This is a genomic window from Paenibacillus sp. FSL H7-0690 (assembly GCF_037980415.1).
Lineage (GTDB): Bacteria > Bacillota > Bacilli > Paenibacillales > Paenibacillaceae > Paenibacillus_AQ > Paenibacillus_AQ odorifer.
Window position 1 is genome coordinate 6,113,173 of record NZ_CP150281.1, and the last position, 115,343, is coordinate 6,228,515.

The 115,343-nt window shown below is 43.0% G+C and carries 100 protein-coding genes, 1 pseudogene, 1 riboswitch and 1 other annotated feature (2 of these 103 only partly in view); of the genes and pseudogenes, 15 read left to right on the plus strand and 86 right to left on the minus strand.

The annotated features are described in order from the left end of the window. From MHI32_RS26840 to deoC, 3 genes are all read right to left on the minus strand, one after another. Nucleotides 1-210 carry the start of a hypothetical protein gene (locus MHI32_RS26840; protein WP_076128725.1) on the minus strand. It extends 861 nt beyond the left edge of the window, so only the first 210 of its 1,071 coding nucleotides appear in the window; it begins with the start codon at nt 208-210; its stop codon lies off the left edge, out of view. A gap of 211 nt (nt 211-421) precedes the next feature. Beyond that, a complete protein-coding gene (locus tag MHI32_RS26845; protein WP_036680260.1) occupies nt 422-1,714 on the minus strand; it encodes a homocysteine synthase in 1,293 nt (430 codons plus the stop codon). Nucleotides 1,715-2,025: 311 nt separating this feature from the next. Continuing rightward, nucleotides 2,026-2,703, minus strand: coding sequence for a deoxyribose-phosphate aldolase (gene deoC, locus MHI32_RS26850; protein ID WP_036680262.1), 678 nt, complete (start codon nt 2,701-2,703; stop codon nt 2,026-2,028). Nucleotides 2,704-3,000: 297 nt separating this feature from the next. On the opposite strand from deoC, the gene MHI32_RS26855 reads away from it, so the two are divergent. After that, on the plus strand, nt 3,001-3,342 hold the full coding sequence (locus MHI32_RS26855; RefSeq protein ID WP_076099934.1) for a hypothetical protein: 342 nt from the start codon (nt 3,001-3,003) through the stop codon (nt 3,340-3,342). Nucleotides 3,343-3,352: 10 nt separating this feature from the next. Beyond that, entirely contained in the window at nt 3,353-4,345 is a 993-nt protein-coding gene (locus MHI32_RS26860; RefSeq protein ID WP_076219606.1) for a 3-oxoacyl-ACP synthase III family protein, read from the plus strand. 73 nt (nt 4,346-4,418) lie between these two features. Here MHI32_RS26860 and MHI32_RS26865 read toward each other — a convergent pair whose 3' ends face one another. The 6 genes from MHI32_RS26865 to MHI32_RS26890 all read right to left on the minus strand — a co-directional run bounded on the left by MHI32_RS26865 (nt 4,419) and on the right by MHI32_RS26890 (nt 10,729). Next, nucleotides 4,419-5,252 (minus strand): prohibitin family protein, encoded by an 834-nt coding sequence (locus MHI32_RS26865; protein ID WP_076128733.1) that lies wholly within the window; start codon nt 5,250-5,252, stop codon nt 4,419-4,421. Nucleotides 5,253-5,357: 105 nt separating this feature from the next. Further along, nucleotides 5,358-6,131 carry a hypothetical protein gene (locus tag MHI32_RS26870; protein ID WP_076219605.1) on the minus strand — a complete coding sequence of 258 codons (774 nt, stop codon included), beginning with the start codon at nt 6,129-6,131 and terminating at the stop codon, nt 5,358-5,360. A gap of 192 nt (nt 6,132-6,323) precedes the next feature. Beyond that, nucleotides 6,324-7,322 (minus strand): LLM class flavin-dependent oxidoreductase, encoded by a 999-nt coding sequence (locus MHI32_RS26875; RefSeq protein WP_076128737.1) that lies wholly within the window; start codon nt 7,320-7,322, stop codon nt 6,324-6,326. 21 nt (nt 7,323-7,343) lie between these two features. Continuing rightward, nucleotides 7,344-7,826 carry an Rrf2 family transcriptional regulator gene (locus MHI32_RS26880; protein WP_076137019.1) on the minus strand — a complete coding sequence of 161 codons (483 nt, stop codon included), beginning with the start codon at nt 7,824-7,826 and terminating at the stop codon, nt 7,344-7,346. Between the two features lie 188 nt (nt 7,827-8,014). Then, a complete protein-coding gene (locus tag MHI32_RS26885; RefSeq protein ID WP_254847764.1) occupies nt 8,015-9,391 on the minus strand; it encodes a SulP family inorganic anion transporter in 1,377 nt (458 codons plus the stop codon). 261 nt (nt 9,392-9,652) lie between these two features. Then, on the minus strand, nt 9,653-10,729 hold the full coding sequence (locus MHI32_RS26890) for a bifunctional 3-deoxy-7-phosphoheptulonate synthase/chorismate mutase (RefSeq protein WP_076193656.1): 1,077 nt from the start codon (nt 10,727-10,729) through the stop codon (nt 9,653-9,655). Between the two features lie 623 nt (nt 10,730-11,352). On the opposite strand from MHI32_RS26890, the gene MHI32_RS26895 reads away from it, so the two are divergent. Further along, complete coding sequence (locus MHI32_RS26895) at nt 11,353-11,898, plus strand: glutathione peroxidase (protein WP_038573366.1); 546 nt, start codon at nt 11,353-11,355, stop codon at nt 11,896-11,898. 66 nt (nt 11,899-11,964) lie between these two features. Here the strand turns inward: MHI32_RS26895 and MHI32_RS26900 are convergent, their stop codons facing one another. The 8 genes from MHI32_RS26900 to MHI32_RS26935 all read right to left on the minus strand — a co-directional run bounded on the left by MHI32_RS26900 (nt 11,965) and on the right by MHI32_RS26935 (nt 19,790). Then, a complete protein-coding gene (locus MHI32_RS26900; RefSeq protein ID WP_076099941.1) occupies nt 11,965-12,306 on the minus strand; it encodes a 4Fe-4S binding protein in 342 nt (113 codons plus the stop codon). After that, on the minus strand, nt 12,303-13,913 hold the full coding sequence (locus MHI32_RS26905) for an FAD-binding protein (RefSeq protein ID WP_076099943.1): 1,611 nt from the start codon (nt 13,911-13,913) through the stop codon (nt 12,303-12,305). The genes MHI32_RS26900 and MHI32_RS26905 overlap by 4 nt, the downstream gene beginning before the upstream one ends. Nucleotides 13,914-14,064: 151 nt before the next feature. Further along, entirely contained in the window at nt 14,065-15,129 is a 1,065-nt protein-coding gene (locus tag MHI32_RS26910) for an ABC transporter substrate-binding protein (protein WP_076282670.1), read from the minus strand. Between the two features lie 47 nt (nt 15,130-15,176). Continuing rightward, a complete protein-coding gene (locus MHI32_RS26915; RefSeq protein ID WP_076307272.1) occupies nt 15,177-15,509 on the minus strand; it encodes a ferredoxin family protein in 333 nt (110 codons plus the stop codon). Continuing rightward, a complete protein-coding gene (locus MHI32_RS26920; protein WP_036680291.1) occupies nt 15,506-17,113 on the minus strand; it encodes an FAD-binding protein in 1,608 nt (535 codons plus the stop codon). Before MHI32_RS26920 ends, MHI32_RS26915 begins: the two co-directional genes overlap by 4 nt. A 24-nt stretch (nt 17,114-17,137) precedes the next feature. Further along, nucleotides 17,138-18,025 carry an ABC transporter permease gene (locus tag MHI32_RS26925; protein WP_339188546.1) on the minus strand — a complete coding sequence of 296 codons (888 nt, stop codon included), beginning with the start codon at nt 18,023-18,025 and terminating at the stop codon, nt 17,138-17,140. A gap of 35 nt (nt 18,026-18,060) precedes the next feature. Further along, nucleotides 18,061-18,864, minus strand: a complete 804-nt coding sequence (locus tag MHI32_RS26930) for an ABC transporter permease (protein ID WP_038573373.1) — start codon at nt 18,862-18,864, stop codon at nt 18,061-18,063. Between the two features lie 104 nt (nt 18,865-18,968). Continuing rightward, nucleotides 18,969-19,790, minus strand: a complete 822-nt coding sequence (locus MHI32_RS26935) for an ABC transporter ATP-binding protein (RefSeq protein WP_081389081.1) — start codon at nt 19,788-19,790, stop codon at nt 18,969-18,971. 282 nt (nt 19,791-20,072) lie between these two features. On the opposite strand from MHI32_RS26935, the gene MHI32_RS26940 reads away from it, so the two are divergent. Next, the gene (locus MHI32_RS26940) at nt 20,073-23,204 is read left to right on the plus strand and encodes an S-layer homology domain-containing protein (protein ID WP_340011389.1); all 3,132 of its coding nucleotides are present in this window, start codon (nt 20,073-20,075) and stop codon (nt 23,202-23,204) included. 699 nt (nt 23,205-23,903) lie between these two features. On the opposite strand, the gene MHI32_RS26945 is transcribed toward MHI32_RS26940, so the two are convergent. Both MHI32_RS26945 and MHI32_RS26950 read right to left on the minus strand, forming a co-directional pair. Next, nucleotides 23,904-25,187: an ArsB/NhaD family transporter gene (locus tag MHI32_RS26945; protein ID WP_340011391.1), complete on the minus strand. Its 1,284-nt coding sequence runs from the start codon at nt 25,185-25,187 to the stop codon at nt 23,904-23,906. Nucleotides 25,188-25,351: 164 nt separating this feature from the next. Beyond that, nucleotides 25,352-26,704 (minus strand): PQQ-binding-like beta-propeller repeat protein, encoded by a 1,353-nt coding sequence (locus MHI32_RS26950; protein WP_339188550.1) that lies wholly within the window; start codon nt 26,702-26,704, stop codon nt 25,352-25,354. 246 nt (nt 26,705-26,950) lie between these two features. On the opposite strand from MHI32_RS26950, the gene MHI32_RS26955 reads away from it, so the two are divergent. Then, nucleotides 26,951-28,036 carry an LLM class flavin-dependent oxidoreductase gene (locus MHI32_RS26955; protein ID WP_339188552.1) on the plus strand — a complete coding sequence of 362 codons (1,086 nt, stop codon included), beginning with the start codon at nt 26,951-26,953 and terminating at the stop codon, nt 28,034-28,036. A 61-nt stretch (nt 28,037-28,097) separates the two neighbouring features. Here MHI32_RS26955 and MHI32_RS26960 read toward each other — a convergent pair whose 3' ends face one another. After that, nucleotides 28,098-28,337 carry a hypothetical protein gene (locus tag MHI32_RS26960; RefSeq protein ID WP_036680302.1) on the minus strand — a complete coding sequence of 80 codons (240 nt, stop codon included), beginning with the start codon at nt 28,335-28,337 and terminating at the stop codon, nt 28,098-28,100. Then, entirely contained in the window at nt 28,334-29,341 is a 1,008-nt protein-coding gene (locus tag MHI32_RS26965; protein ID WP_175617364.1) for a TIR domain-containing protein, read from the minus strand. Before MHI32_RS26965 ends, MHI32_RS26960 begins: the two co-directional genes overlap by 4 nt. A 149-nt stretch (nt 29,342-29,490) precedes the next feature. Here MHI32_RS26965 and MHI32_RS26970 point away from each other — a divergent pair, with 149 nt between their 5' ends. Continuing rightward, a complete protein-coding gene (locus tag MHI32_RS26970) occupies nt 29,491-30,648 on the plus strand; it encodes an N-acetylmuramoyl-L-alanine amidase (RefSeq protein WP_340011393.1) in 1,158 nt (385 codons plus the stop codon). Nucleotides 30,649-30,743: 95 nt separating this feature from the next. Here MHI32_RS26970 and MHI32_RS26975 read toward each other — a convergent pair whose 3' ends face one another. The 4 genes from MHI32_RS26975 to MHI32_RS26990 all read right to left on the minus strand — a co-directional run bounded on the left by MHI32_RS26975 (nt 30,744) and on the right by MHI32_RS26990 (nt 36,775). Continuing rightward, complete coding sequence (locus tag MHI32_RS26975; RefSeq protein WP_076104178.1) at nt 30,744-32,036, minus strand: Nramp family divalent metal transporter; 1,293 nt, start codon at nt 32,034-32,036, stop codon at nt 30,744-30,746. A gap of 205 nt (nt 32,037-32,241) precedes the next feature. Beyond that, the gene (locus tag MHI32_RS26980; RefSeq protein ID WP_340011395.1) at nt 32,242-33,921 is read right to left on the minus strand and encodes a glutamine--tRNA ligase/YqeY domain fusion protein; all 1,680 of its coding nucleotides are present in this window, start codon (nt 33,919-33,921) and stop codon (nt 32,242-32,244) included. A gap of 81 nt (nt 33,922-34,002) precedes the next feature. Beyond that, nucleotides 34,003-34,263 (minus strand) — a binding site (T-box leader). 45 nt (nt 34,264-34,308) lie between these two features. Further along, the gene (locus MHI32_RS26985) at nt 34,309-35,865 is read right to left on the minus strand and encodes an SAM-dependent methyltransferase (RefSeq protein WP_340011397.1); all 1,557 of its coding nucleotides are present in this window, start codon (nt 35,863-35,865) and stop codon (nt 34,309-34,311) included. 55 nt (nt 35,866-35,920) lie between these two features. After that, complete coding sequence (locus MHI32_RS26990) at nt 35,921-36,775, minus strand: copper amine oxidase N-terminal domain-containing protein (RefSeq protein ID WP_340011399.1); 855 nt, start codon at nt 36,773-36,775, stop codon at nt 35,921-35,923. 164 nt (nt 36,776-36,939) lie between these two features. Between MHI32_RS26990 and MHI32_RS26995 the strand changes: the two genes are divergently transcribed. After that, a complete protein-coding gene (locus MHI32_RS26995) occupies nt 36,940-38,124 on the plus strand; it encodes an oxalate decarboxylase family bicupin (RefSeq protein WP_076308768.1) in 1,185 nt (394 codons plus the stop codon). A 19-nt stretch (nt 38,125-38,143) separates the two neighbouring features. Here MHI32_RS26995 and arsC read toward each other — a convergent pair whose 3' ends face one another. The 14 genes from arsC to MHI32_RS27065 form a co-directional block, all read right to left on the minus strand. Next, nucleotides 38,144-38,563 (minus strand): arsenate reductase (thioredoxin), encoded by a 420-nt coding sequence (gene arsC / locus MHI32_RS27000; RefSeq protein ID WP_076282680.1) that lies wholly within the window; start codon nt 38,561-38,563, stop codon nt 38,144-38,146. A 21-nt stretch (nt 38,564-38,584) separates the two neighbouring features. Beyond that, complete coding sequence (locus tag MHI32_RS27005; RefSeq protein WP_076128777.1) at nt 38,585-39,874, minus strand: arsenic transporter; 1,290 nt, start codon at nt 39,872-39,874, stop codon at nt 38,585-38,587. Nucleotides 39,875-40,002: 128 nt separating this feature from the next. Beyond that, entirely contained in the window at nt 40,003-40,329 is a 327-nt protein-coding gene (locus MHI32_RS27010) for a metalloregulator ArsR/SmtB family transcription factor (protein ID WP_076128778.1), read from the minus strand. A 338-nt stretch (nt 40,330-40,667) separates the two neighbouring features. Next, entirely contained in the window at nt 40,668-42,011 is a 1,344-nt protein-coding gene (locus tag MHI32_RS27015) for a HAMP domain-containing sensor histidine kinase (RefSeq protein WP_340011401.1), read from the minus strand. Continuing rightward, nucleotides 42,012-42,680 (minus strand): response regulator transcription factor, encoded by a 669-nt coding sequence (locus MHI32_RS27020; RefSeq protein ID WP_076128780.1) that lies wholly within the window; start codon nt 42,678-42,680, stop codon nt 42,012-42,014. It abuts the gene before it with no gap. Nucleotides 42,681-42,708: 28 nt separating this feature from the next. Continuing rightward, nucleotides 42,709-44,670, minus strand: a complete 1,962-nt coding sequence (locus tag MHI32_RS27025; RefSeq protein ID WP_076128781.1) for an ABC transporter ATP-binding protein/permease — start codon at nt 44,668-44,670, stop codon at nt 42,709-42,711. A gap of 207 nt (nt 44,671-44,877) precedes the next feature. Next, nucleotides 44,878-45,021, minus strand: coding sequence for a hypothetical protein (locus MHI32_RS27030; protein ID WP_162636847.1), 144 nt, complete (start codon nt 45,019-45,021; stop codon nt 44,878-44,880). 16 nt (nt 45,022-45,037) lie between these two features. Continuing rightward, entirely contained in the window at nt 45,038-45,556 is a 519-nt protein-coding gene (locus tag MHI32_RS27035) for a DinB family protein (RefSeq protein ID WP_076303121.1), read from the minus strand. A 168-nt stretch (nt 45,557-45,724) separates the two neighbouring features. Further along, nucleotides 45,725-46,381, minus strand: coding sequence for a response regulator transcription factor (locus MHI32_RS27040; RefSeq protein WP_038573390.1), 657 nt, complete (start codon nt 46,379-46,381; stop codon nt 45,725-45,727). Then, complete coding sequence (locus tag MHI32_RS27045; protein ID WP_340011404.1) at nt 46,359-48,740, minus strand: ATP-binding protein; 2,382 nt, start codon at nt 48,738-48,740, stop codon at nt 46,359-46,361. Before MHI32_RS27045 ends, MHI32_RS27040 begins: the two co-directional genes overlap by 23 nt. A 137-nt stretch (nt 48,741-48,877) precedes the next feature. Further along, the gene (locus MHI32_RS27050; RefSeq protein WP_076282684.1) at nt 48,878-49,678 is read right to left on the minus strand and encodes a CPBP family intramembrane glutamic endopeptidase; all 801 of its coding nucleotides are present in this window, start codon (nt 49,676-49,678) and stop codon (nt 48,878-48,880) included. Between the two features lie 671 nt (nt 49,679-50,349). Next, nucleotides 50,350-51,582, minus strand: coding sequence for a glycosyl hydrolase family 8 (locus MHI32_RS27055; RefSeq protein ID WP_254847763.1), 1,233 nt, complete (start codon nt 51,580-51,582; stop codon nt 50,350-50,352). A 238-nt stretch (nt 51,583-51,820) separates the two neighbouring features. Next, nucleotides 51,821-52,357, minus strand: a complete 537-nt coding sequence (locus MHI32_RS27060; RefSeq protein ID WP_076185471.1) for a DUF2812 domain-containing protein — start codon at nt 52,355-52,357, stop codon at nt 51,821-51,823. A gap of 16 nt (nt 52,358-52,373) precedes the next feature. After that, entirely contained in the window at nt 52,374-52,697 is a 324-nt protein-coding gene (locus MHI32_RS27065) for a PadR family transcriptional regulator (RefSeq protein WP_036681391.1), read from the minus strand. Nucleotides 52,698-52,834: 137 nt separating this feature from the next. Here MHI32_RS27065 and MHI32_RS27070 point away from each other — a divergent pair, with 137 nt between their 5' ends. Beyond that, nucleotides 52,835-53,005 (plus strand): hypothetical protein, encoded by a 171-nt coding sequence (locus MHI32_RS27070; protein ID WP_155288200.1) that lies wholly within the window; start codon nt 52,835-52,837, stop codon nt 53,003-53,005. 79 nt (nt 53,006-53,084) lie between these two features. Here MHI32_RS27070 and MHI32_RS27075 read toward each other — a convergent pair whose 3' ends face one another. The 14 genes from MHI32_RS27075 to MHI32_RS27140 all read right to left on the minus strand — a co-directional run bounded on the left by MHI32_RS27075 (nt 53,085) and on the right by MHI32_RS27140 (nt 77,662). Then, a complete protein-coding gene (locus tag MHI32_RS27075) occupies nt 53,085-54,083 on the minus strand; it encodes a globin-coupled sensor protein (RefSeq protein ID WP_076137072.1) in 999 nt (332 codons plus the stop codon). A 221-nt stretch (nt 54,084-54,304) separates the two neighbouring features. Beyond that, nucleotides 54,305-54,634: a four-helix bundle copper-binding protein gene (locus MHI32_RS27080; RefSeq protein WP_076128792.1), complete on the minus strand. Its 330-nt coding sequence runs from the start codon at nt 54,632-54,634 to the stop codon at nt 54,305-54,307. 105 nt (nt 54,635-54,739) lie between these two features. Next, a complete protein-coding gene (locus MHI32_RS27085) occupies nt 54,740-55,060 on the minus strand; it encodes a metal-sensitive transcriptional regulator (RefSeq protein ID WP_076128794.1) in 321 nt (106 codons plus the stop codon). A gap of 74 nt (nt 55,061-55,134) precedes the next feature. Further along, the gene (locus MHI32_RS27090) at nt 55,135-56,142 is read right to left on the minus strand and encodes a cation diffusion facilitator family transporter (protein ID WP_340012775.1); all 1,008 of its coding nucleotides are present in this window, start codon (nt 56,140-56,142) and stop codon (nt 55,135-55,137) included. A gap of 233 nt (nt 56,143-56,375) precedes the next feature. Beyond that, nucleotides 56,376-63,188, minus strand: a complete 6,813-nt coding sequence (locus MHI32_RS27095; RefSeq protein WP_340011408.1) for an S-layer homology domain-containing protein — start codon at nt 63,186-63,188, stop codon at nt 56,376-56,378. Between the two features lie 283 nt (nt 63,189-63,471). Continuing rightward, nucleotides 63,472-64,188 (minus strand): purine-nucleoside phosphorylase, encoded by a 717-nt coding sequence (gene deoD, locus MHI32_RS27100; protein ID WP_036681380.1) that lies wholly within the window; start codon nt 64,186-64,188, stop codon nt 63,472-63,474. Between the two features lie 116 nt (nt 64,189-64,304). Then, the gene (locus MHI32_RS27105) at nt 64,305-65,126 is read right to left on the minus strand and encodes a methyl-accepting chemotaxis protein (protein ID WP_076129804.1); all 822 of its coding nucleotides are present in this window, start codon (nt 65,124-65,126) and stop codon (nt 64,305-64,307) included. A gap of 257 nt (nt 65,127-65,383) precedes the next feature. After that, nucleotides 65,384-66,913 carry an alkyl hydroperoxide reductase subunit F gene (gene ahpF / locus MHI32_RS27110; protein ID WP_076277814.1) on the minus strand — a complete coding sequence of 510 codons (1,530 nt, stop codon included), beginning with the start codon at nt 66,911-66,913 and terminating at the stop codon, nt 65,384-65,386. Between the two features lie 14 nt (nt 66,914-66,927). After that, nucleotides 66,928-67,491, minus strand: coding sequence for an alkyl hydroperoxide reductase subunit C (gene ahpC, locus MHI32_RS27115; RefSeq protein WP_036681373.1), 564 nt, complete (start codon nt 67,489-67,491; stop codon nt 66,928-66,930). Nucleotides 67,492-67,740: 249 nt separating this feature from the next. Next, nucleotides 67,741-68,619 carry an aminoglycoside phosphotransferase family protein gene (locus MHI32_RS27120; RefSeq protein ID WP_340011411.1) on the minus strand — a complete coding sequence of 293 codons (879 nt, stop codon included), beginning with the start codon at nt 68,617-68,619 and terminating at the stop codon, nt 67,741-67,743. A 93-nt stretch (nt 68,620-68,712) separates the two neighbouring features. Beyond that, the gene (locus tag MHI32_RS27125; protein ID WP_340011413.1) at nt 68,713-72,258 is read right to left on the minus strand and encodes an alpha-amylase family glycosyl hydrolase; all 3,546 of its coding nucleotides are present in this window, start codon (nt 72,256-72,258) and stop codon (nt 68,713-68,715) included. A 253-nt stretch (nt 72,259-72,511) separates the two neighbouring features. Continuing rightward, a complete protein-coding gene (locus tag MHI32_RS27130; protein WP_076308995.1) occupies nt 72,512-73,498 on the minus strand; it encodes a phosphotransferase in 987 nt (328 codons plus the stop codon). An 85-nt stretch (nt 73,499-73,583) separates the two neighbouring features. Then, nucleotides 73,584-75,326, minus strand: a complete 1,743-nt coding sequence (thiC, locus tag MHI32_RS27135) for a phosphomethylpyrimidine synthase ThiC (protein WP_076308996.1) — start codon at nt 75,324-75,326, stop codon at nt 73,584-73,586. Between the two features lie 100 nt (nt 75,327-75,426). Beyond that, nucleotides 75,427-75,539: riboswitch (TPP riboswitch) on the minus strand. A gap of 71 nt (nt 75,540-75,610) precedes the next feature. Then, nucleotides 75,611-77,662 (minus strand): beta-galactosidase, encoded by a 2,052-nt coding sequence (locus tag MHI32_RS27140; protein WP_076310320.1) that lies wholly within the window; start codon nt 77,660-77,662, stop codon nt 75,611-75,613. 170 nt (nt 77,663-77,832) lie between these two features. On the opposite strand from MHI32_RS27140, the gene MHI32_RS27145 reads away from it, so the two are divergent. After that, complete coding sequence (locus MHI32_RS27145) at nt 77,833-78,666, plus strand: AraC family transcriptional regulator (protein WP_076308998.1); 834 nt, start codon at nt 77,833-77,835, stop codon at nt 78,664-78,666. A 55-nt stretch (nt 78,667-78,721) separates the two neighbouring features. Here the strand turns inward: MHI32_RS27145 and MHI32_RS27150 are convergent, their stop codons facing one another. From MHI32_RS27150 to MHI32_RS27175, 6 genes are all read right to left on the minus strand, one after another. Then, nucleotides 78,722-79,246 (minus strand): hypothetical protein, encoded by a 525-nt coding sequence (locus tag MHI32_RS27150; protein WP_076308999.1) that lies wholly within the window; start codon nt 79,244-79,246, stop codon nt 78,722-78,724. A gap of 30 nt (nt 79,247-79,276) precedes the next feature. After that, nucleotides 79,277-79,777, minus strand: a complete 501-nt coding sequence (locus MHI32_RS27155; protein WP_339188590.1) for a hypothetical protein — start codon at nt 79,775-79,777, stop codon at nt 79,277-79,279. Nucleotides 79,778-79,818: 41 nt separating this feature from the next. Next, a complete protein-coding gene (locus MHI32_RS27160; protein ID WP_339188593.1) occupies nt 79,819-80,682 on the minus strand; it encodes a hypothetical protein in 864 nt (287 codons plus the stop codon). A 24-nt stretch (nt 80,683-80,706) separates the two neighbouring features. Beyond that, entirely contained in the window at nt 80,707-81,228 is a 522-nt protein-coding gene (locus MHI32_RS27165; RefSeq protein ID WP_076186542.1) for an AAA family ATPase, read from the minus strand. Between the two features lie 457 nt (nt 81,229-81,685). Continuing rightward, nucleotides 81,686-81,874, minus strand: coding sequence for a hypothetical protein (locus tag MHI32_RS27170; protein WP_076219833.1), 189 nt, complete (start codon nt 81,872-81,874; stop codon nt 81,686-81,688). 13 nt (nt 81,875-81,887) lie between these two features. Beyond that, nucleotides 81,888-82,253 (minus strand): hypothetical protein, encoded by a 366-nt coding sequence (locus tag MHI32_RS27175; RefSeq protein WP_076277820.1) that lies wholly within the window; start codon nt 82,251-82,253, stop codon nt 81,888-81,890. Between the two features lie 472 nt (nt 82,254-82,725). Between MHI32_RS27175 and MHI32_RS27180 the strand changes: the two genes are divergently transcribed. Further along, the gene (locus MHI32_RS27180; RefSeq protein WP_076220913.1) at nt 82,726-83,229 is read left to right on the plus strand and encodes a hypothetical protein; all 504 of its coding nucleotides are present in this window, start codon (nt 82,726-82,728) and stop codon (nt 83,227-83,229) included. A gap of 72 nt (nt 83,230-83,301) precedes the next feature. Here MHI32_RS27180 and MHI32_RS27185 read toward each other — a convergent pair whose 3' ends face one another. The 8 genes from MHI32_RS27185 to MHI32_RS27220 form a co-directional block, all read right to left on the minus strand. Further along, nucleotides 83,302-83,661 carry a hypothetical protein gene (locus tag MHI32_RS27185; protein ID WP_076282697.1) on the minus strand — a complete coding sequence of 120 codons (360 nt, stop codon included), beginning with the start codon at nt 83,659-83,661 and terminating at the stop codon, nt 83,302-83,304. Between the two features lie 828 nt (nt 83,662-84,489). Next, a complete protein-coding gene (locus tag MHI32_RS27190; protein WP_179086848.1) occupies nt 84,490-84,684 on the minus strand; it encodes a hypothetical protein in 195 nt (64 codons plus the stop codon). A gap of 187 nt (nt 84,685-84,871) precedes the next feature. Further along, complete coding sequence (locus MHI32_RS27195; protein ID WP_076309004.1) at nt 84,872-85,243, minus strand: iron chaperone; 372 nt, start codon at nt 85,241-85,243, stop codon at nt 84,872-84,874. 58 nt (nt 85,244-85,301) lie between these two features. After that, the gene (locus tag MHI32_RS27200) at nt 85,302-85,736 is read right to left on the minus strand and encodes a hypothetical protein (RefSeq protein ID WP_076129794.1); all 435 of its coding nucleotides are present in this window, start codon (nt 85,734-85,736) and stop codon (nt 85,302-85,304) included. Further along, complete coding sequence (locus MHI32_RS27205) at nt 85,720-85,938, minus strand: helix-turn-helix transcriptional regulator (RefSeq protein ID WP_036681352.1); 219 nt, start codon at nt 85,936-85,938, stop codon at nt 85,720-85,722. Before MHI32_RS27205 ends, MHI32_RS27200 begins: the two co-directional genes overlap by 17 nt. A gap of 500 nt (nt 85,939-86,438) precedes the next feature. Beyond that, nucleotides 86,439-86,927 (minus strand): DUF2199 domain-containing protein, encoded by a 489-nt coding sequence (locus MHI32_RS27210; protein WP_076309005.1) that lies wholly within the window; start codon nt 86,925-86,927, stop codon nt 86,439-86,441. A 192-nt stretch (nt 86,928-87,119) separates the two neighbouring features. Beyond that, the gene (locus MHI32_RS27215; RefSeq protein WP_038573410.1) at nt 87,120-87,524 is read right to left on the minus strand and encodes a GNAT family N-acetyltransferase; all 405 of its coding nucleotides are present in this window, start codon (nt 87,522-87,524) and stop codon (nt 87,120-87,122) included. A 462-nt stretch (nt 87,525-87,986) separates the two neighbouring features. After that, the gene (locus tag MHI32_RS27220; RefSeq protein ID WP_076309006.1) at nt 87,987-88,781 is read right to left on the minus strand and encodes a MerR family transcriptional regulator; all 795 of its coding nucleotides are present in this window, start codon (nt 88,779-88,781) and stop codon (nt 87,987-87,989) included. A gap of 230 nt (nt 88,782-89,011) precedes the next feature. On the opposite strand from MHI32_RS27220, the gene MHI32_RS27225 reads away from it, so the two are divergent. Further along, on the plus strand, nt 89,012-89,686 hold the full coding sequence (locus tag MHI32_RS27225; RefSeq protein WP_076309007.1) for a DUF4097 family beta strand repeat-containing protein: 675 nt from the start codon (nt 89,012-89,014) through the stop codon (nt 89,684-89,686). 54 nt (nt 89,687-89,740) lie between these two features. Here the strand turns inward: MHI32_RS27225 and MHI32_RS27230 are convergent. The 12 genes and pseudogenes from MHI32_RS27230 to MHI32_RS27285 all read right to left on the minus strand — a co-directional run. Beyond that, nucleotides 89,741-89,868 (minus strand): annotated as a pseudogene (locus MHI32_RS27230) (glutathione-dependent formaldehyde dehydrogenase); the annotation flags it as partial. A gap of 225 nt (nt 89,869-90,093) precedes the next feature. Then, a complete protein-coding gene (locus tag MHI32_RS27235) occupies nt 90,094-90,558 on the minus strand; it encodes a hypothetical protein (protein ID WP_076309008.1) in 465 nt (154 codons plus the stop codon). A gap of 1,897 nt (nt 90,559-92,455) precedes the next feature. Continuing rightward, entirely contained in the window at nt 92,456-93,943 is a 1,488-nt protein-coding gene (locus tag MHI32_RS27240; RefSeq protein ID WP_218642822.1) for a hypothetical protein, read from the minus strand. Nucleotides 93,944-94,192: 249 nt separating this feature from the next. Beyond that, nucleotides 94,193-94,888 (minus strand): hypothetical protein, encoded by a 696-nt coding sequence (locus MHI32_RS27245; RefSeq protein ID WP_076303161.1) that lies wholly within the window; start codon nt 94,886-94,888, stop codon nt 94,193-94,195. Between the two features lie 524 nt (nt 94,889-95,412). Further along, nucleotides 95,413-97,245: a glutamine--fructose-6-phosphate transaminase (isomerizing) gene (gene glmS / locus MHI32_RS27250; RefSeq protein WP_076309009.1), complete on the minus strand. Its 1,833-nt coding sequence runs from the start codon at nt 97,243-97,245 to the stop codon at nt 95,413-95,415. A gap of 640 nt (nt 97,246-97,885) precedes the next feature. After that, nucleotides 97,886-99,226, minus strand: coding sequence for a phosphoglucosamine mutase (glmM, locus tag MHI32_RS27255; RefSeq protein WP_340011420.1), 1,341 nt, complete (start codon nt 99,224-99,226; stop codon nt 97,886-97,888). An 88-nt stretch (nt 99,227-99,314) separates the two neighbouring features. Then, nucleotides 99,315-100,775, minus strand: coding sequence for a CdaR family protein (locus MHI32_RS27260; RefSeq protein WP_081386458.1), 1,461 nt, complete (start codon nt 100,773-100,775; stop codon nt 99,315-99,317). Next, a complete protein-coding gene (cdaA, locus tag MHI32_RS27265) occupies nt 100,768-101,598 on the minus strand; it encodes a diadenylate cyclase CdaA (protein ID WP_036681290.1) in 831 nt (276 codons plus the stop codon). Before cdaA ends, MHI32_RS27260 begins: the two co-directional genes overlap by 8 nt. A gap of 214 nt (nt 101,599-101,812) precedes the next feature. Beyond that, nucleotides 101,813-102,427, minus strand: a complete 615-nt coding sequence (locus MHI32_RS27270) for a zf-HC2 domain-containing protein (protein ID WP_036681404.1) — start codon at nt 102,425-102,427, stop codon at nt 101,813-101,815. A gap of 121 nt (nt 102,428-102,548) precedes the next feature. Continuing rightward, the gene (gene sigW / locus MHI32_RS27275; protein ID WP_036681288.1) at nt 102,549-103,115 is read right to left on the minus strand and encodes an RNA polymerase sigma factor SigW; all 567 of its coding nucleotides are present in this window, start codon (nt 103,113-103,115) and stop codon (nt 102,549-102,551) included. 513 nt (nt 103,116-103,628) lie between these two features. Further along, the gene (ppc, locus tag MHI32_RS27280) at nt 103,629-106,421 is read right to left on the minus strand and encodes a phosphoenolpyruvate carboxylase (RefSeq protein ID WP_038573414.1); all 2,793 of its coding nucleotides are present in this window, start codon (nt 106,419-106,421) and stop codon (nt 103,629-103,631) included. 234 nt (nt 106,422-106,655) lie between these two features. Then, complete coding sequence (locus MHI32_RS27285; RefSeq protein WP_076129777.1) at nt 106,656-107,549, minus strand: LysR family transcriptional regulator; 894 nt, start codon at nt 107,547-107,549, stop codon at nt 106,656-106,658. A gap of 165 nt (nt 107,550-107,714) precedes the next feature. Between MHI32_RS27285 and MHI32_RS27290 the strand changes: the two genes are divergently transcribed. The 4 genes from MHI32_RS27290 to MHI32_RS27305 all read left to right on the plus strand — a co-directional run bounded on the left by MHI32_RS27290 (nt 107,715) and on the right by MHI32_RS27305 (nt 112,845). Beyond that, on the plus strand, nt 107,715-108,683 hold the full coding sequence (locus tag MHI32_RS27290) for an ABC transporter ATP-binding protein (RefSeq protein WP_076186558.1): 969 nt from the start codon (nt 107,715-107,717) through the stop codon (nt 108,681-108,683). 90 nt (nt 108,684-108,773) lie between these two features. Continuing rightward, nucleotides 108,774-109,853, plus strand: coding sequence for an ABC transporter substrate-binding protein (locus tag MHI32_RS27295; RefSeq protein ID WP_076186598.1), 1,080 nt, complete (start codon nt 108,774-108,776; stop codon nt 109,851-109,853). Between the two features lie 5 nt (nt 109,854-109,858). Beyond that, nucleotides 109,859-111,538 carry an iron ABC transporter permease gene (locus MHI32_RS27300; RefSeq protein ID WP_076186561.1) on the plus strand — a complete coding sequence of 560 codons (1,680 nt, stop codon included), beginning with the start codon at nt 109,859-109,861 and terminating at the stop codon, nt 111,536-111,538. Next, nucleotides 111,535-112,845 (plus strand): MBL fold metallo-hydrolase, encoded by a 1,311-nt coding sequence (locus tag MHI32_RS27305; RefSeq protein ID WP_076186563.1) that lies wholly within the window; start codon nt 111,535-111,537, stop codon nt 112,843-112,845. The genes MHI32_RS27300 and MHI32_RS27305 overlap by 4 nt, the downstream gene beginning before the upstream one ends. Nucleotides 112,846-112,948: 103 nt before the next feature. On the opposite strand, the gene MHI32_RS27310 is transcribed toward MHI32_RS27305, so the two are convergent. The 7 genes from MHI32_RS27310 to MHI32_RS27340 all read right to left on the minus strand — a co-directional run. Next, a complete protein-coding gene (locus tag MHI32_RS27310; RefSeq protein ID WP_076186566.1) occupies nt 112,949-113,230 on the minus strand; it encodes a holin in 282 nt (93 codons plus the stop codon). 12 nt (nt 113,231-113,242) lie between these two features. Continuing rightward, entirely contained in the window at nt 113,243-113,935 is a 693-nt protein-coding gene (locus MHI32_RS27315) for a M15 family metallopeptidase (protein WP_076186569.1), read from the minus strand. Next, nucleotides 113,907-114,296: a hypothetical protein gene (locus tag MHI32_RS27320; protein ID WP_076186571.1), complete on the minus strand. Its 390-nt coding sequence runs from the start codon at nt 114,294-114,296 to the stop codon at nt 113,907-113,909. The genes MHI32_RS27315 and MHI32_RS27320 overlap by 29 nt, the downstream gene beginning before the upstream one ends. After that, a complete protein-coding gene (locus MHI32_RS27325) occupies nt 114,289-114,489 on the minus strand; it encodes a hypothetical protein (RefSeq protein ID WP_036681274.1) in 201 nt (66 codons plus the stop codon). Before MHI32_RS27325 ends, MHI32_RS27320 begins: the two co-directional genes overlap by 8 nt. A gap of 2 nt (nt 114,490-114,491) precedes the next feature. After that, a complete protein-coding gene (locus tag MHI32_RS27330; RefSeq protein ID WP_036681272.1) occupies nt 114,492-114,773 on the minus strand; it encodes a hypothetical protein in 282 nt (93 codons plus the stop codon). Nucleotides 114,774-114,867: 94 nt separating this feature from the next. Next, nucleotides 114,868-115,086: a hypothetical protein gene (locus MHI32_RS27335; RefSeq protein WP_076186574.1), complete on the minus strand. Its 219-nt coding sequence runs from the start codon at nt 115,084-115,086 to the stop codon at nt 114,868-114,870. Between the two features lie 25 nt (nt 115,087-115,111). After that, on the minus strand, nt 115,112-115,343 hold the 3' portion of the coding sequence (locus MHI32_RS27340) for an XkdW family protein (protein WP_340011427.1). The gene runs 209 nt beyond the window's last position; 232 of the gene's 441 nt are visible here — the last part of the coding sequence; its start codon lies beyond the right edge, outside the window; it ends in the stop codon at nt 115,112-115,114.

The window sequence follows — 115,343 nt, forward strand, 5'->3', positions numbered from 1 at the left end:
TGGTTCCCCCGGCCGCTTAAAATAAGACCGCTTCAAAGGCTCAATGACATCCCTCTGCTCTACTCCAGCGATAAATTCTGCGGCAGCGGAGGCTACGGATCCAGCTTGGCTCATTTCCATTCCCACAGTCCGATCACCAGCCTTATACATGAACTTGAACGGGCGCTCTTCACTACTCCGCAAACCATCCTGCTGACGTTCACCCTTCATCCTCGCACCCACCCTTTATCTTTGGATTGCTGCCGGTATGCCAAGCTATATAACATAAGCGACCGACATTTCATTTACCTACCTCACTTATAAATACGGGAGCCACACCTGAAATATGCAAGCGTTGCCAAATCCGATGAATATTCCAACTTTTTTAGGCAACAAAAAAAGCATTACCGCAGAGCAGTAATGCTTTTCGAAATATAAACTTCTATTGTTGACTGGCAGCAATAGCTTGCTCCAGATCATAGATAATATCATCAATGGACTCCGTCCCGATCGACAAACGCAGCAATTCCGGCGTTACTCCGGCTGTGATTTGCTCCTCATCCGACAGCTGTGCATGAGTTGTGCTCGCTGGGTGGATGATCAATGACTTGGAATCCCCAACATTCGCTAAATGAGAGAACAGCTTCACATTCTCAATCAGCTTACGTCCCGCAGCACTTCCACCTTTAATACCAAAAGTAAGGATCGCACCTTGGCCTTTAGGCAAATACTTTTGCGCTAATTCATGAGATGGATGCGTAGGAAGTCCCGAATAACTTACCCATTCCACATCTGAATGTGCCTCCAAATATTGCGCTACCTTCAGCGCATTCTGGCTATGACGTTCCATCCGCAAATGAAGAGTCTCCAGACCTTGCAGCAGCATCCAAGAGTTGAACGGTGAAATCGCCGCCCCTAAATCGCGAAGCAATTGAACGCGGGCTTTAATAATATAAGCAATCGGGCCCACCGCTTCCGTATAAACCACTCCATGATAGCTTGGATCTGGCTCCGTAAGACCTGGGAATTTACCGCTTGCCTTCCAATCAAATTTACCGCCGTCAACAATAATCCCGCCAATGGATGTACCATGTCCACCGATGAATTTGGTTGCCGAATGGACAACAATGTCCGCGCCATGCTCAATCGGACGCAATAAATATGGACTTGGGAACGTATTGTCTACGATGAGAGGAATCCCATGTTCATGGGCGATCGCTGCAACTGCCGCAATATCCAGAACATTTCCCTGTGGGTTGCCGATTGTTTCCGCATACAAGGCTTTGGTCTTATCTGTAATCGCAGCACGGAAGTTCTCAGGATTATCCGAATCTACGAAATGTACCTTAATACCAAGCTTAGGCAGTGTTGTCGAAAATAGATTATAAGTCCCGCCATATAGGCTTGCTGCAGATACAATTTCATCCCCAGCGCCCGCAATATTTAGAATGGAAAAGGAAATAGCCGCTGCCCCGGAAGCTGTAGCAAGCGCACCTGCCCCGCCCTCAAGTGCTGCCACACGCTGTTCAAATACATCCGTAGTTGGGTTCATCAGCCGAGTATAAATATTACCGAATTCTTTAAGCGCGAACAGATCCGCTGCATGATCAGCATCACGGAACCCGTAGGAAGTGGTCTGATAAAGCGGTACAGCACGTGAGAAAGTAGTTGGATCAATTTCCTGGCCTGCATGGACAGCCAAAGTTTCAAACGACAGCTTGCGATCTTCTGACATAGGTATTTCCTCCCCTATAATTAAGTATAGAAATGATTAACAATTTTGAATTGTACCCATTCTCTCACAAACCACGTCATTTGAAAAGAAAAAAATCTCATTATTCCGGTGTGAATTATTGTACTTTGGTCAAATGCTTCTGCTAGTGTCCTCTACCTACTGGATAACGCTTTCAATATAAATTAATAAAAACCTCAACCTTATGTATAAAACACAATCGCTAATCAAGCTGATCGGTTAATAGTTTGAATCAGGACAGCGGCGAATGAGCTTGTCCTCCTCACTCGCCGCTTCCGATTCAGCCCTTCGGCTTAGTAATTGCTTTGGCTTGTTTCGCCTTTAGCAATCGCTACACCACCACTAGTTCCAATACGGCTTGCACCTGCTTGTACCATTACATGTGCATCTTCTGCACTACGTACACCACCGGAAGCTTTTACACCGATATTAGGTCCAACTGTAGCACGCATAAGCGCGATATCTTCTTTCGTTGCCCCGCCTGTAGAGAATCCAGTGGATGTTTTTACGTAATCTGCTCCGGCCTCAACAGATAGCTTGCAGGCACGAACTTTTTCTTCTTCCGTTAACAGACAAGCCTCAATGATGACTTTTGTCAGGGCTTTGCCGCGCGCTGCATCTACAACAGCTGCAATATCACGTTTAACCAGCTCATCGTTGCCATCTTTTAATGCTCCGATATTGATGACCATATCCACCTCGCCTGCACCTTTAGCGATAGCATCGGTAGTCTCGAATGCTTTGCTCTCTGTTGTCGATGACCCCAGCGGAAAGCCGATTACTGTACATACTTTAACCTCAGGCGTATCTTTCAGCACTTCATGGGCAGTAGCTACCCAAGCAGGGTTTACGCAAACAGAAGCAAACTTATAAGTTTTAGCTTCCTCCGCCAATTTAATAATGTCTTCTTTCCGTGCATCTGCTTTAAGCAGTGTATGATCAATGATCCCCGATAGTGTAATTTCGCTCATTTTTATTATTCCTCCATGATTTGGATAGTAGTTTTTTTCATCTCTGTAATCATACCAATAGAACTGTGCTTTGCAAAGCAAACAGGATGGGCATGCCTACCTCAAACCTTAATTTGTGCAGATTTTATGGATTTTAAGTAGTTTCTCATTCCCTAAATTATCTTTTAAAAAAAATAAAGGTTTAATCCCCTAAACTTTCCCAATTAAAAATACGATAATAGTCTTAGATAAATAGGTTTTTTTATCCTATTCATCAAAATTTTTCTTAGATAAAACTTAGGAGGAGATTAATCAAAAATGGGAAACTTCAATTTCGCCACAAATGCTGCCGATCAAAAACTGAATGTACAAGTGGAAGGAACTATGTCGCCAGAAGATGCAGGACGTTTCATTAATGAGTACAACCAAATCATAAGTGCATTCGACCCGAAACAATATGAGATCATCCTAGATTGCAAGACATTGAATGTATCCTCAAAGGACACACTTCCCATGCTTGAGCAATGCTACATACTGTACAAACAATCCGGATTTAAAAAAGTAACCTTTATTATTGCCAAAAGCCCTGTCCTAAAAATGCAGTTAAGCCGAGTGGCACGGGCAACGAAATTAGAAAATTACGAAATTATTGAAGCATAGGAGGCGCCACTTGGGACATATAGCGATTCGCCAAGCTGCTTATTACCACCCAGAGCATATCGTAGATAACGAATATTATCTGAAGCATTTTCAGAGTATGGGCAAGGACATCAAACGATTCCTAGAAGTCATGGGTCGCGACCGGAGATACATCGTAAAAGAACAGGGTGAAAATGCTCTGACGATGGGATTAAAGGCTGCCCAAAAAGTGCTTAGCGAAGCGAATTTGCAAGGTGAGGATATGGACATGATCATGTTCGCTTCACAGACGCCAGAGTACACCTATCCTACCAATGCACTTCTCCTACACCGTATGCTTCAAGGTAAACACCGGACCATTACGCAGGATTCCAATGCTAACTGCGCAGGAATGGTCTCCGCCGTGGAGCAGACAAGTCGTTATATGCAAGCCAATCCCAGCATCAGGTACGCACTCGTTGTAGGAAGCGACTACAGCTCAGTGAACTGCAATACAGATGATGAAATTACTTACCCTAACTTTGGGGACGCCGCAGCAGCAGTGATTCTAGAGCGCAGCAGTGAGTATGCAGGCTTCATAGATTCCCTTTATTACACCGATTCTGAAGGCTCCGAAAATATTATGTTCCCGGCCTGCGGCCTGTCGAATATTTATCAAGAGGGTATGACCCCAGAGCAGATTCGGATACGGTGGACCCCTTTTGACGGTACAGTGTGTGTGGATGCGGCTATAGCGGATATGAAGGAGCTTCTCTCACGCAACGGTCTGACTACGGATGATATCTCTGCATTCTGCCTTTCACAATTCTCACTGAAAAATATCGAGCTCATCCAAATCGGACTTGGGCTAACCGCAGAAAAGTTCATTTATGTAGGCGACGAGTTCGGCTACACAGCCACAAGCAGTCCTTTTATCGCCTTTCAACGCGGAGTCGAGGACGGACGAATTAAACGTGGCGATTATGTCTTCTTTTGGTCAGTTGGCGCTGGCTGGCAAATTCCTACGATGCTTTATCAATATTAATAGCATAAAAAGCCCTACTTCTATAGAAGTAGGGCTTTCATCAGAGGAAATAAATCAGAAACCCAATAATGAATTATTTAGTCAGGGATTGAACATCCACAAAAGGTGTGGCTCCCCCTGTTACAGATGGCAACACGCCGTTCCATTTTTCCAGCGCTTTCTCCTGAACCTCAATTTGCTTCAGCTGCACCAGCTCAGGTGTAACCTCTTGCTTCTTAAGTCTTAAAGATTCAGCCTCTGCTTGCGCCTGGGCGATTTTTTGCTTCGCTTCAATTTCAATCCGCCGGAGATCATTTTCGGCCTTCAATGCCTGCTGCTGGGCGACCTGCTTTGCTTCAATCGACTGGTTAAATGCCTCCGAGAATTTAAAGTTAACGATGTTAATATCGTTGACGATCAGGTCATATTTTGCCAGCCTAGCGGTTAAGTGCTCACTAATCTCACTCGACACTACATCACGACGCGTAATCAAATCCTCTGCTGGATATTTGGCTGTCACTTCTTTAACGATTTCTTGAATGGCCGGATTGATAATTACACTATCAAAATTACCTCCGATATTGTTCATCAGATTAAAGGCGGAAGCCTTATTTACGGAATAGTTCACCGCCACATGTGTGGACACGGGCTGAAGATCTTTTGAAGAGGCTGAAGTATCGGTCTCCGCCTTCGTTACCTGTGTATTGACCTGAATCACCGTCTGAATAAATGGAATTTTAAAATGAATGCCGGGTGACAATGTATTGTCATTTAATTTACCAAAGGTTTTGTATAAACCTACATGCCCATATTCCACAGATACAAAAGAGTTCGCGCCGATCAACAATACAATAAGCACCGCTGCAATACCGGTGACTATTTTTCCCGGACGCAGCTGTTTCAATTTCGGATTCATTTGCATATTCATCCAATACCCCTCCTAGATTATGGATAATCATTCAAGCTTAACCGTCTATACGGAGGTTTAGGGTAAATGGTCGCAGGAAATATTTCAACAGCAGTGGTCATGGCGTTACCGCTCTGGAATCAGTCCTTCTACGGTCAACCGGAATTTCTTGCTCTGCTTGTCCCCGATATTAGAAGCTTCATATATTCCTTCATCCGTTAGCACCACTGAGTCCGCCTTTAAAGCATCATTAACAAAAGTTATCTCAGCGTGATCAACATTCCAGCGGTAAATATAGGCACTCATCGGATTTCCATGTGCGGCTACACCCTCAAAAGATCCATCCTGATCAACATCCAGCTCTTTGGAATGTCCGGTATCAATTTGCAGCAAACCCGAGGGGTTACCGCTCTCGTCGATTAAATAATAGTTACTGAGCGAGTTATTTGCTCCTAATCCTCCGGTGATTTTCAACACCTTTTCGCTAAATAGCCGCACTACTTCTACCTTGATATCCTCCGGTTGACGATAATTATAAGTTCCTATCGCCCCTAGACTGTATTGTCCTTTGGAAGTAGAAGTTCTGGCATACACATAGTCTTCGTCACTAGCCATCGTATACACACTCACTTTGAGTCCTCCAAAATCCTCCAGCTTCTTCTCTGTAATCAAAGTAGCGCCTGTGGGTGGAGCACTTAGTTGAGAGACTATGGGCATTGTATCCACCAGGTTCCACTCCAGCTTAATGAGGTTAGCAGCGGTGTTTGTTGGCTTCGGTCTTGAGGTGTGGTAGTCGTTAGCCGATTGAGCGGGGGATGGGTCCACCTGATGTTGGCAACCTGCCAGTAGATTCATTAGAAGCAAGGCTGTCAGCGTAACGGATTTATGTAAAGGAAACATCCTTGATCACTTCCTAACCTCTTTTTAAAAATAAATCTTTCACTAATCATAGATGAAGTTAGGCATTCAAATGTTACTTTTAGGAGGCGGGAGGGTTAATTTATTGTCTTTTGAGGGTATGCGCCGATCAAACAGCTAAATTGGCATACAAAAAACCCGCATGAAATGCGGGTTAAGGTTAGCTATCCAGAATCAAGAGCCTAGCAGTTCACGCGCCAGTAGCCGGTAAACCTCTAGCCGTTTCTCCTGCGAATGTGGGATGCTGCATATCATTGCTTCTTGGAATCCATATTGTGCTTGTTCTTCTTGCAAACGTACGGCGATGTCTTTAACCGCACCAACTAAATGAATCTTGCGCCCTTCCTTGATTGACATCCGGTCAATTTCCGATAGCGAAATGTTCTGAGCTTCTTCTGGTGTCAGCACCTGAGTAATCCGGCCCTTACTCATCATCAACCGAAAAATATCCTGCGGCAATGCTTCATACTCAGCCTCTTCCTTCGTTTCTGCTGTGGTCACCATATAGGATACACTGATCTCTGGTTTGTCCATAAAGATAGAAGGCTGGTAGTTATTCCGGTAATGGTCCAAGATCTCATTACTCATCGCACCATTAAAAAATTGTGCGAAGGAGTATCCGACTCCCATTTGTGCAGCTTTTCGCGCACTATTGCCGCTCGAGCCTAACAACCATACTTCAGGGAGCGCCACCTTCGTTGGAGCAGCGAGATTTTTGGCATATAGCTCATCTTCCGGAATCTGATCACTAAGCAGCTGCATGGTAATGCCAAGCTTGTCATACATATTATGCAGCATTAACTCACGGCCTTCAGATAAAGCGTACATGGCGCTTGTATCGCCACCAGGAGCTCGTCCCACACCAAAATCAATTCTCCCCGGGGAAAAAGCACTTAACGTTTTAAATACTTCCGCCAGCTTAAGCGGAGAATAATGCATCATCATTACACCGCCGGTGCCGATTCGAATACGGTTGGTCTTGGCGGCTAAACGGGCAGCCGTTACTTCCGGAGCTGAGCTAGCAAATGTATTTCCGCCATGGTGCTCTGCCATCCACATTCTGCTATATCCCAGCTCATCTGCTAAAATGGCGAGTTCTTCTGCTTTATTCAGGGCACCTTCCGCAGTGTTGCCGCTTGTCACGGGTGCCTGATCCAATATGCTTAATCTCATGCGAATACATCCCTTCTTTGGTTAGATGACCATTTTATTACTGACCCATTCCTCTAGGGCTGCAATCTTATCTTTAAAGCGTTCACCACGCATTTCCTCCGACAACGAAGCAATAGTCTCCCGCTTTAATACGGCTTTCCAAGAGGATTCAGCTTCTTCCATCAGATTCGATAACAGGCAGCAGCTGTCTTCTTTTTCTAAATCCAACATATCTACCAGAATACCATTCGATGAATACAGCGACTGCTGGCCTTCCACCGCGAGGTAAACGTCATATACACGAATATCTTCAGGGCTTTTCTTTAATTTAAAACCGCCTTTAATGCCGGGAACAGACGTGATGATGTCTGCGGTTACCAGCTTTCTTAACAGTTTCTGAAAATAGGTCGCCGATGCTCCGAGCTGCTGGCTAATCGCTTCCCCAGACAACACCGCCTTATCCGGCAGCATGTTGAGTAGAACCAGTGCATATACCGACTGTTCTACCCCTGTTTTCATATGCATGTACAGCACCTCGATTTACGTAAATAGCTTGATTCAAACTGTAGATAATACCATCCGCGTATAAAGCGGATAAACATTATCCACTTTATATTTTATATTATTTTAAACCCAAAGTAAAACCTTGCTGGCCTTTCTTTCAGTTAATATCTGCTATAAAAAAAAGATCGCGCATATAGCGCAATCTTTTTTCATATGGATAATCCCACCCGCTGAACCAGCTGTGAGCTCTGGTCATTAAGTCCGGTAATGGTGACTTTTTTACCATGCTCGGCGTATTTGCTCATCGTCTTCGCTATGGCATGGACAGCGGATTGGTCCCACACATGGGAGTGTGAAAAATCGATAATAATATGATCCGGATCGCTATCGTAGGCGAATTCATGAATGAAGTGGCTTGTCGTGCCGAAGAACAACTGGCCGGATACCGCATATGTTTTGGAAGAGGTTGCTTCCTGAACAGTTAGGCGGATCGAAGCTATTTTCCAAGCAAACGTTAAAGCACTTAGCAGAACTCCAAACAAAACCCCAATAGAAAGGTTGTCCGTAACCACCACAGTGACCACCGTCACAATCATAACCAGCGCATCGCTTAGCGGAACACGGGTTAAAGTTTTGAGTGAGCCCCATTCAAAGGTGCTGATACAGACCATTATCATTACGCCGACGAGCGCACCCATCGGGATCTGCTTCACCACATCGCCAAGTACGATAATTAAGAATAATAAAAAGATCCCTGATACAAACGTGGACAGACGCGTGCGTCCTCCTGACTTCATGTTAACCATCGATTGGCCAATCATCGCACAGCCTGCCATCCCTCCGAAAAAACCAGTGACTACATTCGCAAGCCCCTGTCCCTTCGCCTCTCTGTTCTTATCACTACCTGTGCCCGTAATATCATCTATTAAGGTGGCAGTCATCAGGGATTCCAATAGCCCAACTACGGCCAGCGAAAGTGAATATGGCAAAATAATAAGCAGCGTATCCAGCGTGAACGGGATTTGCGGGAGATGGAATAGTGGCAAAGTTGCTGTAATATTCCCCATATCGCCTACGGTTCTTACGTCCAGATGAAGAGCGATGCTAAGAACAGAAACAATAACAATCGCTACAAGTGCTGAAGGTACGGCTTTGGTAAACCGAGGAACCGTGTAGATAATAAGCAAGGTCAGAGCTACCAGTCCGTACATCACCCAGCCTTGTCCTTTAAAATGGGTAAGCTGTGCCATAAAAATCAGTATCGCCAGCGCGTTGACAAAACCCGTCATGACCGGCTGTGGCAAAAACGTGATAAACCGCCCCAGCTTTAGCATCCCCATCAATATCTGAAACACGCCAGCCAATACAGTTGCCGCGAACAGATACTCTATTCCGTGTTCTAGTACGAGACTTCCGACTAACAGAGCCATAGCTCCCGTAGCCGCCGAGATCATTCCGGGTCTGCCTCCGGCAAGTGCCGTTACAATCGCAATGCAAAAAGAGGCATATAAACCAACCATCGGACTTACTCCCGCCAGGATCGAAAAAGCGATCGCTTCAGGAATCAGCGCAACGGCTACGGTCATCCCCGATAAAATATCGGTTCGAGTGTTAGAAAACCACCCATTATTTAAGGTAAGCTGCTTCAAAATCTATTTTCCTCCTGTGACTATTAAAATGTGTGGATCTTTTGTCAGAAAAGACCCGGGGCCGGTGCAACGCTAATGTTGCTTATTGTACTCGACCCACCTTCACCTTCACAAAAAGATTAGTTAGACTTGTAAGCGCTTATACACCTCATTTTCTAGCGAATCCTTAAAATATCATGCAAATTCTATATTTCTAGATTACCGGTACAATCCGGAAGCCTTCACTTCATTAAAGAAGGTGTTGAATTCATCAATGTTCAGCTGCTGAGCGGCATCAGACAATGCCGTTGCAGGATCAGGATGCACTTCCACCATAATACCGTCAGCTCCAGCTGCGAGTGCGGCTTTCGCACATGGAATAAGGATGTCTTTGCGGCCTGTCGAGTGAGTTACATCAACCAATACTGGCAAATGACATTCCTGTTTGAGAATTGGCACTGCTGAGATATCAAGCGTATTGCGGGTCGCTTTTTCATAGGTACGAATTCCACGTTCAATCAGCATGATCTGTGTGTTTCCACGAGACATGATATATTCCGCTGCATGGATGAATTCATCGAGTGTGGCAGCCAATCCACGTTTCAGCAGTACCGGCTTGTCGACTTCTCCGACCGCTTTTAGCAGCTCGAAATTATGCATATTACGTGCACCGATCTGGATGATATCCACATAATCAAGTGACTCTTCAATATGTCTTGGATCTACAATTTCGCTGATGGTCAGCAGTCCATATTCATTTGCTGCTTCTCGTAATATTCTTAAACCGTCCATTCCCAGCCCTTGGAAATCATAAGGTGAAGTCCGAGGCTTGAAGGCACCACCACGCATTACACGTACTCCGGCTTTTTGCAGGGCGGCAGCTACGGTGCGAGTCTGCAGTTCACTTTCCACAGAGCAAGGTCCGGCTACCATCAGTGAAGAAGGACCGCCAACCGTTACATCTCCCGGCAGAACAATCACTGTATCCTCTTTGTGGCTCTTGCGGGCTACCAGTAAAGTTTTTTTATGATCATCTGTTTGTAAGTCCAGAGAAGCTGAGAAAATTTGTTTGAAGAGGCTACGGATCGTCCCGTTAGTGAAAGGGCCTTTGTTGCTCGCTACGAGCTTATCCAGCATCTGTTTTTCCCGTTCTGGATCAAATTTAGGGACACCTTGTTTTTCTTTAACTCCTCCAATCTCCTGAACAATCTTAGCCCGCTCGGAGATCAGCTCCAACAATTGCCCATTAATTTCATCCAGACGACCTCTAAGAACATCCAATTCCACGTTACTCATTACCCTTCCACTCCCTCTTTTTGTTATAATTTGGAACGCAAAAAGGCCCCCCGTCGCAAGGGACGAGGAGCCGTGGTACCACCCTTATTTAGAATTAACCCGAATACTAGCACAAAGGAATAGAATCTCATATTCCCCTGACTAAGAATTAATTCTGTCTTTCACCCGGTAACGCGGGGCGCGGGCCTCCCTACTCATACCTGCCACAACCTGTGACAAACTACTTCAGGGGCCGACTCGGAAGTGAACTTCGGCATTAATCGTCTCATGAGGGTGCTCTCAGTCTCCGGCACGCCTTCCCTGTTAAGATCCGCTATAATGCTTACTCTCTTCGTCATAGTCCTTATTTATGTCAGCGCGGCTTTTGCGCTGGTTTCTGCTATCTTAATCAAAAAACGTTCCCGATGCAAGATAATAATGGAACGCAGAGTAGCTTTAACGCAATAAATTTTTTTGACTGATCCATACCCATTATCTATCCTATTCCAACCTGGCAATTACGGTTCCAATTCCTTCAAGCTGAATTGTTTGACAGCGATAATTGAATTGTTTACAATTTAATTATTATAAATATTTCCTGTTCTTTTTCAAAAAGCATAGATAACTGAAGGGATGTAGCAGCCATGAGCATTTATCAATATTCAGCACGCAGTATTCGGGGAAAAGATATCGAGCTAGAGCAATACAAAGGTAAAGTGCTACTGATAGTGAATACAGCAAGTAAGTGCGGATTTACCCACCAATATTCAGATCTGCAAAAGCTTTATGAGCGGTACGAGGAACGCGGCCTCCAAATACTCGGCTTTCCTTCCAATCAATTTGGAGAGCAAGAACCCGGCAGCAATGAAGAGGTTAATGTATTTTGCCAAATCAATTACGGGGTAACCTTCCCACTCTTTGAAAAGGTTGACGTAAAAGGCGAAGCTAAACACCCTCTTTTCACCTACCTGACAGAACAGGCTGGATTTGAAGGGTTCGATATCAACCATTCTTCAGGAAAGCTGTTGCAAAGCATGCTTGAAGACAAAGATCCAGAGGCTCTGAACAATGACGAAATCAAGTGGAACTTCACTAAATTCCTGATTGATCGCGAAGGCAATGTGGTCACTAGATTCGAATCTACGGTGGACCCGCTGGATATTGAACCAGCTATCGAAGCCCTGCTATAAGTTTCTAATATATGAAAAATCCGCCCAGCTTTCGGGCGGATTTTTTGGGTTTAAGCATCTGCTTAATCATGTACGGTACTGCTCGGTAAATACTTCAAAATAAGGAGTCGTGTCCCTCTCCGCCATCGAACCATTCGCACCAGGTCCCCAGCCGATTTCAGCACGCCAGCTTCCCAACACACCTGACTGAATCAGCGCCTCCTCATTTACACCGATCAGCTGATCCGCCTGTGGTGCCACGTATAAAGCATCTACAGGACAATAAGCTTCACACATGAAACAGGTCTGGCAATCTTCCTGACGGGCAATGACCGGAATCTTCCCCTGCATTTCGAATACGTTCGTCGGACATACTTTCGTACACAGCTTACAACCAACACAACGCTCCAAGCTGATTAATTCGATCATATCGCTTGCCCCTCCTTCAGCGCATTCAGTTCATGAGCATGGGGCACAGCCTCTGTACTGACGCTTATATGTTGAATACCGGATAAGATCAGCCGGTGAGTCTGGCGCGGATCAAGCTCCGGATATTCCGCTAGCTTTTGCAGTCCGCGGGTCTCTTTCCGGGCGAGTGCCGCGGTGTACATCCACCTGCCGACCGCGAGCATAGCCGCGGCTTCACGTGATTGCACGATGCCCTGAACGCTGGCAGGAGCCTGCCCGTTCAAATAGGGCATCAAGGCATTCAGCCGCTTCAAGGCTGAAGAAATGCCCGGCTCGCTGCGGAAATAATTGATCTGCAGCGGCAAGATTTCACGCTGGATTGCCGCGATTAGCGGCTTCACCTCCAGCGTTTCCGAGGCATCGGCGCCAGCCGCCAGCCCGTAGCGTCCCGCTGCGGTCAGCTTGCGGCTGTTCGCCTGTCCTCGGCAGGACAGCGCATGCTGCGCGGCTCCCTGTCCAGCCCAGCTTCCGCTGCACATGGCCCAGGAAGCGTTATAAGCCCCGCCGCCGGAGATGGCGCCGGTCACTTTCTCGCGAGATGCGGCATCACCGGCCGCATAGAGTCCGGGCACGGTCGTCTGGCAATCCGTGCCGCTCAAGCGCAGACCCCCAGTGCCGCGCATCGTGCCCTCATAGCGCAGGGTGAGCGGGAATTTCTGCTTAAACGCATCAATTCCCGCCCGCTCCAGCGGCATAAAGAAAATCGGATGCGCTTTGCGCAGGAAATCCTGTTTCTCCGCGGTGTCTGCCAGATCCAGCGAAGCGTAAACCGGACCCTTCAGCATCAGCTCAGGAATGCTGCCAAAGGTCCGATCCCCTCTATGCAACGGATGACCGTCCGCGTCATAGAGAGTGGCCCAAGCCAGCATACGGCCACGTGTTACGGTTCCGTCCGCAAAGCTTGGCGCATATTGGCGGCTGAATTCCATGCCCGAGAGATCAGCTCCCACCTCTGCGGACATCAACAATCCTTCCCCTGTCAGCACGTTGCAACCAAGGCCTTTGCTGAGAAAAGCACAGCCTCCGGTAGCCATCACAACGGCATTCGCCTTCACTTCCCAGGACTCTCCTGTCAGGCGGTTGATCCCACGCGCTCCACCAACACCGTGTTCATCATGAAGAAGTTCCAGCGCTGGTGACTGATCAAGAATTGTGACCCCTGCTTTGCGCACAACTTTTCGCATAATCCGCATATATTCTGGTCCATGGAGATGGGTACGCAGTGAGTTTCCTTCTTCATCCTTCGGAAACGGATACCCCCACTGCTCCACTTGAGCCAGGTTCTGCTCTACCTGATCCAGCACCCGGTGAATCCAAGCATTCTCCGACAAATATCCGCCGGCCTTAAGTCTGGCCTGCACTGCCTGCTCCCGCAGCTCGGCAATGGGAGGAATAACGAGCAACGTTGTTCCTCCCGGTGCAGTTGCGCCACTAGTGCCCAAGTAGCCCTTATCCGCCAGGACTACCTTTGCACCTTGCGAGGCTGCACTCCATGCCGACCACGCCCCAGCAGGACCTCCGCCAAGCACGAGGACATCCACTGTCATTTCCTTCTTAAGCTGCGACATATTTTTTCCTCCTACACCATTAGCTTGAGTTAGTTGAACTTAAAAATCACTAAAGGGAGGAGTGGCGGCCGAAAGTCCAAACATTCACCGCAGTCACTCAATTACCTTTACAGAAGAATCTTAAGTTCAATTAAAGCAACCTTTAAGCAACTTATTTCAGCTGCCAATCGCTAATATTGAAGTCTTTTTTCGCTAACTTCTCTTCGACGAGGAAGTTTTTGGTACCGTCCAGCAGCTTTGTTCCTTCATCAGTGAACGCAGTATCCTTGATATCACTAATTGGATTCACTTGCTTCGCCAGCTCAGGCGTTGTATCTCCGATTTCAGCCAGAAATTGATAATACTCATCTTCATGCTGCTTCAAGTCTGCCAAGGCCTTCTCTCTAGCTTCGTTCCATACCTTCGGAAAATCAGGGAATTTCGCCAGATAATCCTCAGACACAACTGTTGCGCTAGAACCAAGCAGGTTCGGGTGCTTCGAGGCATCATCCAAGTGAGTGTAACCTTGGTCAATCAGCTTCAGCGCAGGAACACCTAGATTTGTTGTAGCATCTACATCTCCACGGGCTAAAGCTGCAGTAGCATCAGGAATGAGCATATGCACGAGTTTGTAGTCGGTCACGCCTTCTTCCTGTAGTAATCCAACTACATATCGGTGCATGAAGGAGCCTTTTTGAATCGCGATAGTTTTACCTTGCAGATCTTTCACCGTCTTGGGCCCATCCTTCTTGCCGATCAAATAACCAATCGTGTTCGCGGAAGATTGTGAAATCAGACGGGTCTTGGCTCCAGAAGCGTAGGCAATAATAGCAGGTGTATCTCCAAGGCTGCCGATATCCAGCCGACCACTAATCAAGGATTCTGTCTGATCCGGACCGTTTGGAAAGCCAGTAAGCTTCACTTCAGTAATGCCGTATTTCTTCAACTCTTCTTGAATAATCCCTTTATAAAAGCCCCAACCCTCTGCACCGCCGGGCACATTCAATTTGTTGGAACCGATAAACCCAAAGTTCAATACCGCTGGAACATTGCTCGTGCTCGTGGCCCCTTCTCCCGCCTTCTCCGTATTTGATCCCCCGGAGGCAGATGCTCCATTGCCGCCCGTATTATTTCCGCAAGCCTGAAGCACCAGCATGGCCATCATAATTGTAGTTAAAAGTGCAAACCGAATCTTCCTAGAACGTTTCCCTTGAATCTCTCTGTACGCTTGTTTCATTGTTTCTCCCCCTAGGTTTATGCTATTTATTTAAATCTTGATCCAGCTCAGAACCCTGCCCTCGACGCCAATTTATACATAAAGTCATGGCTTGCCACCGGCTGCCTGCCCTTACCCCAGCCTACTTTTTCACGATAACCGCCAAGTAGTTTCTGCTCCTGAAGTTCCGCTTCTGTCACACCAATAATATTCTCAGAGTCTGGTGCAACGTAGAGAGCATCGACAGGACAATACAGCTCACACATAAAGCAAGTCTGGCAATCACTCTGCCGGGCAATAACAGGAATGCCATCCTCTACCCGTTCGAAAACATTAGTCGGGCAGACAGATACACATTGGTTGCACTCTACACATCTGGCAGCGCTGATCACCTCAATCACGATAGAACACCCTCCTTAGCCACGGCTTCCGTCTTCACCCATACCTGATCTAATCCGCCACTGATCAAGCGGTGATGCTGGCCATGATCTGTAGCCTTGAAATCCTCACGCTTATGCATGCCTCTCGTCTCTGTACGAGCAAGTGCAGAATTGTACATCCAGCGGGCTGTTGCGGTCATGGCTTCGGCTTCCCGTGCCTTGACCCCTTCTGGCGTACGCTGAATTTCGCGGCTTCGTTGCTCTTTCCACAATCCATCCAGACGATCTAGTGCAGACGTCAGCCCTTGTTCTGTCCGGAACAAATTGATATCATACGGCTTCACCTCAGCCTGTACAGCAGACACATACTCTGCTGTTTGGGCTGCCACTCCCGGCTTTACTTCCTGATGCACCAGTGGTGATGATGATAAGCCGACTGGACTACGCTGCGCAGCGTGCGACCCCAGACTCTGTGCATAGACAGCAGCTCCTTCACCAGCAAAAGAACCTGAAGACATCGCCCACGCCGCATTATGGCTGCCACCGCCAGTAAAACCTCCGCAAATCAGCTCGCGGGTAGCAGCATCTCCTGCCGCGTAAAGTCCGGGAACACCTGTGCCGCAGCTTTCATCTGTAATATGGATGCCACCCGTCCCCCGAACCGTGCCTTCGAGCCGCAAAGTAACCGGAAACGCATCCTTGAACGGATCAATTCCCTGGCGGTCAAATGGAAGGAAAAAGTTCGTCTGCGCCACCCGCAGCAGCGGTCTTAAATCCTCTGGTGCCCCATCCAGCTTGGCGTACACCTGATTACCTGCCAACAGATTCCGGGCAATTACAGAACGGCCTTTCTTGGAACCGGCTCCCTCCACAATGCTTCCATCCTCATAATAAAAGCTGGCATAGCTGTAATACGCCGTCTTGGTCACCGAAGAGAACGTAGGGCAGATCGCATAGGCATTGGAGAATTCCATGCCGGACAGATTCGCCCCAGCCTCAGCAGCGAAGAGATAACCATCTCCGGTCAACACGTTGCAGCCAAGTGCCTTGCTTAGGAAGGCGCAGCCTCCGGTAGCAATAACGACTGCTCCTGCCTGAACAGTCCAGGTTTCTCCACTCTGGGTATGAACTCCAGCCGCTCCAGCTACGCCATGCTCATCTGCCAGGAGTTCCAAGGCTGGGCTGTGATCTAGAATTTTAACGCCTGCCTTTTTCACCAGCCTACGCATTAATTTCATATATTCCGGTCCTTGCAGACTTCTTCGGAATTGATTGCCCTGCTCATCTACGGGGAATGGATAACCGGAAACACCCAGCTTGTTCATATTGGCATAGGTTTGATCCAGCACCCGGTCCATCCAGCGAGATTCAGCCAGCTGCCCGCCAAGCGCATAACGACTTGCTTTTGCCTCTTTCCGGAGCTTCTCATCCGGCTTCACATACCAGACTCCCGTTCCCGACGGTGCCGTTGCCCCACTTGAACCGCAGTACCCTTTATCTGCAAGGATTACTTTGGCCCCCTTCGCTGATGCAGTAAGGGCTGCCCACGTTCCTGCCGGACCTCCTCCGATAACGAGCACGTCTGCCACCAAATTCACCGATCCTTTTTTCACCGATCCACTCATATGTTTAAGACCTCCTCAGTTTGTTTAGCCTTCGTAACTATCGCGCCAGAACAGGAACTTTCGTTCAATAATCCGGAACAAGGAATCGATCAGCTTACCGACAATTGCGAAAATAATAATGCCTACGAATACAACCTCTGTATTAGAGTTCTGCTTCGCTTCATTGATAAGAAACCCAATACCTGACTGTGATCCAATAAGCTCTGCTACAACCAAACCAATCCAAGCTACAGCCAGCGACAACCTTAGCCCTAACAAAATTCCAGGCAGCGCCGCCGGGAGTATAAGCCTGCGCAGCTTCTGATATGGACTGAATCCCAATACACGAGCTACTTCGAACAATTTATTGTCCACATTGCGGATGCCCATAAACGTATTAATATAGAGCGGAAAAAATGAGCCTGTCATAATGATCACAACTTTTGACATCTCTCCAAACCCGAACCAGAGAATAATGAGCGGCGCTATAGCTAAATGGGGAACAAGCCTAAGCACTTGTACGCTAGGATCGAGCACATATTCTACACTGCGAAACAAGCCAGTCAGTACGCCGAATAGAAGACCCAACACACCTCCAATAAGAAATCCGATGCCCGCCCTACCCATGCTGACACCCAGATGATGAGTTAACTCTCCAGTAACCAACAAGTCGGTAAAAGCTCTTGCAATCGAAAGCGGAGTCGGCAAAAAGGTTGCGGAGACCAGCCCCGTACTCCCTGCCAGCTGCCAAAGGACTAACGTCACCACCGGGATAATTGCACCCATTCCCCAATCAGAGAGCAGGGTTTTCCATGCAACTTGTATTGCAGGTTTCTTCGGTGTCTTCTTGGATAAAGGAGCTGTGCCGCTGCTATCCAGCGTTTCTCTGGCTCTTTTAGTATTTTTGATAATAGCTTCTACTCCATCGCTCATGGTGCATCCCCCTTTTGTTTAATGAGCGTTCAAGGTTATCCGCGATAACTGTCTTGCCATCTCAACAACCGTCGTTCAATGTAACGAACAATGGAATCACTCAACAATCCAGCTACGGCAAAAATAATAATTCCCACGAACACCACTGGTGTGTCCGCGAATTGACGCGCGTCGGACATCATGTATCCAATGCCTGAGGTAGATGCGATAAGCTCTGCCACTACTAACCCCAGCCAAGAAAGCCCTAGAGAGAGACGCACTCCAAGAATAATGTTCGGCAGCGCTGCTGGAAGTACTAACCTGCCAATCTGCTTCAATCGGCTGAAGCCAAGTACCCGGGAAACTTCGAACAGCTTGTTATCCACGCCGCGAATTCCCATGAACGTATTGATATAAAGCGGGAAAAAAGCTCCCTTAGCTATCAATAGCACCTTCGACTCCTCACCGATCCCGAACCATAAAATGAACAGCGGTACTACCGCCAGACTGGGAATCATGCGGATCATTTGCAGGGAAGGATCTAACAGCTTCTCCGATCTGCGGAACAGGCCTACGAGAAGTCCTAACAGCAGACCCAGTCCACCACCTAGCAGGAATCCAGAAAAGGCTCTGACCAAGCTGATTCTAAAGTTCGGCCACAGATCGCCTGAAGCCGCTAAAGTTACAAAAGATTCCGCAATCGTATACGGCGTAGGGAACAGCATCTCCGAGATCATTCCATAATGCCCGAGCGTCTGCCACAGAATTAGCACACTGCCCGGCAGCAAAAGACCAAGTCCTAGTGTTGCCACCTTTCCGGGTCTTCCGGAAGTTCTTATGGCTACAGCCCGATTTGTCATACTTTGAACCCACCTTTTTTCAGCTTTACAATCACTTTAAATAAACGGAAAGAGACCCTCGAATGTAATGCCTTCGAAAGTCTCCATGGGTATGGTCGACCTATTTATATTCCGGCTCCGTCTGTAAGCTCTAGCTCATCTACCTTTTCAAAATAATTCAACACCTTCAAACGCAGCTCTTGAAAGGAGGTCGTTGTTTTTTTCCGTGGATACGGTAAATCTATCGGTACAATTTTACGTATTTTCCCGGGACGCGGCTCTAGAATCACTACCCGATTCCCCAAGAACACAGCCTCATCAATATCATGTGTCACAAAAATCATGGTTGTTTGGTTAGCCCGCCAAATGTCCAGCAATACCGTCTGCATATGAGCCCGAGTGAATGCATCCAGTGCACCAAACGGTTCGTCCAGCAGCAGTATTTTCGGATTGCGCAGAAGTGCACGAGCTATTGCCACCCGCTGGGCCATCCCTCCCGACAACTCGCGGGGATAAGATTTCTCAAATCCATTTAACTTCACCAGATCAATCAATTCATCGACCTTCCGCCTAACCTCCTTGTTCCCTAGCGGTAAATCAGAGGCAATATTCTTCTCAACGGTAAGCCAGGGAAAGAGGCGATGCTCCTGAAAAATAAAACCCTTATCGATCCCAGGACCCCCAATCTCCGCCCCTTCCAGGGTGACACTGCCAGTGTACCCGCTATCCAGACCGGCTACGATGCGTAATAGTGTACTTTTTCCACAGCCGCTGGGGCCGATGACTGTAATAAATTCGCCCTCCTGTACATGGAGATCTACATTATGGAGTGCTTGAACATGACCACCGGCAGACTCAAAACGTTTATTTAGGTTCGAAATAGACAGCAACGCTTCTCCCACCTTGACCCCTCCTTTAATCTGTATGGACAAAAAAAACAGAGGCATTGCGTTTTTACATTCGCAATACCTCTGTAGGAACAGTCGGCAATCATTATTCAAAGTAAATCAATTGGAATTATAATATTTAAAATATCATCGATTTTATAAGCTGTCAACAAAAAACAAGCCCTTTTATGGAACAGAAGTGGAGTTATTTCTAGTTCATAAGTTTGAAAAGCAATGAATTTAATCACTTTTAGTAGGATGAAAGTATTAAAAAACTTTGCTTTTGCGTCGATATAATGAAGTAAGCTTATGACAAATTGGTTCTAAGGAAGGGGCTTTTGCTTGAAAAGCATATCATTAAAATGGGGAGCAACACTTGTTGCCCTTAACACCTTGTTCGGTGGTACTCTCTATGCATCTGCAGCTGAAATCACTCCACCGTTCTCCGACTTAACCGAAATACAACAGACGAAAAGTGCCGCAATCCTCGAGGCTGCTCGTCTAGGCTTGCTTAAAGGCGATCCCAATGGACAATTCAGACCCACTGCGACTATGACCCGCCAAGAGCTGGCAGCCATTTTAGCGAAGACCTTAAAGCTACATTCCTCAGTGAATTCCGCTTCTTCCTTTAGAGACGTATCTGATTCCAGTTGGAGTGTCTCCGCTATTGAGGCTGTTAAAAAGGCAGGATTTATGGAGGGTGATCTTACAGGTAATTTTAATCCATCCAGACCTGTAACTAGGGAAGAGCTTGCAGTTATATTTGTACGTGCCATCCGCGGAACTGGAGCACAAGGCGGACAAGCCAACAAGGTTAATGACGAATCCACAATCAGCAATTGGGCAAAAGAGTATACTGATGTCGCACTACGTCTTAAACTTATAGACTCTCCCGAAGATATGTTCAGCCCCAAAGGTACTGTTCAGCGGCAGGATATGGCTTCTTTTCTGCTGAATATTTTTAAAGAAGAACAACAAACTGCAACGATCGACAATATAGATGGAGATTTCGTAACGATCAATGGCACGCCTTACCTCATTGAAGGTACACTCAAAGAATTAATGGGTGATAGCAACCATGATGCTTTAAGAGGAGCTGTCCTTAAGTTCAATTCCTTGAATCGTCATGTAGATGGTTTGCAAGAGCTTGAAATTGTACAAAAAGGGGTTCAACTAAATACCTCCGGCTTTCCCTCCGGTTCTTTGCTCAATATTTCTGGAAATGATGTTGTTATTAAAGGTAATGTTAACGGTGATCTAAAGATTAAAAATGGCGTTTCGAGTATAACTTTTCAGGGCCAAATTGGGCAGATCATTGTGGACTCTATAACTCCAGTTACTATTCATGGCAGCGGTCCCCTGCAAACCTTAAAAATAGTCGAAGGCGGCGCTAGGATCACCATCGATCCCTCCTTGTCTATTCAAAATCTGCAGTTGCCTGGCAACAGTCTGCCTTCACATTTCATAACAAATTACACAGCCATTCAAGATAATATCCAAAAGGTTCAAAATGCATCAGGAGCCGTTGCTCCTGCATATACTTCGTCCACGTCTGCTAACTCCGTGAGCGATCCGACTCCGAGTCCTACTCCGACGCCTACTCCCGTAGCGACTCCTGAGCCTACTCCGGTCGCGACTCCGAGCCCTGCTCCAGTGGCGACTCCTAGTCCTACTCCGGTGCTGACTCCTGAGCCTACTCCGGTCGCGACTCCTGAGCCTACTCCGGTGCTGACTCCTAGTCCTACTCCCGTAGTGACTCCTAGTCCTACTCCGGTGGCGACTCCTAGCCCTACTCCGGTGACGACTCCGAGCCCTACTCCCGTAGTGACTCCTAGTCCTACTCCGGTGCTGACTCCTGAGCCTACTCCCGTAGCGACTCCTAGTCCTACTCCGGCGCCTACTCCTGAGCCTACTCCCGTAGCGACTCCTAGTCCTACTCCGGTGACGACTCCTGAGCCTACTCCGACGCCTACTCCGGTGACGACTCCTGAGCCTACTCCCGTAGCGACTCCTAGTCCTACTCCAGTGACGACTCCTGAGCCTACTCCGGTGACGACTCCTGAGCCTACTCCGGTGACGACTCCTGAGCCTACTCCGGTGACGACTCCTGAGCCTACTCCGGTCGCGACTCCTAGCCCTACTCCGGCGCCTACTCCGGTGAACCATGCACCAGTCGTGCAAAATAATATTGATCCAATATCTGCTCTGATCACAAGTGGTGTCCAAAACGTCGACATCAGTAATGTGTTCATTGATCCGGACGGCGACCCGCTTACATTCGCAGCTGCATCCTCTGACGCTAGCGTTGCCACTGTATCTGTAAATGGGAATCATCTCAACCTTGTGCCGGTCGATTCAGGCACAGCCATGATTACAATAACAGCAATGGACGGCCAAGGTGGCGTTAACACTGCTACTTTTGCATTCACTGTAACGTCTAATCAGCCACCAATTGCGATATCTGGAATCACTACTCAACTCTTAACACCAGGTATCACTGCACCACGTACATTTGATCTGGCCCAGCTTTTTCAAGATCCCGACAATGACATGCTTACTTATTCAGCTTCTATAGATAACGTAAATGCTGGTACACTTAGCCTTAATGGCAACACTCTGACGGTAACTCCGGCAGCTAATAGTTCAGCTAGTGGTTTAGTGACCCTCACAGCAACGGATGATAAAGGAGGTTCAGCTACCTCAACTTTCACCTTGATTACAGCCCAGCTTGTAAACAACGGCTTTGTGCCAATAACCACCAAGCAAGGTGTATCCAATATTTCCTTCGATATTTCCAAGCTGATTCCTAATCAGAGTCAATTTAAAGTGTATACAGAAAGCAGCACAGGTTCATTGAGCGGACCTGCAACTCTGAATGGAGCTATATGGAATGGTCCTACAAGTCCAGGAACGGTATGGATAGTAGGTTCTGATGGCAAAGCGGTTGTATTATCTATAAGCGTGGCTTCACAGGGTACCTCTGAGCTATTCTTCTCAGAGTATCTGGACGGCGGTGACGGCAGAATCGCAGTTGAGCTGTACTATAAAGGAAATGGTAATCCCGCAGGAAAAGCAGAAGGTTACACCCTTGAAGTTCACCAATTTATGAAAGCCACCCAAACCAAACAGGTTTATTCCCGGCCATTATTCCCTGTACCTGTAGCAATGCCGTATATGTTTATAGATTCTACTTTTGGGGACGCATTTGATTTAATGAATATCTCCTATTACAATGATGAGCTGAGTCTATATAATCCAAAAACATATAATATTACAGCATTAGTACTGAAGAAAAACGGCCAAATCGTGGATGTTCTCGGTGACCCTACCTCTACTCAGCAATTCCTCTCCACAGGTGGAACTATTGTCCGTAAATCTGGTATATACACTGGATCACAGCAGTATTCACTTGAGGGCGAGTGGAATCAATATCCCAAAGGAACTTACCAGTATTTTGGAAGCCATACTCCTTAAACAGCCCTTTCTAATGTAAAAAACAAGCAGGCAGTGAGCCTCCAGATATTGGAGAAACACTGCCTGCTTGTTTATCTGCATTGCGTAGGGTTAAGTCGACTTTGGGTAAACCTCGGAATAACTCCTCCGGATCCCTCCCGTATATTTTAATTACCGAATCTAAACCCAATCTTTGATTTAGTTGCATTCTGTACACTTATTTCGTATAAAAAAGGGATTGTCCTGAATATAACTGTATTCTATACAATTAAAATCCAGAAAAATCACCTTTAGCTGAGGAAATCATGAAAATAAGTGTACTGAATACAGCTATTTTTTGGGGACAATTTATTCGATGAGTTATAACTGTACAAAATACACTTATATGCTCCCACCGTTACTCCAACCTATGTCTACCACTTCAAAATCTGCATTTTGCCTCCACTTGTTACTTATACTTCTGCATCTACTCCCTCTACTTCCTCTACTCCACTACTCCCTCTACTTCCTCTACTCCACTACTCCCTCTACTCCCTCTACTCCCACTACTCCCTCTACTTCCTCTACTCCCTCTACTCCCACTACTTCCTCTACTTCCACCACTTCCTCTACTTCCACTACTTCCACTACTTCCACTACTCCTTCTACTTCCTCCACAACTTCTACCGTATCAAAATATCACTTCAAGCATATCGCTCCCCCGGCTCTTAGCAACGCTGCTTACATCAGATATCTTAAATATAAATACACGCTGGAGATCACAATGGATAACAGCATTAAAGGAAATCCGACCTTCAAATACTTCATGAATGTAATCGGGTACCCCTCTTTTCCTGCCAAACCTGCTACTATCAAATTAGCACTCGCACCAATCAATGTGCCATTGCCACCCAGACAAGCGCCTAAGGCCAAACTCCACCATAACGGCTCCAAATTGCTGATCCCCATATTGCCCATCTCCTGAATCAGCGGGATCATAGTTGCTACAAAAGGGATATTATCCAGAAATGCCGAGGTAATGGCGCTGACCCATAAAATCATCATTGAGCTCATCAGCACATCACCATTCGTTATTTCAATCGCTTTTGCTGCCAGCTCTGCAATCACACCTGTCTCTACAAGCCCTGACACCAACACGAACAGTCCGATAAAAAAGAAGATCGTAATCCATTCTACGCTGTGAAAAGCTTTTTCCAGCATATGTTCCCCTCCGGTCAGCAGCAGCAGTAAAAATGCACCAGCCAGTGCAACCGTAGCGGACTCCAAATGTAACGCCTGATGTAAAAAGAACCCGGCAATCGTAATTGCCAGTACGATCAAACATTTTCGCAGCAACTTATGATCTGTAATCATAACCTTCTCATCCATGTCCATGATGCTCTGCTGCAGTTCAGGTGTAGTTTTAATTTGTTTACCGAACATCAATAACAGCAGCGGGATATACGCCAAAACAATGATGATAATCACGGGTGTCAGATTGCTAATAAAAGCCATGAAGGTCAGCTCCTTAACCGCACTGCCAATCATGATATTAGGTGGATCTCCGATCAAGGTTGCCGTTCCGCCTACATTAGATGCGATAATTTGTGACATCAAAAAAGGCAGCGGATGTATGCGCAGTTGTCTTGTAATACTGAAGGTGACTGGCACCATAAGCAGCACTGTCGTCACATTATCCAAAAAGGCTGAAGCCACTGCGGTAATCACAAACAAAGCAATCATTATTCTCTTCGGCTTCCCCTTCGCCAACTTAGCTGATTTCACAGCTGCGTATTTAAAGAGCCCCGTCTCTGCGGTAATCCCTACAATCATCATCATCCCTACAAGCAGTCCTATAGTATTAAAATCGATGTGCTGCAATGCCGTCTCCTGATCCACAATGCCCATCGCTATCATGACGATAGCTCCTAACATCGCCAGAATGGTACGGTGAATCTTTTCGGAAATAATAAGTCCATAAATCAGCAGAAAAATGCCTATCGCCCAAACCGCTTGCTGTTCCATAATATCCCTCGGTCCTTCTATGTAATTTCGTTAACTTACAGTCTACTCATACTATAACCTTATTATCATAAAATAGATTTGTATTTTTCGCACTGGGATTGTGGAATCATTCCACTAAAAAACGACTCTGCCGGATGTTTATCGGAGAGCCGTTGTAGATTCGATTATTTCATTTTCAGAGCCTGAGGCTCCTTGAAAGCAGTTAACTTCCCTTTACTCTGCACAATAATCATCCCATCCTCCAGCAAGGTTGGGCCGAATACTCTACCTGATGTTTTGAGCTGCACGATAGGTTTGGCGGTAATTAGATCAATAGCAACCAATTTCCCATCGGTCTGGGCAACATACATGCCATGTCCGAGCAGATCGAAGCGGGCAATCGGATTGCTGATTCCTCCGTACTGGAACACAGATTTATTAGACATTTTAACACCATAGATGCTCTGTTCGTTACTAAAAAGAATTCTTCCATCATAAGGACCCGCCGCGTAGGATAACTTAGCTCCGATGGATTCATACGAATAATTATCTCGTGTTACGGCAGCTGGATCAACATTTACTGGGTAGCCATAGACTCCTTTTTGTCCCCCAATATATATCCTGTCCCCAATGATCCAGGCTCTGCCTCCGCTAGTCATATATTCTTCTTCTGGTTTCGGATGATTAGGATCTATATGAGCGGGGTTATACTCTACAGCCTTTACAAGCTTACCTGTCTTCACATCCAAATGATCGAGTGTCGTCAAAGGAAGAGGGTCTACCAATGTAGCTTCCCGTTGTGAGATAAGCGTAGTCCCCTCTGCTGCAATCGGAAGACTATGATTACCACTATTCCAAAGCTCTTTACCTGTTGTTCGATCAAACGCATGTAAAATGTCATACGTATACGCTCCGGACTCTGAGTTTTGAGCTAGCACCAGATTCCCCTCAACCATAAATGGTTCAAACAGCATTTCGCTGAAATTATCGCGCCACTGCAACTTGCCATCTTTCAGATTGTAGGCTTGAATATCGCCATTAGCAGCGAATAGCTGCTCTTTATCAATTAACAATTTACTGACACCTTTACTGGTTGCCGATGAGCTCCATTTATTTTTGCCCGTAGCCGCGTTAACTGCATAGATCGTACCTGCCTCCGAAGTGACGTAAGCCACGCCATCCTGATAGAGCAGCGGCGTTGTTAATTTGGAGCCGTATTTCCACATTACTTTTCCAGTCTGGACGTTAATCGCTAAAAGCTGACCCTTTTGAAGGATAAAAGCTTTGCCCGCGCCGACTGCAACAACACCCTTACCCATGATATAATCCGACGGCACATCTTTCAAAGCTGGCAAATCCATTGTTGTTGACCATTCAACCTTCGCAGCAGGCAGGTTTGCATAGTAATCATCACCATTCGAGCCTATAAAAGAGGTGTGTGGATCAACCGCAGCTGCTTGTACCGGATTTACCATAAGCAATACCCCTAAACCAATAACTGCAGTACGAAGATAAGATTTCAATATTGTTCCTCTCACCACCAAACTCCTCCTCATATAAGTAACTGCCTCATTTGGATAGCTTCTTAAAATCAAATATAATAATATTGGACGAGCAGGACATAATCCTTATGGATTATTATTCCATTTTGTCAAAAACAACAGAAGAATTCAAAACATTTACTCACAAACTTACATTTTGTAAGTCATTGTGTTATAATAATCACATTCCTCCATACACGGACAGGCTTTAGCAAATATATGAATAACAAGGGGTTTGTGAGCATGAGTAACGAAGCAACGGCAGCACCAGCATCCGATTTTGAATTTGGTATCTATACCTTAGGAGACATCGTAGCGGATTGTCATACAGGGAAGAAGATCAGTCCAAAACAACGTCTCGACGAAGTTGTAGCTGCAGCTAAGCTGGCAGATGAGGCGGGACTTGATGTATTTGGTGTAGGTGAGCATCATCGTCTTGATTTTGTAATTTCTTCGGTGCCAGTGGTGCTGGCTGCCATTTCTCAGGTTACTAACAGAATTAAACTAACGAGCGCAACAACCGTATTAAGCACCATTGATCCTGTACGGGTGTTCGAGGATTTCGCCACACTTGATTTGCTGTCGAATGGACGTGCAGAGATTATTGCGGGGCGTGGTGCTTTTGTGGAGTCTTTTCCGCTCTTCGGGTATGAGCTTGAAGATTATCACCGTCTATTCTCCGAGAACATCAATTTACTCTTGGAGCTTAACAAACATGAAGTTATGAACTGGGAGGGCTCCTTCCGTTCATCGCTGAAGGATTCGGAGATTGCTCCACGTCCATTGCAAGAGAATCTTCCGCTCTGGATTGGTGTAGGCGGTTCTCCAGAAAGTGCGGAGAAGGCCGGGATGCTCGGGACCGGAATGGCTATCGCCATCCTAAGCGGCAGTCCAGAGCCTTTTCAAGAGCTTGCCGCAACCTATCGGCGTGCCGGAATTCAAGCAGGACATCCACCTGAAGATCTAAAGATTGCGATCACTAGCCACGGCTACATTGCTGAAACCTCACAGCAGGCGTTGGATGAATATTACCCTTACTACTATAGTTACCGTAACTCTATCAGTCCAAAACCGGGTCAAGAGTACAAGGTGTCTCGTGATGACTTTGGGCAATATGTATCTGCTGATAACACGATGGCTGTAGGCAGCCCGCAGCAAATTATCGAAAAAATTCTCTATCAGCATGAGCTGTTCGGTCATAGCCGCTTTATGACTCAGCTCGATATCGGCGGCCTTCCTTACGCTAAGGTAGCCAAAGCCATTGAACTTTTGGCAACAGAGGTTGCACCTATCGTACGGCGTGAGATCGCCAAGAAGAACAGCCGTTAGAATGGAATACCAAAAAGGGGCCCTCAAGCCAACGGCTGAGGCCCCCTTTTTATAAATAAAATCACGCAAAGGATGGTTTATTATTATCTACTTTCCCGCTGATAAGCTTCTTATATTCGTCGTCTCCGCCGTCCAAAGAAGGTGCAGTATAAATCTGAGCTGAAGCTGGCTGCTGAGCAGAATGACTCGAGCCTGCTTTTCTTTTGGTGCTTTTGTCATCGCCGCCTGCACTCCTGCTCCCACCACTCGCAGATCGGAGAACAGCATCGGATAAGCTGTTAATACCTTTTATTCTCTTCATGCTGAATCCTCTCCTACTAAATGATTGATGGTACGGAATAAATCCTGATTATTCCCAACTACCGCCTTAAGATCATCTGCAGATAATCCATCACTTCCTGAGAAATGAACGGAAAGAACATACTTCTTACCTAGAGGATAGCATAGGATATATACCTCTGCAACTTCCGTGCGTTGAAAAAAAGTCCATTTACTCGATAAAAATGCATCTACCACACTAGGCTGCTTCTCATTCCCTTTCGTTACAGACAAGGGATAGGAGTGACCACGTCCGACATTCCCCCCCACCTGAACAAGTTGTTCCTTCTCTTGTGCCTGCCAGATGGCTGCACCGATTACACGACAATGCTTCGGAGGTAAAAAGGAATTGCGTATCGCCTCACTAAGTGCGTGATATTTATCTCCATTCTCGGAGATGGTCACATTACTATTATATTGCCAAAAAAAATGAAGGATACTTTCCTTGCGCCTTAAATCCATCTTTAGCTGCTCTAAATCTTTAAGCGGGTCACGGAATCTTCCACGCTCTTGAATACTATCAATAATCTTACCACAGCTCACATCCACAGCAGCCGTAGGATTATCGTGATGCACTTCATACTCTAAAGATGTAATTCCCGCTAAATCAGATAGCAGATGATATTCTTCTACATTTTCTCCAGGGATGAGATCATCACGCGCAGTTACCTGATCAGGCACTAGACAAAAAACACGGCTGCGCCGTAATCTAGCCCAAAACAAACCCATTTCAAACCCCGTATTATCGCGGGTCACATAATAATATTTACCACGGATTTTGGCGACATCATCTGGCGAGAACACAAATACGGCAAAATCGCTCTCATCCAAATTTCGCTCCAACGCCTCCATAGTGTATTCATTCGCCCGAAAAGCGTTGGCATACCAAGGATGCACTTCAGCATCCCTCTTCAGCTGCTCATGAATCGCTCTTGCATAACGTATAGACTCCCTGGAAGATCCAATGAATAGCTTTGGTTTAGTCACGGCAATGCTCCTTCATCCTCTTTCCCGATATGTAATAATTATACAAGTCTTTAGACCACCAGAAAAGAGGCCATATTCTCAAAAAATATTATTCTAAACCTCGTAAATTGGGTAAGGAATTACGACTACTCTCAAAAAGCGAGGATACTATGAACAAAATGATAGGTGTCACCCTGCTCACAGCTTGCCTTTTGGGTATAGCAGCGCCACAGTCTGCTGAAGCAAAGACAGCAGCGGGAAGTTATACCGCACAGGTATATGCGAGTTCTTTAAATGTACGCGATGAACCGGCTAAGAATGCAACTGTTGTAGGTTCAATTAAGAATGGGGCTCGGGTTACTGTGACTGATGAGCAGCATGGATGGTTAGAGGTTAAAGCGGGGAGCACCTCTGGCTGGGTAGCGGGTTATTACCTAAAAAAGGTGAACAGCAACTCCCTGCAATCCAGCGCTTCTGGAACGTCTATTGCTACTAGAACCAATACTGCCTCGTCAACATCAGCCAATACTTCTAGTAGAACTTCAAAGGCTACAGTCACGGCTGATTCTCTGCGCATCCGAAGTGGCCCAGGAACTCACTATAAGGTGCTCGGTTCTTTAAAAGCCAAGGATACAGTCACTCTCCTTCTTCATCAGAACGGCTGGGCTCGAATTCGCACAGTCAGCGGTGAAACCGGTTGGGTGGCAGAGCAGTATATCCGAAGTGGAAGCACATCAAGCAGTACAAGCAGTACAAGCAGCATAAGCACCGTCCAGCATAAAGGCGGACTACGAGGAAAGCTGATCGTCATCGATCCTGGTCATGGCGGCAGTGATCCGGGCATGCTTGGCACTACATATAACACCATGGAAAAAGATTTGAATCTGCATACTGCACTTTATGTCCGCGATGCTCTTGTTGCTAAAGGAGCACGGGTAGAGATGACGCGCACCCGAGACGATCAGAAGCCGACGTTAGCTCGTCGTGTTCAGATGAGCCAAGCCCTGCGTGCTGATGCTTTTGTAAGCGTTCATTATAATTCTTCACCTAAAAATGTGTCCGGAACGTTGACCTTCTTTTATTCAGAAGCGGATGATTTGAAGCTGGCGCGGGCGATTGAAACCCGGCTGGGGCAAGGCATCGGTCTGAAAAGCAACGGGTTGTCCTTTGGCGATTATCACATCCTAAGGGAGAATCGGATTCCAGCTACCTTGGTTGAGCTTGGATTCCTTACCAATCCTACAGACGAGTCCATTGTCCGCAAGGCCTCCTATCAGAAAAAAGCGGCTAAAGCCATCGCTGAAGGCGTTGCGGATTATTTTAAATAACTGGCTGGAACAACACTCCAAAAAAAAGCCCGACCCATGTATCTCTCAGGTATGATCTGAGGAGATCTGTGGGTCGGGCTCTTTTGACTGCTTCCTTATACGAGCATTTGATAGACCAAGAACAAGTTCAACGATACAACCAGACCGGAGATAATCCAGCCCAGAGTGGCTGTCATTTTGCGATTCACTAACCCGCCCATAATCTGGCGATTGCTTGTAAACACAACCAGCGGAATCAACGCGAACGCAATCCCAAAGGACAGGATCACCTGACTGATCACGAGCGCTTTGGTTGGATTCACACCAAAACCAATGATCGCTAGTGGCGGAATGATGGTAATCGCACGGCGCAAGTACAGGTTAATTCTTTTGTTGATGAAGCCTTGCATAACCACATCGCCAGCCATAGTCCCTACGGAGGAACTCGACAGTCCCGCAATGAGTAGTCCCAACCCAAACGAGATCGCCGTTACTGGCCCAGCTAAGTGACCAAATTGTTGAAACGCGACATCCAGATCTTCAACCACGAGACCATTTTTGAAAAACAATGCCGCGGAGACAATAACCATAGCCAGATTTACTGCACCTGCGATAATCATCGCAATAATAATATCTATAAATTCCAATTTGAAAATCTGTTTTTTCTCCGATTCATTCACCCCGACGATACGGTTCTGTGTAAGTGATGAATGCAGGTAAATCGCATGTGGCATCACGGTTGCACCTAGAATTCCTGCGGCCAATAGGATGCTGTCCACCCCTTCAAACTTAGGTGTAAACATGCCTACGGCAACTGCTCCCATATCCGGTTTAGCTACAATAACTTGAAAAGCGAAGGCTAATACGACTATAAGGATCATCGCGGCAATCCCTGCCTCTAGGGAGCGGTATCCCCGGCGTTGCAGCTCTAAGATAGCAAATGAGCCCACCGCAGTAATCAGTGCTGCTGGCAGCATGGGAATATCAAATAAGAGATATAGTCCTAATGCCGCCCCGATAAACTCTGCCAGATCCGTAGCTATAATCACTAGCTCACTTTGAATCCATAAGAAGATAGATACACTCTTCGGAAAACGATCATGAGCGATCTCAGGCAAGTTCTTGCCTGTCGCAATCCCCAGCTTGGCGGATAACGCTTGGATTAGCACAGCCATTAGATTAGAGGCCACGATCACCCACAATAAGAGATATCCATATTTGGAGCCCGCCGTAATATTGGTGGCAAAATTACCTGGATCCAGATAAGCAACAGCAGCGATAAAAGCTGGGCCTAGAAAAGGAAGTAATCGTTTAATCCCTTTGATCTCCCCGTTAAGTACGGCTTGTGCTGAAACCGAGTTCTTATGTTGTTTTATATGTGGTTGTTCTACTAAAGTTTGTTCGAGCATTTCAATTCCTCCTCTTGCCCTGAAAAAGTTGTCTATATACACGAAAGTTTCCCCTGTGCAACTTATATTTAAAGTATATGCTTATTTCTGAAAAATGTAAACATGTTTCATATGGAATTTTCATTTGCTTGTTCACCAACGACTAGGCACAAAAAAAGCTGGACGATGATCAGGAATTACCCGATCTTCGCCCAGCTTAAGCTGCTTATGAATTTTTCTTCCATGTGTCCTTGAGCGGTACTATCCGGTTCAGCACTAGCTTATCTGCCGTGGTATACTTCTTATCCACACAGAAAAATCCGTGCCGGATCAATTGAAATTTATCTTCTGGCCTTGCGTTGCCCATTGATGGCTCCAGCAAACAATCCTTCAGGATCGTTAAGGAATCTGGATTAAGATACTCGTCCCAGCGCTCACCGTCTTCTTTAGGACCGTCGTTATCTTTCAGCAGACGCTCATATAGATGAACATCAGCCTTGATAGCATGGTCTGCCGATACCCAGTGAATGGTCGCCTTAACCTTCCGTTCTTTAAACCCGCTTCCGCTCTTCGTTCTCGGATCATAGGTGCAGCGAAGCTCTAGGATTTCTCCGGTAACTTCATCCTTGATTACTTCATTGCATTTTATGAAATAAGCACCCTTTAGCCTTACTTCATTCCCCATAGTCAGCCTGTGATAACCTTTTGGCGGCTCCTCCATGAAATCTTCTTGTTCAATATAAAGGGTTCGTGAAAAAGGAACCTCTCTTTCTCCAAGTGACTTATCTTCACTGTTATTCTCAATCGTCAGCCCTTCGTTATGATCCTCAGGATAATTAGTAATGACCACTTTTAAAGGCTTAAGAACAGCCATCACACTTGGAACCTTTGCCTTCAGATCTTGTCTAAGCGCATGCTCTAACATGGCAATATCCACAATGGTGCTATTTCTGACAAAGCCAATCTCCTTCACAAAATTCCGGATACTCTCCGGCGTAAAACCTCTTCTGCGTAAACCGCGAAGCGTAGGAAGTCTCGGGTCATCCCAGCCATCCACATAATGGCCTGTAACCAGCTGTCTGATATACCGTTTACTCGTCACAACTCCGGTGATGTTCACCCGTCCAAACTCTCTTTGCTTAGGAGCCTCAGGGATATCCAGCTCATTCAATACCCACTCATAGAGCGGCCGATGATCCTTAAATTCAATCGAGCATAAGGAATACGTAATCCCTTCGATAGCATCTTGTATAGGATGGGCAAAATCATACATCGGATAGATACACCATTCGTTACCCGTTCTATAATGCTCCGCATGAATGATTCTGTAAATCACCGGATCACGTAAGTTGATATTAGGTGAGCTCATATCTATTTTAGCCCGCAACACTCTGGCTCCCGTTGGATAATCTCCAGCTTTCATCTCCGTAAATAACCGCAAATTCTCTTCCACAGAACGCTCCCGGAACGGGCTGTTTTTTCCCGGCTCCGTAAGCGTCCCTCTATAGGCTGTCACCTCTTCAGGTGATAAATCACAGACATACGCCTTTCCTTTTCGGATTAACGTAACTGCGCTATTGTATATTTTCTCAGAATAGTCTGATCCATAAAAAATATGGTCCGGTGGATAGCCCATCCATTGAATATCTTCGATGATGGCATTTACATACTCCAGATCCTCTTTTAAAGGATTGGTGTCATCAAAGCGCAAATGGAACTTCCCGCCATACTTTTTCGCAGTCGTATAGTTCGTATGAATAGCATACGCACTGCCAATATGCAGATACCCGTTAGGCTCCGGTGGAAATCTCGTGCATATATCTCTATTGTAAGTCCCTGCTTCCAGCTCTTCTTGAATCAATCTGTCGATGTAACTCTCTGCTAATACTTCCGGTTCCTCGTTCATTGGTGTTACCTCCTGTTTATAAGTGATATCCGCCTGCTTAATCTGCAAAATAAAAAGAACCTCACCTCCAAGACTTATGGTCTTGGGGACGAAATTCTCGCGGTACCACCCCAGGTTCATTAATATGTCGCCATATTAATCTCATCAAGTACGGCAAAACATCTTGCGCAGTGCTTATACTCTAGCTCTATAACAGGAGCTCCCGTCATACCATCCCCTTAGTCCGGTTCCGATATGCCGCTCAGAGGCTTGTTTCGATAAAATCTCCCTTACCCTGTTCTCATCATCCAGGGCTCTCTGTGAAGGAATGATTTCATGTACTCTTCTCGTCATCGCGTTTGATTATTTTGTATAGGATACCAAAAAGATAACCCTATGTAAATGTGCTTATTCCCCGCTAAGCGCCGTTAGGAGCTCCAATACTACTTCATTGTCAGGCTCTGCAGCCAAAGCTCTACGCGCGTATTCCAATGCAGCAGCTTCAGCTCCTAGCTCATAGTTACAGATTGCCATGCTATACAGCACTGATGCCAATGGTTCTTCCGTACTCGCATGCATGGAGCGTTCTAAGTAACCCAATGCTTCCGCGAATTTATCCATTTCATACAGCAGCAACCCCGCATCTAGCGACAGATCATAACTCTGTTCCATCGGATAATAGCCCGTCCACATCAACTGTATACCTCGCTGTAGATCCAGCATTTCTTCATCACTGGCACCCGGCAGCAGCTCCGAAATCTGTTCAGCGCTATGGATAAACCATTCAGCATCATACCCACCCAAACGCCAAAAGGCCAAAATTTGCTGCAGCCCCATCGTATCTAATTGCTGATCCATCCATTCCTTCATACTAAAGAAATCATCCGGGCCAAAACGTTCTATAAACCGCTTGTAACCCAGCCGAGTGTTTGTATAGCTCAGCGGTGTTGGTAGCATAAGAATACAGCCGATGTTCAGGTTTTTATAGTGATGACTGGTGAATATTGAATGCGCCCCTTTTTGTTTCAGCACATGCTCTATCGCATGATAATTCGCGGTCAAAGAGAAGCTTCCGTGATGAATCAGCAATGGAGGTTCTGCAAATTCCCAGTTCTCTAAGCGATGGTCTCCCTTATCCGCTGTAAGCAGCACGAATCCCTCTGTAGAGAGCCGCGCAAGCCGCTCCAGACAAGTAAGCCCCACCACCGGAAAGAGTATATGTGAATCCTCCAGCTTCTGCTGATAAAGCGCTATAACGTCATGATAGGGATAAGTCTCCTCTTCATAACTAGCCGCACGCCTATAATGGTACTGCGGGATGATTTTGCCGAGCGCATCGGAGGGGTTATCCGGATCAACTTCCGCCGAATACTGGATCGAAACCTCACATTCATATATTTTTCCTTCATCCACATAAATTAATTCTTGCGGAATGCTGTCAAAAAAGTAATTTGCCACAATCACCAATGGCTGCTGTAAATCACCCGGCCGAATGCTGAGCTTAGCGTGTACTAAATGTAGTTCTACATCCTGCACAGCATCAAAACGAGCGAAGTCCAAAATACCCTGCTCTACGTAAGGAAGTAGGCTCGGGTGCTGCTGCCAGCTGGATATATTTTTGGAAGGCAAATCACTCATCACATAACGAAAAGGAGGAAGAGGAATATCTGCGTAGTCTACGATTTCACATAACTTTTTAAGCACATGGAAGGCTAACCGGCCTGCTCCCGCTCCAAGTTCTAGAATCGTAACGGTCTCTGAGAGATGCCCTTGTCCAGCCCGGTCTTGCAGAAATCCAAAGATCATCTCTGCGTATGCTGTCGCAATCATAGGGTTACTCGTGATGTACTGCGGGACCTGATCATTATTCCAAGCCTTTAATCCCTGCTCTTCATAATATGTTCGTTGCAATTCCCAAATCGGTGCTTCGCTGAAGCGATATTGCTGTTCTTTGTTACCTGTCATCTGTTTCTTTACCCGCTCTCTGTCTAGCTTGTTGGAATAATCTATAGCAATTGCCTTATTGCGCTCTCAATGTGCGTGACCTGAAAATGACGTATTCAGCCTCTGTTGGAATGGTAACGGAAAATGATAATAATGCCGCCTTGGAGGTTGAGGAATCAGGTCCTTTCAACGTTTGATAAAAAGAATTCCCTTCACTGTCCACACTCACCAGCTCTAATTCCGCGTTTCCTTTGGGGATGATGAATCCGGAGGTATTTTGCACGCCTAAGGTTAATCTATATTCTTTCCCGGATTGAGCCTGCGTTAGCATAGTAGGATATAACGGATACGGATGTGCTGTCGTTTCGAGTGGATAAGGAGCAAGCGCACGATCTGCCTCAGGCTTCACCCATTCCTCCCCTTTTCTGGCTCCAATGCCAAGGGTTAATTTATTCACATTATTAAATTGCACTTCCCAGCGAAAAGACTTAAGCCCTTCTAAAATGGGAGACGCCGGAACAAACAGAGTGCCATCCTTTATCTCTGGAGCAACGCCTAATGAATCTACGGTCTCCCCATTAAAATCTGCCTCTAGCTGCCCTGCTTTAATATTTCCTACCGATCGGTCCAGCAGTGAAACAGTAATACTCTTGCTCAGAGCGTCATAGAGCAAATCTGCGCCAATCGCATTGGAGAAGGCTCGAATCGGCACCATTAATTTACCTGCTTTGAAATAAGGGGCGAGTTTACCTGGAAAAAGCACGTAATATCCCCCGTATGACAGTGGCATTACCTGTGTCCCTAACTGGACAGCTGCCGACACCGATGTAGGTGTAACCGCAGATCCCGCGGCGAACATAATCACTAATAGACCTATTACGTAAGCTTTTATTTTCCCTAATCGTTGTAAGGACTCCTTGATGTGAATCATCACAAACCCCTCTCCAGTTCATCTAGAACCTTAGCCTCTATTAGTAATAATCAATGATGACCCTACACATGTCAACTTGTACCACTTCTGCTATCCATCATAAAAGACAGCATTCCGCATATATTTTCATTGAACTCTTAAGGAACAAGAAAGGAGAACCTCTTATGACTTCTGCTGGACAGGATTCGGCAAACAAAACAAACATCCCCCAGCCCATCCGAAGCGATGGCACAGGGGGATTAGATAAAGGACCCCGAGATGTTATGCGGGATCTTGAGAATCCGGATATGTTCGTTCCTCCGGTGACTGATGCGGGCCTGGTTCCCAATTTGAAATTTTCTTTCTCTGATGCGCATATGCAGCTTAATCATGGTGGCTGGTCCAGAGAAGTAACCGTCAGAGAACTCCCTATCGCAACTACACTGGCAGGTGTGAATATGAGCCTGACCCCCGGTGGAGTACGAGAGCTTCACTGGCATCAGCAAGCGGAATGGTCTTATATGCTGTTAGGCCGCGCTCGGATTACTGCTGTGGATCAGAATGGACGGAACTTTATAGCAGATGTAGGACCTGGTGATCTATGGTATTTTCCGCCGGGTATTCCTCACTCTATACAAGGTCTTGAAGAAGGCTGTGAATTTCTCCTTGTCTTCGACGACGGAAGCTTCTCTGATCTGAATACCTTGTCTATTTCCGATTGGTTCGCCCATACGCCTAAAGAGGTACTTTCAGCTAACTTTGGAATACCTGCCGAGGCCTTTGACTCCATCCCCACTGAACAAGTCTATATTTATCAGGATCAAGTTCCCGGCTCATTACAAAGCCAAAAGGTGCAATCGCCATATGGAGAAATTCCACAGAGCTTCAAACATTCGCTGTTGGCACAGCCTCCATTAAAGACTCCTGGCGGGAGCGTCAGAATCGTTGACTCCAGCAACTTTCCGGTCTCCAAGACCGTGGCTGCTGCACTGGTAGAGATTGAACCTGGAGGAATGAGAGAGCTCCACTGGCACCCCAACAACGATGAGTGGCAATATTATCTTACCGGAAAAGGACGGATGACTGTGTTTGCCGGAAACGGTGCAGCACGTACCTTTAATTACAGGGCTGGCGATGTTGGGTATGTTCCTTTTGCATTTGGACATTATATTCAGAATACAGGAGAAGAATCGTTGTGGTTCCTCGAAATGTTCAAAAGTGACCGTTTTGCCGACGTCTCTCTGAACCAATGGATGGCTCTCACTCCCCATGAATTGGTTCAAAGTAATTTGAACGTTGGGCCCGAAATGATCAATGCCTTACGGAAAGTGAAATGGCCAGTGGTGAAATACCCTAAGTTAAAAGAATAGGTTACTTCCTCCCTTTTGCTTATTCACCCGTCTCCGCAAATTGTTTGATTCTTTCACCAATCTGGTCACGCACATGCTGGAACACTGCCCACTTCTCTTCATCACTCCCTTGCGCTTTTGCCGGATCATCGAAGCCCCAGTGTTCCCGTTTGACCTTCGGAGGGGTCATTGGACATTTATCCGCAGCATCTCCGCATAAGGTAATGACCAGATTCGCATTATTCAGCAGATTAGCATCAATAATATCCGAAGTCTGGCCGGAAATATCTATGCCTACTTCGCTCATCGCTTGTACAGCTTTTGGATTTAGACCGTGAGCTTCAATACCTGCACTGTACACGCTCCATTCTTTTCCTAGATATTGCTTAGCCCAGCCTTCAGCCATCTGACTTCTGCAGGAATTCCCTGTACATAAAAAATAAATCGTTCTCTTGTTCATCTTGATCTTCCCCTGTCCAAATTAGTTAATCAACAACCACATATAAAGACCTAAAAGCGTAATAAATAACGTTGGAATGGTTAAAATAATACCTGTCTTAAAATACGTTCCCCAAGAAATCTTCACGCCTTTAGCCGAAAGTACATGTAGCCACAGCAGTGTGGCGAGTGAGCCAATCGGAGTGATCTTCGGTCCTAAGTCCGAGCCTATAACATTCGCATATATTAAAGCCTCTCTAATGATTCCAGTGGTATGCGTAGCATCAATGGCAAGCGCGTCAATCAGAACGGTAGGCAGATTATTCATCAGCGATGAGATCAATGCAGCTATGAAGCCCATACCCATCGTTGCGGCAAATAAGCCCTGATCAGCAATAGACCCAATCATCTTAGCAAGTAAATCCGTCAGCCCAACATTTCGAAGTCCATATACTACGACATACATTCCAATGGAAAAGAACACAATCGCCCAAGGCGCTCCTGTAATCACTTCTTTCACCTTGACGTAAGGGCTTCTTCTCGCGAGAAGCAGGAACAAAATAGCTATGATCCCCGCAACCACAGATACCGGAATACCCAAAAATTCGCTGACAAAATACCCTACCAAAAGAACAGCCAATACAATCCATGACAGCTGGAACATTTTTTTGTCTTTAATCGCCTCATGCGGATCTTTTAGCTGTGAATCGTTAAAATGCTTGGGAATACTTTTGCGAAAAAAGAAATAGAGCACCACGATGCTCGCAACAAGGGAGAACAACGTAGGTATAATCATCTTGCCTGCATACTCCATAAACGTAATTCCGAAAAAATCCGCTGATACGATATTGACCAGATTGCTGACCACGAGCGGCAGTGAGGTGGTATCGGCAATAAAACCGCTGGCGATAATAAACGGAAAGACTTTTTTCTCATCAAAATGCAATGCCCTTACCATCGCAAGCACAATAGGCGTAAGAATCAGAGCCGCTCCATCATTCGCAAAAAATGCAGACACTAACGCACCAAGAACGATGACATACACAAACATTCGTCTGCCATTCCCGCGGGCAGCCCGCGCCATATGTAAAGCAGCCCATTCAAAAAATCCGATTCGATCCAGAATTAAAGAAATCAGAATAATAGCCACAAACGCTAAAGTAGCATTCCACACGATCTGCGTTACATCCAGAACATCATTAAAGCTGACTACCCCAGCTAGCAAAGCTATAATCGCGCCACCGCAGGCTGACCATCCAATCGATAAATTACGGGGCTGCCAGATTACAAGGATTAAAGTTACTAAAAATATAAGGATAGCTACAATAGCCAAAGTGCCATCCCCCTTTTACTGCCAATCCACATCTTTTTCAACACTCCTATATAAGCATGTGACTTCAATCCAACATCATTATATAACTATATAGTTATATATAAGTCATAAAAATTCTTACCTGAAATTTAGTCGCAGCATGGCTCTTTAGCCTCTTTATTCAGTTCAGCCAATATCGATTTGGAACTAGGCATCTGTTGAAGAACAGCTTTAAGATGTGGTTTATCCTCGACATTTAACGAATAATGTACCCACTGTCCCCGCTTGCTTTCCCGAACGATTCCTCTACTTTTCAATTTCCGTAAATGCTGGCTAATCGCCGGCTGGGAAATGTCAAAGATATCAACGAATTCACACACGCACCATTCCCGCTCTTTCAGAAGAGAAAGCATTGCCAATCGTGTCTTATCTCCGAACAGCTTCAAGTCTTCAGCAATCTCCGTTAGTGTCTGCATTCCTTCTCTCCTCCTCTTGAAAGTATATAAGCTAATACTTATATTCTAGTGAATCTACCAGTCGGAAGCAAGAGTTGATTTTTAGCGGGCTATCGTCCACTCATCCTCCAACATACTGAACATCAAAGAATCCAGGCATCAGGATGGACAATATAGCCGATTTCGCCGCTTCTGTCCGTATGGCTTCTAATATTTAATTCAATCATGCCGATCAAATGTTCAGTTCCTACTGCAACTATGGCTTGCGCGAACCGAGTTCTGGGAACTTTTTGAGAGTCTTCTATTGCTTGGTTCACAAATGAAAGGGTCTGCGGTTGCCTTAAGCTTCAGCCTGTTAACTATTCATAGGGTTGAGAGACAGGGATCCAGACGATAAACTGGGTTCCTTCCCCAACCTTGCTCTCCACTTCTATTTTACAATCATGCATTTTTAGAATTTTTAATACAATAGATAATCCAAGTCCATTCCCTTTATGAACGCTGCTCCGCGCTTTATCCACCATATAAAAACGATCAAAAATGCGGGGCAATGCTGCCTCTGGTATGCCTTGACCAGAATCTTTAATAGAAACCTTCACAAACGCTATAGAACGCTCAATTTCGACATGAATGATACCCTCTTGGCTTGTATATTTTATAGCATTATTGATTAGGTTTTGCCAGACTTGATCAAACAAATCTTTATCCACCGTAATTTGGCAGGGTAATAAATCCAATTCTATCTGAATGTTTTTCTGTGCCCATTGTGGCTCCGCCAGAACGATCGCTCTTCTTAACTGTTCATCCAGCTGAAAAGTGGTGAGATTAACCGGATGATGTTCTGAATCAAGCGAGGCTAATCTAAGCAGATTGTCACTTAGGCGGGATAAGCGCAGCGTTTCCTGATAAATAATATCCAGATGTTCTTTTTGCTCTTCTATTGGAACGACCCCATCTTGCAGCGCTCGAGTAAACCCTCTAATCGACGTAAGTGGAGACTGCATTTCATGGGACACATTGCTGACAAAATCATCACGAACTGAATCTATCTTTTGCAGCTCACTAGCCATATGATTAAAGCTTTCCATCAGTTCCCCGAACTCATCTTGATTTTTATGCGTCAAGCGCACAGATAAATCGCCTGATGCCATTTTTTTAGCTGCTTCCGTCAGACGTTTGATAGGCTTAACAATGAATCCGGACATCAAGAGAATCAGTAAACTTCCAATGACTAAAACCGTTAGAAGTGTAAAAAACACGTTGCGTCTGAATGTGATCAAGCTCGACGAAAAATCAATTTTAATGATGAGCGCAGCTTTCTCCTTATCTACAATGGGAACGCCAACAATAGCAACACCAGACTTATCATTAAGCATCACTGCGTCTGTGGAATCTGGCTTAAATAGAGCGGCAACCTTCTCCTTATCCACTGAAAAAACAGCATCACTCCACTCATTCACTCTCACTTTCGCAATATCGACCCCATATTTATTAAGCAGTTTAGTAAATGCCTGTGCTTTTTCCGGATCATCGATTAGGGTAAGCACTTTGGCTACGTCTCCAGCTACTCTAATGAAGATATGGTTTGGGGTCACATTATTTTCGGAAAACCGTACATTTAGCAAAAAAGAGATCATTAAGCTGACGATCACAATCCCAATGAACGTAATGACAATACGCAGACGCAGGCTTTTTTTCAACATTTAGGCCAACTCCAGACGGTATCCAAGTCCTCTTACCGTAGAAATAATTAGCTCGGGAATCGATTCAAGTCTTTCTCTCAGACGTTTAATATGCACATCTACCGTACGCTCGTCGCCTTCATAATCGACACCCCAAATATTCTCTATGAGCTGAGAACGCGTGAATATTTGCCCTGGCGAACCCGCCAGAGCAAATAACAACTCACATTCCTTTTTCTTCAACTCCACCGTTCTCTGAGCCGTAACAACGTTCAAATTCCCCAGATCAATCATCACTGCGCCTAGTTGAATCACACTCGAGGAGGTTAAATGATATCTTTTTAATAGTGATTTTACCCTCAGGACCAATTCAATGGGATCAAACGGTTTGACTAAATAATCATCTGATCCGGCATTAAATCCTCTGACTTTGTCCTTAGATTCTCCTCTAGCTGTAACCATCAGAATTGGAATATCGATATAAGATCGGATATCTTCGGTCAATTCAATACCATCTACATTTGGCATCATCACATCTACAATCACCAAATCGATCTTTGTATGCGCTAGAATGTCTAATGCCTCTTGACCGTCTGCTGCTTCCACTACGGAAAATTGGTTTTTTTCAAGATATAATCGTATTAATCTACGGATATGAGAATCATCATCCGCCACTAGAATCGTGTTCATCTCTCAATTTTCCTCTCCGCTAACCTATTTATTCATATCGTAGAGATTCCATTGGATCCAGTTTGGCAGCCTTAGAGGATGGCATCAAACCGGCGATAATACTAATCAGGGTACTCACAACGATCCCAAATAACACATAATAACCGGATAGATTAATAAGTTTCACTCCAAAAGCATTGTCCAAGAGAATATTTAACACATAACTAATGACAATGGCAAAGAGTACCGCAAAGATACCGCTGAATACACCTAATAAAGCTGATTCAGAAAAGAATATACGTTTGATATCTTTTTTCCTTGCGCCAATTGCCCGAAGAATCCCAATTTCCTTAGTCCGTTCCACTACACTGATATATAGCACAACCAATATCATGATCCCTGATACGAGAAGTGAAATCCCGGCAATACCAGAGAGAACTATAGTAGCCATATTCACATAAGTTGTGATTCGCTCCATGATTTTTGCCGATTGAGAACCTGAGAATCCAGCATCAACAGCGGCTGCATTAATATCATTCACATATTTCATATCGGTTGCAAAAGCATTAACTTGAATTGGACCTATTGTAATCCCCTTGTCAACATACATTTGCTCCAAAGTCTGCGCTGGAAGATAACCCGTGGGTTGCATTTGCGCTCTTGGATCAGTGCTTTCATAAATACCAGAGATAGTGACTTCTTGTTCCAATGTGATCGGTTTATGCTTAGCATCCATTTCATTAATATATAGATAAATCGATTTCCCTACTAAAGACTCTGGACTGTCATTTCCGCTTAATTTACTTGCCGTTTTCACGGGTAATAATATCTCTTTGCCTTCTGGAAAAGCCCCTGCGGTAATCGTCTCTTTAGCAAAAGCATCCGTTAAGGTTGTTAATTGTGTAAGACTAACCGTCTGATCTGCATAAACCATAGTAGATTTGCCCGAAATGGAAGTGATGGTTTCTACATAATCAACATTTGGAATATTTCGGATGGTTTCAATATCGGCAGCCGTAAACGTTTCGCCGGGCAACATCATTGCCTCTGGACCTTGCATGCCTTTAGCTTCTTCACTGGGTTTAGTTATATCCACGAGTAAAGGATCCATACTTGAATTAATTTCGTCATTCATATAGTTCGTAATTCCATTCCCTAAGGAAAGCATCAACAGTACGCTTAAAATACCAATAGACCCACCCAAAGCTACCAATACATTACGTTTGGCGTTGAGCTTCATGTTCTGCAGAGCCATTTTAAAAGATGCAAATAAACTGAGATTCCGGGATGACCCCTCTCCTCCATCGTAACTAATCAAAGAGCGGTCCTTTAACTGAATATCATCTTTAATCCGTCCTTCTTCCACCTTTACGATACGGGTACCAGAGTCGGCTACTTTCTGTGAGTGGGTCACGGTAATGACCAATATCCCTCTTTTGGCTATGCTGTCCAATAAGGCTAAAATTTGATCGCCGGTATCCTTGTCCAATGCCCCTGTAGGTTCATCTGCCAAAATAATATCAGGATTATTCGCTAGCGCGCGGGCGATGGACACTCTTTGCTTCTGTCCACCGGACAGCTGATTGGGACGTTTTTTCAGGTGCTCTTTCAAGCCTACCTCAGTCAAAATATCTATAGCACGTTTATTACGGTCCTTCTCACTGGTATCCGTCATCTGCATCGCCACTGTAACATTCTCCAAAACTGACAGATGCGGGATCAGATTGAAATTTTGAAAAACGAAACCAATATTGTTCTTACGATAATCATCCATTTCCTTTTCGGTCATCGTGCTTAAATTCTTTCCGCGGACAAGGACCTCGCCTTCATAATCGGAGTCCATTCCCCCAATGATGTTCATCAGTGTGGACTTTCCGCAGCCAGACTCACCTAGAATAGAGACGAATTCACCTGTCTCAAAGCTTAGATTCACATCATGGAGTACTGGCACCTTTTCTTTACCGTACAAAGTATATGATTTCTTTACATGTTTAACTTCTAATATTTTCATTTGTTTCTCTTCCTCTCCTGGTCATGCTCTATATCTCTTTTGATGTTTCATATCCTAACAAATTTGTGTGAACTGATAATGAACTGGATAGCCACATGGAAGAGTCAAAGCTACAGCAGATATTTAGGTTAAGCAATATAAAAAGGCGAATTCACACTCAAAATGAGTGGAACTCGCCTTTTCTATTCGGCTTATTTTCAAAAGAAATTAGTGCATGAGGTAATAAGCTAATCCTCCAACTTGTTTTCCGGCGTAATAAACGATGTCTATAATCACCACTGTTAATACAAATTTCGAGAGCAGCGGATATTTCTTAAATAAAGGCTTTATATTTTTCTCTATGTACTCCATTCGCGCGCCTCCTTTCTTAAGCTAGTGCTCTTTTTCGGATCAGCCTAATCTGGCCTCTATGATTGATTTCATCCTCAAAAACGTGAAACCACATAAAATAGTAGTTCGCAGGTTTGTTATGCCAGAATTCCTCTTCAGTATATAACCAATTATCATCGACGGTTGCGAATAATTCATAAGTCTTTTGTCTAACTTCATTTAGGCGATCTAAATAATAGCTCAGGTCATTCCCCTTAATATTGGCTCGTCCTTCGTCTCCTAAATTTAATGCTGGCCCCCATCTCGTTAGCTCTTCTTCAGACAAATCTCTTTGCTCAAACGTTGCCACTTGATATGCATATTCTACAGCAGCGTAGTGCAATAATAACGCTCCAATAGAGTTACTCTGAGCATCCAATAAATAATCCAGTTGTTCCACAGTTAGACCCTTAACGGCTTCTAATGTTGTATATCTTGCATAGTTCATCATGGATAAAAGTCGGCTGATTTGCGGGGAGTAACCTAGGATATCTGTAATCAAAAATATTTGGTTCATGTCAATCATATGGATGTTCCTCCTTGATTTCTTCAGAATAATACTCTAAATACCGGAATGGTTCAGAATTATGAATTACAGGTAATGACGATCAAGATGTCAAAGTGAGGTGCTTAACACCATGAATAAAACTAACAAAACTATGTATTGGGTTGTATGGGCTTCAACTTAGAAAGTCTCCATCCTAACAAGACCTAGTCGCTTCCCTTCCACTATAGCTTCGGATCTGGAATGTACACTAAGCTTCTCAAAGATTCTCGTCAGGTTATACTCTACAGTCCTTTGTGACATTAAAAGCTTGCTGGCTATGTCTTTATTGCTTTTTCCACTAGCTACTTCTTGGAGTATTTCCTGTTCTCTTTGATTAATGGACACTTCTTCAAGCAGCCGATTATCCCGGTGATTAGAAATCTTGATATCATTTCTTCGTAGCTGTTTAAGTAAAGACACCGGAATGACCGCCTCATTCCTTAGTGCACAACGAATGGTATTTAACAACTGTTCCCGGGAAGCTGTTTTAGAGATAAATCCTGTGACCCCTGACTCCATCAAAAGATTATAATGAGCACTGATCTCATATCCGGTATAAATCACCACTTTAGATTCAGGATCACGTTGAACGGCTCTTTTGGCGAATTCAAGTCCGCTGATCGTAGGCATGTTGAGGTCGCATAAGATCACATCAAATTCTTGTTGCTCCAGCCTATCCAAAGCTTCCATCGCTGACAAAACAAAAGTAACCTCCATATCCGCGTCCTGCTCAATCATAGTTTTGGTTCCTTCTCCGACTGAAGGATGATCATCAACCAACAAGATACGTATCATCGTCATCGCCTCCTCTGTGCTTTTCTTCTACAAAAGCCATTGTCGGTAAATAAATAATAACCTCCAGTCCCTTCCCTTTCTCCGAGGTAAAAGTGCACTCCCCCTCTAAGCTAGCAACACGTTCTTTGATTCCAGACAGGCCCATATGCTGAAAAGATTCCCTGATATCAACTATATTCATGCCAATCCCATCATCCTTATATCGAAAATAGAGGTGCTCTTGCTGGTCCAGCTCAATTTCAATCTGATTCGCCTTGGCATGTTTCCCGGCATTCCGCAGGAGCTCCTGTACTATTCGATACAACGCAATCACCAGGTCTTCACTTAGCTCACCAATCGGACTGGATGTAAAGGTGATAATGTAGTTGGACTGCAGCTGGGCATACTCAAACAATAGTTCCAGTGCCTTCACAATTCCGGTCTCTCTTAGCAGCGGTGGACGCAGTTCATTGCAGGTCTCCCTAATCTGATATATCACATCCAGAAGTCCCTCTTTAATCTGAAGCAGCTCTGGCAAAATATCCGCCTCAATATCATGATCGGAGATCAGTGTTTCCAGCCTGCGAAGCCAAATGAGCTGATCCTGAAGAGCAGAATCATGTAAATCCGCCGCCAGCTTTCTGCGTTCTTTCTCTGATAAGTTAAAGATCAGGCGTAGAACCCATGGTGCTGCATGTAGCTCTTTTTTCATCTCTGCTTCAAGGTCTTCAATCAAGCCTTCAATAAGATATAAATTCTCATAGACAATACTCGCATAATTTGCGAGGGTATTTAACCAGTTAAGCTCATCTGAATTAAGCTTTGTATGGTTCTTCTTATGATCAATCCAGAGGAGATGAATTTTTTTTTGGTGACGTCCGATTACGAGTAAGATCCCCTGTTTGAGTTGAACTACTTCTCCTACCTTAAAAACTGGAGATTTCGATACAAATTCTATGTTGATCTCTTGGCCCGAATTGTCGACTATTTGTTCGAGGTTACTCATATCCTCATCTCTCTCAAAAAAAGCAGACCGACTAACCGGTAAAATCTCATTGATTTCCTTGTGAATTGCAGCCTCCAAATCAGCCCGCTTCATAACCTTGGAGATTTGCTTCGAGAATCGCTCCAGACTACCTTGATAATGATAAAGCTCACGGAACAGTTTAGGCCGGAAATAATAATCTATTTTCTCCTTAAAGAATAAAAAGATTGTAATAGATAAATATACAACCAAAAACATCTGAATCCATTTGATCCAATCATACTCTTGCCTGCTCTGAATGATCGCAAGTACGGCTACAATCATTAGCGCGGGAAAAAAAGCAATTAATAAATAATATTTAAACCGATTAAAAGCGAAATCAATATCAAATAGTTGCCTAGCCGTCAGCAGATAAAAATAAGTAACTGGCATCAAAAACAAAAAGATCGTAGTAATTTCGTAAGGAATCAGGTTGACCCCAACAGCAATGGGTGCAGCTGAGAAGAGAACAAACGGTGTAAATGCAAGGATTTGTCCGGTAAGCATAATTTTAAACATCGATTTAAGCGCTGTGCTTCGATAAGCAAGGTATAAATATAGCAGCTTAAATATGCTGTAAAAAATCCCAAAAATAAAGAACCCAATAATAATTAACCTTATAAAGGAATACAAAGATCTATCCCAGGAGTAAACCATTAGACTGGAGGTGGAAAATAGGCTTAGTAAAATGACCAGGCCATAGTATATTTTGATTACAGTAGTAGATAGAACTAATACATCAAATCGTTTCAGATATACTTGGAGAAAGTGAATAAAAACCAGTGGAATTAAAGGCAACACGCAACCCATCGCGATTCTACCTATAAGATCAGATCTACTTGAGGCATATCCCGCAAAGTAAGTTATTCCGACTAATAAAAAGAATAAAATCAGCAGCTCTGCTGAGCGATCCCCGCTTCTCCTGCGGTATAATAGAAGGCTTAACACTGCCAAAAAAACAAATGTCGCTCCAGGGACTACAAGCTGGGTAAACGTATGATAGATGGAGGACTTATTCTCAATATCATAATGCAAAGCAAGTGGAGCCCCCCCTTTGGAATTACGAAGAAGGTCAACGGATTGAACCTGAGTTAAGCTTCCATATCTCACAGCTTCATCCACTTTATCAATCGGTTTCCCATTAACCCGTAATAAGATATCCCCTTCCCTTAAATTCTGTTTATACCCTTCGCTTGAAACGTCTGCCTCAGCAATATAATATTGCCCTTCTTCATTCTGCTCCAGACCAACGCCAAGCAAGATGTTAGAGTGAATGACCCACACAAAATGAATAATAAGAAAAACAAAAATGCAAAGTAACCCTGATATGAATAACTGGCGGAGTTTTACTGTCATTTCAAATCCCCCGAACGAACAAAATTATACATATCTCTATTCTTATTTGGTATTCCCCTACCATTTTATATGAATCACACAGGAAATTATATACTTTTATGCATGATATTCCTTATCCTCTAAATATCCGCATTAAATTATAGCTCTATCCTGGCTTTTTGCTGCTTCACTCTGTGGTTTCGATTCAGAATCCATATAGCTGCGCAACCATATAAAATCACCGGAACCCAACCACTCTCCCCGGCTACATACTCCAACATAGGTGAAGAACTGACAGTAATATTGTGCAAAACACTATCTACAGCATTATTAGTTCCGTGTAAAAGCACTGCTGGCCAAATACTACCGGAGGTCAGACGCAGTTCATTTATAATGATGCCCGCAAACATAACAGATAAGGTAAAGAGCACCACCACGAGCCAGCGGCTTCCAGAGGAATGATAAGCACGCGGCCCAAGAATCGCCGGATAATGCCATATAGCCCAGATTAAGCCCATTGTTACACTAGAACTTACTCTTCCCATCCATTGAAAACGCGGGAGCAGCCAACCCCTCCAACCGATCTCTTCCCCCAAAGCAGATAATGAACCAAGAACAATGTAAACGAGCAAATATATAGCAGTCTTGATCCATGAATCTGGAGAAATTAAGCTTGAGTTCCATCCCATCCAATAGACAGCATATCCCGCTCCCAGTGAACCTAAGGGAATAACTAAAGCCAATATGTATTCTTTGCCTCCCCTAAATTTGAAGCCCAACCTTCTCCATCCCTCAGCACTGTATCCATCTCTCACAATCAGAAACATCATGATACATACTGTGAAAAAAGGAGTAAATCCATACAGACCTTGCGCCGATTCCGGAAGCAGCAACATCCCTAACGCCATTGCCCATACGATAATAATAAATAGAAGAGATTGTTTCTTGTCTGAGAGCAATATTATCACCTACCCTTTTTAGATATAAGGAACTATATCTTCCTATTTAATCCAATTGTATATAACCAGGCAGGACGTTTCACCGAAAACAACGTTCGTTAAAACCACAATTCTTTTGCGGTACTACTTATCTGTATGCCGCAAAGTCTTCAGTAAGGTTGTCCTAAAAATAGTGAATTGGTGAGCGATGTGCGATGTGCAGCGTAAGTGTAAACTAATTAGGGAAATACTCCCTGAAAATAGCCGATTTTGGCTCTAAAAGGACGGAATCAGGGAATTCCTCCCTAATAATCAGGGGGATTTCTTTATTAGTTACTGAATCGGCCAAAATTCAGGGAAGTTTTCCCTAATTATAAGTCTGATGAACAGAAATCTCTGAATTTTAGGGAGGAATTCCCCAATTGCTGTATAAATGCTTCACTTATTGCATCATTTGGAGCATCATTAGGTACGCTCCATGATTCAATTGGTTATCAAATAAAGGATGCTCCGCCGTAACATTAGAGATCAGGTGGCTTTACTTTTGCCCCTAATCTACTGAAGCAAACAGTAGTTGACCAAAAATGCAGAACAGCGATTCCCCGATATTAGGAGAATCGCTGTTCTGTTTGACTTTTATGGTTTTGGGCATGAACGTTTTGGGGACAGCCTTTTTCTAACTATACGTTATCTTAATAGGTCCACCAGTTACCAGACATAACGATCATCGAAAACAGCTTGATGCTGTCTTCATAGTAATCTTCTGCAGCACTGCTTGCTGTGTGGCTCCAGAGAGAATTCAACCAGCTTTGGTAAGTTGATGAGGTCATCGCACTGACTCCAAATGGAGCATAGAAGGCACCGCTATTGTAACTTCCAAATACGGTTCCGTTTAGCTTGTACCCATCTTTTATACTACCAGGTGTACTGCTTACTTTAGTCTTAATCCAGCTATTCATCTTATTGAGCTGCGTAAGCGCCCTGCTGTCTCCAGTAATCAAATAATCTGTTGCGATCCGCCATGGGGTACGACAAGAATTGTAATTGTAATTCCCGTCATTGGCATCCTCAAGGAAATTCGCCGCAGCAGGTTTATACACACCCCCAGAGTAAACTACGAAATCAGGCAAGAGCCCAGTGCTAGAGCTATAACCCGTATAAAGGCTATTTATAATCGTGTACGTTTTATCGATAACATTCGTCCAGCGGGTATCTCCTGTAGCCTGTTGGAATGCTTTTAAATGATTTAGCATGAAATCAGAAGGTCTAGTTGCCGTATTATACGAGCCGCTATTCGCCCAGTCACCTAGACGGATCGTCCACTGTGTCTGGTTAATCTCATTGTCCATAATCGCATTAATGATATCTTTTGCAGCTTGTAAATAATTGATCGTCCCACTACTTCCCCACTGCTTGTCCGCAAGCAGCAATGAGAACGCTATATCCATATCTCCATCTGTAGCAGAGTCCTCGCCTTCAATATTTTGAAAGCTGCTGTTTTGCTTCCAGGACATCAAATAAGGGTTAATTGCACTTGGGTGAGCCTTGTAATAATTATATAAGCCGTCAAAATAAGTCTGAGCATTGCTGTCATAACCAGCCATCAAAACTGTGAACAACATCCCGTAACCATGTGCTTCAGATACCGTTTCTCCATCTGAATTATACTTAACGTAATATTTGCCAGTGCCAGCTGGTTTGAGATAGGCCGTTTTCCACGCATCCCATTTGGTCTTCACTGAATTATCCATACTGGTCTGGGTTACATTGTTTGGCTTGATAGATCCACTCGTGTAGGTGGTATGTTGCGGAAAAGGTTTGTTCACTGCTGCAAACGCGGAACCGGCAGGAAGAATACTAATTACCAAGCATACGACAATAAGGCTTTTCCAACTCAACCTAAGCTTTGCATCCTTCTTCATCATTCATTGCCTCCTCTTCAATTGTGGTAATAAATTTGAAAGAAAACAGCAAGCTAATTCGTATTCGCTATCATTGTAATACAGAATATGGAATTAATATATAAGCAATTCCATTAATAGATCATTAGTACTATATATCTGAGACTTAGATTTGTTCTCACTCCTCAACTAAAAAAAGGATGGTTCCACAACCAACTTCATTCATGGCTGTGCAAACATCCTTTAGATAAAAATCCATTCGCTATTCTCGTAATTTATTCAATTTGAATCGATACGCAATGTATGGAAGACCCGGAAAGACCAACATACAAAGTGTGACCACTACTAACACCAGGCTGATATTCCTCACGATCTCAGGTAACCATCCATTAACGCCCAAGATCGCTAGGAAGATAAAAGCAATCAAAGCTATAAGCAATGGCAAGGCTACTTTGCCCATCGTTTTCTTTTCACGTTCATATTTGTCAATGAGGGTCCCTGTGTCCGAGTAGATAGGCGCCGTACCTGCAGCTGCCCGAAAGATATGAAACCCATTTCCGGCAGAACAGACATAAGTCCATCCGGCATCTTCAAAAATCAAATAATACTCCTCATCGACATTTGTGTGATAATCTACACTGTACTCAAGATTCTGAGGATCTCCCTTTCTTAACTTATAACCCAAAGGTGCAAAGCTCTCCAGGAGCCAGCCCCCTTTGGCATACTTACTCAATTTCTGCATATCTCCTTTTTCAGTAAAAGCTAAGCCCCCGCTGGTCACATATTTTGTATTCTTCATGCCTATTCCCCACCTTTTATTTGAGAATTTGTTCTGCATGTCTAATCATTTCTTTTCGGCGCTCTACTTCTTTTCTTAGCAATCCAATCCCTTTTTCCGTTGCAATATACGTTTTTCGTTTGTCGTCCTCTTCTTCTTTATACAGCTCAATAAATTCAGCCGCTAGCAGCTTCTTAATGGTTGTATACATGGAAGCAGGCCCAATTGAAAATTGATTGTTCGTCATCGTTTCGATTGATTTCATAATCAGATATCCGTGTTTGGCTTCGACTAAAGACAAGAGAATATAAAATGCAGTGTCTGTGAGCTCTCCCATTTCCAATGAGTCCGTTCTTGACACTTAATCACCTCCTCATATGTATCATTAAAAGATATATCATTAAATGAACTATATCTTTTAATGATACACTTGTCAACTGCTGGCATAAAATTAAAACTACCTTCTCATACTAGGTGAAGAATATGGAGGTGAATGTCATGCCCAAAAATAGTGCCAATCCCAAAGAAGCTCCAGGAAAACATCAACCAAGTAAGAAAAACAATGCGGAGAATAACAACAATTTCAATGAAGCCGCTCAGATGGTGAACATCGATAAGGCTGCTGATTATGTGCCCAGCTTAAACGGTGTCTCCAAAACTGATGTTTAAGCTATACCGCTAATAACTTCTTCAAACAAAAAAACACTCCTCAGATTTTTCTGAAGGAGTGTTTCAATCCGTAGCAGTTTCATTTCAAGCTCTCTAACTCAGCAGTCACTTTTTCAATTAAGTTCACGAAGGAAGCCAGCTCTTGAGAGCTTTTGACCTGATCCTTGGAATACATGGAGTTGTGTTCCGATTCTTTTTTCACCTTGGAAAGGGTGGCATTGATATTGTCGAGTTTCTGGTCAATGGTTACCAGTGAATCCTTTGAGCGACGGGCTAGCTTACGAACTTCATTAGCCACAACTTCAAAACCTCTTCCAAACTCCCCAGCTCTGGCTGCTTCAATAGCCGCATTCAGGCCTAAAAGATGCGTATGATCAGCCACTTCTCTAATCATCGTACCCACTTGATGAATAGACTCCACCTCTTTGTCCAAATATAATACCGTTTGATGCGTTTTCTCTTGATAATCAGCATTTTTACTAGCTAAACTTTCTATCGATTCACTGCTATCCTTTAATTGAACCATCAAAGATACCAGCTCCTGAACGGCTGAACTCACTCCTGTAAGCAGGTGATTTTGCTTCTCCAGCAAGTTTTCTATTTTTGCTTTTTCATCCACTTCATAGGCTTCAAGAACGAGCTGTGAATCGAGATTAAACATCTTGGTTAAGGCATGGATAACAGGCTTCCACTCGTTTGGTAATATCCGTTCAAAATAAGCAGTAGCCAGATCCAGATATAATATGTACGTCCCCAAATACCAATTCGTTGTTAATCCAATACGGGAATGGATTTTCCCGATAAGCAAACGTCTTTCAATAAATGCTTCATCGATCACACCAGCGGCCATAGATAAAAAATACCACTGCTGTGTTTCTTTCAATCGATCCAGTGTACTGTGCTGCTCAATGATGTGGAGCAGTTCTGGCTCCATCGTCATCTGTTTATACAGCTCCTCAACCAATGAGCTAACGATTAAGTTGAATTCTTTCTCCTTGCTTTTTAATAATTCTAAATCAGCCTCAGTAATCCCTATATAGCTAACTTGCTGGAGTCGTTCTGGACTAAGATTGATCATACCGTCGTTAACATCCCTCTCATAACTGTTTATTTTTCTCAGCCATCCCCTATGGCATCTATATCTCTTGATTATAAAGGTATTATTTCAATAAATTTTAACACTATATTTACCTATATTGCTTAATAATTTTACAAAACCTCGCTAGTTGCCCTTAGATTTGGTTTCCTATTCATGAATAAAGGGCTGCCGCAGCAGCCCTTTCAGTTTCAAGCTTTAATTTACGCCGCCATTTCACGGCAAACTTTTGCACAAGCAAAACAAGCTTCTGCACATTGCTGGCAATGTTCATGATCATGCTTTTGGCATTCGTTGCCGCAGGCTTCACAAGCTTCTGCACAAGCTAAACAAATCTCTGTTGCATATTTACTGTTCATCGACATGGCATGAGCTGCAAACTCGCATATATCTGCACATTCACGATCCAGGCGAATGCACTCCTTCATCATCCCCACATGATCCTCATCCAAACAAGCTGAGTAACAGTGATTGCAAGCTATCATACATTTTAAACACTCATCGATACACTCTTTGTAGTTTTGATGTGCCATAACACATTCTCCTCTCAATTCATTAATTAGGATAGTCCCCTACTCTATATATACCCAATTTAAGCAAATAAAAAAGGATTCCGGGGAATCCTTCCGATTGATCAATTATCTAATTAATTTATTAATGGTAACTAATAGTTCATCCAGTACCTCGTTCTCACCTTCCTGGATACGTTCCACTACACAACTTTTCATATGATGCTCCAGCAAAAGCTTGCCCACGCCGTTCAATGCAGATTGGACCGAGGAGATTTGATGCAGCACATCATCACAATAGGTGTCTTTTTCAATTAACCCTTTTAGCCCTCTAACCTGACCTTCAATTCTATTGAGCCGGCTAATCAAATTCTTTTTAGTTTTATCTGAGTGATGACTTTTCCGCTCATCCGTACTGCATGATTCATGCTCGTGAGTCAGATTATCCATGCACCGATCACCCCTTTCCTCGTATTTTTATTATACTATAGCCCCCCTATTCTATTCAAAAAATAAATCATTGATTAGATTTTCAATTCTTCATGAACTATAGCTGAAGTTTCAACCTGAATGGTTGTATGTTGAATTTTGAAATGATCGGCAATTAACCGAATCGCTTGCTGCAAAATGCGTTGGTCATCTGCTTCCTCTTCAATTAAGATATGACAGCTGAGTGAATCTAATCCCGAAGTTATGGTCCAGATATGCAGGTCATGAACATTTCTAACCCCCTCAATGCTTTCGAGGATTTCATTTACTTCAGCTGGATTAATTGTAATCGGGGTGCCTTCCATAAGGACGTGAACGGTATGTTTGATAATTCCCCATGCCCCTCTAAGAATCAATAGAGCAACCAGTACGCTTATGATTGGATCAGCAACATACCAGCCAAAAATCATCATGATTAAACCGGCAATAATTGCCCCTACTGAACCTAAAGCATCACCAAGCACATGGAGATAAGCACTACGGAGATTAATGTTATTTTTCACATCCCCTTTTCTCATAAGCGACCATGCACTAGCCACATTGGCTAAAAGACCAATACTTGCGATCAGCATCATAGATCCGCTGGCAACTGTCGGCGGCTCAAAAAACCGCCCATAAGCTTCTACAATGATAAATCCAGCAACTACAAATAAAGTAACTCCGTTTAAGAGTGCCGCCAAAATTTCAAATCGATGAAAACCATACGTTTTGTTCGGAGAAGCAGGTTTAGTTGCAAACCAGACCGCTACTAGGCTTAATGCTAGAGAGCTTGCATCGTTTAGCATATGCCCACTGTCCGATAACAGGGCTAAGCTGTTAGTAATCAACCCACCAAAAAACTCCAAAAACATAATTCCAACCGTAATGATCAACGCAATCAAAAGCCCTTTTTTATTTCCACTAGGATCAAAATGTTGATGCCCGTGAGAGCCATGGGAGTGACTGTGTCCTTCATGAGTGTGGTCGTGGTTACTGTGATCGTGATTGGACTGTTGCCCGTGTACATTCTCGACCTGATGATTGCGTTTGTTCTTCTTGTTCATCATGCTTAACCTCCTATTACCTTCAGCTAGATAGTATTCGTAGCCCTGCGCAGTTACATTCAAAAGCTCCAGTTAATAATAACATATGAGCATGTGTTCATATGTTATTATTAACTGGATTTTTCTTCTTGTCAATAAAAAAGCAACAAATGATTGTCTCTGACCTAATAAAATAAAGAGGACCCTCCGCAGCTCTTCCTGCATGAAGGATCCTCTCGAATCAGAACCGTGTATTAAATCAAATCTAATTGTTGCAGCAATCTTTGGATGATAGCCGCAACTTCTGCTCTCGTAATGAAGGCTTGTGGGGCAAGTACATTTCCGCTTCTGCCCGTGATGATTCCTGCTTGCAGGCTGTCTGCGATGCCACTCTTCGCCCAGTCTGATGCTTCATTCGCATCCGTGTAAATGCTCAGCAGCTCGCTTGCTTCTTTGGCAGGAAGATTTGTCTTCAAATCGGTAATCACCATAGCTTTAGCAATAATACTCATCGCCTGTTCCCGAGTAATCTTGTCTGTTGGATGGAACGCTCCATCTTCAAAACCGTTGATTAGCTTATAGGAGTAAGCTGTCTGCACCGCATCATTATACCAATCTGAGACCTTTACATCCGTAAAGGATGTTGTCCCGCTTTCCAACTTCAATCCCAATCCACGTACGATAATCGCCGCAAATTCTGCACGTGTAATCTCCAGATTAGGGTTAAACAAATCGTCGCCGACTCCATTAATAACCTTACGGGAAGCCATCTCATTGACAATGTCCTTAGCCCAGTGGGTAGCGACATCCTTGAAGTTCTGTGGATCTTGAACTACAAAATACGTACTGTTCGTTAAACTGTGTATTTTCGCAAAGTGTTTGCCATCAATGGCAACAATCTGTGTGGGTACATGGCGGAACGTCCCCCCCGCTTCAAGCACTAGCCCAGTCGTGATCTTCTTAAGGTCTACACCATCCGCTAGAGGAATAGTTCTTTCCACATAGGTATTAAACTTAGTGAGTTCAACAGTTTTCCCAGCGTAAGTAACCTTCACCGTGAAATCTAATGGCTGAGCTACCAACGTTAGTTTTTCATTGGCTGCCAACATTTCTATTCTTTTCAGTGCATCCGCAGTCGGAACAGAAATTGAAATTTGCACCTTCACATCTTGTAGAGCAATGTCTGTGCCAAACTGTTTTGAAATTGCACTGATATCAATCTGTGCTGCTGATATTGTATAAGTACCTTTTGGAGTACGAATGATTAGCAGCGCCTGCTTCTGCTCCATATCTTTGATGATTTGGCCATTAAGCTCGCCAATAATCACATCTGAAGTCGCAGTCACAGGGATAGTTATAATTGCATTCTGGTCTTCCTTTTCGATACGTTGCTCTATTTTTGCCTGATCTACAACAATCGTGGTAACCGTCTGCCCGTTATGCTCAGATATCGTTGCTGTTCCGGCATTTTCAACCTTACCGTTCACCAATACCTCAACCATGCTGCTAGATAGTGTAGCTGTAGCTGTAGCAGTGGATCCTGCTGTTGCAGTTGGTGCAGTTGTTGAAGGTGGTGCAGTCGGTGTTGATGTCGGTGATTCTGTTGGCGTTGGTGTTGGTGTTGGCGGTGTAGGTGTAACCTCAACCTCCGTTGATGACTTCGGTGTCACGGAGTTCGAAACTTCAGAAGCTACACTACTACCAGCGCTATTAATCGCTTTAACTGTAAACGAATAAGTGGTGCCATTCGCTAGACCTGTTACCTTTATTGGACTTGTTGCCCCAACCGTTACGATATTACCCGGAGAAGCAGTTACCTCATAATTCGTAATTGGAGTTCCCCCGTTCGAATCAGGAACTGCAAATGTCACAGTCGCCTCGCCATCTCCCGCTACCGCTATTAAGTCCGTAGGTGCAGATGGTGATGTTCTTGGTTTCGTGCTGACTTCGTTAGAAGCTGCACTCTCCCCGCCCGGATTAGATGCCTTAACTACGAAATAATAAGATTGGCCATTAGTTAACCCTGTCACATCATAGTTGTAGACAGATTCGCTTACTGTAGCCACTTGGGTCTCATAGATTCCGGAAGTGATACCTTGATATATAGTGTATCCAATCGCACCCTTCACCGGATCCCATGTTAAGCCGATGAGGCCATTACTTGCCACAGGTGAATGAAGTATTGGCGCGCCCGGCGCTGGAACCTGAGGCGTTCTAGTTACTTCATTGGAAGCCGCACTGATACCATCAGGATTAACAGCTTTAACAATAAAATAATAAGCAGTTCCATTAATTAATCCTACAGCATCGTAACTGTTCTCAGAGCCACTTATAGTAGCTACCTCAGCTCCATAAACACCTGAAGCTGTAGACTGATATACAGCGTAACTATCGGTACCATATACGGGACTCCAAGTAATACGAATATGTCCGTTTCCTGCTGTTACAGACTCAATACTTGGCGCAGCAAGTTCAGGCCAGGTAAGGTCAATAACTGCACTAGTGATCTCTGTAAGTCCTGTCGCATCAAATGCCAGTTGGGCTCCTGTGATTCCAGCTGCATTCGTAGCTCCCAGATCCGTAAAAGAAATGAAGCCCGCTACTGCCGTCAACGTCGTATTCCCCGTCAACGTCCAGCTTCCAGTGTCCTTCTTCGACACAGTAACTACCGTACTGTTGTCGCCAATATTCACATTCCCAAACTGATCCAGCAGCGTTATCACTGGCTGCTGCGCGAAGCTACCGCCATTGGCTTGCGGGGCACTTACGCCCGTGGTCAGCTTCATTATCGCTGTGCTACCTGCGACAGGTGTAACGTTCAGCGCTGTTGCTGCTGGCGTGGCTACGCCTGCTTGGCTGAACACAACCGCTTGCGCGCCAGCTTTGTTCAGCTTCAGGTTCACCTGTGCTACACCCTCAACGAAATCAACGTTGATCTTGCTCGGTGAAGCTGCCAAAGCGGTGATTCCTAAGCTTCCGTACGTTCCGTCCGGCGCAACATCATAACCCGTTACCGTCACTTCTTTCGTTCCGGTGAACGTTGTATCCGTATCGCCCAGCGAGTTCTTCACAGTCAGCGTAATGCCATTATCTACACCTACGACAGGCGTTAACGTCGCCGCTGAGGCAGTGATGCTTTGCGCTCCCTGTGGCTCTGGAAGATTCAACGCTACACTAGTGATCTGTGGAAGTCCTGTCGCATCAAATGCCAGTTGGGCTCCGGTGATTCCAGTGGCATTCGTAGCTCCCAGATCCGTAAAGGAAATGAAGCCCGCTAATGCCGTCAACGTCGTATTCCCCGTCAACGTCCAGCTTCCTGTGTCCTTCTTCGACACAGTAACAACCGTACTGTTGTCGCCAAGGTTTACATTCCCAAACTGATCCAGCAAAGTAATTACTGGCTGCTGAGCGAAGCTGCCGCCATTGGCTTGCGGCGCACTTACGCCCGTGGTCAGCTTCATTGTCGCCGTGCTACCTGCGACAGGTGTAATGTTCAGCGCTGTTGCCGCTGGCGTGGCTACGCCTGCTTGGCTGAACACAACCGCTTGCGCGCCAGCTTTGTTCAGCTTCAGATCCACCTGTGCTACACCCTCAACGAAATCAACGTTGATCTTGCTCGGTGAAGCTGCCAAAGCGGTGCTTCCTAAGCTTCCGTACGTTCCGTCCGGCGCAACATCATAACCCGTTACCGTCACTTCTTTTGTTCCGGTAAACGTTGTATCCGTATTGCCCAGCGAGTTCTTCACAGTCAGCGTAATGCCATTATCTACACCTACGACAGGCGTTAACTTCGCCGCTGAGGCAGTGATGCTTTGCGCTCCCTGTGGTTGTGGAAGATTCACGGTAGCGCTAGTGATCTGTGGAAGACCTGTCGCATCAAATACCAGTTGGGCTCCTGTGATTCCAGCTGCATTCGTGGCTCCTAGATCCGTAAAGGAAATGACACCTGCTACTGCCGTCAACGTCGTATTCCCCGTCAACGTCCAGCTTCCTGTGTCCTTCTTCGACACAGTAACAACCGTACTGTTGTCGCCAAGGTTTACATTCCCAAACTGATCCAGCAGCGTTATCACTGGCTGCTGCGCGAAGCTGCCGCCATTGGCTTGCGGGGCACTTACGCCCGTGGTCAGCTTCATTATCGCTGTGCTACCTGCGACAGGTGTAACGTTCAGCGCTGTTGCTGCTGGCGTGGCTACGCCTGCTTGGCTGAACACAACCGCTTGCGCGCCAGCTTTGTTCAGCTTCAGGTTCACCTGAGCTACACCATCAACGAAATCAACGTTGATCTTGCTCGGTGAAGCTGCCAAAGCAATTCCGTCCACGCTTCCGTACGTTCCGTCCGGCGCAACATCATAACCTGATACCGTCACTTCTTTTGTTCCGGTGAACGTTGCATCCGTATCGCCCAGCGAATTTTTCACGGTCAGCGTAATGCTATTATCTACACCTACGACAGGTGTCAACGTCGCCGCTGAGGCGGTGATGATTTGGGCTCCCTGTGGCTCTGGAAGATTCAACGCTACACTAGTGATCTGTGGAAGTCCTGTCGCATCAAATGCCAGTTGGGCTCCGGTGATTCCAGCTGCATTCGTAGCTCCCAGATCCGTAAAGGAAATGACACCCGCTACTGCCGTCAACGTCGTATTCCCCGTCAACATCCAGCTTCCTGCATCCTTCTTCGAAACAGTAACAATCGTACTGTTGTCGCCAATGTTTACATTCCCAAACTGATCCAGCAGCGTTATCACTGGCTGCTGCGCGAAGCTACCGCCATTGGCTTGCGGGGCACTTACGCCCGTGGTCAGCTTCATTGTCGCTGTGCTACCTGCGACAGGTGCAATGTTCAGCGCTGTTGCTGCTGGCGTGGCTACGCCTGCTTGGCTGAACACAACCGCTTGCGCGCCAGCTTTGTTCAGCTTCAGGTTCACCTGTGCTACACCCTCAACGAAATCAACGTTGATCTTGCTCGGTGAAGCTGCCAAAGCGGTGCTTCCTAAGCTTCCGTACGTTCCGTCCGGCGCAACATCATAACCCGTTACCGTCACTTCTTTTGTTCCGGTAAACGTTGTATCCATATTGCCCAGCGAGTTCTTCACAGTCAGCGTAATGCCATTATCTACACCTACGACAGGTGTCAACGTCGCCGCTGAAGCGGTGATGCTATATGCAAGAGTAGGTCCTAGGTTCAGGGTCATTTTAGTGAAATAATCCCCCACGACCTTAAAATTAGTACCATCGTAAATAATGCCATTAAGATTAGAGGTAAGATCAGATGTTTCCTGAGTCCACGTGGATCCGTCTGCCGAAGAGAATAACTCCCCCTTCAATCCAACAGCCAGAAAACTCCCATTACCAAAGCTGATATTATTTAGTGCGCTAGCTGACATTGTAACCTTCGTAAAAGTTACCAAATCTTCTGTGGTTAGAATTACTGCCTGCTGGCTAAGTGTATCTTCTCCAACCAGAATATAAGCTCTACCATCATAGGCAATTCCCTTTAAAGAAGTATTGGGGAACCCAATCTCTAAGGGCACATTCCACTGTATTCCATCTGATGATTTTGCGATAACAACGCTCTCTTGCTCATAAGTAGTACTATTGTATTTCATCCCAAGAGCTACAAATTGATTATTCAAGTAAGCTACTGTATTAAATGCAAAATCCCCATTTTTAAATCTCTCTGTCCATGAGGTTCCGTTAACTGAAGAATAAATTCCGCCATAATCGGAAACAGCAACGTACTGATTTGTGCCAAAAGCAACGCCAGTCAGATTGTCCTGCACTCCGGTATCTGTCATAGTCCAAGTATCACCGTTGGTCGAGGTCACCACTTTGGCGTTAAGATTGTAGTTTTCTTTATCTGTAACCGCAATAAACTTCCCTGCTCCATAAGTGACCGCATTCATTCCCGGCAGCTTGGAGGGTGTGACATCGTTCCATACTGCGGAGCTATTAGATTTGTAAATAGAGCCATATTCCCCGGATGAGACGGCAACATAATTGCCATTACCATCCTTAGCAATACTTTTCAGATTACCGCTGACATTACTCCACGCCGATAGGTCAGAAGAAACCAGTAAGCCGTTGCCCCCTGAAGCAACATATTTTCCATTTCCGTAAACCATATTGTTCATCATCATTGTTGTATGGGTATCCGAAGATGTCCACTGGGTGCTGTCCAGCGGAGCCGCAGAAGATTTATAAATTACACCCTGCCCAAACAACAAATAGCTCCCATTTAAAGAACCTCCCCCATAAAATTGCTTGTTATCCCATGAGGCATCAACGGTCCAATTAGCACCGTCTGTAGAGGTGAATACTTTTTTAGCATACGGAGTCACGATATAACTAAAGAAACGATTATTTAAATAGATTACATTCGTAACATAAGGCCAACTAGAGTTATAGTGGTTGATCACAAGATCGGTTAAGGTGACCGTTGTCCAATTGATCAGATTCGTTGAGGTATAATAGACAGCATTGTTAGCAGAGACCACATATTTGTTGTTGCCATAAGCAATATCCGTTAAGCTTTGCATTCCGAATATTGCATTGGTAGAAGTGATTCCTGTGTCTGTCCAGTTAATGCCATCCGAGGATTGTAGTAGAGTTACATCATAAGAAGGTGGATTGGTGCCAGGTTTATATACTGACTGCCATACAAAGAACTTTTCATTGACCGCTTTCAACCTTTCCGGTGTGATAGCTAACGTTTTTTTTGTCCAATTTTCACCATCGAGTGAATTGTATACTGCCTTTTCGCTACCATCAATAGCTAAGAACAGCCCATTAGCGAACACAATAGAAGTTAGTTTGGGGTTCCCCGCCTTTTTTGAGATAGACCAATCTACGCCATTTGATGATGTAGATATCCCTCCTTGGCCCACCGCTACAAAAACATTGTTACCAAATGCAACACTGCTCAAATTTCCAGCTGATGTGGAGCTTTGATCTATGATATTGCTATTGCTGGGTGCTGCATAAATTACTGCAGGCATAAACAGAGAACTGACGATAGAGAATACTAAACTTATTGCTAATAAAAGATTGCCACTCCGCTTAATCACAATTTTCCCCCTTTGGCATTACACCAAAATATAAATACTTCCACCATATGGAGATTAGATGTCTTTTCTAAGATTTGTAGCCATTTGGTTTGATTTTTATATCGGTATAATCCGAGAGAATTATTACGAATTTAACATTAAATTTTGATTAAAAACAACAATAATTTACACGCTTCACCTATCCATTTCCACAACCTTACAAATGAGAAAAAAACCTATTAAATATCAGGACTTAATCCTGAATTTAATAGGCTTTCAAGCTTTTTCTCGTAGAACTTTTTTATTAAATAGAAATCGCTGCTTCTAAAGCTACTTCCATCATGCCGTTGAAAGAATTTTGTCTTTCTTCTGCCGTGGTTACAGCATGAGTAACTAACGAATCGGAAATGGTAAGAATACATGCAGCTTGTTTACCTAACACTTTCGCATTATGGAACAACGCATAACTCTCCATTTCTACACAAACACAGCCATGTTCATTGTAAAATTCATTAACTCCAGGCACATTGTCTTCATGATAGAATACATCGCTGGAATGAATTCTCGCCGTCAGAACTGGCTTGTTAATACGTGTAGCCGCTGCTTCAATGACTTCGTTCAATTCTTTACTTGGCAGCTGGATATCTCCTTCTACACCGCTTTGCACATAGGCATATGTAGATTCACTCCACGCGCTATCCGCCAACACCACGTCAAATAAATTCAATTTATCAGTATATGCTCCAGCACTACCGATACGAATGATGTTTTCCACACCATAGTTTTTGTATAGTTCATAAGAATAAATACCGATACTTGGCATTCCCATTCCCGAACCCATTACCGAAACCTCTTTGCCTTTATAAGTTCCTGTATATCCAAACATATTACGTACCGTATTAAATTGGGTTGGGTTCTCCAAATAGGTTTCTGCAATATACTTCGCTCTCAAAGGATCTCCTGGCATTAATACTGTTTTGGCGATTTCACCATTTTGTGCTGCATTGTGCGGCGTTGACATAATTTATTCCTCCTATGTTGATTACTCATTACTATCTTACTATACCATTCATGATTTTAAATATACGTTTAAAATTTTCTTTTATTGCGACAAAAATACTGCTACTGAATCTCTTTTTATAATTTATTAGCAAACTCATTAAGTTTTTGGGACATTATCTTTATTTCCTCAATAAATGTAGAAGTATGCTGAACAGATGCCGCCTGTTCTTGGCCGATAGCTGCTATCTTCTCTATCGAATTAGCCATTTGATTCGTAATTCCCTTGATCTGTAACATGGTTTTATTTATGTTTTGCGTCGAGGCGACGGTTTCCCTTGAAAATTTCCGGATTTCCTTGGCTACGACTTCAAAGCTTCTACCTTTCTCACCTGCATGCGCTGCTTCTATTGCAGCATTCAGCCCAAGTAAATTCGTTTGATCAGCAACCCTGTTTATAATGGATAGGACTTCTGTTGTATTCTCCACATCTTTTCCAGCCTGCTGAGATTGAATGAGTAGTTCCTGAGAGTGATCCGAAAGTGAACTTACGCCATAGGAAATATTATTAATTTGCTCATTGGCTTGGGATAATGATTCCGAGATTTGTTCTACAATGGCTTTTAATTCACTTTGTCTCCGAATCTGAACTGCAATCCCGCCAATGACTTGTCCCGTTTGATCGTGAAGAGGTGTTGCTGTACCTGTAAACTCAAATCCATAAAAGTGGGCTGGAACATCGGACTTCAAGGTACGATTCTCTTGTATCGCTAAGTAAAGCGGTTCTTCTTTGTGTAAAGGTTGTCCTTCGTTAATGTTTAAATTTATGGTGTCGCCAGGAAAATAAGCAACGAACCGTTCCAAATCACATATCGCTATTGATAAATCAGCGGGGATAGATAATTTTATAATTGGTATAAGTGAGATAAATTTGTCTAAAGATTCAATGTTGTTAATCACAGAAATATAGTCTCCATTCCAGCAAAACGTTATTTATAGCGCACCAAGTCTAACCAGATTATGCCTTGCAGACATGCATTTAATCTAAATCCTTAATTTTGCTTAATTCATATTTTAGATATGTATTCGCGAAAATCTTCATAAAATCCTCCAAAAAAGTTTACAAACACCCATTTCTCTCTCACAAAAGATAAAAAAAGCCCCCACTTTGTGAAAAGTGAGGGCTTTCGTTCTCTTGCTGTTACTAATAATATCGATTAGTTACGGATCAGATAATCAAATGCTCCTAGCGCTGCAGTTGCACCGGATCCCATCGAGATAATGATTTGTTTATAAGCACTATTAGTGCAGTCACCAGCAGCAAATACTCCTGGTAAGCTAGTAGCACCATGGCTATCTACAACAATCTCACCTACGCGAGTACGTTCAACTGTGTCACCTAGCCATTCTGTATTTGGAACCAGACCAATCTGTACAAATACACCCTGCAATTCAACATGGTGAGTCTCTTCTGTCGCACGATCAACATAAGAAATACCATTTACCTTATCAGTTCCGGTAATCTCTTTAGTTTGCACGTTTTTAAGAACAGTAACGTTAGGAAGGCTATAGAGACGATCTTGCAGTACAGCATCAGCTTTGAGCTCTGGAGCAAATTCCAGAACCGTTACATGCTTCACTATACCTGCAAGGTCAATAGCTGCCTCAATACCTGAGTTACCGCCGCCAACTACTGCAACATCTTTGCCTGCAAACAAAGGACCATCACAGTGTGGGCAGTAGGCTACACCTTTGTTCTTGAATTCAGCTTCACCAGGCACGCCCATATTCCGCCAACGAGCACCTGTAGACAGAATGACCGTCTTACTCTTTAGAACAGCACCGTTCTCGAGTTCAACTTCAATTAAGTCATTTTTGTCTAGACGTCTGACACGCTGCAATTTCATCACATCAATGCCATACTCTTTTACTTGCTCTTCAAGTTTAGCTACGAGTTGAGGACCTTCAGTGTACTTCACACTAATAAAGTTCTCGATACCAAGCGTGTCGTTAACCTGTCCGCCAAAGCGTTCAGCAACAATACCTGTACGAATACCTTTACGTGCCGCATAAATGGCTGCACTTGCACCAGCTGGGCCGCTGCCGACAACAAGCACATCATATGGAGCTTTATTGTCAAACTCAGAAGCGTCCACACTGCTGCCCATTTTAGCTAAAATTTCTTCAACCGTCATACGACCACTTTCGAAAAATTCACCATTAAGGTAGACACTTGGAACAGACATAATTTCTTTGCTTTCTACCTCTTCTTTGAATACTCCACCGTCAATCATCGTATGGGTAATGCCCGGATTAAAGATACTCATAAGATTCAGTGCTTGTACAACATCAGGGCAATTATGACAGCTCAGGCTAACATAAGTTTCAAACTTATATTCACCACTAATGCCTTTGATCTGATCAATTACACTTTGCTCAACCTTAGGAGCTCTTCCGCTAACCTGCAACAGAGCCAATACTAATGAAGTAAATTCGTGTCCAAGCGGAGTTCCGGCAAAGGTTACGCCTGTATCTTCACCCACACGATTTACACTAAAGCTTGGGGTTCTAGACAGTTCGGTTCTTTCCACCGTAATCCTAGGTGACATTTTGGCAATTTCATCAACTAGTTCGGTCATCTCTTGTGATGCCTCGTCAGCGCCTGCACTGAGTTTCAGTACTACATCGCCTTCCAAGAGTTCTAGGTATTGCGCTAGTTGAGCTTTTATTTCTTGATCTAGTTTCATTTAGCTTTCGCTCCTTAAATCTTACCTACAAGATCGAGACTTGGTTTAAGAGTTTCTGCACCTTCCGACCATTTCGCTGGGCAAACTTCACCTGGATGATTGCGTACATATTGCGCTGCTTTAATTTTGTTAACAAGAGCGCTAGCATCACGGCCGATACCACCAGCATTAATCTCAACAGTTTGAATAACACCGTCTGGATCAATGATGAATGTACCACGATCAGCAAGACCGTCAGCTTCGATCAATACATCAAAGTTGCGGGAAACCACATGGGAAGGATCGCCGATCATAATGTATTTCACCTTGCCAATTGCTGCGGAGCTTTCATGCCATGCTTTATGTGTAAAGTGTGTGTCAGTAGAAACGGAATATACTTCAACACCTAGTTGTTTGAGGGTTTCATATTGGTTCTGCAAATCTTCTAGTTCAGTTGGGCATACGAATGTGAAGTCAGCTGGGTAAAAGCAAACTACACTCCATTTACCTTTGAAGTTTTCTTCTGTAACATCGATAAATTTCCCATCTTGAAATGCGCTTGCTTTGAATGGTAGTACTTCTGTTCCGATTAATGACATATTGTTTAATCTCCTTTGGGTTTAATTTATGAATAGAGTGGATACTATTTATAATTATTATAATTAACCAAATTAAGGCCTGTCAAGTTATTTATAATAATTCTAATATGATAATCGTTGTCAGTCGCTAAATGTTCATACAAATTCCTTTCTTTCGGATTTAAATACAACACTTTATCATCTGACTGATGCTCATTCGTGCTTATTGACTATTATGGTTTAGTTTACATGTTTTATGTAGTTCAATTTCTACAATTCGATGTCTTCTACTATTAGATTGATAATATTCAAGGATTCTTCCGCTACTGTTGGATTAGAATATCGATTTCCATTATAGGTGATCAGTGCTTTCCATAAAGCCCACCCTCTTGCTCTATTCCACGTTTGTGCATCCATGTTTAATACCTTTTTAAAGATTCTTCTACTAGTCTCATCAAAAAAAGTCCACGCCATTGCAGCATCACAAGCAGGATCACCCACCCCTAATATGCCAAAATCAATGACTGCACAAAGCTGTCCGTCTTTGACTAATATATTTCCATGTACGACATCACCATGAACCCAAACTGGTTCTGACTCCCATTCAGAGTCTAATGCCAGTTCCCAGATCTTTTTCAATAGACCTTCATTAAAAATATCTTTATTATGCTCAATCGCATTTCTAGATTCCTCATCATATACAGCTAAGGACCCACCTCTATAAAAATTATGCTCTCCGGCTAAAGGTCCCCCACTAGCATCAATAGACTGTAATTCAATTAAAAAGCTTCCCAAGTCTCTCGCAAATTGATTGAGATCATTAATGTTCTCATGGGATAAAGTCTCTCCCTCTAGCCAATTATTAATAGACCAAGGCCAAGGATATTCTTTGGTAGGTGTCCCTTTCGCTAATGGTGTTGAAATAGGTAACGTCAGTCCTTTCTTTAAAAAAGGTAACCATTGTTGTTCTTTCTCCACTTGAGGAACATAAGCGACTGCACTTGGTAATCGCACACTCATCTGTTCACCTAAATGAAAAGTCCGATTATCATGCCCACTGAATTTCACAGGTCTGATCTCTAAATCGGACCATTCAGGAAATTGTTCATTTATTAATCTTGCTACTAAATCGACGTCTATAGTATGCATAATATCTCTCCACATATATGAAATTGAAGCAACATCAGTTGCGGAATCCGAGCTGATGTTGCTTCTTTTTAACTATGAAATGGATACAAGGTCCTACTTCAAATAGGTTCCTGACTCTCCGATTCCACCACTACCGTTCAATACATACACCCGTGCATTTCCTTTCCCGGAGCAGTTGATTGTGATCACACCGTTGGTAACGGTTTTGGTATCACCAGTGACCGCATCCACATATGTTCCATTAGGAATTCCGGTGAATGTTGCATTTCCTGAGATCGTAACCAAAGCAAAGCTATCGATTCCTTTGCTACTATCAGTGTATCTTCTTTTAAATGCCAAATCACCTGATACATTTTCTGTAGAATATTGGCCTTTTTGCAAAGCAGGAACAGCTCTTCTAATTAAATTAAGTTGTCTGATATGTTTCGCCAGAGGATAATTTAACGAGTCTGCAAGTGTGCCAGTAGCATTGGTATATTTACCGTAATCTTGAACAGTAACACTACCCTCAATATGATTGCCAAAGTAAGCACGGCCTGTTGTACTTAACGGCGCATTTGGACCTACATCGATGACTGATCCTTTTTTGAACTCAATTTCAGAACCATAATAGATCGCAGGTATTCCTCGGAAGGTGAACATCAGCGCGAGATTCTCAGCCCAAGTGTCCTGTGTGCCAGCAAATCTTTGATTTTCTGGTGCTTGGTCAGGTGCATAGTCATGAGAGTCAATATAAGTTACATTCCAGGTAGCATCATTATAGAATTGATCACCGCTTCTCATACTGAATGCTTCCTGAGCAGTTTTGAAAGCCCAGTGCATTGGAAAATCAATAACATCCATACCCGATTTCTTCGAATAATCAGGCGTATGATAAGTATTTCCTGTTAAAAAAGCATTGTTCGAGGTAGGTTGTCCTGCTGTAGTAGAGTTATCTGCCCACTCTTGTTCCACCGATAGCTTATTGGAAGCGTAGTCATTTTGACCGTCACCTGGATAGGGTTTTGAGCTTTTCCAAGTATAAAATGGTGTTGATATCGCCGGAATTCCACTGTTCCACACATCTCTGTACCGAGTAGCCACTTCCCCAAAGACAAAGAAGTCTGAGCCCCCTCTTGTTTTCCATGCCGGCACAAAATATTTGTTAAAAATATACCGGCTTACATGCTTTACAGTATCGACCCGGAAAGCATCCACACCCATATCAATATATTGATTATAGCTGTCGATTAGATACTGATTCACTAGAGGATTCTCTGTGTTTAAGTCCACACAGTCTCCCGCAATCTGTCCTGTCTGGACGGTGTAAGACTCCCAAGAAAGACTTTTTTCCGTATGGTAAATATTATTGTTAGTCTCCGCAGTCTTCATTAAGGCAAGTCTTGCCTGATATTGCTGATCCGGGGTCATGGAATCATAGTTAGCTGGCAGCTTATCCGTAATTTTGAGCATGTTACTCACGGTGTCCGCCGCCGTTGGATCTTTTTTGAACATCGGGAACAGATTTTCTTCTCCAAAATTACCGGTATGATTGACGACAATATCTTGAATAACCTTTATCCCTCTAGCGTGTGCTGCATTGATCAAATCCTGATAAGATGCCCCTGCGGATTCATATCTTGGATCTACTTTTGCAAAATTTATTGCATGGTAGCCATGATAATCATAACCGCTGGCATTCTGCACCACAGGTGTAATCCAGATGGCACTGAAGCCTAGTGCTTTAATGTAATCGAGCTTTTGAATCAGTCCTTTAAAATCCCCTCGCCAAGCTGGATCAGAGTCCGGATTTCCTGCCTTGGCATCCTCCCATGCATGCTCATTGTTACTCGAATCACCATCATAAAACCGGGAAGTGATTACAAAATAAATCGTATCTTCACGAAAATCGCCCTTATTACCAATGTTATAAACAAAACTCTGTTTAGTTTCATTTCCGGCACCATCGATCACAAGGAATTTTAAGGTTGTCGTCTTATTAATCAAGATAGACGGTCCGGTAAGAGATGTCAGTGCATTGCCTGAAATATAGACTTTTGAACTCGTTGTTGGTTCCGTACCATTATCTGTGTAATATGCTGTGGTTGTTGCCGCCTTGTTGTCTTTTATATTAAAAGATACGGAAACCGCTGAGCTCGAATTCCCAACAGGCAGATTCGCAGTGATAATCGGAGCTTGCAAATCGGCATTCAGATCAATCACATAAGCAAAAGAGCCTACATTACCCGCTTGCCCTATAGAGTTAACGCCGAATGCTTTGATAGTCAAAGAAGAAGGTACTTGGATTGGAGTCGTATACAACGTTGAGGTTGTCGTAGGTGTTGATCCGTCGGTCGTATAATAAATTTTATCGCCGCTATTTGTACTGGATAGGGTCACCGTTTGGGCAGAATCATAGGTTTTGGGCACAGGAGAGACGGTTATCACCGGAACCTTAGGAACGTCTGGATTGGCGTCATACCATACGTTATCTGAGTTATACCAGCCCTCTTTTACGCTGCGAGATAAGTCAGCCGTCTGTTTGCCATTGCCGTCATTAAAGATCAGGCTTGCCCCTGTAGCATTTGGAACAGTATAGCTATACCAATCGTTCCCGTCCGATTTCATCAGTATCCCCGGCCATGCTCCACTAGTCGGAACGGTTGCCGGATTCAGATTCCAGTAATGGATGCGGATCGCTGCATTCCAGCTTGCTGGTTTCTTAAAGTGAACGGTTAGCCCCGCTGAAGTAGGTGTAGGTGTTGGCGTCACTGTTGGCGTTGGTGTGGGTGTTATGGTAGGTGTTGGCGTCACTGTTGGTGTAGGAGTTACCGTAGGTGTAGGAGTTACCGTAGGTGTTGGCGTCACTGTTGGGGTAGGAGTTACCGTAGGTGTTGGTGTCACTGTTGAGGTAGGAGTTATCGTTGGTGTTGGTGTAGCTCCGGCCGAAAGGGTCACATAGTCGATATTAATATTCCCGCTATCATCCGAGTCATATTTATAAGCAAGCGTGTTATTTCCTGCCTGTAAAGAGAGTGTTTCTGTTTGGTCTGCCCATGTATCCCAGTTGGTCAGGTTGGCTAATGTTGTCTGTGTAACCTTTATTCCATTGACATAAATGGACACTTTTTTAGCACTGCCGGATGCATTAGCATAGTGAAGCGTGGCATTATAGGACCCTGCTGCGGAAGCCTGGACGTTAAAAGTGGTGGCTGCTCCTGTAGTTGTATATCCATCAACAAAACCAGTGCCCGAATATCCGGTGTGATTCGTATTTACTTTTGCACCACCAGACAGGGATGCACTCTCTGCTTCGTATTTCCCGGCGACCGGAATAACAACCGTCCAGTTCTTCCCGCCGTTATTGTCCCAACTATCCGTTGGAGCCGTGATGTGATAACAATAAATTAGGGTGGCGCCTTCCTGAACATTGAGGTTGGCGATGAACGTGGTTCCATTTTTGGTCATCACCGTGTCCGTAGTATTAGCCCAGTTATTCGTAGTCCAATGTAAGGTCACAGCTGCCGCTGTAGGATTGGTATAGGTGACTGTATGATCCGTATTGCTGGCCGATGCTCCACCCGATAAACCAAATAAACTAAAAATGAGTGAAAAAATAATTAACCACGAAATATAACGCCTGGATTGTTTGGATACCAAGTAAATAACCTCCTCATAATTTTAAGTGCAGCTTACGATTTTAAGCCCATCGTGATGTGCAAACGTTTGCAAAAATGAGAAAAAAAGAAATACTTAATAGTTTTAATCTCCTCCTTCAATGAATAATAAGGAAAAAACTCATTGTATGCGTTTACAAACGGTTCAATATCTGATGAATTTTCCTTGTTAAGATTATAGGCGCCAAACTTTTGCTGGTCAATGCATCTTTTAGGCTATAATTCAATCGTTTTCACTATAAGTTCCCTAAGATAGCAGGTAAATTGTTCAGGTTCTTAGCCAGCCAATTCATTTCTTTTGCAAAACGTTTTGGAGGTACACTATGTTTGTCCATCGCGGCATTAATCCACCACGGGCTTTCCATATACCACAACAACTGCAATGATTTTGTTAAATACCCCTGCTCCACCGTTCGTTCCTCACGATATCCGTCAATAAATGCTGAAGCTAGTGCTCCATCTAAATCTTCATCTAAAGCACATGACATCACTGCTCGCGCTACATCAAGCTGCGGATAATCATATTTGAACCGATCAAAATCTAGAATTGCAGACAATTGGCTATCTTGAAATAAAAGATTATCAACCCATAAATCACGATGTGCCCATCCAGCTACAAGTCCTTCGAATATTTCCGGATCTATTTCTTCAGTCGCTCTCAGTTGTATCTCTAGGTCAGTGATGAGTGAAGTTTTGCCCATTTCCTTTGATTGTTGTAGGAGTACATTCCAATGTTCTAAACGTTCCTCAGGGCTTTGGGGAATAAATTGTGGGGTTCTTTTCAAACTAAGGGTCCCATCATTTAATAAACGATGCATTTTACCTGTGGCACGACCCAAATCAAACATTTGAAGGATGTTAATTTTGCCCGGCTCTATGACACGCCCTTCACAATATTCCATAACCATAAACGTCTCTCCCATATCTGATTCCAGTAAAACTTTATGGTTATAAGCCAACAATTCGGGACATGGGAGTCCCTGTAGATACAATCTTTTCTGTTGAGAAAAGGCGAAGCTCAGCTCTTCTGGGTTATACAATTTATATCTTTTTTTGTTGTATTGTTTAAGTAGAAATGGTCCTGAATCCGTTATGATTTTCCATTTAAGATTTAACCAGCCACGTTTTATTGGGGTAGCATGAAGGACTTTCAATCCAAAAAAATGATAGAAACTATTACTTAAATCCTCTAAAATGGCTTCCTCTGAACGAATCGCTTCCAATTCATCAACTCCTATCTATTCAAAGTATAAAAGAAGAAGCCGCCAATGACGACTTCTTTTAGATATTTCTTTTTAGCAGAAAAAGTTATCTATAAATAAGGCTCCCGCCTTGGAGAAACTCTTGCGCCTTCTCTTGCATTCCTGATTCAATTCTCGTCGTATTCCGGATATTATGAGAGATCTTCATACTGCAAAATTTCGGCCCGCACATGGAACAGAAATGAGCTGTTTTAGCGCCTTCCGCAGGCAATGTCTCATCATGATATTCGAGCGCTCGCTCAGGATCTAACGATAAATGAAATTGATCACGCCAACGAAATTCAAAACGGGCTTTCGAAAGAGCATTATCCCGGTCTTGTGCTCCTTTATGCCCTTTCGCCAAATCTGCGGCATGAGCCGCTATTTTATAAGTAATGACCCCTATACGTACATCTTCCTTATTAGGCAGGCCAAGATGTTCCTTCGGAGTTACGTAACATAACATAGCTGTACCGAACCAACCAATCATCGCTGCACCTATAGCAGAGGTAATATGATCATAACCAGGCGCAATATCTGTAGTCAGTGGACCTAATGTATAAAAAGGGGCTTCGTTACAAGTTTCAAGTTGCTTATCCATATTCTCTTTAATCAAGTGCATCGGCACATGTCCTGGACCCTCTACCATCACCTGTACATCATGACTCCAAGCTATAGCTGTTAATTCACCTAACGTCTCTAACTCGGCAAATTGTGCTTCATCATTCGCATCAGCAATCGAACCCGGACGTAATCCATCGCCTAGGGAAAAAGAAACATCGTACAGCTTCATGATTTCACATATCTCTTCAAAATGTGTATATAAAAAGTTCTCTTGATGATGCGCAAGACACCATGCCGCCATGATGGAGCCACCTCTTGAAACAATGCCTGTCATACGTTGTGCAGTCAACGGGATATAACGAAGCAGAACCCCCGCATGAATGGTAAAATAATCAACCCCTTGCTCCGCTTGCTCAATGAGCGTATCACGGTATACTTCCCACGTTAAATCTTCCGCTTTCCCATTCACTTTTTCCAACGCTTGATAGATAGGCACCGTTCCAATAGGAACAGGAGAATTACGGATGATCCACTCGCGTGTCGTATGAATGTTTTTACCTGTTGAGAGATCCATTATATTATCTGCACCCCAGCGGGTGGCCCATCTCATCTTCTCTACCTCTTCCTCTATGGATGAGGATACTGCGGAATTTCCTATATTGGCATTGATCTTCACTAAAAAATTGCGTCCAATAATCATTGGTTCACTCTCTGGATGATTGATATTCGCTGGAATGATGGCGCGGCCGCGGGCTACTTCATCTCTTACAAATTCCGGTGCCACATTCTCACGAATCGCAACGTATTCCATTTCCGAAGTAATAATCCCTTTGCGTGCATAATGCATTTGAGAGACATTACGCCCCTTTTTCGCTCGCAAAGGTTTTCTATGGAGCGCTGGAAACACTTCCGCCACAGCTTTTCCCGTTGCATTCCCGTTATCTTCAGGCTTCATGGTTCTTCCTTCGTACGCTTCCGCATCCCCTCGTTCCTCAATCCAGCTTAGACGATTGGGCTCTAACCCCTGACGAATATCAGTATGAATATTAGCATCCGTGTAAGCCCCGCTTGTGTCATAGACATGAATTGGGGCATTCTCCTCTTCGCCGTCTATGCCCGCAGTTGGACTAAGTGAGATCTCCCGCATAGGCACCTGAATATCAGGCCGTGAACCCTTTACATACACTTTTTGACTTGCTGGAAAAGCTGATAGATTGATTGGATCGTTGTTCAATTCGCTTGTCATCTCAATTCCTCCTATAAGGTGATTTGATCAAGCGGAGACGGTCTACTCCCCCACAAATAGAAAAGGCCACATCTGTATAAGATGCGGCCTTAGAGTAGACAAATAGAAATAGAACTCCATTTCCTCCGCTGGCATTATCCAGATCAGGTTTGACGGTCGATAGTTATAACTATCCTCTCAGCCTGGTCCCACCAAGCTCCCGTGACTATATAATTGCTACTTCAAAGTATAACCGAAAAGAGAAAATTATCCAAATCTACTCAAATGTGAGATCAATGTATACGTTAGTTTAACACCAATACCCCAAATCCTTCCAGAAGCACCTCGCCCGACAATGTTGTGCCGCTCAGTAAATCTGTTTTGGTCTCATGAAGATGGATCGTGACAGGAGTCTCACTATAATTAAGCAAAAAAGCATAACTGGAAGAAGCTCCGGTACGGACTTGCAGTTCTACCTCTTCTGGGAGCTCCAGCCAATCTGCTGGTGATTGTAGATCAATTAAATTTATGATCTCAGCCGCTGCCTGTTCATTAAATACGGCTCCGTAATACCAAACCTCACCCTTGCCGCGACGATTTCTAGTTACCGCCGGTTTTCCCGCATAATAATCAGAGGCGTAGACCGCCATCACTTCAACCGAAGCTTCCTCTATTTTGAGAATATCATTAAAGTCATCTGCTCCTGTAACGACTTCGGTCACGCCCGACCAGCTAATTGTTGTTGGCTGACGACTGCCCTTAACCATTGTGAATTCTTCAACTGTGATCCCGCATAGATCCTTAGCAGCACCTGGGAAAGGACGCATATAACATTGTCCGCGCTCATCCTTATAGCCGGTTCTACAGCCGAAGATCAGTTTGCCGCCTTGCTGAACATATTCATCCAGCAGTGCTGCTGTCTCATCTGTCATAATCGCTGGGTGAGGATAGATAAGCACGTCGTACCTTGCAAGCTCCTCCAGCGTTGTTTTTTTGCGTAAATAGAGTACGTCATTCGGGATATGCTTCCGCTGAAGCGCCTTGTACCACTCCTTATTGCTCTTCCACATAAACGGGCCATGCCAAACATCGTATTCTCCATCCCACTCATTGTCATAATCACGAACAATAGCAATGTTAGCCTGATTACGAGTACCGACAAACGCATGACCTGCTGCTGCCAGCTCCTGACCGATCTGCCCCGCTTCCCGCACTCTCCGGTTAGGCTGATTATGATAGTCATTGATTCCATGCCAATAAATTTCATTGCCCATCGTAGCTGTCCGCCAGCGGAAATATAACACCATATCTGCTCCATGAGCGATCGACTGATAGGTCCATAACCGCATCTGCCCGGGCTTTGGAGAAGGCATATCCATCCGGTTCACCCAGCCACCCGGGCCCGACTGCTGCTCCATAATGCAGAAATTCGGGGATATCGAACGAACAACAGATAACGACAGTCCCCAGCCTCTATCATTCAGCGGATTCCGCTCATTCGGGTCATAAAAAATAGTAGAGAACTGAGGATAGGAATCATAGCTGAAGAAATCCAACAGTTCATCCGTCATTTCATGGCTATCGAGATGCCCGAACAGACCGTTCGTGGTTACCCACTGCTTAGGGGCAAGTTTACGGATGATATCCGCTTGGTTTTTGGCAAAAGAATTTGTATTGTCCGAAATAAACCGTTTTTCATCCAATGCCTGATGAGGATTGGGTTGCTTCGGTACTGGAGTCGGACGTGGAAGATAGACCTGAGACCAGTCACTATAGCTTTGATTCCAAAAAACAGCTCCCCAAGCCTCGTTCAAATGCTCAAGTGTAACATATTTCTGCTGTAGCCATTCCCGGAAAGCCTTATGGTCACTCTCCGAATAAAATTCACTGATCTCACAGTTGAGCTCATTATCAATTTGCCAGCCAACTACACCCGGATGATTGCCGTAATGTTCAGCCATTTGTTCTGCAATACGTGCACACAGTTCCCGGTATTTAGGACTGCTGTAATTATAATGACGGCGCATGCCATGCTGAAGTGTAACACCTTCGTAGGTAACATTTAAAACTTCGGGATACTTATCAGTCAACCAAGCTGGAGGCGTCGCCGTCGGAGTACCAAGTACAACCTGAAGACCATATTTATGTGCTAGATCAATCGCCCGATCAAAGAGCCCGAACTGAAACTGCCCTTCTGCCGGTTCAAAAATAGACCAAGCAAACTCCCCCATCCGAATGATCGTAAAGCCGAGTTCACGCATCCGGCGATAATCGTCCTCCCACATGTTTTCTGGCCAGTGCTCCGGATAATAACAGACGCCAAGCTCGAATTTTTCAGTTGCGACAGGTTTCTTCATCATTACCTCCAAAGTATTAAAAATATGCTTTCAATATTTTATAATTCTATTGTAGTATCAATGATAAGAGGTCTTATATAACAAAATATTGCTATCATATAACAATCTTGCGTTCATTGCCTTAATCCAACTTGCGCTCTGTTGCGCTACAGAAACGGGTGCTGCCAAACATGAAGAAACAATGGTATTTGCCGACACCGGCTTTTTCGAAATATGTCTGTTATCCTGAATTTTTGGGACATTACACTCACTTTCCACAACATACAGAGAGAAGAAGCGAAGGTTTTCTGGGGAGTTATAACCTGCATTTGATCTTTGATGGGGAGGGTTATGTATTCCATGAGGGCGAACGTATTCCGATGAGTAGAGGACGAGGTTTTCTGTACCCTAAAGGGGCTTATCAGCAATACGGCTCTGACCCAGGCGAGCCTTGGGATGTCCGCTGGGTTCATTTTAACACTGAAATTGTCCTTCCCTTATTAGAAGAAGTGGACCAGTCTCGTGCATACCTGTTCACTTTTGATTTGGATGCTAAGCTGGACGAGCTATTCGAGGAAATGTACCTACTGAGTGCTTCCTACGTGACCCGTAGCGAGCCAAGACTATCTGCTCTGCTGTATGAGCTTCTAGTAAACTTGCTGCAGAACTCCGAGCCGCTTCACGGCTCAGTACCGCACGAGGTTAGGCAGTCCATCCGCAGTGCTGCAGATATCATTCATGTCGAATGTGCCAGCCCTTGGTCTCTTGAATCGATGGCAAGATTGACCGGTTACAGCAGCTATCATTTTCTAAGGCTGTTCCGGGTGGTTATGGGTAAAACTCCAAACCGTTATTTAACCGATTGTCGGCTGGCTAAAGCCAAGCTTTTACTGGTTTCCACAGGACTCTCCATTGCTCAGGTTGCGACTCAGTCCGGTTTTGCCCAGTCCAGCTATTTCATTAAAGTGTTCAGAAGGTTTGAAGGCATGTCTCCTGTGAAGTACCGGCAGGCTTTTGGGGCGTAGAGGATCTTCCTTCAGTCCGTAGAGATTCAATCTTAGTCTCTTGGATTTATCACTCTTAAAGATCATCCTTAAGAGAAATTTCACTCTCAATATCTAAACTTATTGTTTCGGAATGAAGCTCCCCTTCATTATCATTCCATGTAATAGATAAAGTGGTGTTTTCATAATTTTGTCTATTTTTATTTAATTCGTCATATAAATATGGACCAGTTATAGACCCGATATCAGTGTTACTTAATATTGAAACGGGTCCATCCGTTGACCTAGCTTCATTTACAAGAACTGTTTCATCCTTATTATTATTGTTTTTTTCATTAACTTCATACTTATAATAGCTACTATTCACTAAAGCGCTTGGGTCTCCCTTGAACACTAACTTCCCATGTCCCCGTAAAATTTTGCTAGATGAAATTATTATTTTGTAATCTAAAACATCCCATGTATCCCCTGTACCCATAAGCGTATATACTTGAACACCAGTGTTTAAATTTGTTTCGACCTCTTTATTGAAATATAAATAACTCCATATCGCATTCGAAATAATAACCACAGCTACAAGTACTAGGATTAGTTTTTTCATATCTGCTCCTTTATAAATACTCCCCAGCCATTATTTATATCTTAAATTCCACTCCTTAGACCATTTCGGGAAAGCTTCTCCGGTCAATTCTTCGAGTGTTTTTCCATCAATGGTGTAAACCCAGCCCATATGTAATTCATCGAAATCAGGAAAACTATAGCCTCCTATCACTTGATCGTCTGCTTCTAGCAGAAAAATCAGGGTTTGTTTTTTTGTATTATCCTTCTCATTATCTAAGGGGTGGTTTTTAACGATGAACTTACTTGTAGTTATTTCCTTGCCTATATAATCGATTGGATCAACACTTTGAACACTCCAATATTGTATGTATGGCATTTCCGTCAGCAGTTTTTTATCTAATAAATATTCAGAAACAATTCCTTCATTACTAATGATCAGATAGCCCATATCGGTAATAAATTGTTCAGCTTTGCTATATTCTTTTTTTGAATTATCGCTAATTTGCTCCTTACTACATCCCAATAAAAAGATTAAGAATAACGGAACTATGATTGCCCTTAATTTGTTCATAGGTTCCTCTCCTTGGAGTGTTTATTATCTCCTTAATAGTCTCATAGATTAATCTTATTGTATGAATTTAGTATCATCAAACTCTTTAGCGTCTTATAGGCTCTCCATTCCAACCTCGCTGTTTCACCGGGAGGCTCCCATGTTATCTGCCATCCTCCATCATCCTCCTGTTGGTGTTCTAATACTTTTAAGTGATCAAGAATGGTTTCATCAGAAAATATGCTGCTACAGTAAGAAGTGGGTGATGGCGAAAATTCTAGAGGAGAGAGTCCATAACTGTGGGATGCGGCATCCATACAAAAGAAGTTGGCAGTAATAAGCTCCTTAGATAATTTTTGAAATAATCCTTTGATATAATCCGATTGAGGTAGGCTTTCCAATAAATAAAATGCAGTCAAAATTGTATGCGCATCGTCATATGCTTGTGCGTGAATATCTTCCAAACAAATTTCTGTCGCTTTATCAAGCCAGGAATGTTCTATCCCTTGCCACTTAAGAAGCCCGACAAGACCAGTAAGTCTGCTAAATGATGGCTCTGTAGAAAGAGGGTTACTCCAATGTTCTGCTCTTGGATAGTTTGCTGATGAAGGAAATATTGTTGGAATCCCTTTTTTTAAATCAGCATGCTTTGAAATATAATCACATGCTTTTTGAGAAAGTTCTTCGTCTTTTATGTTACAGTCATATAAAAAACGTAGTGCAAATTCCATGAAAAGTGGCTGACTACCGGGTACCCGTAAATCCGGCTCTATTGCATTTCCAAACCCACCATCTTCGTTTTGGTAGGCTGTTAGTGAAGTCATAACATTGCTCATTGATCCACCGTGGAAAATATATTCAAAAACCCTTCTTTCTAATAATCTGCCATGTGTCCAAATGAAATGGGCTGCTTTCTCAAAATCCATCTGTTCCCCTCCTCAAAATTTAGGCTAAGTATTTAAGTATTCAATGACACTTTTAATATAGGATTCAATCGGTTCCTTTGTATTAACAATATGTATTCTGACATTAGATGGCTTTTTAGCATTTTCAATAGTTTTTAGCAATGTCTCTTCAGAAGGCACTCTTTCAATCTGGCTAATCATTCTTTTTCTATTTCGCAGTCTATTATTGAGCTCATCATAGTCATTTAATAGACATTCTACATATTTATATTCCACATTATATTTCCGGGTCAGATTCAATCCTCTCTCTATCATTTCAGAGTATAAACAAGGGCTATCGAGTATAACATTATGACCTTGAGATAAGTGGAAATCTATCAAAGCCCATTCAATGTCATACGAAATTTTTCCAACTTCCTTGAACCCAATGTTTGCTCCAAGTGATTCCATAAGAGAAGACTTTACAATGTCGTGATCAAGAATAACAGCAGAAGTATGCTGCGCTATTACTCTGGCTAATGAAGACTTCCCTGATCCGGGGTATCCAGACATCTGAAGAAAAAACAACGAGGGCCACTTCCTTCAGCATTAATGAATCTGCTAAGTATTTGATATATGTTGTCGGGATTCATTTTCTAAAATATTAGCTATTTGCTCCCTTAACATACGAACGTATGTTTGTTATAATGAACAAACTGGTTATGATTACATATAATAAACTAGAAAGGGGTTTAGTATCTTATGCTAATTTATGAGAACTTACGTCAACAGTTCCCGTTTACTTTCCTTGAACCACTAATTCCTGCGCATGTTCACGAGCATATCATAAGAATTATGAATGCAAGCTCAACATCTGAATTTTCTTGTAAGATTGAAGATACGACTCCAAATATCTACATTTATTTAATTGAGAGTAGTCTAAAAGAATCCTATAAAATAGGACACTTTTTTTTCTGTGATAGAATCGGAATTGATTACACCTATCAAAGTATGCCTTTAGAACAGATAGTGACTTTTGGCCAGTTTATTTCCCAACTATCGAATTTGTAGACGATGAATTTTTTTCTTTCTTAATACGTTCATACTCTTCTTCTATTGATCTTGATAGTAGTTCTGTTGCTGTCATTCCCATCTGTTTAGCCGCTTCTGCCAACTGTTGTTTAATGTAAGCTGGTACATCATAATGAAATTTCACCTTATTACCATAGGCCATTTTTGTATCTCTCCTATCCAATAATTTCTTGATATTTTTTTTCAATAATACGAATCAATAGTTGAGTAGCAGACATTTCTTGCAAGGAAGCAGCCTCGATTAGTTTTTCCTTGATTTCGGGTTGAAACTCATAAGGTAGCTTTAATTTAGGCTCGGCCATACGGCCCTCTAGCGTTTTTTCCGCATCTAAGGCAAGCTCCAGCAGTGTTTGTAATGAAGAAGCGCTAGAAACCTCTCTCCCATACTTAGGCAACACTCGAATTAGATATTGCTTCAAAGCCCGCTGATCATCTTCAAGAATGTTAATATGCAATCCTTCATTTCCCACGGTTAATTGACAATCAACGTTATAACCAAATAGATTTATGGTATATTTCATGGTTAACCTCCTTATTTATTTTGATCATTATATAGCGATTTGTTACGTCCTACCATATTCTTCACTTTTTCATTTGTTATATCCTTTAAAATTTAATTAATACTCATCAAATCATTACAATGATTTTTGGAATTTTGATAATTAAGTGAGATAAGCCTTCCTAATCAGAAATATTTATAGAGATAGGATTTAATAATATTTATAGTAACACAAAAAAATATTATAAAAAGATATAACGTATCGTGACAATACACTTTATTTTTATGTTCTTAAACCTTAGTAAAGAAAAGTTTCCTCATGAATGAAAAGTCTGTTTTTTCATAATTGGATATTTTTATTAATTAAATATTGCGTTACGTTACGCTATATGATATATTAATCTTTGAAAAGAATGTTTGTTCCTAGAAGAAGGGGATTCTTCTTGTGAACTTACATCCCCCATTCTTTCAATAAACTTTTTGGAGGAGTTAAAATGAACGAAAACAATCAATTTATCAAAGAATCATCGCTGGAAGAATTACTAAATATAGAACGGGCAGAAGCAAGAAATCAGCAAGTAATGGCAGGTGTTGGAAGTCCGGAAGTTCGTGCTACGGAAACCAATTATATTTCTAAGACCCAGCTTGTAGATATGATTAACTCTCACGTTGGGAGTAGTTATACCGGTCTCGGTCTCGCTGTTACTTCAGTAGGAATCGGGCTAGCTACTAACGCTATAAAAGCTAAGCTTCCACCCTTTATTGCAGGTGCTCTTGTTGCCGCAGCAACACTAATTACAGTTGGTCAACTTATTCAACAGGTTGATAGCTATACACCCGCTAATCAGTTGAAAGAAATTCTTAATACCCTCTTAAATGACTATAAAAATTTCACTAGAATTAAAGTTACAGTTACTACTTGGCAAAAACTTATTGTAAATCCAACCATGTCCTACTGGACGTATTACACAACTACAGAATATACAGCAGTAGCGTAAGTACATTGATATATAAAAATGAGAGGCGACCCAAATTGGGGATCGCCTCTCATTTTTATTTGCAGATTACTATTATTTAGTCAGTCTATTTTTTGATGTTCTTGCTTCAATTAACATTTTAATTTCCGCATAAGCAAACGCTCCTTGAGCAATTAATAGAAATATCTTATACCAAATAGGTACTTCAATAAAAAAGGCGATGATAAAACTTACAATACCAATTAACACTACTAGTCCACCTATAACGATTACACGTCTCTGATTCTTTTTAATTTGAATATTAGAAGAAGAAATGAGAATTACTTGGATAAGTAAAAGTAAAACGAATAACGATATATAAGTAATAAATCCAAAAATATATGACACACTAATCCACACTAGAATTAGGCCAATAATACTTATCCACTTTGAAGAATCTCTAAAGAATTTCATATTACACCTCCTATTGATCAAGAGTCCGCGATTGTCGAAAGATTCCTAGACCTCTAAATTATAGTTTAGTACCCATAATAATTCAAACAAACACATTTAGAATACTTCCTAATCTTAAATTCCTTATAAATAAATGAATCACTTTATCATCGATAGAAAACACCAGCATTAATTTAATATGAGATTACGATTGAGCGTGATGAAGTTATCAGCTGAATCAACCTGGGAATACACGCCAGTTAACGAATGGCGACAAAAGTAGAAATGTAGAGTTCATTTAAGCCACTGTTCATGGCATTCTAACAACAGCTGCAGAATGTACAAACGAGAATTTTAGCGAATTTTTTGAAGTACGTACTTTTTGTTGTATATAATACTTCTTATCTCAATACCTAATACAGTTATATCCCAATTATTCCACTTCAGCTTATACAATGTAACTAAATAATGGCTTGTTGACTTACAACTTGTTAGTGGTCTTTCAATCAAACCTAACTAAATCCTTATAAACATTTATCGACTTCCATATAAGCTCCTCATCCTTAATTCCATCATGGACAAATAACTTTATTGGAAAAAAGATTCCTTCCATAATCGATAATCTAACGTCCTCCACAAATTGTGTGTACGTGTATGCGCTCCTGATTTTATTGTTAATTGAATGAAAATACAGATCAAAAATACGTGTAGTCTCCTCACTGCCGTGAAACAAATCGTGGATAAATAACATAACGATATCCTCAGTACAAAGCCCAACCTTCACTGCTTCAAGATCAATGATGCACGGCCTTGAACTGCTGAACATCGGATATAATAAATTGACAACATTTAGATTACCATGGATGCATGTTGTATTTTGATATCTGGATATAATTTATCAGAATCAATAGGCACTTCCCAGTCCGCTAAATTGTTATGTGTCGGGGTCAGATCTTCCATCAACAATATTCCCTCTTGTCCGACTGTGTCATATTTATTAAAAAAGACTCTTTGAATGGAAGCAGCCATTTGTCTCACTTCCATTTTTCATCATTCAGCAGGTTGAACTAACGTGTATAAATTCGCTTCCAACATTCCGTCCACCTTCCAAAATATTGAATATTTCGTGCTGAGAATTCAAATAAAAAAGACAAATCACATATTAAAAGTGACTTGTCCTCCGGTGCTTCCACATATAAATTTGCTTAAAATGAACGCTAAATAATACATTTTATTTCCGCCAAAAAGTTGAACAGTCTGCCTTATCCAAAATATTAAACTCGATCATTTTTTTAAGTAATGAGAAATCAACGGGACTTTCCCACCGGATGCGTAACAACTGCTTGGTGTGATCATAACCTGCCTGCACTATTTCATCAGAAAAACGATTAATTCCTGCAATTTCAGGGGCAACCGCCAAATGATGTTTGGATACACTAAAACCAATAATAAAAGTCTCGTGATCGGTAAACATAGGCTGATTCCACGCAACTTTTGGCTTTAAATCAGTAAATTTTCCAGCTACCCAAGCCAAAACTTCTTCCATTCTTTCCCGATGTTGCGGGTTATCAATTTGCGCTAAATATTCTGAAAATACTTCCATGTCATTCTCTCCTAATAAAATATTTTCGAATGGTCTAATTGATGTTACGTCATTCCAATTACATTCTCTTAGCATAATAATTAAACAGGAAAATTCCTAAGGAGATTTGAAAAACAAAAACACCACATAACACAGTGACTACAGTTTGATCTACTCCCATTAAACTAAATACAACAGTTAGAGCCATTAGGATGTAAAAGTTAACAATATTAGTTTTCCAACCCGCTTTTTCTCTTATTCTTATTTTCCGTTCATCATTAGCCTCAATTTTACTCATTCTAACTTTCTCATCATTCTTTATTTTGTTCTGGGGCTTATTAAGCCATAACGAATACACCATATTTCCTACTCCAAGCACTGCAAGGACTGAACCCACACCAATGAGCAAACCGGAAATTCCTTTTAGCTTCTCGTCAGTTAAAATAAATCCACCCATATAAACCATAATAGCACCTGCAATTGTTAAGAGCACCCATTTACTTGCCGTTTTCATTACCCAGCTCCTCCTCGTAAATGAAAATATCTTCAATACTCATTTCAAAAAATCGCGCAATCTTAAATGCAAGAATGATGGATGGGTTATACCGGCCATTTTCAAGTGAACCAATCGTTTGCCTGGATACTTCCAATTTATCCGCTAGTTCTTCTTGTTTAATGCCCTTTTCTTTTCTAATCTCTTCAAGCCTGTTTTTCAATATCTTACCTCCTGAAGCAATTATGGAAAGTTAACTTTCCGTAAGAATAACATATTGGATTATACATGTAAAGCTAACTTTCCATCAGCTGAAGTTGATTGCAATTTAACCCGTGATCTTTATAGGTGTAATGATTTAGGGCACGCCTTGTTGATACTACATCTGTAGAATCGGGCATGAAAAAACGCCACTCGTTAACTCCCTAATAGGAGTACGGGTGACGTTGAGTGTTTCACGGGCGACAACTTATAAAAAAACACTTCAGTTAGCTTAGTCTGCCTCAAGAATATACCCTCCGAAAGTTTGCCTTTTGGATAAAAAAGTGTCATTGTCAGCAGAAAATAAAATATTAAGACTGTCTCTGTTTCATTGAACAAAAGTCTCCTGTTAGCTTAAACGACATTACGCACCGAGTTTAGCCTTGCAGGGGTGTCTGTTGGCGTAGATATGATTTAATAAGCTGTCGGCAGCTTCTTCGACTATAGATTCAAATTTTTCTCTTACTTACTATGGTTTATTAAATGAGCAATTTCTTTAACTCTCTCCATTGTAATTCCTTCTCTTTGTTCAACTGCAAGTGGATGATTCGTTTGTTCTAATTCTATTAACGGAACAGCACCAACCTCTTGTGTATGCACCATTGTCTTTAACGATAATGTAGTTATTGGATATATTGAAAGTTCAGTCGATAACCAACCAAAATAAGGTTCTTCCGTCTCCCTTCCTTCTACGTGCAATAATTCATTAGACTTCAGAAAGTTTTCTTCACTAAGAGAAACCCACACACTCCATATAAATTTCTCTTTGCTATCGATTATTGGTATTTCAATATGGCCTCTAATAAAGAAATGCTGTTCATCAATTACACAAAAATCTCTAATTAATTCTGTTCTTTTCTCTTCTGGTACAGTGTAAAAATAATATGGTGCTTCACTTCCGTAACATAAAGGAAGTTCACTTAATTCGTTGTTACAGTGAGGGCATTTCATGTTTTCTGCTCCTTATAGTTTCTCGCCGATTTCTTATAACGTCTTATTCGGGAACTTTGTGATAATTCCATCTTTTGAGTATTCGCGAAATTACTGAGTTATCCTGCCCCTTTACTTCAATAAAAACGGCAGCTGATCCTCGGATCGGCTGCCTTCTTGTTGCGATTAAACTATCGTGATCCGTTATTTTAATCATATCAACTCTGAGATAAACATTGGTGTAGCTCCATCCTCTGTATTAAAGCCAAACTTATTATAAAAATCCACTGCATGCGGATAAGAAATTAATACCTTTGTTTTACACCCTTTATATCTATCAAGCATTATATTCATCATTTCCTTACCTATACCTATACTCTGATAACTCGGATTAATAAGCATATAATGAAAATATACCGTTAAAACACCATCTGACAAAGCATTTATTAAACCGACAAGCTTTCCTCCTTCCCAAGCGGTAACAATTGAATGAGACCCTCCGATTGCTTGTAAAAGCTCGTTTGGATACTTGCCAGACTCCCATTCTACCGAAAGAAATAACTCTTGGAGTGCATCCTTAGTGATATCCTCTTTGCTTGAAGCGTAATAAATACTCACCCCTACACCTTCCTTTCATAAAACTAACTACGGCACACATCTGTTTTAAACTCCCATATTTCGATGGTTTTGCAATCCTTACGAAGCCATAAAATAATACCGACAAAGCAATTTCGGATTTATCAAAGTGAATAATCACTTTATTTACCTCAATATACTATAAAAATATGTATAGAAAATGGATTAACTGCAGTGGAATTTGTATTTATTCACATTAGAGAATTCATGAGAATACTTTTTTCACTTAAGCATACTATTCCTAAGACTTATAGCGTTAATCTGCCAGTTAGCTAAATAGATAACATTGAACTATAGTTAAATATTTAGCTAATCGGCGAAGTATAACATTCTTGTCCTCAGCCTGGGGCAAGAAACGTGCTTCCTTAATCAAAAAAAGCCGCTAAATTAGCGACTTTTAATCAAACAATTTTCTTTTCCTAAACCCTTTCCTTTGTATTTAATCTAACATGTGCGTTTTTTAATGAACAGTTGTATCTGATAATCCCACTGCAATATTCCAGTCACAATAATGTTATGAAGAACAAAATCTGGACACACATCGTATTCCGTCTTTGCCCTTTCAAGTAAATTTTGTAATACAGCATTCTTATTCTCTTCGGTACAGTTTGCACACAGATAGTCCCCTTCTGGTAGCACAGTTAACCCCTCTAAAGACGGATATTTCAAGCAAACAGCAAATAACCGTGTTATTCCTTCAGTCGTGAACATTCCCGCCATATCTTCAAACAGAAATTGTGAATGCACAGAAGTCTCAATTTGTTGATAGAAATGTCTGTGATAGTCCCATAAATTCTTAAGTGTGGGGCTTTCCATTTTATTCGAAAGCATAATTACCCTTTCCTCTATGTTTCTGACAAAGTAATTTTCACTTTGACTATAACCGTTGTGGAACTTATTTTCATAATGTAGATAGGCACGTTTAATTTTCGATTTTGCATACTGCAGACGAGCAATTTTATCGTCTGCTCTTTTTTCTGCCTGTTTTAGAAATTCAATTACTTTAGAGAGATCATTCTGCTGCAATATATCTTTAATATCCATTAAAGTAAGATCCATTGCTTTGAGCAGTTCAATGGTTTGCAGCTTTACGAGCTCCTGCTCGGAATAGTATCGATATCCCGACAATTCATCTTTATGGCATGGCTTGACTAATCCAATACGATCATAGTGCCGCAAGGTCTCACTGGTCGTCTCTACGATTTCTGCTGCTTGCTTAATTGTAAAATAGTTGTTCATATCTACCCTCTTGACCTTTTTGTAACACAAAAGTTTATGATGATTAAAACATATGCGACTGATAAACGCAACGAAATACAAAAATGGATTTATTACTTTTTCAAGATGATTATGTTCAACTCTAATACTTTGTTGCATATCGCAATTTTTTTGCAGAGCAGCTTAGGTTTGGTATTCGTAGGACTGGCTATATTAAAAAGAAAAATGATTTAACGAAGGAGCATTTTATAATGAAAAGTACTGCAAAAAAATTACTAACTACTATAGGCATATTGGTGACACTATTGATAGCATTGGCAGGATGCTCCTCCCACTCCACTTCCATGGAGAAAAAAAATTACATCATCCCTGCCCAAAAGATTGATACCTTAACAATTGATGCAAAGGACAAAAAAATAACTATTCTCCAATCTAAAGATGAACAAATTCATATTGTTTACTATGAAAGTGAGAAAGATTTTTACAAGATTGATCTATCTGACGATAAAGAACTGTCAATGGTAAGTGACAGTAATAAGGAATGGAACGACTATATCGGAGGAAAAGACTCGCAAGTAACCAGAACTATTCAGGTATGGATACCTGATGCAACTTTAAAAAATTTGACATTAAAAACATCAAATGAAAATATTGTATTACCAACAATCGCGTTTTTAGGGACAGTGGAAGTAAACATAAATAACGGAAATATCCAACTGGACAAATTGAATGTAGGGACGGCTATAACCCTTGAAACAAAAAACGGAAATATTAGCGGTTCTATTCTAGGGCCATATGATGATTTCGCGATCTTAAGCAAGGTAAAGAAAGGAGATAGCAATTTGCCTGCCAATAAAGAGAATGGTTCAAAAAAATTATCTGCTTATACAAATAACGGCGATATTACCTTACAATTTTCTGAGTAGCCAGTAGTTAAATATTAGCTCGTATGAAGTCAGATACAATATTGAAAGGGATAACCCCTGTTTCACTTTTGAAACTTCTGGTCCTACCTCTTCGACTATTCCACCGGCCTATAACCGATAAAATATCCGTCTTGTAATGGAAAATCACCTTGATAAAGTTGTTGATCCGACCCGTAAATCGATTATCTTATGATGTACCCGAAGGCCAAAATATATAAGCTTGATAGTGAATTCCATCAAAATAAGGTATAAGCCGCATTACAGCGGCTTATACCTTCATGATTTTGTTTGACTGTTTTGAACCATCCTTTGGAACTCAATGTATCCGATGCATATAAAAAGTACTACTATCGATATAATTAATATAATACCGTATATTGGATATTCAAACTATCCTGCCAGTTAGCTTAATGAAGCATCGTCAGTCTAATCGGGTTTTCATCTGTTTCATTTAAGGTTTCATTTAAGATCAACGAATTGGGATACGATTTAAGAAATGTTGATTCATCTACTTTTAAAAAAAACTCGCCTTCAAAAATTAGTTGATTCGTATTAGGCCCGATTTGATCTAAATTTCTTGCTATCTCCGATTCCTTAAAGATACTTTGTTTATCTGCTCGCAAGAACATGCCATGAGGTGTATATAGTTGACTATAATACCCTTTTGCGATTTTTGATTCTACGGATTCTACGTTTTTTACTGATTCTACGGATTTTACGTTATTTGTTGAAAAATTAGTGTTAACAGGATTTTCAACTGCCTTATTTACGGTTTCCATTTCTGGATAGGTGTCTGCTTTTGAATTTGATATTAATGCCACTCCTGAAATAATAGTCACTGCAAAGGCTATTAAATATATTTTTTTAAACATATTATCCCGCCCTTTCTATACCAATAAATTATTTCCTACTTCAAAACATTATATTCACTTAAATGTTGAACGAATGGATAAGGTCCGTAAAGGAAAAGATCAAACTAAAAAATGTATTATTTTCCTTATTTTATTATACTACCTTTTAAAGTGCATGTGAACATCAGTTTACTATAATATTAATTTCCTTACGCAATAATCTCCAATTCTCCTCTATGTAATATTATGTTCTAATAAGTCTTTTAATGTGTAGTCTACATGGACACAGATCAATCCACTTACAAAGAGTAGCCGAAGTATGGTGAAATTATTGAAGAGCAGGTGCTTCGGTATCCTGTCCTTTGTTAAACTATTCTCCCTCTATGAGGAATCACTTTTCTCTTGAATGCTCGTAATATCTTAGGTTTCTGATTTTATTCGTTCAGTGCAGACGACTTCATGGTGGAATCAAGTTGAAATCGAAGAAAATGTTGGGACGAGGAAAAGCGCAAAAGAACATCTCCTTAACCACAGTCTGAAGAAAGTGGTTACCTAGGAAAAGTATGGTTGCACTTATGTATCTCCACATTCCTCATGGAGGTCAACCCTCCCAAGTCTCACAGTCCACGCTCTCACATTCCTTCATTCAACCTGTCCATGAGGTGGAGGTCAGATATGCTGCCCGACAGGATCTTCGTCCGTATGATAGTTTCGTTCCGACTCATCCGTGCTTCAGTTGTCTGTATCTCACTGTTTTGGTTCGAACGCTAATGAACTACTATTTCGTTATGCTGCCGTACTTAAAACATTGAATTGAGGGATATCCTCCCGTTAGTTTAATAAAAAGAACGCTCCCGCGCCTTCGCTTGGGCTGCGTCCTCCTCATTATATTCCATTTCCAATTACCTATTAAAGAACGTACGCGGGTAGCACACCATCAACATATTAACAAAATTAAATATCCTCGTCGAATAACCAGTTTAAATCAACATTAATTTCTTTCCTTAATTCTTTTAGAGTTTCGGCAGAGGGTTTAGTCTTTCCCTGCTCAATTTCACTAAGTCGGCCTTGTGAGATCATCTTCCCCCATATAAAAAAAAGATAAAGCCGCCCTGTATTTTCAGGACGGCTCTAGATGTCAGTGTTGCTGTTCCACACTCATTTTTTTCTTAAGCTTTTCAAAACACAACTTTATTGCAATTTTGTTACTCAAAACAATACTTTAATGTTCAGAACGACACATTAATGTAATTAGTCAATGTTCAGTGACATTATAGTTGGTGTCTGAAAAAACCAGTAAAATTAAGTGATTTTCTTATTTTACCTCTAATTAATTTCACAATATAGTTGGTGTCTAAGAAAAACACATAAAATACTTGATGACATTAAAGTTTGTGTCTGATTTTTACATTAGAGTTGGTTCCTAATACTTATTTGCAACTACCAATTTTACTTTTCCGTGGTTGCATAATGTTTTGAAATATTGCAAACTCTTGTTGGCAGTAGGTGTTTCCTTTTTACATCATAAGATACTTTCTCTTAATAAATATCCATGTATAGAACCTCGTTCAATCATGAAATCAAGAATCGGAATAATCTTGTTTTTCAATCTTATTTCTTCTTTAATTTTTTGTCTATTAATGAAAATATATTTTCTCAAAAACATTTCCAAATAGTATAAGGTATTTGATTCTAAATCATCAAGGTTTAAAAACTTGTTATTCGATACAATTGTATGAAGCCACTCAATACCTTCATCTTTAAAATTGCTTCCGATTGAATTCGAAATTTTGACAATAGAATACAATACAGATGGAATATTTCCAATTTCTTTAGAAGCGCTAGTATAGAGAGTCAAATTTTCCTTCTTTAAGCTATGCCACTCTTCAATTCCTTCACGCCACCAACGCCATGCGAATTAGTAATTTATTATGATTTCTGTTAAATGATAGCCACGTGGATTTGAACATAGTTCTTTTATTTTAGGATACAGGTTATCCCAAATATGCCAAAATTGTTCATGACGGTTTAGGTTATCTTCCGCCAATACTAATTCTTCAATAATTGAAGCCGTTTCTTCTGTTGAAGAAAACGAATCAACAAATGGTTTTAGAAACACATCAATTTCACTTTTTTCTCTTTGTAAAATGAAATAAGCAAATTTTTTGAAAATATGATTGCGTAACAAGTATATGTTAGAGTTGTCCCCCGAATCATCTTTGTAACTTCTTCTGTCTTTTAATAACTGTGAAGCTAATGAAGGCAACGATTTCGTATAAATGTCTAAGTGTATTTTATCTTTCGTCTCCGAAGGAATTAATTGAAGAACTATTTCCAAGTCATGAATATCAAGTGAGGCAATATCATTTATATCAAATGATATATTTTCAAAAGTGAAATCGTCATCTATCTTGCCTAACCTTTCAAAAATTGAACTTTTAGAAATTTGTCCCCAACCTTTTTCTTTCCTTATTTCAGCAATGATATTTTTATAAATAGGTTTGAATTTTATATAACCAAACAAAATTGATTGTGCAACTTTTGAATCCCGTTCCCATAAATTTGATTTGTGAATTGATTCAATAACGTAGTCACATATTCTCTTGTAATGCCCAATTGGTGTTTCATCTAAAAGTGCCAAAACCATTATCGAAACATAATCTTCTGTTTCTTCTGGATTTTCAATTACTAATGCTGGAATTGCATGGACAGCTGCTTCAACTCCGTCACTTATTTGATAACCGTAATCATCTGCAAAAAGATTAGATATTGTTGCAAGAACTATTTCTTTGCAAAAAGCCTTATCTTCTTTTGATAGTTTGTCACTGTGCTCACGTAATAATTTAGAACACGAAAACGCAGGTATGGAATATTCAAACATACCCATTCCGTCTCGTCCCTCTTTCAATTCTTCAACAAGTTGTTTTGTCTCGGATAATGCTAAAAGAGGATTGTTGTCATATTCCTCTTGTTTTGTGGTTTTAGTTTGATTTCTTGCACCAGCCAAAAAATCTGCCCACACTCTTAGCGAAGAATATTTAAAAACATCTTGGTATTGATTTAAGGCTTCTTCACTTTCCTTTTTAAGTTCATCAGAAAGCTCTATGGGACTAAATTCTATTTGTAAATGGTCGTCGTCATGTTGTGATACTTTTGGTTCTAAATTTCGTCTGTCCATTCTTGCCATCAAAATTCCGTAAGATTTACTTGCTAAGGTGTTTGATTTGTGTTGGTCAATTATCCCATACAATTTTTTGATGAATTCAGTATTTTGTTCCTCTGTAAAACCTTTTACGCCAAAAAGCTGATAATTTAAAAACAGTGATTCTAAATTTGAGTTTCTATGTTTATCCTCGCAAGTTTTCAATCTTTCATCTGTGTATAAAATATCTTTAATTTTATCCATTCCATATCCTATTGAATATAGCGATTTTGCTTGAAATTCATTTGTGCACCTGAAAGTGTCCAAATGAAAGAATTCTATTGTTTTGAATAAAATTAAAGCGACATCATAAAACTTATCAGGATTTGCAAGCACAACGCTACATACTAGCGTGGGTTATTGCAGATATTAATCCCCAAACTTTACTATCAGTTGCACGTGTTTCACGCATATTTTGTTTCCTGGTTACTATCAAAATAAAACATGAACTGCTTATTTTTTGCGTGATAATACATCTATTGTTTTTTCAACTTCTTTCACGCCTTCTTCATCCATACAACATTTTAAGACTATCGTTCCATCATTATTCCAACGTAAAGGTATTACATCGGTATCTATATTTACCTCGCCGTCCATATCATAGGAATTATATATTTCTTTAAGTGGAATTTTTGTCGGTTGGGAAAAGTCGAAAAAGAATGTACTTGAAGGGCAAGCCCAATAGCATCCATCAACTGCCAGAATATTATTTTGAGCACAGTATAAAACACTCGTCCAAATAAATGTTTCTTTATGTTCCTTAAAACTCTCGGCTGGGATGAAATGATGTGTACTTAAATCAGACAAATCTAAAACACTATAGCCATATAGCTCAGTCGAAAACAACAGATAATTCTTACCGTTGGAATGTTCAACCATTGAAAAAAAATCAACATGGTAGTCTATATTCTTTAACTCTGTTATTATATTTCCCCTTAGGTCCAACACGTCAGTTTTTGAAGCTCTTACATTGTATTCTGATACTTGGTGGCTATCATCATAGTAATAATATGTCTTAAGTATATGCTTCCCATCCGGCAACAGTCTTTCATTGATATCTTTGGACATAAACTTTTTATTAAAAATATATTCGAACTTTTTCTTATGCTCCTGATATTCATTTGTATAAGCAACATTAATTTCTGACATAATTTTCAACTCCAAATTTATTGTGTGTATTTATGTTCAGCGTATTTCAAAGAACTAATAATTATACGAACAGTTAGACCCCTAATTAATTTTCACAGGTATTCCGAGGTTCCCCGCATAACGTATTATTTACGAATTTCGTGAATATTCTACAATTAAATTATTCGCGAAGTGATTGAACTATCCTGCCCGTTAGCTTAATGAAGTGTCGTCAGTCCAATACTTTATTTTCTCAGTCTACAACTTTGTTTGCTGCTTCAACATAGAACTTTATTTTCATTTGACGGTTTATACATAAGTGAATTTTGAAATAGGATAAAGTTTCATTAATTAACCTATCATAAAAAAGCCCGATGATGTAAGACATCATCGGGACTTTTTTATGATATTTAATGGGCCTATTCAACTTCTAAGACCAACTATTTTGTAAAGGTACTGACATTATTGTCTGAACACTTTCATTAATGTCTGTTCACCAACTTTAATGTCACCAGACAAACAACTGTACTTTTACATCACCAAACCTACTCCACAGTAACACTCTTCGCCAAGTTACGTGGTTTATCCACATCATGACCCAGCGCAAGAGAAGCATAATAGGACAATAATTGCAGAGGCACTACGGACAAAGCTGCTGTCAGCATTGGAAGTGTTTTAGGAATCACGAACACTTGATCAACTGATCTAAGCAGGTCAGTTAAATGCTCTTGGTGCGTGATTGCCAGCACATCTGCGCCCCGAGCTTTCACTTCTTTGATGTTGCTGACGGTCTTCTCAAGTACAGCTTCCTGAGTTGCCAGGGCAATAACTGGAACGCCTTCTTCGATCAGAGCCAATGTACCGTGTTTCAATTCACCTGCAGCATAAGCTTCGGAGTGAATATAAGAAATTTCTTTCAGCTTCAAGGATCCTTCTTGAGCAACAGCGTAGTCTACGCCACGGCCGATGAAGAACAAGTTTTTGTGCTCAGAAATTTGTTCAGCATAACCTTTGATCGCTTCTTTTTGAGCTAGGATCTCTTCTACTTGCTCTGGTAGAGATTGCATAGCTGCAAGAATCTTAGTAACTTGTGCTTCGGTTTGTGTACCACGAACTTCAGCCAAGTAAAGAGCAAACAATCCAAATGCGATCAATTGTGAAGTGTAAGCTTTGGTCGAAGCTACTGCAATTTCTGGACCTGCCAAGGTTACAAACACATCATTTGCTTCGCGAGCGATAGAACTGCCCACAACGTTAGTGATCGCCAATACATGTGCCCCGTTAGCTTGTGCTTCACGCAGAGCTGCCAAAGTATCTGCAGTCTCACCGGATTGGCTGACTACGATAACCAAAGTTTCTGGAGTCACGATTGGTGAACGGTAACGATATTCCGAAGCGATATCATTCTCAACCGGAATACGAACCAAAGATTCGATCATAGTACGTCCTACCACACCAGCGTTGTATGCCGTTCCGCAAGCAACGACTTGAATGTTACGAATGTTCTTGATTTGTTCTTCAGTCATGTTCAGTTCAGGCAATACAACCTTGTTACCTTCGGCATTGATACGACCACGCATGGTGTCGCGGTAAGCCTTAGGTTGCTCGTGTATTTCTTTCAGCATGAAATGCTCGTAGCCGCCTTTTTCTGCGGTAACTGCATCCCAATCGACAGTAATCATTTCCCGAGAAATAAAATTGCCTTCAATCGTCATCAATTCGACAGCATCTCTTGTCAGCACAGCCATTTCGCCGTCGTTCAAAATATATACGTTACGGGTATATTCAAGCAGTGCCGGAATATCTGACCCGATAAAGTTTTCTCCTTCGCCAAGACCGATAATGAGCGGGCTAGCTTGACGCACAGCCACCAGTTTATCTGGTTCATATTCAGTCAGGACGCCTAATGCAAACGCACCGCGCATGAACGTAATCGCTTTTTGTACAGCCTTCACGATATCTCCGTCATATTCGCGAGCAATCAGATGTGAAATAACTTCTGTATCGGTTTCAGAGACAAAGTGGCATCCGCCAGCGATCAGCTCTTCTTTCAGATCCAGATAGTTTTCGACAATACCGTTGTGAACTACCGAGAACTTCATGCTGTTATCCGTATGTGGATGTGAATTCTCATCGGATGGTTTACCGTGAGTCGCCCAGCGTGTGTGTCCGATACCTGCGCTACCTGCCAGCGGGCTGTCTTCGAGCTTCGACTGCAGATTCGCCAAACGGCCTTGAGCTTTCACTACTTGCAGTCCTTCTTGGGTGAATACAGCAATACCAGCGGAATCATATCCACGATATTCCAATTTCTTCAAACCCTCAACCAAGATCCCCTGCGAATTCTGATTACCAATATATCCTACAATACCACACATTATAATTTCCCCCGTCCGAGTTATCGTAATGTGGCGGCATAAGGAAAGAAACGTGCCGTGCGGCATGTTTTTGAGAAAAAGCAAATATTCTGTTGTATTTTAGGATCAACAAAATAAACTGTCACTTACATTCTAATGTTCATGAAATGCACAGCCTTCTCCTCTGCCGTGGCAGAAATAACGTGTTTCCTTCTGATGCGCGCACACATGAATAATATAATTTGTTGCACCCATGAAAACGTTGTGTGAAAGGTCGCCCTTTCATTTTCCGTATCCATTTACGGCTCTGGTGCATCACCGGGAGGTCCCCGCCGAACATTTCGAACACCTCCACCTCGTCAGCTTACGTCTGCCGTGATCCGTTCAAGCCATAGCCTACATAACAAGTAAGCAACTTTCCCTTCTCCCCCGCGCTAGACCAAGCTCTGGCGCTTGCTATTGCTAACCTCACAATCCCCGCTTTCCTTCTAGAATGACACTTAATCTATTATATGCACCTTGTAGTACTTTGGCAATGGCGCACCAACCTAAATTTTACAAAACCAGTTCAAACGATCCAATCCTAAAATAAAATAACACTGGTGCAACGAGTCCGAATCGCTCTCGCTCACTGCACCAGCCTTATAGTTAAGGTAATGGATTATACCAATTCGCGTTGAACTACTTCCACAATTTGATTCACATAAAGATCTAAATCTGCCTTATCCGGTCCCTCTGCCATAACGCGGATTAGAGATTCCGTACCTGACGGACGTACAAGCACACGGCCATTGTCGCCTAGTTTGCCTTCTACTTCTGCGATAGCCGCTTCTATAGCCGGGTTATTAGGGTAGTTAGTCTTATCCTGTACACGAACATTAACCAGCACCTGCGGGTATTTAGTCATCATACTCTTAACTTCGCTAAGCTGTTTGCCTGTAGCCTTAAGCGTGTCTACCAGCTGAATAGCTGTAAGAATACCATCACCAGTTGTATTGTAATCCAGGAAAATAACATGTCCAGACTGTTCTCCGCCTAGATTAAAGCCCCCACGACGCATTTCTTCCATAACATAACGATCCCCTACAGCTGTCTTAGCAGTATTCAGGGATAATTTCTCAGTAGCTTTATAGAATCCGATGTTACTCATAACGGTTGATACAATCGTGCTATCCTTCAGCTTACCTGCACGGTTCATGGCATCACCACAAATACAAAGGATAAAGTCACCATCGACTTCATCACCGTTATTATCAATAGCGATCAGGCGGTCAGCATCTCCGTCAAAAGCAAGTCCCAAATCGGCTCCTTGACGCAAGACTTCTTCACGCAAAGTCTCTGGATGTGTCGAACCAAATCCATCATTAATATTCAATCCATCCGGCTCAGCCCCGATAGAAATAACCTCAGCGCCAAGCTCTCTGAACAGTCTTGGAGCAAGCTCATACGCTGCGCCATGCGCACAGTCCAGTACAACCTTGATTCCCTTAAAGTCCTGAGAAATGGTAGTTTTCAAATACTCCAGATAAAGATACTTAGCATCATTATCTACGGTAACCATACCTAAACCCGAACCGATAGGACGTGGCAATTCATCTACCTCAGCATCCATAAGCTCTTCAATGCGCAGTTCAGTTTCATCTGTAAGCTTGAAGCCATCCCCACCAAAGAACTTAATGCCGTTATCCTCTACAGGATTGTGAGAAGCTGAAATCATGACGCCTGCGTCTGCTTTTAACAATCTCGTAATATAAGCAACAGCAGGGGTACTCACTACGCCTATACGGATTACATCGGCTCCAATAGACAATAAGCCCGCTATCAGCGCGGATTCCAATAAAGGACCGGAAATACGTGTATCCATTCCGATAACAACCTTCGGTTTATCCAAGTTACCCGCTAGTACATATCCTCCACAACGGCCAATACTATAAGCCATTTCTGCAGTCAATTCACGGTTTGCTACTCCCCGCACACCGTCAGTTCCAAAATACTTCCCCATTATTTTTCTCCTTTGAATACGCTACGTTAGCTTAATGTACTATCATATGAATTGCATACTATTTTGGTGTACCTCTGGGCTCAAAAGATTACGTCCCGCCTGTACCTACAGGATTCTCGGAATTCGTACTTGTGTTAGCTGTGCCGTTATTCTCCGGATTGCTATCCGTCGGGACAGGCGTTGGTGTTGCTCCACCAGCCTCTCCACTATGCGTGGGCTTCTCCGTAGGTTCCACATCGCCTATAACAGGTTCAGAACTCGGCTCAGGAGTAGTCACACCCCCCGTATCTGGATGAGGCGTAGGGACTGGTGCTGCAGGCGATAGCAGCTGCACGGTCACAGTAAGTGGCACCCCTGCATTGGCTAGTGCGATGAACTTGGGTAATGATACCCGCAAAGAAACCTCGTGAGTTCCAGCTGAAAGTCCGCTAACATCAGCCACAACCCCTATATTTTTCTTATCAAGTTGATCAAGTAAAGCAGGTGCACCCTTTAAGGTAAGCGCAATTTCCTTGCTTGAAGGATTAACAATACTTCCTTCCAAATCATCCCCCACGCCTTGGAGCTTGATGGGTACCGCCTCAATCGTCCGCTCAGCAATTTCTGAGATGGTTAATGAAACATTCACAGCTTCTGGCATAACTTTCTCCGTTCCAGCCGGTGCCTTCAGATCCACCTTTACTTGTTTCGTCCCCGCAGAATCTATTGCACTAAGGTCGACTGTAGCTTCATAAGCAGATAAAGCTTTTAAAGCCTCTGCTTGTCCATACACTACGACCGTTTCCTGCTCAGGGGTCACTTTGGATAATACGAGTGAATCTGGAAGTTGCCCAGTAAAGCCAATCTCCAGCGGCACACTCTTAAAAGGTAAGGTAATCGGCAATTCCACAGATACAGTAGAAGGCTCAATTACAGCATTTTTAATTTCATTTCCATTATTATCATAAGCGTGTAGCTTCAGCTTTTTTTCTACAAAGGTTTCGTTCTCACCGTTAAGCTCAATAGTCCCTTGTATCTTGGCTACCTTGCTTAGTTCATTATCCGCAAGTGTCACTTTTACAGTATCTGTAGGCTGCAAGACAGGCGTGCCTATTTGATAACCCGCTGCAGGTTTTCCCTTTGTAACCAATGTTATGGGAAAAGACTTCGTGTTTCGCGGTTCTACATGTACAGTAACCTCTTTAGGATTCATTCTTACCAGAGATACACCTTTGGGTAGTTTATAGTAAAGTGGCAACGTGGTGTCCCCAGGTTCAACCTTACTCAGATCAAGCATCACTTTATAGTCATCCGAGAACTGAAAGGAGATATCGGAATTTTTACCCGCTACCTCCAGACTGACACTATCGACAGCCAAGGGTTCAAGGACATATTTGTCCTCGTCAAGGCCGGTCACTTCAATCTTCACATTCTCAATAGTTTTTGTTTTAATATCCACTGTTGTCTGTCCAGAAGGCGCAGTATCGACATGAACCATCGTAAACAAAATGATCCCAAACACAAGGGCTAGAATCTTATTGAAATTGTTATTGTTCATCCACTTATCCATGATTCTTGTCCCCCTTCCGTTTCCAGAAAGTTGAACCCTTCTCCTTCAGCGATGAACTTACACTAAGCTCTTGATGGAGCTTCGATATCATGGATTCTTCCTTAATGTCTCTAACGATCTGGCCATTGATGGCAAGGGAAATCTGCCCTGTCTCCTCCGAGACAATGACAGACACCGAGTCTGCAACCTCACTTATTCCTATAGCAGCCCGATGCCGGGTTCCCAGTTCTTTGCTGATAAAAGGATTCTCGGACAAAGGCAAGTAACAAGCAGCCGCAGCAATCTGATTTCCCTGCATAATAAGGGCTCCGTCATGCAGAGGTGTATTGGGAATAAAGATGTTAATAAGCAATTCGGAGCTTACCAGGGAACGCATGGGTATACCTGACTCTGTATATTCGTTTAGCCCCGTCTCCCGCTCAAAAACGATTAACGCCCCTATTTTTCTGCGAGATAAATAATTCACGGCTTTAATCACTTCGCCGATTAACTTACTGATCTCTTCGTCACTTTCTCCAGCCCGTCCGAAAAATCTGCCCCGTCCAAGCTGCTCCAGTCCCCTTCGTAGTTCCGGCTGAAAAATGATAAAGACAGCTAAGACCCCGAAAGTAAACATTTGATTCATTAGCCATTTAAGTGTATACAAGTCCAAGATTGTGCTTACCGCCCAAATCAAGACCAGAACCAGTATCCCTTTTAAAAGCTGAATCGCCCGCGTCCCGCGTACCATATTAAGCACTTTATAAATAATGTAACTGACGATTAGGATATCAATTATATCTTTAATGGAATCTTTCCATGTTAGCTCAGTAAAATAACTCATTGCCTAAAACCCCCGTCATTTCAAATTAGCTGGGTTTATGTAAAATGTCTGTTAGCTCTGTATCATATCTAGGTTATAACGTTCGGGCTTCAGTTGCAAGTTTAGTCCCTCAATCCTTTCCGAAACCACCCAATTTAAGGAAACAAAAAAGCGCCATCTTTCCGGAAAAAGAGGCGCTAATTAATATTCCTGCTCAAGGTAACCACTGCCCGCATTAACGGTAGGCAACTTCAGAGAACATGTTCGTCACTTTATACCAGAACCAGCTTACTGCCTGGTCTATGCTTTTGACTTGCCCAGAAATATGAGCTGTTGAAGCCTGATATAGAGATCCGTCAATGACTGTCACGTTGCCGTTCACTTCTCCATATACCTGTGCTTTACCGTTCTCTATGGTAAGGTCCCCGGTAATTATTTTGCCGGAAGGTACAATTACAGTATCCCCTTTGATGACCACTTGATCCAAATCAACACCTCTAACTACAAGTTGTCGGTCTGGACTCCAAAAAGTTACGGTGCTCATCAGCATAACGACAAGGAATAGAGATGCCGCTGTAAGTGCAGGGTGTCTCTTGATCCAGGTAATAAAGGCTTTTTCTTTCTTAGTCTTTGGCAATGAACTCATTATCCGGCTTACAAGATCATCTGAAGCTACAGGATTCTGATGCATTAGGGAGAACATCAACATATCTGTCTGTTCCAATTCTTTAAACTTTGCACGGCAATCTGGACAGGATAGAAGATGCTCCTTCAATTCCCTCTGCTGCTGTTCGGGCAAGTCGTCATCCAAGTAGTCATGCATCATAGAGACGGCCAGTTTGCATTCCATAGGAGCCAATCCTTTCATGAGTGCTATTTAATTATCCTAAGACAAAGGGTCAGGACACATAAGACTTGCTTAACTTACATACGTCGCTCTCGAAAAGATGTTTCATAAATAAAATCTATTTTTACATTTTTGGGCCTAATTTTTTACGCAAAAATTCACGGCCTCGATGTACACGCGTCTTAATCGTGGTCACGGGCATATCCAGGACATCACTAATCTCCTGAAGGGACAGATCCTGCAGGTATCTCAGAATCATCACCGACCTGTATTTCACAGGCAGACTGTCAATCGCTTCATAGATTAGCCCCTGCGTCTCAGAGAGCAATAGTTCGGTCTCAGGTGTCACATTGTCGCTCGGAATCAACGAATAGCCATCAAGGCCCTCCTGATCGTTCATTTCAGCATCCAGTGAATAGGTTGGTTTTCGTTTACGTAATCTATCAATACAGAGGTTCGTTCCAATCCGGTAAATCCATGTGGAGAACTTCTGTTTATCATCATAACGATCCAAATTCCTATACACACGCAAAAAGGTCTCCTGAACAATATCCTCCGCCTCATGGCGATTGTTCAACATCCTGTAAGCTAAATGATATATTTTGTCTTTATATAGTTCCACAAGCTCGGCAAATGCCCTTTGGTCGCCCTTCAAGGCGAGCTTTGTCAATCTGCCTTCCAAATTCTCCACCTGTTAACTCCCCCAGACTTGCCGCCCTTGGTATTTCTTCGCAAATATCCACGGTACAAGCAATTAAATCGTAATTCAAGTTTGTGTAAAAATCAAGGATTGTATTGTAACCTTCTATGTAAACTGAGTTAATTTTTAGGAATAAAACACGGTGTGAATACGATAGCATTCCAAAGAATGTTGGACTTTCGGTCGCTGTTATCCTCACATTTCCTGATTATAAACCGCATATAGCGGTCGAAATCTGAGGATAAAGGCGAACGCTGGCGCTCCTACAGTTCCAAATATTCTCTACGCTGCTCCATCACCGAAGTAATAAGTGCCACGTTAATTACCTCCGATTACATCTCGGTTACTTGGGTAGGGTAATAAAGAAATATCGGGTATGACTATCCAATATTTAGGAACAAGTAAAGTTCACAGCAGCAATATACAGTTTATGATCACAACAACTTGTATTAGGCAAAAAAAGTCCGCCCCAAATAGGGCGGACTTTTTGTTGTTAAGACAATATCAGCCGGTATTCCGAAGACCGGCGGCAATGCCGTTGATGGTAAGCAATACTTCGCGAAGCAGCTCGCTATCATCTCCATCAATTTCACGGAGCGCTCTAAGCTCGGATAGCAATTGAACCTGCAGGTAGCTAAGCGGATCAACGTATGGATTGCGGAGTCTGATCGACTCTTGAATCACAGGAACGTTATCCAGAATATCCTGCTGGCCTGTAATCTTCAGGATCAGCTCAGAGGTCAAATTAAACTCATCTTCAATCTGGCCAAAGATCCGTTGACGTGCTTCCTCGTTCTTGCCCATGCTGGCGTATTCCTTAGCAATGATCAAGTCCGCTTTTGAAATAGCCATTTGCAGCGTATCTATCAGTGTAGTAAAGAATGAGAAGTTCTCATACATATGTTGCATTATCTTCAGATTCTCTTCCTTACCCTCATAGAAACTCTGCAGTCCGGTTCCAGCAGCGTACCAGGCTGGGAGCAAATAACGGCTTTGTGTCCATGCAAATACCCAAGGAATTGCACGCAGATCTTCAAAACGGTCGCTGTTCTTCCGTTTAGAAGGACGGGAACCGATATTAAGCTCTCCAACCTCAGGCAGAGGTGTTGATTCTTTGAAATAAGTCAGGAAATCCGGATCACGGAAGATCAAATCCTGATATTTGTTCAGCGAGACCTCAGAAATACGGGCAACAATCTCTTCCCATTTCTCTTCATAAAGATCCGCTTGTGGCACTCTCGCACTAATTGCTGCTGTTACAAGCGCAGATGTCGCTTGCTCCAGACTGCGGTAAGCAATTCCTTGCATGGAGTAACGGGAGGAGATTACTTCTCCCTGCTCGGTAATCTTAATCCCGCCGCCAATTGTCGAAGCAGGCTGAGCAAGAATACTGCGGTTAAGTGGCATACCCCCGCGGCCGAGCGCTCCACCACGACCATGGAAGAACTTCAGCTTGATTCCGAACTTATCCGCTGTCGCTGTAATTTCTTTTAGGGCAACACGCAGTTCCCAGTTAGCAGTAACCACGCCGCCATCTTTATTACTATCTGAATATCCAAGCATGATTTCCTGCAAATCATTCATTGCTCTTACCGCATCACGGTAGATCGGCATATTGAGCAGTGTGTTCATAATTTGCGGTGCTTCATGCAAGTCATCAATCGTTTCAAAAAGTGGCACAGCTTGCAGGGTACATACAACTGTACCGTCGTTATCCTTGCGGAATAGTCCTACCTCTTTGGCGAAGACCATAACCTCCAGAATATCACTCGCAGCTTCAGCCATACTGATCAGATAACTGGTGATACATTGTTTGCCGTACTCTTCCTGCGATGCGAAGATCGTCCGGTAAACCGCCAGACACTCCTCTGTACTTTCAGTATACGTCTGGTAAGAAGAGGTCAACGGACGTGGATCATTCAGCAATTTCTCCAGCAGATCAATCTTCTCGATCTCCGTCAACTTAGAGTAGTCCGGCGAAATGTTCATCTTCGCCAAAATTTCTGTCATGGCATTCTCATGTTCTTGACTGTGTTGACGCACGTCAAGAGTTGCCGTATGGAATCCGAACAGCTCCACTTGGCGGATTAGCTTTTTAATATAAGTATCGGCCACATAGTCGGCGTAGTGATGCCGTAGACTGCGGTCAATGACATTCAAATCATCTATGAACTCCTCAGGTGTAGCATAACGCTCAGGAGTATCTTTTTTCTCATCATCTAAAACATTTTGTGTCTTAGAGATCATGTAGCTAAGCTTGATACGGTAAGGTTCATTGTCATTGCGCCATTCTTCCATCTTGCCTAGGTTAATGATCTGACGATCAGCTTCGATGGATTCTACGAGCTCAGGCGTCACTTTAACAATACTTGTGCTAAAGCTTAGATATTTCATGAGTTCACGCATAATACGCTGATATTCACGAATGGCCAGCTTACGCTGCATGCGTAAAGTCTGCGCAGTGACTGTTGAAGTTACCGATGGGTTACCATCACGGTCTCCGCCAATCCATGATCCAAAACGCAAGTAGGTTGGCACATGCCAATTCTGTCCTGGATAATATTTGCTCAGACAGCGTTCAAGCTCTTGATACACGTCGGGCAATACATGGAAAATCGTCTCATGGAAATAATACATTCCATTACGCACTTCATCGAGTACTGTAGGCTTGCGGTCACGCAGCTCATCCGTTTGCCAAAGCGTAATCACTTCATTCAATAACTTCTCGCGAAGCTGTTCACGTTCACGGAAAGTTAAAGTAGGGTTATCAAGACCCATAACATCATCGGATATCCGTTTATGAATATCGAGAATCGCACGGCGCATAGCTTCCGTTGGATGTGCCGTCATTACAAGTTCCAGAGACAATCCTTCAATAATCTCGTTGACTTCCTCATGAGAGAAATCACGTTCACGAAGCTCTTGAATAGCGCTTTCTATAGAACCGGGTTGTACTGTCTCCCCAGCTGAACGTTCATAGTCACGTTTACGGCGAATCCGGTGGTTCTGTTCGGCAATATTCACCAATTGAAAATAAATGGCGAACGCTCTTATTACCTGATGACGGTTCTCCGGATCCAAAGAATTGATTAACTCCTTAAATTCACTATGCAGTTCAGGTAAAAATAGTGAGCGTAGCGATTTACTGGTCTCGCGGATCTTCTCCACGATCTCTAGCAGTTCGTTACCGCCTTGGTGAACCAAGACCTCTCCTAAAATGTTCCCCAAGAACCGTACGTCCCGTCGCAGCAGATTGTTAGAGTTGCTTTTGCTGACGGTAGTCGTAAGTTCGGTCATGCTGCTCCCCCCATTCTCTTCCGGATCAATGTGTTAAGTTTGTCTGTCTAAATATCGTCTATTAAAGCTTCCTCATATCATACAATAAAACCGTTTGAAAATCTGCAACTTTTTTGTGCTGTAAAGCGACACAGCACCTAAGATTATACACCAATTTCTGAATTTATACAGTCCTTATATTTTATGTATTCTTTCATATATATAATGGCTCTATCGTATATTCTCTATGTATGCTTATATTCGGATTGTACGGAGCTGATCAATGAACAGTCCAATTAAAGGAGAATAATGGCGATCACGGTTATACGAATAATAAATATGTCTTTCAAAATTATAATCCGGAATGGCTCGCATTAGCAATCTTCCTCTGGCTACCTCGTCCTCCACAGCAAGGCGTGAAATAAATGAAACATGTTGTCCACTCATGAGCGATTGCTTAATTGCCTCCAGTGAATCGAGCAAAATATGCGGTTTTGATTCTTTTCCCTCTCGTTCAAACCATTTATCCGTCAACTGGCGTGTGCTTGATTCCTTGTCATGTAAAATAAAGCTCGCTGAAGCAATCATCGCTGAGTTTAAATTAGAAAATCCGGCAAAATCATGTGTAGGTGCAAAAACAAGGACAAGCTCATCCTCACATAAGGCTTGAGTATGCAGATCAGGCAGATAAAAAGATTCCGTAGACAAAATACCAAGATCAATCTCATGACTGGCAAGCATTTCTTTGATCACCGGTGAAGGCTTAACCGATAAAGAAATGGTAATCCCCGGATGCTGTTCGCCAAACTGCCCCAATATTTGTGGAAGAATATAAGTAGCTGGAACATAACTGGCGCCAATTTTCAGTGTCCCCCGACCTGCCTGACTGAACTCTTTTACCACCCGCTCCGCTTCCGCAGCAAGCGCATTGATTTTGATCGCATAATGAAGAAAAGCTTTGCCACTCTCCGTAAGAATCATTTTATCCATTCTGGATTCAAATAACTTCTCCCCCAATTGCTGCTCTAAATTCTTCAAATGATACGTAACGGTGGGCTGCTTTAGTCCGAGTTTATCTGCTACCGTGGTAATTTTTTTATGTTTATTCAGCAGTTCTACAATTTCCAGCTTCATTAGATTAAGGTTCATTCTCTTCCACTCCCTCGCCTTTTCCTAAACGGTAACATAGAAGAATTCTATGAATGTTAAAATAAATCGGCAAAAAAGTTAATATCACAGTTACATTCAGCAAATATAGCGGGAATTCTTTACCTTTACACTAAGAACAAGCTTAAGAACAGGCAGGTAGATAGAATGAAGGAAATTACAATCCACAGATTGGAAAAGAAATTCGGAGATGTGCATGCCTTGAAAGCTGCAGATCTGAAGATTCCCGCTGGAAGCTTTACGACATTACTCGGTCCTTCAGGTTGTGGAAAGACGACACTACTCCGTCTGATTGCTGGGCTGGAAACACCGGATGCAGGAGAAATTCTGATCGATGATGAGTTTATTTTTTCAGGCAGCAAAAGAATTAGCCACCCCATTCATCGCCGTAACTTTGGCATGGTTTTTCAAGATTTCGCCCTCTGGCCGCATCTGACTGTGTTCGAGAATGTAGCCTTCGGACTTCGAGCTTCCAAACAAAAAAAGAATTTACGGATTCGGGTACAGGAGGCGCTTCGATCGGTCAAGCTGGAGGGGCTGGAGCTGCGTTTTCCACATCAGCTGTCCGGTGGACAACAGCAGCGGGTTGCTTTTGCCAGAGCCGTAGTCATGCGCCCTCAGCTTGTATTATTCGATGAACCATTAAGTGCGCTGGATGCGGTCTTGCGAGATGAAATGAGGCTAGAGTTAATCTCCTTGGTAAAAAACATGGGCATTACAGCTCTGTATGTGACGCATGATCAAACCGAGGCGATGTCTATGTCAGATGAAGTAGTTGTAATGCAAGGTGGCGCTATTTTACAGAGTGGATCTCCTGAGGAAATTTATCGTAAACCGAGTCATCCTTTTGTAGCCCACTTTATTGGAAAATCCAACTGGATCGTTCCGGATAAACAGATGCTGCGTCCAGAACATTTACGCTGGTCTCAGGAGAATGCTTCCTCTCTTCCTTTTACAGGGACTATTCAGCATGTGAGTTATATGGGAGATCGCTATGAGATCATTCTGAACATGGAGCACAATGGGACTTGGACCGCTTATCATGATCGGCGCCTACCTGTAGGGGAAAAGATTCAGCTGTACGCTTCAGAGCACCAGATCCATCATCTGAATTAAGCGTCCACTGCATGGAATGGCTCTATATGATGCTGTTCCATGCAGCAAGATGCACACAACAATATTAGGGAGGCAATTACATTGAATCAAATGAAAAAGACAAAAGGGTTAAGTTCACTTCTTCTAACAACTGCACTTGGTATTACTTTAGTAGGCTGCGGATCCTCGAACACCCCTGCGGCTAACGCAAGCAACAACCAAACCGATACTGCGGCGGCGACGCAAACTGAAGCCCCACAACCAACAGAAAAGACACTAAGCGGCAATCTTGTCGTTTACAGTGCAGGCCCTGAAGGTTTAGCCAATAAAATCAAAGACGGGTTTGAAGCCAAAACCGGCGTTAAGGTTGAAATGTTCCAAGGCACTACAGGAAAAATACTTGCCCGCATGGAAGCAGAAAAATCCAACCCGGTCGTTGATGTTGTTGTCCTCGCCTCTCTTCCGTCCATGCAAGGAATTAAAAACGATGGATTATTACTTCCATATAAAGAAGCGATTAATGCAGACAAGCTGGTTAGCGATTGGTCAGATATAGATGAAGGTAACTATTTCAGTTACAGTGCATCCGCACTCGGTATTGTCTACAATACAAAAAAAGTAAGCTCACCGCCGACCTCCTGGGATGACCTCAGCAAAGCGGAATGGAAGGGTGCAGTCAATATCCCTGATCCTTCACTTTCCGGCTCGGCTCTTGATTTCATGACTGGGTATTTAAGTGCTAAGGGGGACAGTGGCTGGGATCTTTTCAAACAATATAAAAGCAATGAAGTAGCTATGGCAGGCGCCAATCAAGAGGCACTTGATCCGGTGATTACCGGTGCTAAATCCGTCGTTGCTGCTGGCGTAGATTACATGGCTTATAAAGCAAAGGCTGACGGAGAACCTGTGGATATCGTCTATCCTGCTGAAGGAACTGTAATCAGCCCTCGTCCGGCTGCGATCATTAAGACAAGCCCGAATGTAGATAACGCCAAGGCTTTTATCGACTACCTTCTCTCCGATGAAGCGCAAGCCCTTGTTGCCAAAGCCTATTTGCTGCCAGGCAGAACTGACGTGAAGGCAGAAAATCGTGCCAATCTTGAAGAAATCAAAACATTTGATGTGAATTGGGAATGGATGAATGAGCACAGCGATGAAGTTTCCTCGACCTTCACACAAATTTTTAAATAAGCGTAATGAATACTAACTCTTTGCGCTCATTTAAATGGGTGAGCGGTGGACTGGCTTTATTTATACTAACCGTGCTCGTGCTGCTGCCACTCCTGCTCATTTTCTGGACCAGTATTTATCCAGAGGGGCATCTCGACATAGCCGCACCACTACGAACCATTATGGGGAGCAATGACCTAGTAGAGGTGCTGCTGAATTCTATCGGGCTTGGGGTAAGCGTTATTCTGCTAACTACGTTGTTTGCGCTACCTTTAGCCTGGATTATGGCAAAAACCGACTTAGGGCGCCACAACTGGCTGGATGTCGTGCTGTTAATTCCATTTATGACGCCGCCTTACATTGGTTCTATGGGCTGGATGTTGTTTATGCAGACGGGCGGGTATATGGAGCAGTTTCTGCCCTCCTCCTCCGTGTTGACACCGTATTTCTTTAGCTATGGGGGTATGGTGCTGATCATGAGCCTTCACCTGTTTCCCTTCCTGTACCTGCTGCTGCGCAATGCGCTTTTGCAGATCGGGGGCAATCTGGAGGAAGCAGCCTCGGTTCACGGCGCCCCCTTCTTTTACAGATTTAAAAGAGTGATTATTCCTTTACTGCTCTCTAGCTATGGGCTTGGAGCACTGCTCATCTTCGTCAAAACAATTGCTGAATTCGGTACCCCTGCGACCTTTGGCCGCAGGATCGGCTTTTACGTGCTGACCTCTGAGATCCATAAATATATCTCCAGTTGGCCGATTGATTTTGGTAAGGCTACTTCACTAGCCTCCTTGCTGCTCGGAGTTTGTCTTGTCATGTGGTACATCCAGACTATAATTAGCAGCCGCTACTCTTACCGTCTGATCGGTGGAAAAGGAACTCGTACTAAACGTTATAAGAGTACAGGAATCGTAGGGTTTCTTAGCTGGGGTTATGTTCTTCTATTGCTTCTGGCATCCATCGGCATTCCTTATTTCTCTATCATAACAGCCTCATTATTGAAGCTTCGGGGAGAAGGTGTATCCTGGAGCAATCTAACCTTAAAACATTATGCAGAGCTGTTATCCCCGGGTTCGCAAGGACTAGAGGCCTTATTAAATAGCTTTACATTAGCTATCGTTGCTTCCAGTATCGCTGTTATTCTCGGGACTTGGTTTGCCTTGACGGTAGGAAAAGGGGCTACATTCAAGCAGAAAATTACAGATTTATTCAGCTTGCTTCCAAATACAGTCCCGGGAATTGTAATTGTAGTAGGGCTAATTCTGCTGTGGAATGCCCGCTGGATGCCTATCCCGCTCTATAATACCTACTGGATGGTTGTACTGACTTATGTCGTACTTTTCCTTCCTTATACTGTTCAGTATGTAAAAGCAAGCTATGGGCAGATCGATTCCTCTCTGATGCAAGCGGGACAAGTATTCGGAGGAAGTAAGCTGTATGTGTTCCGCCGTATCCTTCTTCCCCTCATCCTTCCGGGGATGGTGGCTGGCTGGATGATGACCTTCACCATTTCCAATCGGGAACTGGTAGCCTCATTACTCATTCTTCCGCCTTCAATGCAGACATCAGCGACCTATATTTTTGCCCAGTTTGAACAAGGTGCGGTAGCCATGGGGATGGCCATGGCTGTTATCTCTGTAGGCATTACTACCCTACTACTATTAGCCTTAGAATATTTAAGCCCAGATAGAAAGCGGAGACAACAATGAGCAGACTAACGATTTGGGGAGGGGCCGGAGAGCATGGCCGTTCCTCCTATCTTTTGCAGGGCAAGGATTCACGAAATGGCATCCTGCTCGATTGTGGCGTAAAAAAAGAAGGCCCAGGGGAATACCCCCTACTTGATAAGGATATTATTCCACATTTGCAGGCAGTATTTCTGTCTCATGCTCATGAGGATCATTCCATAGCGCTGCCCTTACTTTATAAACACGGATACAGAGGGAAGGTATGGACTACTAGATCCACCTCATTACAGCTTCCTGATTATTTCGAGGCCTGGGATAAATATGTGGCGGCTCAATCCGCCCCGCTCCCCTATGAGGAAACGGATAAAGAAGCTATTCAATTCAAGTATTTAGAGGAGCATGTCTCCCCTCAAACTTGGCTGACGCTTGCGCCTAACCTTCGAGTTCAATGGGGACGTAGCGGGCATTTAGCAGGTTCGGTTTGGCTGGTTATCCAATGGGACGGAAAATTCATATATTTCTCGGGGGATTATACAGAGGAGTCGCAGCTGCTCACGGCAGACACCCCAGCAATTATGGAAGCCGAAGCTAAAAATGTGGCTGATCTGTCCATTATCGATGCCGCTTATGGGGCTGATCCTGATGAGCAGCTTGTAAAATTACAGCAATTAGAGATAGCCATCCATAACACCTTGCAAAAAGGGGGCTCAGTCCTCCTTCCTGTGCCTATCCATGGCAGAAGCCAGGAATTGGTCGTATGGGCAAATGAATGTTTTCCAGATCATCAATTGATCGTTGAAGAAGTACTCGTCGCTCCTTTACGAGCATTAAGCGACAAGGTGGAATGGCTGAAAGAGGACGCTATTCAGCGTGTAAATGCGCTTTTTAACAGAAAAAACTTGTGTGTTGTATCTAATTCGGACGAACGCGCGAAGGCAATGCTGAATCTTAAGGGAGCTATCGTATTCACCAATGACGGGATGATGCAGTCGGCAAAAGCACAAGAATACTTTCACCAGCTCTCTGTTTCTCCAGACAACCATGTGATTTTTACGGGACATTTAGCGGCCGGAAGCTTTGGACATCGTCTTGTTGAGCAAGCTATGATCGGAGAATCTAGCAGCGTACGCTGTACAGTCTCACTTATCCGCTATAAAGTCCATCAAGGTTTGCCGGACATTCGCAAAATGCTCCAAACGATTCCCAGCCACCGGACAGTGCTCGTCCATGCTCCCAAACCACATATCGACCAAGTAGCTTCTATATTAAAAGGAGAAGGTTTCACAGGACTATATTCTTTACAACCCGGCAGCACGCTTTCGTTCTGAAACTTATTTATGTAATATCATGAGAAAAACAATGGGGCTCTTCCTTAGGTCTTTTTCAGACTTTTTGGAACAGCCCTTTTTATAATTCGTACCTATTATCCACTTACCCTTTCGTCGTGCCCGGGCGATCCTTAAAAGCTAGCTCAAACAACCCGGTTGCAGATAAGCCTGCAAGACCCCCAGCCCAAAGGCGAAGCACTAAATCAAGTTCAGTAAAAGGATACGCTACTACGCCGATGAACAAACCTATCAATAGTCCGATAATCGGTACTTCATTACGCGGGATGTTGATACTATTTTTGACCAACTGAACCAGTGCCAGTACGAATACTGCTAATATAGAGGCGAACGCCATAACATCATCTAAAATTGTTCCAGTTTCCATCCTTTTCCCTCCTTAGTGGCTACTTATAATCTCAACCGTTCGAGTCGCAGAATCATAACCTACCTGAGCACCCAGCGCTTCTGCAATAACACGTACAGGGACGTAGGTGATGCCTTTTTCAAGCACTCCATCTGCAACCTTAACCCCATTAACCTTTACGACAGCAATAACATCACTCTTCAATTCTTCCTCCTCCTTCCGATTGATGACCTTATACGCTGACTCCACCGCAGATGTTGAGGGTTTTGTCCCTGCTCGAAACTGTGTGAGTGTTAACCCAAACGCCATTTGAAAATGGGGGTAATCCTTGAAGCTTGTCCAGTCGCCTCCCCACTCGAAGCCCAGCCCTTTTGCCTCCTTCACAACCTCCTGCCAATCTGCGATCTGGTTGTTATTGCCGTCCCGGCACATATCCCATGACACACTCGATCCATTCGGCAGCAAAAGAGCAAAATCTACGGCCAATCCAAAATTGTGATAGCTATATCCGCCACGTGCATTGGTTACAATCGCTCCGGGCTTAGTGCGCCCTTGTGCATATAGAGCATCCTGCTCGGCAATTGTGCGAAGTCCCTGCGTAATGAGAATGGGGATGTTGAGTTTGTAACAACGTTCGATTAGAGCAGTAGCAGCGGAACGAACTACGGGGTGTAGGTTGGTTAGGCGTTGGGCTGATTTATTTTTCACCTGAGTTAATGTCAGCATGAAGTTCCTCTTTTCTGTCTATCTTTTTCAGATAAATAAATTGGTCGTATTTCCCGGAACGTGTCAGTATCGCTAATATGATAATTCCACCAGTTGTACCGAATTGGGCAATAGCCCAGCTATAATGAAGCCAAGTCAGCCCTGTTGCCATGTCCACTCCTAGTAATTCTGCCAAACGGAATAGTAGAACGATAAACATATTGAATGTATAAGCCAATAAGAAAAAAAGCATAGCCAGCATAAACACGCTGACCACACCTTTTTGGAATCTTTCGTAAAAATATTGCCTGTGGCGATGAATAATGTATATTCCGCAGGCCGTAGTAGTGCCATATAGCACCAATAATAAAAATTCAATCATGTGCATCATGATCCCCTCGATCATAAACTAAATATTTGGCGAACCGGTTACGATCAATCTCCTCCTGAATTTCCTGCGAGACATTTTTATAATGACTTATGGTCAGTGTAACGCTGGTAGAGGCTCTGCGGAGCTCCATCTCTTTATCAACATGCCGGGGGAGAAGCAGCCGCCGAATCCATTGTGACAGCATTCCTAACTCCCCCTGTCTTCCGTATGGTCAATCTTCAGTTTCTTTAAGACGTCCAGTGTGGGCTGCATAAACTCCGAGCGCTCCTTATCCAAAATCGCTTGCAGACGATCCCGATCCTCCTCTGCCCGATCCAGCATTTCTCGCGGTACAAGGTTCCCTTTGACAATCGCACGCAATAACACCATCAGTACGATCATCAAAATGAAAGCAACAATATAAGCCAGCCCATACTTATCTGCCAGCGGCAGCAGCTTCTCCAATTGCGCAATATCCCCTTCGCCCATTCGTCTGCTCCTTTCTGTAATGATGTTGATGCGTAATAGCCCCCGGCACCACCGAGGGCACAAAAAAACACGCTCCTGTGTGGATGCGTGCTAATTATTTGGCTGATGAAGCTTGCTCAGTCGAATCGTTTTCAGCAAAATGAATATCTGATCGTTTCTCGATAATCTGATCCTTAACCAAAATCTCATTATCCGGCTGCATGTTATAGGAAGAAATGATATTCTCTATCGGACCCTCCTCACGATCAAAACGAGTGATGCAGGCATTGGCCATCAAGCGGAGTTTGGCGGCTGTCAATGAATCCATTGTCATGATTACAACTCACCTCCTTTTGGGTTTATATGCTGAGTAATTCAGCCATAATGACTTCGACATCTTGAAGCCTGTCTTGCAAAGTAGTATTTTCAGCACGGAGTTGCTCGACTTCGCTTAATTCTGGTGGTTTGTTAGCTTCTGCTTCTAGATATGCTTCCCACGCGGCTTCGAGTTCTTCTTCCGTTGGTTGCGTGGCGTCTAGGTTCCAAGCTGCGATGTATGGGCCACGCTCAATAATGTCGTAGTCTACGCCC

Coding starts and splice junctions, on each gene's coding strand:
- MHI32_RS26845 (WP_036680260.1), bottom strand. CDS start 1,714: ATGTCAGAAGATCGCAAGCTGTCGTTTGAAACTTTGGCTGTCCATGCA.
- deoC (WP_036680262.1), bottom strand. CDS start 2,703: ATGAGCGAAATTACACTATCGGGGATCATTGATCATACACTGCTTAAA.
- MHI32_RS26855 (WP_076099934.1), top strand. CDS start 3,001: ATGGGAAACTTCAATTTCGCCACAAATGCTGCCGATCAAAAACTGAAT.
- MHI32_RS26865 (WP_076128733.1), bottom strand. CDS start 5,252: ATGAATATGCAAATGAATCCGAAATTGAAACAGCTGCGTCCGGGAAAA.
- MHI32_RS26870 (WP_076219605.1), bottom strand. CDS start 6,131: ATGTTTCCTTTACATAAATCCGTTACGCTGACAGCCTTGCTTCTAATG.
- MHI32_RS26875 (WP_076128737.1), bottom strand. CDS start 7,322: ATGAGATTAAGCATATTGGATCAGGCACCCGTGACAAGCGGCAACACT.
- MHI32_RS26880 (WP_076137019.1), bottom strand. CDS start 7,826: ATGCATATGAAAACAGGGGTAGAACAGTCGGTATATGCACTGGTTCTA.
- MHI32_RS26885 (WP_254847764.1), bottom strand. CDS start 9,391: ATGACCGTAGCCGTTGCGCTGATTCCTGAAGCGATCGCTTTTTCGATC.
- MHI32_RS26890 (WP_076193656.1), bottom strand. CDS start 10,729: ATGAGTAACGTGGAATTGGATGTTCTTAGAGGTCGTCTGGATGAAATT.
- MHI32_RS26895 (WP_038573366.1), top strand. CDS start 11,353: ATGAGCATTTATCAATATTCAGCACGCAGTATTCGGGGAAAAGATATC.
- MHI32_RS26900 (WP_076099941.1), bottom strand. CDS start 12,306: ATGATCGAATTAATCAGCTTGGAGCGTTGTGTTGGTTGTAAGCTGTGT.
- MHI32_RS26905 (WP_076099943.1), bottom strand. CDS start 13,913: ATGTCGCAGCTTAAGAAGGAAATGACAGTGGATGTCCTCGTGCTTGGC.
- MHI32_RS26910 (WP_076282670.1), bottom strand. CDS start 15,129: ATGAAACAAGCGTACAGAGAGATTCAAGGGAAACGTTCTAGGAAGATT.
- MHI32_RS26920 (WP_036680291.1), bottom strand. CDS start 17,113: ATGAGTGGATCGGTGAAAAAAGGATCGGTGAATTTGGTGGCAGACGTG.
- MHI32_RS26925 (WP_339188546.1), bottom strand. CDS start 18,025: ATGAGCGATGGAGTAGAAGCTATTATCAAAAATACTAAAAGAGCCAGA.
- MHI32_RS26930 (WP_038573373.1), bottom strand. CDS start 18,864: ATGACAAATCGGGCTGTAGCCATAAGAACTTCCGGAAGACCCGGAAAG.
- MHI32_RS26935 (WP_081389081.1), bottom strand. CDS start 19,790: ATGCCTCTGTTTTTTTTGTCCATACAGATTAAAGGAGGGGTCAAGGTG.
- MHI32_RS26945 (WP_340011391.1), bottom strand. CDS start 25,187: ATGGAACAGCAAGCGGTTTGGGCGATAGGCATTTTTCTGCTGATTTAT.
- MHI32_RS26955 (WP_339188552.1), top strand. CDS start 26,951: ATGAGTAACGAAGCAACGGCAGCACCAGCATCCGATTTTGAATTTGGT.
- MHI32_RS26960 (WP_036680302.1), bottom strand. CDS start 28,337: ATGAAGAGAATAAAAGGTATTAACAGCTTATCCGATGCTGTTCTCCGA.
- MHI32_RS26970 (WP_340011393.1), top strand. CDS start 29,491: ATGAACAAAATGATAGGTGTCACCCTGCTCACAGCTTGCCTTTTGGGT.
- MHI32_RS26975 (WP_076104178.1), bottom strand. CDS start 32,036: ATGCTCGAACAAACTTTAGTAGAACAACCACATATAAAACAACATAAG.
- MHI32_RS26980 (WP_340011395.1), bottom strand. CDS start 33,921: ATGAACGAGGAACCGGAAGTATTAGCAGAGAGTTACATCGACAGATTG.
- MHI32_RS26985 (WP_340011397.1), bottom strand. CDS start 35,865: ATGACAGGTAACAAAGAACAGCAATATCGCTTCAGCGAAGCACCGATT.
- MHI32_RS26990 (WP_340011399.1), bottom strand. CDS start 36,775: ATGATTCACATCAAGGAGTCCTTACAACGATTAGGGAAAATAAAAGCT.
- MHI32_RS26995 (WP_076308768.1), top strand. CDS start 36,940: ATGACTTCTGCTGGACAGGATTCGGCAAACAAAACAAACATCCCCCAG.
- arsC (WP_076282680.1), bottom strand. CDS start 38,563: ATGAACAAGAGAACGATTTATTTTTTATGTACAGGGAATTCCTGCAGA.
- MHI32_RS27010 (WP_076128778.1), bottom strand. CDS start 40,329: ATGCAGACACTAACGGAGATTGCTGAAGACTTGAAGCTGTTCGGAGAT.
- MHI32_RS27015 (WP_340011401.1), bottom strand. CDS start 42,011: ATGTTGAAAAAAAGCCTGCGTCTGCGTATTGTCATTACGTTCATTGGG.
- MHI32_RS27020 (WP_076128780.1), bottom strand. CDS start 42,680: ATGAACACGATTCTAGTGGCGGATGATGATTCTCATATCCGTAGATTA.
- MHI32_RS27025 (WP_076128781.1), bottom strand. CDS start 44,670: ATGAAAATATTAGAAGTTAAACATGTAAAGAAATCATATACTTTGTAC.
- MHI32_RS27030 (WP_162636847.1), bottom strand. CDS start 45,021: ATGGAGTACATAGAGAAAAATATAAAGCCTTTATTTAAGAAATATCCG.
- MHI32_RS27035 (WP_076303121.1), bottom strand. CDS start 45,556: ATGAACCAAATATTTTTGATTACAGATATCCTAGGTTACTCCCCGCAA.
- MHI32_RS27040 (WP_038573390.1), bottom strand. CDS start 46,381: ATGATACGTATCTTGTTGGTTGATGATCATCCTTCAGTCGGAGAAGGA.
- MHI32_RS27045 (WP_340011404.1), bottom strand. CDS start 48,740: ATGACAGTAAAACTCCGCCAGTTATTCATATCAGGGTTACTTTGCATT.
- MHI32_RS27055 (WP_254847763.1), bottom strand. CDS start 51,582: ATGATGAAGAAGGATGCAAAGCTTAGGTTGAGTTGGAAAAGCCTTATT.
- MHI32_RS27060 (WP_076185471.1), bottom strand. CDS start 52,357: ATGAAGAATACAAAATATGTGACCAGCGGGGGCTTAGCTTTTACTGAA.
- MHI32_RS27070 (WP_155288200.1), top strand. CDS start 52,835: ATGCCCAAAAATAGTGCCAATCCCAAAGAAGCTCCAGGAAAACATCAA.
- MHI32_RS27075 (WP_076137072.1), bottom strand. CDS start 54,083: ATGATCAATCTTAGTCCAGAACGACTCCAGCAAGTTAGCTATATAGGG.
- MHI32_RS27080 (WP_076128792.1), bottom strand. CDS start 54,634: ATGGCACATCAAAACTACAAAGAGTGTATCGATGAGTGTTTAAAATGT.
- MHI32_RS27085 (WP_076128794.1), bottom strand. CDS start 55,060: ATGGATAATCTGACTCACGAGCATGAATCATGCAGTACGGATGAGCGG.
- MHI32_RS27090 (WP_340012775.1), bottom strand. CDS start 56,142: ATGAACAAGAAGAACAAACGCAATCATCAGGTCGAGAATGTACACGGG.
- deoD (WP_036681380.1), bottom strand. CDS start 64,188: ATGTCAACGCCGCACAATGCAGCACAAAATGGTGAAATCGCCAAAACA.
- ahpF (WP_076277814.1), bottom strand. CDS start 66,913: ATGAAACTAGATCAAGAAATAAAAGCTCAACTAGCGCAATACCTAGAA.
- ahpC (WP_036681373.1), bottom strand. CDS start 67,491: ATGTCATTAATCGGAACAGAAGTACTACCATTCAAAGCAAGCGCATTT.
- MHI32_RS27120 (WP_340011411.1), bottom strand. CDS start 68,619: ATGCATACTATAGACGTCGATTTAGTAGCAAGATTAATAAATGAACAA.
- thiC (WP_076308996.1), bottom strand. CDS start 75,326: ATGACAAGCGAATTGAACAACGATCCAATCAATCTATCAGCTTTTCCA.
- MHI32_RS27140 (WP_076310320.1), bottom strand. CDS start 77,662: ATGAAGAAACCTGTCGCAACTGAAAAATTCGAGCTTGGCGTCTGTTAT.
- MHI32_RS27145 (WP_076308998.1), top strand. CDS start 77,833: ATGAAGAAACAATGGTATTTGCCGACACCGGCTTTTTCGAAATATGTC.
- MHI32_RS27150 (WP_076308999.1), bottom strand. CDS start 79,246: ATGAAAAAACTAATCCTAGTACTTGTAGCTGTGGTTATTATTTCGAAT.
- MHI32_RS27155 (WP_339188590.1), bottom strand. CDS start 79,777: ATGAACAAATTAAGGGCAATCATAGTTCCGTTATTCTTAATCTTTTTA.
- MHI32_RS27160 (WP_339188593.1), bottom strand. CDS start 80,682: ATGGATTTTGAGAAAGCAGCCCATTTCATTTGGACACATGGCAGATTA.
- MHI32_RS27170 (WP_076219833.1), bottom strand. CDS start 81,874: ATGGCCTATGGTAATAAGGTGAAATTTCATTATGATGTACCAGCTTAC.
- MHI32_RS27175 (WP_076277820.1), bottom strand. CDS start 82,253: ATGAAATATACCATAAATCTATTTGGTTATAACGTTGATTGTCAATTA.
- MHI32_RS27180 (WP_076220913.1), top strand. CDS start 82,726: ATGAACGAAAACAATCAATTTATCAAAGAATCATCGCTGGAAGAATTA.
- MHI32_RS27185 (WP_076282697.1), bottom strand. CDS start 83,661: ATGAAATTCTTTAGAGATTCTTCAAAGTGGATAAGTATTATTGGCCTA.
- MHI32_RS27190 (WP_179086848.1), bottom strand. CDS start 84,684: ATGGAAGTGAGACAAATGGCTGCTTCCATTCAAAGAGTCTTTTTTAAT.
- MHI32_RS27195 (WP_076309004.1), bottom strand. CDS start 85,243: ATGGAAGTATTTTCAGAATATTTAGCGCAAATTGATAACCCGCAACAT.
- MHI32_RS27200 (WP_076129794.1), bottom strand. CDS start 85,736: ATGAAAACGGCAAGTAAATGGGTGCTCTTAACAATTGCAGGTGCTATT.
- MHI32_RS27210 (WP_076309005.1), bottom strand. CDS start 86,927: ATGAAATGCCCTCACTGTAACAACGAATTAAGTGAACTTCCTTTATGT.
- MHI32_RS27220 (WP_076309006.1), bottom strand. CDS start 88,781: ATGAACAACTATTTTACAATTAAGCAAGCAGCAGAAATCGTAGAGACG.
- MHI32_RS27225 (WP_076309007.1), top strand. CDS start 89,012: ATGAAAAGTACTGCAAAAAAATTACTAACTACTATAGGCATATTGGTG.
- MHI32_RS27235 (WP_076309008.1), bottom strand. CDS start 90,558: ATGTTTAAAAAAATATATTTAATAGCCTTTGCAGTGACTATTATTTCA.
- MHI32_RS27240 (WP_218642822.1), bottom strand. CDS start 93,943: ATGGATAAAATTAAAGATATTTTATACACAGATGAAAGATTGAAAACT.
- MHI32_RS27245 (WP_076303161.1), bottom strand. CDS start 94,888: ATGTCAGAAATTAATGTTGCTTATACAAATGAATATCAGGAGCATAAG.
- glmS (WP_076309009.1), bottom strand. CDS start 97,245: ATGTGTGGTATTGTAGGATATATTGGTAATCAGAATTCGCAGGGGATC.
- glmM (WP_340011420.1), bottom strand. CDS start 99,226: ATGGGGAAGTATTTTGGAACTGACGGTGTGCGGGGAGTAGCAAACCGT.
- MHI32_RS27260 (WP_081386458.1), bottom strand. CDS start 100,775: ATGGATAAGTGGATGAACAATAACAATTTCAATAAGATTCTAGCCCTT.
- cdaA (WP_036681290.1), bottom strand. CDS start 101,598: ATGAGTTATTTTACTGAGCTAACATGGAAAGATTCCATTAAAGATATA.
- MHI32_RS27270 (WP_036681404.1), bottom strand. CDS start 102,427: ATGGAATGCAAACTGGCCGTCTCTATGATGCATGACTACTTGGATGAC.
- ppc (WP_038573414.1), bottom strand. CDS start 106,421: ATGACCGAACTTACGACTACCGTCAGCAAAAGCAACTCTAACAATCTG.
- MHI32_RS27285 (WP_076129777.1), bottom strand. CDS start 107,549: ATGAACCTTAATCTAATGAAGCTGGAAATTGTAGAACTGCTGAATAAA.
- MHI32_RS27290 (WP_076186558.1), top strand. CDS start 107,715: ATGAAGGAAATTACAATCCACAGATTGGAAAAGAAATTCGGAGATGTG.
- MHI32_RS27295 (WP_076186598.1), top strand. CDS start 108,774: ATGAAAAAGACAAAAGGGTTAAGTTCACTTCTTCTAACAACTGCACTT.
- MHI32_RS27300 (WP_076186561.1), top strand. CDS start 109,859: ATGAATACTAACTCTTTGCGCTCATTTAAATGGGTGAGCGGTGGACTG.
- MHI32_RS27305 (WP_076186563.1), top strand. CDS start 111,535: ATGAGCAGACTAACGATTTGGGGAGGGGCCGGAGAGCATGGCCGTTCC.
- MHI32_RS27310 (WP_076186566.1), bottom strand. CDS start 113,230: ATGGAAACTGGAACAATTTTAGATGATGTTATGGCGTTCGCCTCTATA.
- MHI32_RS27315 (WP_076186569.1), bottom strand. CDS start 113,935: ATGCTGACATTAACTCAGGTGAAAAATAAATCAGCCCAACGCCTAACC.
- MHI32_RS27320 (WP_076186571.1), bottom strand. CDS start 114,296: ATGATTGAATTTTTATTATTGGTGCTATATGGCACTACTACGGCCTGC.
- MHI32_RS27325 (WP_036681274.1), bottom strand. CDS start 114,489: ATGCTGTCACAATGGATTCGGCGGCTGCTTCTCCCCCGGCATGTTGAT.
- MHI32_RS27330 (WP_036681272.1), bottom strand. CDS start 114,773: ATGGGCGAAGGGGATATTGCGCAATTGGAGAAGCTGCTGCCGCTGGCA.
- MHI32_RS27335 (WP_076186574.1), bottom strand. CDS start 115,086: ATGACAATGGATTCATTGACAGCCGCCAAACTCCGCTTGATGGCCAAT.